Below are 110,806 nucleotides of genomic sequence, written 5' to 3'. Positions count from 1 at the left end.
AGATACTCCGTGAGATTCTGGAGTCCCTGGGAGTCGAGCGGTTCGAGAGACGCTCCTACCTGGAGCTAATGCTCGAAAGGGAGGTGGAGCATGGGGAGGCTGGATGAGTTCTTCAAGTCACTGGGCGAGAAAAGGAGGAAGAGGTCAGAGCTGGATGTTCTCGAGGAGATAGAGGGCCTCATAGGGATAGGAGAAATCGAGCAGGCGGTTGAATTAATCGGGGATATTGAGGGCGAATCCAACAGGTTTCTGGCCCTGAGGATGATCCTGCGCTCGGTTATGGAAAGATTAACGGAGTTGAAGCGCTCAGAGGGCGAAGCGGATACGGGACTCGAAAACATGAGGGAAACTGTCAAGACCCTGATACCCCTCGTCAACTCCCTCATCAATCCACGTTACAGGGCCATACTCCTCGGAGACCTGGCGGTTCTATTCTACCACCTCAACGATGAACTCAACGGCGACATAGCCCTTCGAACCGCGATAAACCTTGCCAAGGAGAGTGCCGACATAATTCGGGACATTCTCATGGGGCTCGTGAACGCGGGCCTGCTGAGGAAGGCGGGCTACGCCATGAAGATGGTTCGCGAGCCGGAGAAGCTCGACGTCGTGCTCGTGCACTTGGCGGAGATGTTCTACCGCGCTGGCGACGTCCGGAGGGCAAAGTTGATAATCGAGCACATCTCCAACCCGTTCCACCGGGCGATGGCACTCTACTACCTCGCCGAGGTGGAGGGAGAGCGGAACAGGGAGGAGGCGCTGAAGATACTGGACGCGGCATTCAAGATTGCAGATAAGGTGGAAGACCCCGACGCTAGGTTCGAGCTCATGCTCAAGCTCTACGACCTCAAATACGCGCTCCTTGGGAAGGCGCTCACCCTGGAGGATATCCTATCCCGGAGAGAAGCTCCTCCTCAGTGATTGCCGGTCCCTTCAGCATACCCCTCTTCCTGAGCTCGTGGGATATCTCGAGGCTTGGGGGAAGCTTCACACCTAGTCTCTTCAGCGTCTCGGCCTCCTCGGCTATCTCCCTGGGGGTTCCCTCCAGGACAATTTCTCCGCCCGCCATGACCAGCACCCTGTCGGCGAAGCGGAGGATGTAGTCGGTGTGATGCTCGACCAGAACCACCGTGATGCCGTGCTCCTTCCGAAGGAGGGAAACGAGTCCCAGGACTTCCTTCCGTCCTACGGGGTCAAGCTGGGACGTCGGTTCGTCCAGAACAAGCACGGCCGGCTCCATGGCCAGAACTGCGGCTATGGCCAGCCTCTGCTGCTGTCCCCCGCTCAGGTTGGGCGGAAACTCTTTCTCAAGTCCCCTCAGTCCGGTTACCTCCAGCGCCCACCGGAGCCTTCTGAGTATCTCGTTTCTATCGAATCCCAGATTTTCAAGGCCGAAGGCTATCTCCTCCTCGACGGTCATGTTGAAGAGCTGGCTCTCGGGATTCTGGAGGACAAGGCCGACGAGCGTTGAGAGCTTCGCCACGGGTGTTTCCTTGGTGTTGTACTCCTCCCCGGTCTCCGGGTCCCTGACTATGACATCGCCCGAGAAGTCGCCTTTTATCGAGTTGGGAATCACGCCGTTGAGGGTCAGGCAGAGCGTGGATTTTCCACTTCCGCTCGGCCCTATTATTCCGAGGAGCTCCCCCTGCCTAACCTTGAAGCTCACGTTCTTCAGCGAGTACTCCCTCGCCCGCCTGTACCTGAAACTGAGGTTCTCCACGCTTATGACGTTCATTTCCTCGTCACCACCCTCGGGGCGAGGAAGAACACGCTTATGATGAACACGAGGGTCGAGAATATCTCCAGCCTTCCAATCCACATGTGAAGTATGAGGAGGATTTTGAGGTCAACCGGCAGTGTGGGCGAGGTTATACCGATGCTGAGACCAACGTTGCCCTGGGCGGAGGCGACCTCGAAGAAAGAATCCGTCAGGCTCGTGCCGAGGCGAAGCATCGTGTAGAGCGTGCCTATGAGAAGGAAGGCGAAGTACGTCATCGTGAAGCTCATGACCTCCTGAATGTCCTCCTCGCTGAAGAGGTAGTTGCCCACTTTCCTCTTGATGACGGCACCCTTGGGCAGTATGGCGCTCTGGAGGGTCCACTTGAGGCTCTCGTACATCAGTATGACACGTATGAGCTTTATACCACCCGCGGTGCTTCCGGCGCCGCCGCCGATGACCATAAGGATGCCCAGTATGAACTTGCCAAGCTCCGGGTACTTGCTCAGGTCAGCGATTCCGAATCCGGTACAGGTTATGGCCGAAACTGCGTGGAAAACCGCCTGCCGGAGGGCGTCGCCTATGCCATCCCCGACCTGGGTGAGGCTGAGGGCTATCACGGCTATCGCGGGGAACAGGAATATGAACATGTACCTGACTTGAACGTCCTCGAAGAAGGGCTTGAGGTGCCTGTCCCTGAAGAGCCTGTAGTGAACCGTGAAGTTGACGGCACCCATTATCATGAGGAATATCGTGACGGCCTCTATGGAGGTGCTGTTGAAGTAGCCGATGCTCAGGTCGTGGCTGCTCATACCACCGGTTCCAAGGCCGGTCATGGAGTGTATGACGGCATCGAAGAGGGGCATGCCGTTGATGTAGTAGAGGTAAACGCCGACCAGCGTGAGAACCAGGTATATCTGGAAGATGACCTTCGATGTGTTCACCAGGTTGGGGACTATCCTCTCGCTCCTCGCCTCGGCGCGGTATAGCCTGGCCGCCGCGACGCCGGGGCGGATGAGAACCGTCAGTGCAACCAGCACGATACCGATTCCACCGAGCCACTGCATCCACGCGCGCCAGAAGAGGAGTATGTGGGGGTAGCTCTCAAGGTGACTCATCATGGTGAGGCCCGTTCCGGTCCACGCGCTCATGCTCTCAAAGTAGGAATCCACAAAGGGCATGTTGGCTATGTAGATGAACGGTATAACGCTTATGAACGACGCGAAGAGCCAGGTGAAGGCGGCCGAGACCATGGCCTGTCTGAGGTTAACGTCCTCAACCTTTCCCATGTGCCTCGCGAGCCACGCGCCGAGCAGAATGGAGAACACTCCGGGGAGGGCAAAGTACACAACGTAGTTGATTTCATCGGGGTAGAACCACACCAGCAACACTGGGAAGAGGTACGCCAGTCCCACACCCTGCAGGATCGCCCCGATGAGATTCTTAACCACGAAGATGTCGTCCGAGATGTTGATGTACTTTCTGAGCTCTAGCATGGGCCCACCGTAGAGGTAGGGTCTGCATTAAATAAAAGGTTTTTCCCGGAGTGGAAAGGTTTAAGGGGTAATAGGGCCTTCTTATGGCGGTGATAGAAAGTGGACGAGAGAGAGGCACTCATAAAGGCAGGGGAGATAGCACGTCAGGTGAAGAAGGAAGTCGCCGACATGATAAAGCCAGGGGCAAAGCTCTACGACATCGCGGAGTTCGTGGAGAGGCGCATAGTCGAACTCGGTGGAAAGCCCGCTTTCCCGTGCAATCTGGCTATAAACGAAATCGCTGCCCACTACACGCCGTACAAGGGCGACGATAGCGTCCTCAAGGAAGGAGACTACCTCAAGGTTGACCTCGGCGTTCACGTGGACGGATACATAGCGGACACAGCCATGACGTTCAGGGTTGGAATGGAAGAGGACGACCTGATGGCCGCCTCCAAGGAGGCACTTGAGAACGCCATAAGCGTGATACGCGCTGGCGTCAAAATCAGCGAGATTGGAAAGGCAATAGAGGAGACCATACGCGGTTACGGCTTCAATCCAATAGTCAACCTCAGCGGCCACAAAATAGACCGCTACAAGCTCCACGCGGGGGTAAGCATCCCCAACATATACCGCCCCAACGACAGCTACGTCCTCAAGGAGGGGGACGTCATCGCAATAGAGCCCTTCGCGACCACCGGTGCCGGACAGGTCATAGAGGTTCCGCCGGCGCTCATATTCATGCACATCCGCGACAGGCCGGTGAGGATGGCCCAGGCCAGGAGGCTTCTCATGCACATAAAGAGGGAGTACAACGGCCTTCCCTTCGCCTACCGCTGGCTCCAGGGCTTCATGCCGGAGGGTCAGCTCAAGCTCGCCCTGGCTCAGCTCGACAGGGCCGGAGCGATTTACAGCTATCAGATACTGAGGGAGGTTCGCGGCGGTCTGGTGAGCCAGTTCGAGCACACCGTCATCGTGGAAAAGGACGGGGCGTACATAACGACCTGAGCAAGCTTTTAGAAAAAGCTTGAGCAAAAGTCAAAATTCCGTGAAATATGGGCGGGAGAGTTGCATCTCCTTTTCAATTTTAGCGGTAAGTTTGGGGGTTTTATTCAAACACGCGGCTTGACTGGGGTTTCACTCATTTCAACGTCCAAAGGACGTTCTACACAAGGAAACACAATAAGAAGTATGAAAATTTGGAGAGCAACCCCCCAAGGGGCTCGGCAGTTTAAGGGGAGATGCGAACTTTGGTCAAACTTTGCGCAGGCAAAGTTTGAGTGGCGCCGGGGCAGGGATTTGAACCCTGGTGCGCAGCGCGCACGGGATCTCGAGTCCCGCGCCTTCCCAGGCTAGGCTACCCCGGCGCGATGGAGAGTTCTCGCGGGAGTTTTATAAATCTTTCCGCGAAAGATTTATTAACCTGAGTTAACTAAAAGCTCTCGGTTGCAAAGGTTTAAATTATCGGCCGCCCTAATAATAAGTGAAAAGGAGGTGGCAGAAATGGTCGGTATTCTTGTGCAGGAGGTTATGACCGACAGGTTCCAGAAAATAGACATCGACGCCCCGCTTTCTGAGGCGATCGGAATTTTTGAGAAGGAAGACCCCGACCTTATTCTGGTCTTCGACGGAAACCTGTACAAGGGAGTCCTGACCCAGGACCTGATAGTACGCTCCCACCTCAAGTGGGACCCAACCAAGGCCAAGGTTAGGGACGTCTACAAGACCGCTCCGGTTATCAAGCCGGATGAGGACCTTAGCAAGGCCGCCAAGCTCATGATTGAGGTTGACCTGCGCTCCCTCCCGGTTGGGGAGAGCAAGGCTGAAATCATAGGAGTTATAAGCGATATGGAGCTCCTCAACAGGATCGTTAAGGAGGAGTTCGGGGAAAAGAAAGTCGAGGACTTCATGACGAAGGACGTTATAACCCTGAAGCCCGACGACACGGTCGCAAAGGCGCTCGCAACGATGCGCGACCACGCGATCTCAAGGATACCCGTGGTCAACGAGGAGGGAAGGCTCGAAGGCCTCGTTACCCTGCACGACCTGATAATAAGGTTCATCAAACCCCGCTTCAAGGCCCAGTACGGAGAGGTCGCCGGTGAAAAGATACCGCCCTTCAGCATGCAGCTCCGCGACGTGATGATAAGGGGTGTTATAACCATACCCGCCGAGGCAACGCTGAGGGACGCCGTCAAGACGATGATGGACAACGACATAGACGGACTGGTCGTCGTTGACGAGGGCAACAGGGTCAGGGGAATCCTCACCGTCAAGGACATGCTCCTGCCAATCTCAAGGATGGTTGAGAAGGAGGTCCGCTTCTACCTCCAGCTCGGCGGAGACGCGGATGTGCTCAGCGACTTCACGAGGGAGAGGATAATCGAGGACGTGAGGCGCTTCGTTGACGGCTACGAAGACCTTCTCGGCCAGGAGGGCATAATCTACCTCTACATCAGGCGCTTCAACGAGCGCTTCAGGGGAGTGCACCTCTACCAGGCCAGAATGCGCGTCGTCACCGACAGGGGAGTGTTCATAGCAACCGGAGAAACATGGGGTGCGATACAGGCAGTTCACGACGCACTCAGGGCCATCGAGAGACAGCTCCTCCAGAAGGCGGAGCTTGAAAAGGATACCCACTACTACAAGCGCTTCCTTGAGAAGATGGGACTCGATTGAGGGGGTTTATCCCCCCGGAAATTCCCTTTCTAAAATTCTTCTCTGGGTTCTGTCGAGTGTTCCGGGGTCAACCACCAGGATCAGCGTTCCGCCCGCGACGAGAACGTGGTCCTTCACGTTGAGGAGGAACTTAAGGGCGTTTTCAAAGCCGTTCTCCACGATCAGGTACTCAACGGCATCGATGTAAACAACCCTGTATCCGCTCTCGACGGCCTTGGCTATCAGGTCGGTCAGTATGTCTATCTTGGTGGGGCTTATGGCGTATATCTCGGGGGATTTGTGTATCTGCCCCTCCATAACCCTGGTGACCCAGAAAACTAGGGCGCTGGGGTGAACTTTACCGACTATGGAGTCTATGTTCTCTCGGGTTATCATCACAAGGTTTGAGGCCTCCTCGATACTGCCGAATTTCTCCGAGGCCTTCTCCTTTGAGGGACAGAGGTAGGCACCGGGGGGAATATTTCTCTTTGGCACTGGGGGGACCCTGGCTGGTGGAAACGGTATGAACACGAACTTAACCGCCCCCACCGCGGCCATGATGCGGAAGAGCGCACCCAGGAAAAAGCCAATGGGGGTAAACCACTCTATGTGACGGGTGATCGGGTAGGTCAGGTTCAGTACACCCAGGAGCATCAACCCTATAGGAAACAGCGAGTCTATACTGCGGTCGGATATCTCCTTTTCCCTCAGAATCATGCCGAAATATATCAGGGCGGCGCCGTAGACGAGGGATGGAAACGTGGACTCGATGAAAAAGTTGTCGTGGAATACGTTGGCGGCCAGCAGAAACAGCCACACGTATGACAGCACCAGGAGCACGGAGATGGCAACCACGTGCTTGAACTTGCTCGTGCCGTATTTGAGGTGGAGGGCCCCCCAGATCAACAGCGTCGCTATGAAGAAGTTGGGTATCTTTGAGGCGATCCTGTAGGCATCGTGGGCGATCTCGATGCCGAGGGGTCCAAAAATGTAGCTCTCTATGTCCAGGGCATTGATAAGAAAGGCGGCCGTCAGAAGCATCCAGCTCTTTTCTCTCGTCTGATACGTTTTGTAAAACACCGCAAAGAACAGCACCCACCTGGAGATAAAATTAACTATGGAGATGGGGTCGTGCCAGTTCATCTCGTCATCACCGTTTTCTCCTGCTTCGCCACCACGAGGCTCCCGCTTGGAACGTTTCTGTCAACTATCACGCCCGGCCCGACGAAGGAGTTGCTCCCTATCTTCCTACCAGGATAAATGCTAACGTTTATGCCCACCTTGACGTTGTGACCTATTATCGCCCCGAGCTTCCTCCTTCCGGAGTCCTCGAGCTTGCCCTTTATCTCGACCTTTATCGTGCCCTTGTCGTGCCTCAGGTTTGCCGTGATAGTGCCGGCGCCGAGGTTAGTGTTCTCCCCGATTATCGAGTCCCCGACGTAGTTGAGGTGCGGAGCGTTGGAGTTGTCCATTATGATGGAGTTCTTGACCTCCACGGCGTTGCCTATGTGGCAGTTGTCGCCTATGCTGGTGTACGGTCTTATGAAGCAGTTCGGTCCGATGCGGGAGTTCCTGCCTATCTTAACCGGTCCGATTATGTAGGCCCCGCTCCTCACGACCGTACCCTCCCCGATCTCAACCGGGGGAACCACCGTGGCGCCTTCCTCCACGATACCCCTGATGCTGTGTTTGAGCTTGTTCTTGAGGAGGTATTCGTTCAGCTCCAGCATGTTCCATGGCCTGCCAACGTCGTTCCAGTAGCCGGAATAGACGGCGTAGGTTACTCTCCTTCCGGCATCCAGCATCAAGTTGAGCGTGTCTGTTATCTCGTACTCCCCGCGCTTGCTGAGGGGAGTTTTCTTGATGAAGTGGAAGACGTCTGGTTTGAAGATGTAGACCCCAAGGTTCGCGTAGCCCGCGACCCTGCCGGGCTTTTCCTTAACGGCCGTAACTAGGTTTTCCTTGACCTCGATCTTGCCGAAATGGCTCAAATCATCGAACTCCTTGACGAGCAGCGCAGCATCGGCCCTTTCCCTTCTGAAGGCACTCACGAGCTCCTTCACACCGTCTATCTCGAAGTATATGTCCCCGTTCGCAACTATGAACTCCTCGTCCCCGATCAACTTGCCCGCCGATTCTATGGCCTTGGCCGTTCCGTCCCCAGGGAGCTGTTCGACGTACGTTATCGGCTTTCCGTTGAACTCGTCCCCGAGGGCGGCCATCAGCTTCTCCTTCTCGTAGCGGACGACTAAGATGAACTCGTCCACGAAGGGATCGAGGTTCTCAAGCACGTACTCGATTATCGCCCTGTTTGCGACCTTGAGCATAACCTTTGGCCTGTCATCCGTCAGTGGGCGTAGCCTCTCACCCTTCCCGGCTGCGAGAACGACGGCCTTCATAGAATCACCCCCAGCAGGTAAACAGCGATGGCGATTGAGCCGAAGATGACCAGAAAACCCCTCTGACCGATGGACTCCGAGAGCCTTACGAGGGCTTTCATCGTTACGATGCTGACGACGAACGCGGCGAGGAAAGCTGTGAACAGCAGCGAAACCGGGAGCGCTGGCTCCCAGCCACCGAGGAACGCGAGCTTCATGACAAAGTACACGGGGGCCACGATAAAACTCAGCTCAAGGGCCCGCCTCACGCTTATGCCTGTACACAGAAGACCCAGGAGAACCAGTCCGCTCCTGGAAAGACCGCCAAGGAGTGTGATCCCCTGCGAGAGGCCGGATATTATTGCATCGAGGAGAGTTGCTTCCCCCTTTTCCTCTCGAATACGGCTCTCCAGCCCCTTAAAGGGTGCCCCCGACTTCGTACCCGCGAGCAGACCGAGGATGATTATCACAACGCCAATCGCGGCGTTTACCATGTCGGAGGTCCGGGGGCCGATGACGTCCCTGATCTCGGCGAGTATGGGATAACCGAGGAGAACCGTGAAGATGGCGGCGTAGAGAAGATACCTCGTGTCAGAATCGAAGCTCTTTCGGAGGGCGTTCTGGGAACCGAGGGCTATCTTCTCCTTGAAGTAGAAGAGAACCGCGAAGGTAACCCCCAGATAGGCGGGCACTAGGTAGTCCACGTAGGCCGGATCGATGTTGTGAAGGAGGTTTGAGACGAAGTATCCCTCGGGGCTGATGGAAAGCCAAGACGAGAGTGCAACGACGATACCTGAAACCAAGGGGGCTACGTATTCACCGATGTTAACCATGGCAACCACACCAAGGGTTTTAATTCCCCAGAACATAAACTTTTCGAGGGGTCGTGATGAAACTGACCGTGATATACGAAAACCATGCCGGGTTTAGAAAGGGCCTCCTCGGCGCCCACGGCTTTTCAGCGCTCGTTGAGCACGGAGGAACCAGGGTTCTCGTCGATACAGGCACGGATGGGAGCGTGCTCCTCCACAACATGGGGGAGCTGGGAATCGACGTGGACGGGATAGACTTCCTCTTCATCACCCACGGGCACTACGACCACACGGGGGGAATGAAGGCCTTCCTCGAAGCCAGAACGAAGCAGTTGAAGGTCATAGGCCATCCGGAAATCTTCAGGAACAGGATAGCCCTGAAACCCAAAAGAAGGGACATCGGCATCCCGTTCAGCAGGGAGGAACTTGAAGGACTGGGAGCGGAGTTCGTTCTCAGGAAAGAGCCCTTCGAGTTCGCACCGGGGTTCTGGAGTTCGGGGGAGATACTCAGGCGCACGTGGGACAGGGCGGTGGGCTACGTTGAAAGGGACGGAAAACTGGAGAGGGACTCCGTTCCGGATGACATGGCGCTGATAATCGACCTCGGCGATGGGGCCGCCGTTGTCACCGGCTGCGGTCACTCGGGGGTTCTGAACATAGCGTGGCACGCGGAGGACGTGAGCGGGAGGCCGGTCAGAGCGCTGATAGGAGGCCTTCATCTCAACGGTGCCAAGAGGGAAATTCTCAACGAAGTCGCCGAGAGAATAGAGGCCGAACGGCTCTACGCCGGCCACTGCACTGGCATTGACTCCTACGCGTACCTAAAGGCCATGCTCGGTGAGAGGATAGAGCCGCTGCACGTAGGCAAGACCATCGAGCTTTAGCGAACCTTTAAATACCCAGCCGAAAAGCCCAACATCGCGAGAGAAAAGGAGAGGTGGGAGAGATGAAGAACCCGTTCGAAAAAATGCCGACCGTGCTTACCGCTGACGAGCTCATCGACAAGGCCTTCAGGAGGGCCGAGAAAGCCGCATCGGCCTTCACGCCCAAGGGAGGTCCGAGGGCAAAGGCGAGGCAGAGGGAGGAGCTCCGCGTAAGAACAGTCTCAAACGTGGTGAGGGACAACCTCAGAAAGCTCCTGGACAGAACGCCGGGCGTTTCGGAGCTGCCAGCGTTCTACAGGGAACTGGTTGACACGCTCGTTGACAGGGACCAGTTTCACCGCTCCCTTGCGAGGGTCAACTGGGCGATAAAGACGATAAGGAACCTGGAGCAGAGGTACGTTGAAAAGATACGGTACTCCAGGGACCCGGATGAGATAGCCCGGCTCAGAAGGGCCTTCTACGGCCGCGTTGCTGACGTTCTCAGGGACATAGCCGACGACCTTGAGTACCTCAACCAGGCGAGGAACGTGCTGAAGGATTTGCCGGTCGTTGACCTTGAGCTCCCAACCGTCGTCATAGCCGGTCACCCCAACGTGGGCAAGTCAACCCTGCTGCGGGCGTTAACCAACGCCAGACCCGAGGTTGCCACATACCCGTTCACGACCAAGGGCATAAACGTTGGCCAGTTCGAGGAGCACTACCTCAAGTACCAGGTTATAGACACGCCCGGCCTTCTAGACAGGCCGCTGAGCGAGAGGAACGAGGTCGAGAGGCAGGCCATCCTGGCGCTCAAGCACCTCGGAAAGGTCATCGTCTACATCTTCGACCCCAGCGAGTACTGCGGCTACCCCATTGAGGAGCAGACCCACCTGTTCGAGGAAATCTACGCCGAGTTCGGCGAGTTCCCCTTCATCGTAGTCCTCAACAAGGTGGACATAGCCGACGAGGAGAAGATTAGAAAGGTAGAAGAGTTCGTCAGAGCTAAAGGCCTTGAACCCCTCAGAATCTCGGCGCTCAACGGGGAAGGCATTGAAGAGCTGAAGGAGCGAGTCATAGAGCTCGTAAAACCCATGGTCGAGGAGCAGGCGAGGAGAATAATGGAGAAGGAACTGAGGAAGTACCGGGAAGAGCTGGAGCTCTGACCTTTTCTTTCCTATCGCTGAGTTCTATATCCCTAGAAAGCGGGAGTTAAATACCGGTCAATGGCAAATTCGAGAGAAAAGCTCAAATTGAAGAGAAAAGAATTCAGGCGCTCTCTTCCTTGATGAGAACGGCGTTGACAACGCCGTCCTGGCCGGGCCTGCTGGTGACGATGGCCTTGCCGGCCTCGGTCTCGATGATGGCGCCCTTGGTGATGATGTTCCTCCTGACGTACTGCCTGTTGGCCGGGTTCTGGATGACGCTGATTATCTTAACCTTCTTGCCCTTGCCGTTCTCGAAGACGTTGGCGTAGAGGGCCTCGATGAGCCTGACCTTCCTGTTTCCGCCGTAGGTTCTGATTATCTTCTTCTTTTCCCTGTCCTCACCGACCTTGGTGAAAGCCGGCTCCCTTCCAAGCTCCCTCTTCCTCTTCTTCCTAGCGAGGATAATCCTTCCGCCTGAAGGCTTCTTGAGTGACCTTCCCTGCCATATAGCCATTTATCTCACCTCATGAGCTTAATACTCAACCTATCGCCACTTTGGGGGGTTCGTTTATAAGCTTTTCTGGAAGGATTTTTAAATACTCTCCCCCATTACTCCATCAGGTGGTGGCATGGGAGCGATCGACGCCTTCACGAACGCATTCTCACTGGTCCTCAGGAACAAGAGACTCTACCTGCTTGTGCTGGTCATGAGCCTCATGATGGCCCCGCTGGGGGCGTACCTGATCCCCAGCGACCTCGGCTACGAGTACAATCAAACGAGCATGCAGAAGGGAAACGTCATCATCGAGGAGTACGGAACGCCAATAGGCGAAGACGAGATGGGCATGATCATGGAGCTTCTCAAGGGACTCGCAATCTACTCGGTTATCGCCATCGTAGTCGGGGCAATCTTCGAATACGGCGTTACGAAAGGAATCTTCATGCACATAAAGGGCGAGGAGTACTCCCTAACCGGCATTCTGATGGACGGGCTGAGGCACTTCCCGGGGGTAATCCTGATAAACTTCGTCTACGGCCTCATAATGATAGTCTTCATAGCCCTCGCCGCGATTCCAATAGCCCTGGGAGCCGTTCTGATGCCAGCGGGAATCGTGCTCGTGTTCCTCGGCCTGCTCCTGATGCTCTTTGTCCTAGCCTTCACCGTTGGCCTCTCTGCCCTTGCAATTCCCTTCTACGTGGATAGAGGGAGCATCGGGGCGGCCTTCGAGGCCTTTGGAGTGGCATTCAGGAACGTCATCTCAACAACCGGTTTCGGTGTCCTTCTTGGGGTTGGAGTGGTCGCCATTATGATGGTGGCGAGTCCGATAGCCTTCGTGACACAGATGGCCCTTCCGGGGAACATAGCACCGTACGTCTCGGCGTTCCTCCAGGCACCCTTCGACGCCCTGCTGTATCTCTTCCTGTGGGCGGCCGGAGTGGCGTTCTACAAGGAAATCCAGAGGATGGAAGAACTGAAAAAAGTTGATGAAGAGCTACGTGAGCTCGGGATAGAGGTTTAAGCCCCGTACTTCTTTTCTTTTGCGGCCTTGACGAGCCCCCTGAAGACCGGTGCCGGATTCATCGGCCTGGACTTGAACTCTGGGTGGAACTGGGTTGCTATGAAGTACCTCTTATCCGGAAGCTCAAGTATCTCCATCCTCCTCTCGTCGTCCCCGGCTATTCCGCTGAAGACCAAGCCGGCTTTCTCAAACTTCTCTATGTACTCCGGGTTGACCTCCCAGCGGTGCCTGTGGCGCTCGTAGATCAGCTCCTTTCCGTAGATCCCCCTCGCAAGGGTTCCGGGCTTTACCTTGACGGGGTAGGCACCGAGGCGCATCGTTCCGCCGAGCTTGTCGAGGCCCCTCTGTTCCGGCATCAGGTCAACGACGGGGTGCGGTGTCTGGGGGTCAATCTCGGTGGAGTGTGCACCCTTCAGCCCCAGAACGTTGCGCGCAAACTCAACAACCGTGAGCTGGAAGCCAAAGCATATCCCAAGGAAAGGTATGTCGTTCTCCCTTGCGTAGCGGGCCGCGAGCATCTTGCCCTCGGTTCCGCGCGCCCCGAAGCCGCCGGGAACTATTATGCCGTCAACGCCTTCGAGGAGCTTTGTTCCGCTCTTCTCGAGGTCTTCCGCCTCGATCCAGCGTATCCTCACCTTCACGCCGTTGGCGACGCTCGAGTGCTTTAACGCCTCCTTTATGCTGAGGTACGAATCGGCAAGCTTGACGTACTTGCCCACCACAGCGATCTCAACTGTGTCCTCCAGGGACTTGTACCTCTCGACCATCTCGCGCCAGGCATCGAGTTCGGGCTCCCTCTCGGGAAGGCCGAGCCTCTTGGTGATGTACCTAGCCAAACCTTCCCTCTCGAGCATGAGCGGAACCTCGTAGGTGTCTTCAACGTCGTAGGCGCTTATGACGGCCTCCGGCGGGACGTTGGTGAAGAGGCTTATCTTCCTCCTGGCGCTCTCCTCGAGCGGATCCTCCGAGCGGGCCACTATAGCATCGGGCTGGATTCCAAGGCTCCTAAGCTCCTTAACGCTGTGCTGGGTCGGCTTCGTCTTCTGCTCGCCAACGACCTTGAGCTTCGGCACGTAGGTAACGTGAACGAAAGCGACGTTCTCCCTTCCCTCCTCGAGCTGCATCTGACGGGCAGCCTCAAGGAAGGGCATGCTCTCTATGTCGCCGACGGTTCCGCCGATCTCGACGACAACGACGTCGTGGTCGCGAGCTATCTCCCTTATGCGTTCCTTTATCTCGTTGGTGATGTGAGGGATAACCTGAACGGTCGCACCCAGGTAGTCGCCCCTGCGCTCCTTTTCAATGACCGCAGAATATACCTTCCCAGTGGTTATGTTGTGGTCAAAACTCAGGCTGGTGTCCAGAAAGCGCTCGTAGTTGCCAAGGTCGAGGTCAACCTCGCCGCCGTCGTCGAGGACGAACACTTCACCGTGCTGGTAGGGGTTCATAGTTCCGGCGTCGTAGTTGAGGTAGGGGTCTATCTTGATGTTGGTCGTTCTGAAGCCCCTCGCCTTCATGAGCATTCCAAGGGAAGCGCTGGTTATACCCTTTCCAAGACCGCTGACGACACCACCAGTGACGAATATGAACTTTGTCATGGCAAAACCTCCACCGGTTATGTCGTTGGTTGATTGGTGAGTGCTTAAAAGCTTTGTTGGTGGCAGGGAAGAAAAGCTTAAAAGGCTCCACGTCAATACTATCAACCGATGTAACTATGGAAACTGTCGACCTGAATGTATCCGCAACACTCAGGAATAGGAAATTTCTCGCCCTGCTAGCCATAGCACTTCTGGTGACCTATGCACTGCCGTTTCCCCTCATCAACGGTCCCCTTCATGACTATTCACGGCTCAAGAGGATAATGGAAAGGATGACCAAAGAAAACGACGCCATAGTCTGCCACAACGTCCTTGATACCAACCCCGACTTCTTCGGCTCCCACGGGATGAAATGCGATGACGAGTACTACAGGCCGAACGAGTCCACGGTGACCGTGGGTGACTTGATAGTCTACGAGGACACGTACAACGAGTACCTGAGGGCAAGGGAAGACCTGAAACGCGGACTGCCTGTATTTATATTCTTCGCGATATTCGTCTTTCTGGCCATGCTGGGCTTTGGATACGCCATGGTGGATTTTGCCGTTGGGCTGTCGGCGGGAACTGAAAGAAGGCTCCAGGACTCGCTAACCTCGGGCCTCCGCGCGATCCCCGCCCTCGCCGCTTCCGAGATTCTGGTTCTCATCGTACTGCTACTGGTTCTAATACTCCTGGCGATTCCGATGGCGCTTTTAGGCCCATTCAGCAACGTTCTGGTGGGACTCGTGGCGTCTCCGGCTTTCGCACTGGTGGTTCCAGCCTACTACTCCACAAAAAACATCGGACTGATTGAAGAGATCTGGCGCGTGGTGAAAAAGAACACCGGGGGATACTTTGCCCTTGGGGCCGGTCTCGTGCTGGTTGATGGATTGATGATCCTCCAGTACAACCTGGGCCTCGGAATCTGGACGCTCCCCGTCATGATCATGATAGGGGCGGTGAGGTACCCGCTAAATAGCCTGGGGGCACTCAAAGTTTACCTAGACACTGAGCGGGAAGAAGAGACGAGCAACGAAGAGAAAGAAACGTGATCAACCGTCCAGCTCCAGACCGTTCCCCTCTTCCTCCTCGGTGAGCTCCCTTATCTCGTAGACCTTGAGCGGAACCTTCTTGAGGGCCTTGCCGATGACGGCCTTGGCTATCCTCTCGGCGTGCTCGATGGTTTGAGCGTTGTAGACCTTGATCGTCAGGTACATTCCAACCAGACCCACCGAGCCTATGACGAAGGCGCTCTCGAAGTGGGCCCCGCATACAGGGCACTGGGAGTAGCCGATTTCAACGCGCACGAAGTCGAGCTTCTCCTTGTTGAGGGCTTTCGCAACTTTGCTCACCGCCACGTTTATCGCGTCCTCGCTTGTTTCGACGTCCCTCACTATAATGGGTGCCTCCAAAACAACCACGTAGTCTCCCATAGCTCCCACCTCAGCCAAAGGCAAACAGTCTGTCATCCTCTCCCCTAAAGACTCCGAGCCTTACGCCGGCATCGATGAAACCGTGGGCGTAGTTGAGCGCGGCAAAGGCAGTCACGTAGTCGCCTTTCTCGTAGTAGTACTTGGCGTCCTCAAAATAGCTCCTCGCCATGGTAAGGAAGTCCTCCGCAACGGTTCTTAAAAGGCTCTTTTCATGAACCGCTATTTCAAGGGTCTCCAGCGCTTCAGCGGTGATTTTAAAGTACCTCTGGAGCTTCTCCTCGGTTATCTCCCGTCCCACCGGTCTCGCCTCACGGTTGGTTGGGGGAGAGTCTTATAAACCTTATCCCATGACTCGCCACTCTTCGGTTGACCAACGTTCACAAGTCCAGCCGTCGGTTGGGCGCTCTTACCTTCAAAACGCTCCGGAGGGGACACAAGGGCGAAGGAGCAAAGCGTAAAGTTTATAAAGCCCACCCGATGATAGGTAAATGCCCGCACGGGTGAGGGCCCGGAGAGGAACGTGAGCCGGGTTTTAGAGCCGTGCGGAGCTGTTGGGTGTGGGCCGGTAGCTCAGCCTGGTATGAGCGCCGCCTTGGCAAGGCGGAGGCCCCGGGTTCAAATCCCGGCCGGTCCACCATCCTTGGGTTGGGCCCGTGGTCTAGACTGGTTATGACGCCACCCTGACAAGGTGGAGGTCCGGGGTTCGAATCCCCGCGGGCCCACCAGAGCAAACTTTTGCAGAGCAAAGTTTGCTTTTCTGGCGAAAAGTTTCATCAAAGGCTAGTGATTCCTCTTAAGGAGATTCTTTGAGAGGGTTTGCCTTTTTGAGTGTGCGGTTTTTAGTGAAGAATTCCTTTGAACTTGCCTCATTCGAGTGAATTTTTGCCAAAAGCTTCAGCACCGGCTGAAAGAGGCAACGTTTTTAGAAGTTGTGAAGTTCATTAAGATAAGCATCGAAAAGTTAATATGGGAGTTTTACGATTTTCATTCCAGGTGAGAGCATGAATCCACTCGACGAAGCCCTGAGGATTAAGGACGAGATAATAGCCTGGAGAAGGGACTTCCACATGTACCCCGAGCTCAAGTACGAGGAGGAGAGAACTTCGGGGATTGTGGAGGAGCACCTCCGCGAATGGGGGTACAGGATAAAGCGCGTCGGAACCGGGATAATAGCAGACATAGGAGAAGGGGAGAAGACGATAGCCCTCAGGACGGATATGGACGCTCTGCCCGTTCAGGAGGAGAACGACGTCCCCTACAAGTCCCGCGTTCCTGGAAAAATGCACGCCTGCGGACACGACGCACACACGGCCATGCTCCTCGGAGCCGCAAAGATAATCTCGGAGCACATCGACGAGTTCAACGGCAGGGTGAGGCTCATCTTTCAGCCGGCCGAGGAGGGCGGCAACGGAGCGGTGAAGATGATCGAAGGGGGAGCCTTGGAGGGCGTGGATGCGGTGTTCGGCCTCCACGTCTGGCACGACCTCCCCAGCGGGATCATCGGCATAAAGGAAGGGCCGTTCATGGCCGGTGCGGGTATATTCAAGGCACGGATAATAGGAAAAGGCGGCCACGGGGCATCGCCACACCAGACCGTTGACCCCATCCCGATAGCGGCGGAAACAATACTTGCACTCCAAACCATAGCGAGCAGAAACGTCCCTCCGATTGAGACGGGAGTTGTCAGCGTCACTGCAGTACACGCCGGAACGGCCTTCAACGTGATTCCAGAGGAAGTTGAGATGAAGGGGACGATAAGGTTCTTCAAGCACGAGATAGGCGAGTTGATTCAGAGGCGCATGAGGGAGATACTCGAAGGTGTCACGAAGGCACACGGGGCTTCCTACGAGCTGTCAATAGAGGAGCTCGTCCCGCCGACCGTTAACGATAGGGACATGGCCGATTTTGCCAGGAAAGTGGCCGAAAAGTACGGCCTGAGGCATGCCGATGTTGAGCCGACCATGGGCGCCGAGGACTTCGCATTCTACCTCCAGAAGGTTCCCGGAGCGTTCCTGACGCTCGGAATATACAACGAAGAAAAGGGGATAATCTACCCGCACCACCATCCCAGGTTCGACGTTGACGAGGAGGTTCTCCATCTCGGAACGGCGATGGAAGTTGCCCTGGCCATGGAGTTCCTCAGGTGAGTTCCTTCGCGAGTATCTTAATTTTTCCCACCTTCTCAGCGCCGAAGCTCTCAACGCTGCCCGGCAGGAGTGTCAGAACCCGCTCGAATCCGAGGACCTTCGCCCTGCCAAGAACCGCCTTCAAATCCTCAATCCTGCCCCAGAGCAGGAGCGCAACGCCCTCTCTCCCCGGAAGGTTTTTCAGCGCGTAGTAAGAGTCGCCGCTCCTTCCGGATTCGACGGTATAGTGAATCCCAGCGATGTTGTCCTTAAAGGCCGAGAAGAACATGCTGTAGGAGCTTTGGAAGCGGCCAGCGACTAGTTCGAGAGTCTTAACGTCCTTCCAGCCAAATTCCAATGGCTCCACTGTTCCCATTCCCTTCGCGGGCACCCACAGAATCGTTCCCGTGAAGAGTTCAACGTTAAAGCCGAGCTTTCTGTAAAATCCTTCCGCATCTTTATCCGGCTGGACGGTCAGCATCTCCACCTTCCGCTCTCTAGCGACCGCCTCAACGAACTCCATCAGAAGCCTTCCGATTCCCACGCCCCTGTAGTCTGGGCGGACCTCGATAACGTCCACGTGCCCTATCCGCCGTACATGCCCACCAACGGGCTCCTCGGAGAACAGGACCTCGACCTCTCCGACGATGGTACCGTTTAGCTCGGCGACGGCGGCAAGCTGCTCATCGAGGAGGAGGTTGTTGATGTGTATCGCGCAGGTCTCAACCGCCATCCATGGCCCGCCCTTGCTGTAGCGTTCGTAGATGCCGCCGCTGAGCCTCTCACCGGCCGTGTGGAGTGCAACTATCCCCTCAACGTCATCAAGGGTCGCCAAGCGGATCCTCATCGGCCTCACCGAGATAACCGAACTTCCTCAGCACGTGAAGGATTCCCTCCGCTCCGCCCTCACCGTAGGTCTTTTTCGTCACGTAGTCGGCTTCCCTTTTCAGACTCTCCGGCGCCTGGCCAACGGCGACGCGATAACCGACTACTCTGAAGGCATCGAGGTCGTTCTCGCCGTCTCCGATATGGGCGACCTCCTTGGGCTCTATCCCGAGCACCTCGCAGGCCTTTTCAAGCCCGGTGCCTTTGTTTATCCATGGCTTCTTGACGTGTATCGCGAAGCCTGAATCAACGGCGATGAGGTTGAGCCCGAGCTCCGCTATTATATCCTTCACGGCCTCGACGGGGATGGTCCTTAGAATCACGAGACCGGCCTTCCGCTCCGGCATCGAAAAGCTCATGACGACCTCGGGATAGCGTCTCTTCACCTCGCTCCAGAGAATCCATTCCTCGTCCATCTTCGTCAGGTAAATCCTCTTTCTCAGCCGTCCGTCCCTTATGGACAGGGCTCCACCGTCCTCCGCCACCACCGGGCCGCTGGTGCCTATCATTATCGCCATTGCCTCCGCGAAGGGAACGGAGTTGCCGGTGACCAGCATGACGGGAACGCCCAGGCTCTCGGCGAGCCTTATCGCCCTCAGGGCATCTTCATGGAGCCGCCTGTCAGGATAGGTGATAGTGCCGTCTATGTCGAGGGATATTGCCTTTATCATCCTCTCACCCGCAATCTGCTTGAAAAAATTCGATAAAAGGCTTACTGGACATCAGTGGTCCTTCATTATCTCCCTGAGCACGCTGGTTGCGTAGGTTCCTTTCGGAAGGAAGAAGCGGAAGCACATGCCCGTTCCGGGGATGTAGCCGTAGGTCATTCCTAGGGGCTTAATCAGAAGCTCCCTCCTGCCGCCGGGCTCGGCCATCGGCTTGGGAAGCTTTCTAAAGGTCTCGAGCGTTATGCCCTCCTCCGCAAGAATCTCCTCTTCAAGATTCCCCGGAAGCCCCAGGGCTTTTCTCATCGCAAAGCCGAAGAGCGGGCCGCTAAGGGCGGCCTCGCCGCGCCGTATCTTTTCATTCACGAAGTCGATGTTCGTCTCAGTGACACGGTACGTTCTGTCGCGGTAGGGAATTCCCCCTTTGACCTGAACGACGATATCGCCGACGAGGGCCTCGTTCAGAGGAATGCCCCTCTCAATCCTCCTGGAAATGTAGATGTTGAAGAGGTAGCTCTGGTAAGCGTGGATGAAGATGCGCATTATCGGGAGGGGCAGCGAGAGGAAGGCCCTTCTCCAGCTCCCCGTCTCCTTGTAGCGGTAGAGGAGCGTTCTCTCATAGCGCAGGAAGTTCGGAAATTCCTCTAAGGCCCTCTCAACGTCGCCCGTCTCCCAGAAGCGCCTCCTGGCTTCGTCACCCTCCATGCCACCCTCGTGTGCTCCGAGGAACAGCCTCGCCGCAGCCTCAAAATCTCCCTGGAGGAGGAGCTTTCCTATGAGGTGGTTCGTGACGCGCCGCTCTCCAAAGCGCTGGTAGCCGAAGTAGTTCGGAAAGCCGCCTTTGTCGCGGAGTTCTCTCATTATTTCCTTACTCCGCTCGAAGGCCCTTTCATCAACGTCTCTCACGATTATCCTGAAGCGGTTTCCGAGGAGGTGACCGAGTTTTATAAACCGACCGTAGGAAACGAAGCGGAGCTCAACGTCTCTGATCCGAACGTTTTCAACCTTCTCCTTCGCGTCTTGAGGCACACTTATGTATTGATACGTCACCGCGTGCCTGTCCTTCGTCCCGGCAAAGCCGATGTCCCTGTAGTTAATCCCGGCGCGCTTCGCTATCTCCTTCACCGCGCTCATCGTGTCCCAGTTCCTCTTTTTGAGAAGAAAGATGGCATGCTTCCTGCCCTCGAAAATCGAGGGAAGGGGGTCTTCAATGACCACGAAATCCTCGGGATGAACCTTTATCCTCCCGCCGATACCTGGCCCCTCGCTCAGATACATGAACTGGGAGAAGAACTCGCGGTAGTCCATGGCTCACACCAGCTTCAGATGGCCGGTAACCTTGTCAACCAGCTCCTCTGGGGCCGGGCCGATCGCCAGAACCGTTATCGTTCCCGGCGGAATCTCGGTTAAGCCGGCGTCCCTGATGAGCGCCGCGGGGATGCCGAGCTTCTCCGCGTGAGCCTTCAGTTCGAAGAGCTCCCCCTCGTTTTCGGCCTTAACGACGACCTTCTTCTGCCCCTCGTGGAACCAGGCCTTGAACCACTCGGGCTTCTCCTTTTGGGCCTTCAGCGCAGCGGTAACCGCTCCGTGGGCAACCTGAACGGCGAACTTACCCTTGCTGAGCTTCAAATCCTTCCTCGCGACTATGACCTGCTTGTATCTGAACATCTCCCATCCCGAAGGAAGTGAGAAAAGGGGCTTATAAATTTAAGGAAAAGAAAGGTCAGAGTTCGGTTATCTCGGTGCTTTCCTTCTCCTCTTCCTCGGCCTTCTTCGGCAGTCCTCCTGGGCGCCTGCTCTTCTTCCTCTCGAGCTTCTCCCTGAGCTTCTCGGACTCGTCCCAGTACTTGTAGGCGACTCCAGCGAGCACGAAGGCCACTATGATGAGGAGTATCGCGAGCGGCTTCCATGGGTTGCCGGTTGGGCTGTAGGTTTCGGCAATACCCTTGAGCTCCTCGGCGAGAGGAGTGGGGTCGCTCATCTTGGCGAGGGTCTGGTTGACATAGCCCGGAAGCTCCTCCGGGGTCGGCCAGACTTTGACCTCCTCCACGATAACCTTGGGCGGAATGCTGTTGATGGTAACGAGGTTGCCGAGCTCAAGCCTGTGCTCGTTTCCGAGCGGGTCGAGGTAGACGAGCGTAGCCCCTATGTTGGTGAGGTTTTCCCTGAGCACGGTCAGGTCTATCTGAACCGTCTTGGTTTCTCCGGCCTTGATGGTTCCTATCTTGATTGATGACTGTCCGTCGAGGCTGGCCGGGAGGTCTAGGAGGAGCGTGGCGTTCGTTACAAACTCGTAGTCGGGGTTGCCCTCGCCGGCAGAGAGAGTGAACTTGACCTTGACTGTATCGCCGACCTTTGCGCTCACGTAGTTGCCCCAGGTGCCGTTGTAGGCCTGGGCGGTGACGTCTATGGCGGGTATGTTGTAGACCTTGATGCCGCTGAGAATCGGGGAGTATATCGTCCTCTTCTTTCCGGTCTCGAGGCTCTTGTCGTCGTAGAAGGTAACGATGGCCTTGCCGATCTCGAACTCGCCGACCTTGGTGGGTTTGAGGACGTAGATGAGCGCAGGCATGCTGGTGAAGGCAGGGAAGGTCTTGAGGGTCCATGTCTTGGTCATGCTGATGAGCTCAAAGTCGTTGGGTATCGGCGCGGCAACGCTCACGTCGTAGGCGTCTCCCCTTCCGAGGTTCTGGACGTTTATCGTGACCACGAGGTTGTCGTTGAGCAGCATCGCCTTTGGAACGGCGTCTATTTTGGCTATAACGTTGGCCTGCCTGAGAATCGGAGTCACTTGAGCACCGGCAGGGCCGTAAACCCTGATTATCGCTCTCTTGTAATCGGGCTCAACCTTCTGAACCGAGAGCTTCAAGGGAGCGTTTGGAACGTTCTTTGGCTCGTCTCCGACCTCAAGGAGCATCGTTCCCAGGCTGTAGTCCCCTCTAAAGGCCTCAACCTTAACCACATCGGGAATCGTTGAAACGAGCTTGATGTAGTACGTGGTGTTGTCCGCAGTTATGGGGAGCTTCTCGTTGACGTAGAGGAGATCGTTGTAGAGGAGAACTGTCTCAACCTGCTCGGGCGGGTTGACCTCACCGCCCTTTTTGACGATCTGGAAGTTTGTGGACGCAACCTTGGGGACGTAAACATTTATCGTGGCGCCGTTGTTCACGGTGTTTGTAACCTCTATGGACAGATAGTTGGAGTATGAGTGGCTTGAGTCAAGCTTGTACCTCACGCTACCGGCGGAGCCCTTGTCTATGGTGAGCGTGTATATGTCGCCGTAGGGCATGGTGACCTTGAACGAGGCAGTGTCGCCGGAAACCGAGGTCAGCTTTATTTTAATCTGCGGGAATCCCTCCGGCAGGGTTATCTCGTTCCCAACCACAAGGTTCTTGCCGGAGAGGACCTTCTGAAGGGGCGATTTCAGCTCAAGGAGGATGGACTTGGTGTCGTACCTGATCCACACGAGGCTCACGTTCAGGTAGACGTTCGCGCTCGATGGATAGAGGAGGTATCCATCCTGGCTGATGACGTACCTGAGGGGGCCCTGGGGGCCGTCAACCTGAATGTATATCTTGCTCCAGTTGGGATTGGCGTCGGCGAACTGGACCTCAAACGGACCCAGAACAGCCTTGTCTCCCAGGCCCAGGGAGACACTGGATATGCTGGCGTATTCCGGCACGCTTGCGGATTTTACTAAGTGCACCACAGGTGTCAGGGAGAGAATCATCAGGCCCAGCAGGATTAAAGCGGCTACCTTTTTCATATCTCCAGCCTCCAAAGAGTAGTTAACTAATCACCAAAAGGAAAAGGTGATATAAAGATGTTACGGTGTTAATCTTCTCCTGTCCCTTGGGAACAGGATGACTTCCCTGATGTTGTTGAGGTCGAGCATCTGTTTCACCAGGCGCTCGGCACCGAGGCCGAAACCACCGTGCGGCGGCATTCCGTAGCGGAAGGCCTTGAGGTAGAACTCAAAGCTGGCTGGATTGAGTCCCTTCTCCTTGATCTGCTCGACGAGGACGTCAACCCTGTGCTCCCTCTGGCCGCCGGAGGTTATCTCTACCCCCCTGTACTCGAGGTCAAAGGAGCGGCTTATCTCCGGCCTGTTCTCATATTTCATTATGTAGAACGGCTTTGCCTCGCTGGGATACCGGTAGATAAAGTACAGCGGCGCCTCCTCGTTCTCAGCCATATACTTTCCGAGGAGCCTCTCGCCCTCGGTGTCTATGTCCTCGCCCCAGGGAATTTCCCTGCCCATGTCCGAGAGTATCTCCAGGGCCCTGTCGTAGGTAACGCGCGGGAAGGGCAGCTTTGGCTCCTCCACCTCGAAGCCGAGGGTCTGGAGCTCCTTGGCGTTGTGCTCGCGGACGTATTCGATGGCGTGCGCGACGAGCCTCTCGAGGAGGTTCATTACCTCTTCCTCGTTTTCTATGAACGCCATCTCGGCGTCGATGCTCCAAGCCTCGTTGAGGTGTCTCGTGGTGTTGTGCTCCTCGGCGCGGAATATCGGGGCTATCTCGTAGACCCTGTCCAGGCCGGTGGCCATCATTATCTGCTTGTAGAGCTGCGGGCTCTGGGCAAGGAAAGCATCTTTCTCGAAGTACTTCATGGGGAAGAGCTCGGTTCCGCCCTCGGTGGCGGTGGCTATTATCTTGGGTGTGTGCACCTCGATGAAGCCCTCGCTGTGGAAGAAATCGCGAACGGCCTTGAAAACGCTCGAGCGTATTTTGAATATGGCCATTACCTCGGGCCTTCTGACATCCATGAACCTGTTGTCGAGTCTCGTGTCGAGCTCCGCCTTGACCTTGCCGGTCGGGTCGAGCGGGAGCGGGCTCTCGGCCCTGCTGAGCACCTCAAGCTTTTCGGGAAGGATTTCAAAGCCCAGCTTCGCCTTCGGGGTGAAGTTCACAACGCCCTCGACGGCCACGACGTCCTCGGCGTTCAGCTTGGGTATGAGCTTGAACAGCTCCGGGTCGACCTTCTTCTTGGGGGCCGTTACCTGGACTATGCCCTCACGGTCCCTTATCCAGAGGAACTTTATTCCACCAAGATCCTTGATTTCCCAGACCCAGCCAGCGACCCTAACGCGCTGGCCGTTCAGCTCTTCGGTAATCTGGCTTGAGTAGTGCGTCCGATACATCCTCAAAACCTCCATAGGGAAAAAGGAATCAGATGAAGTTTATCTTAACATCCTCCCCTGCTATCTGGGAGAGTATGCTCTCCAGCACCTCAGCCTTTTCAGGAAGCTTCCTCCTGTCCCTGTTGAGCACGAGAACCTTGTAATAGGTTCCCCCGCCGGGCTTGTAGACTATGTTCACACCGAAGACCCCCGCCGGGTAGAGGAGGTCCGTGGCGAGCTTTTTAACGTCGTCGGTGCCCTTGACTTCCACAGCCTCGATGACGCGTATCCTCTTGCCGAGCTCCCTCATGAGGGCCTTGATGTTCTTGCCGCCCTTGCCGATGGTTATCGGGACATCGCCCTCCCCAACCACAATGACTATGAGGTCACCGGCTTCGACGGCCTTCTTAAACTCCATGTCAACGTCGCCGATAAGCTTGTACAGGAGTCTCGCGACTTTAACATCCAGCTCGGAAATAACCCCATCCTGAAGTTTTTTCTCGTCGGCAGGGCACAGAATATCGTCGGTCTTCAAACACACCTCACAGATTGGCGCCTTCATCTCCTCACCTCCCTTTGCCTGAAGAATGAACCTAAAGGGCTAACCCTTAATTCTAGAAGTCATTTAAAAACCTTATTATAGGGGAAAGAGAAGGAAGAAGTTCAGATTTCGCCCTCTATCTCACGCCTTATGCGCTCGATGAATTCCTCAGTAAAGCGGTGCCGCTCCTCGGCCATCCTTCTCGCCGTTTCAGTGTACATCAGGTCCTTGAGCCTCAGTATCTTCTCCTCGAAGTGCCTAAGGGAGGCCTCTATGTCCCTCCCGTGCTCTCCCGAGTACATAAAGACCCTAGCTATCCCTATCGCGCCTATCGCGTCGAGCTTGTCGGCGTCGCTGAGTATCTTGGCCTCCAAGGTTCTCGGCTCGGGTCCGCGGGAAAAGCGGTGGGTCTCTATGGCATGGGCAACCTCCTCGATTTTATCCTCCGCGTAGCCAAGGCTCCGGAGATACTGCCGCGCTATCCGTGCACCCTCCACGGCGTGGTCCTCCACCCTGCCGGAGCTTTCTAGGGGTCTCGCTATGTCGTGGAGCAGTGCTGCCAGCGCCAAGACCTCAAGGTCCGCCCCTTCCTCCCTTCCGATGTGCATGCAGAGGTTCAGAACCCTCTCAACGTGGCTGAAGCCGTGGGTTCCCTCCCGCTCGAAGAAGTGCCGCGCGTATTCACGGGTTCTCTCTATGAGCCTGAGGCTTTCCTTGTTGGTTATGAACTCATCGAGCTTCATTCCATCACCTTAGGGCCTCATTTACTAGGGCGTTTAAAAGCTCAACGATTTTCTCGTGGACGTCGAGGCTTATTCCATCAACCGTCGGTGTCTGGGTTTTGGAGACTCCGTCTATCAGACCGAGCTTTGATATGACCCTGACTATCGTCCTCTCGTCCCAGCCGGGGAGGAGCTCCCGTCCGAACTCTATTGACGCCTGGGCCACGAGCCCGTAGGCTCCCCAGTTGGAGACGGCCGAAAGAACGAGTTCGTCCGTTTCGACAACGCTGGCTATTCTCTCACCGTGGGGGACGTACCTCTTGGTGAGTTCGGTTATCTTCCCCATGCCGGTCTCGTTTCCGCCGTCGCCTATTCCTATCGTTGGCACCCCGAGCTCTTTAGCCCTCAGAACCGCCCAGTCGAAGGTCTCCCTCGTTATCTCCATGCCGCTCATTGAGTAATATCTCCCGTCTACTGCCCTCCCGGGGGTTTCCACAGCTACAACGAGGGAGTAGTCCCCTATCTCCGGTTCGTCCGTGAACCTGATGTCGAATGGTTCCAGGGCGGTCTTTACCTCCGGATACGTAAGCACCTCAGCGGTGCCCCCCAGGGTCTCAACGGCCTTCACTAGAGCCAGTGCTCCCGGCGGGCCGTCGGTCTCCGCGCGCATCATCGGAGGGATTGGAAACCCCGTTATCACGAGAACGCGCTCATAATTATCCAAAAACATCTTTGCAGAATTATGTAAAAAATTGGGGTTTTCCCTACGGTAGTCGAGGTAAACACCCAGGGTGCCCCTGTTGCCAACGTCCGTGTTGATTAGGTGGGCTATCATGGCTCATTCCTCTGCCTCGTAGACGGTTATCCTGACCCTCTTGCCCTTTACCGCCTCCTTGAGCTTCCACCAGAGTTCCGTCGGCTCCTCGCTCCTGTGAACCAGTTCGTCCCCGTTTTCGAGCTTGACCCTCTTCTCCCGGTACTTGACGAAAACGCCTTCCATATCGAATATCTCCTTCATTCCCATCCCCCCAGTATCTTCCTCAGTTCATGAAGGGTTCTAATCTCGTAATCGGCCATGTTGTATCCCTTTTCACCTTCCCGGTTTATCCACACGGCGGTCATCCCGACGTTCTTGGCGCCGTAAACGTCCTGGCTGAGGGAATCCCCAACCATCATGGCCTCACCGGGCTCCACGCCCAGGTCCTCAAGGGCGTAGAGAAATATCTTGGGCTCGGGTTTTATAGCGTTCACGTCGTCCCTGGTGACGACGACATCGAAGTAGTCCAGCAGACCGGCGAGCTTGAGCTTCAGTCTCTGGTACTCCGGGCCGCTCGTGATGACCCCGAGGAGGTAGCCCTCCTCCCTCAACCACTCCAGGGTTGGAACCGTATCGGGATAAACGTGGAGCTTGTGGGGGTAGGCCTCGAGCAGCTCCTCGTAATTCAGGTCGAGGTCGAAGAGCCTGAAGAAGAAGTTCCAGTCATGCCAGTCGTAGGTGTCTCTCCTGCCGAATATCTCTCCGAGGAACTGCTCCCTCGCCTCATCCTTGCTTATCCCAAACTTCTTCGAGAGCTTGTCGTAGACCTGCGGAAGGAAGAGCTGGATGAGCGGCATCTCGGTTAGTATTGTACCGTCTATATCAAAGAGAACCGCCTTCATTTTACCACCTCTTGACTAGGAGGGCCAGTATCTCCACTTCCCTGGTAAGGTTCTCGTCCATTACGACGCCCCATATCACGTCCTTCTCGGCCAGTATCTCCTGGAAGTGCCCCAGTATCCCGTGCGCGTCCTTCAGTGGAAACTCCCTTCCGACAAGTATTCCCACGAGACCCCTGTCCCAGATGCCCCAATGCCAGCCGAAGTCGACCTCCCGGAGGAGGCGCAGGATTCCGACGTTGCCGCCGCGGATCATGTTGAACAGGTCGGCGTAGTCGATGTTGACGAGCATCTGCGTTTCGAGGTAGTAGTAGAGCCTGCTGAACATCTCGGCGATGCTCTGCGATGCACCCTGGAACGCGACCGAGATCGAGGCGTCGTCGCTGCGGAAGAAGTCCCAGAGGGAGTCGTAGAAGACGGTTTCAAAGTCACCGGCCCAGGGAGGCTTTTTCTCGGTGACCAGTTCCTTTTTCGGCGTCAGAACGTAGGCGAGCTTTATCGTGTCCTTCGGGGCGCTTTCCGTTATTATCTCCCTCAGTTCGTGGTTTATCTCCTTGTCGTCGAAGACGAGCCACAGAAAGGTGTTCTCGGGAAGGCTGGAGAAGAAGTTCCTGAGCCTCTCCTCGTACTCATCAAAGCGGGGCAGGAGGTAGTAGGCAGGGTTGACGGTCACCTTAACGATGCCGTCCGCGGTTATGCTGTTGACTATCCTCGCTCCCGTGTTCCCGATTCCGACAAAAAGATGGGTAAAAGACTGCATGGCGACCCCTTACTCAAGGGTCGCATGCTTCTTCTTCATATCCTTTTCGGTCTTCTGGAAGGTTGCCATGAGGAGTGCTATGACTCCGTCGAGGAATATCATCGTTGAGTCCTCGAAAAGCGTTCCCATCGGGGCTATCCACTTGTACTTGGTGAGCATCTGGCGCGCTATGTAGTCCGTCGGGATGTCGGTCTTGGCCCTTCCGGGTATCTCAACCACGACGTCGGAGAGCTTTCCGAGGGTCGAGTTGGCGTAGGAGGTTATCGCCACTATCTTCCCGCCCTGCTTCTTGGCTATCTCCGCGGCATCGACTATGCTGTTGGTCTCGCCGGAACCGCTGATGGCTATGAGCAGATCGCCCGGCTCGAAGGCAGGCGTTATGGTCTCACCGACGACGTAGACGTTGAAGTCGAGGTGCATGAGCCGCATCGCGAAGGCCTTGCCGACGAGGCCGCTCCTTCCGGCGCCGTAGATGAATATCTTGTTCGCCCCGATCATGGCATCGACAAAGCCGCGAACCTGCTCTATCTTGAGCTTCTCCGCGACGTTGTCTATGTGCTCCACTATATCCGTCATGGCCTTCCTTATCGTCATCATGTACTCTCCCCAGAAGAGGTCGATTATTCTCCTGGTGACTTCCTCGGGATTTTCGGCCTTGGTTATGGCGCCGCCAACTATGATGATCGTGGCGCCCAACTCGATGACCTTTGGGATGGTCTCGAGGTTCAGCCCCCCGGCAACGGCAACTGGGACACTGACGGCCTTGACGACCTTCTCAAGGTCTTCCAGCGGGCTCTTGCCCTGAACCTGCTCGTCTATACCGGTGTGGACGAGTATGTAGTGAACGCCCATCTTCTCGAGTTCTTTAGCCCTTTTGACCTTGTCCTTAACACCGATTAGATCGACCATGACCCTGATTCCATAGCGCCTTGCAACTTCAACCGCGTCCTTTATCGTCTTGTCATCGGCGACGCCGAGGATAGAAACGACGTCGGCACCGTGTCTTGCCGCCATCTCGACCTCCAGAGCCCCGGTGTCCATGGTCTTGAGGTCCGCCACGATCTTCCTGTCAGGGAAGCGCCTCTTGAGAAGCTCAACCGCGCGCATGCCCTCCTTCTTGATGAGCGGTGTTCCCACTTCGAGCCAGTGAGCGCCGCCGCGGGCGGCCTTCTCCGCGATAGAAATGGCCTGTTCAACGTCAGTTAAGTCAAGAGCGACCTGAAGTATCATCTCCTCGCCTCCAAGGAGTTTTCGTTTTAATCTTAGGGGGCTACTTTTTAAACTTTGGTGTCATAATTTGACAAAATCGTGTTAAAGGATTCAGCCAAGGTTTAAAAAGTGAAGGGGCAATTCCGGATGGGTGGAATCAATGGTAACGTTCATTCCCTTCGGCGAGAAGCCCAACAGAGACGGGGTTCTCTACGTTCTGCAGCTCTTGAAGAGGAACAAGCTCATCGAGGATTACATGATAGTCGAATCCAGCAGGGTTGAGCTCCTCCCGGAGAGGATTCCCCTCGACAACGCTTACATAGTCGGGGAACACCTCGCGACGTACGGCATAATTGAAAAGCTGAGGCCCAGTTCCCTGCTGAGCGTCGATGCCCACACCGACCTCATGCACGACTACCTTGACCACGGCTCATGGCTCGCCTACGCCCTGGAGGAGCGCATTGTGAACCGGGCCGCGGTTCTGGCGCCGGTTCTCATGATACCAACCACCGAGCGGACCCAGCTCTGGACGAGGCGCGTGAAGGTTTTCCCGGCCCTCCTGAGGAGCAGAAAGATTCGCGGAAAGTGGAGGGCGTACAAGAACCTCCAGACGAACTCCCTCGACGAGATAATCTCCGAAGCAAAGAAGTATCTGGGGGAAGAGGTGTACCTGACGGTTGACCTGGACGTTCTCAGGCCGGAATACAAGATAGCGCGCTTCCAGCACGGGGAGCTCACGCTTGAGGAACTTCTCGATCTCCTTGAGGAGGTAAAGAAAAACTTCAGGATAATCGCCTTCGACATAGCCGAGGTTTCCGACAAGATTCGCCGCTCAAGGCTGGGCAAAAAGGCCCTGGTTGAGGTTTTCCAGCTACTCACGGGGTGATTGGATGGCGCTCAAGGGACCCACCGAGGAGGAGATGAGAACGGTCCTCATGCCCCTCATGCTGTCGGGGGCGAAGATGCTCGACAAGCACTGCCCCAAGTGCGGTTCGCCTCTCTTCGAGAAGGACGGCAGGGTTTTCTGCCCTATATGCGAGCACAGGAAGAAGCAGAGGCAGGCTGAGATGAAAGGCGTTGAGGAGCGCCTCATGGAGAAGCTGAACGAGCTCGCCAACTCCCTGCCGGACGAGATTGACCAACTTGAGAAACACTTAAGGGCAATGGAGAAGATAATAGAACTGCTGGAAAGGTACAGGAAACTGGAGGGAGGGGAATGAAGAACGTCAGGGTTTTGAAGGCTCTGGAGGATGGCCCGAAGACCATCGAGGAGATAGTTGAAATCACGAAGCTCCCCGCTATGGAGGTCAGGCGCTACCTTCTCCGCTTCGTTGAACAGGGGAAGGTTGAGAGCTATCAGAAGGAAGGGAAGCTCTTCTGGAAGATTAAGGAGACGAGCGAAGCCGAAGAAGAGTTCAAATACGTCTGAACCCTTTCTTTTCTATATCCCCATCACCGAACAAATGAAAGGAAAGAAGGGCATCAGGCCTTCTTGGCGGCCTTCCAGTACTCGTTGAACTTGCCCTCGAAGAGGGCCTTGACGCGGAAGTCCTTGATCCATATCTGGGTCTCGTAGTTGAAGTACCTCGCCGCCATGTCCTCGAGGGCGAAGAAGACCTCGTCGTCGCAGATGAGCATCGGGAGCTCGAGCTTGTCTATGACCTTGAGCTCAAGCTTGCCGGCCTTGTAGTAGTCCATTATCTTTGAGGTGCCGAGCCTGTGGAACACGGTCTCGGTGACGATTATCTTAGCCTTGGCGCCGTTGTCTATCGCCTTGATGATGTCGCTCTCAAGGTTGACCGCAATGTAGCCGTCGTCGGCGAGGAGTATCTGCTCCTTGACTTCCTCGAACATCTCCTTGGTCTTGAGGGTGGCGTTCCTGATTCCGCGGACGACCCAGACCTTCTCGACGCCGTACTTCGGAATCTCGGTCTCGATGAGCGGGCTCATGAGCTCAAGGAGCTCTTCCTTCGCCTTCTTCTTGGCCTTGAGCTCCTCGGCGACGCGCTCCTGCCACTCCTCGATGAACTTCTCGAGGATGTTCTGCGGGTGAACCGGCCTGTACTTGTTGACCTTGCCCGGCTGGCTAATGGCGAAGCCCTTCTTCTCGAGGCTCCTGAGAACGTCATAGGTTCTCGGCGCCGGAACCTCGGAGACGCTGGCCAGCTCGGCCGGGGTGAGGACTCCAAAACCGACTAATGCCACATACGCCCTTGCCTCGTAGAGGTTCAACTCAAAGTGCTCCTGAAGGAGCTCTACCATTCTGTCCTTAACCATTTCTTACCACCACCCGATTTTCTATTCTTTGTCTGGATTTCATCCCATATAAATTTTTTCCACAGGTCGTTAGTGTCTTCGGTTATGCTTCGAAGATTATTCAAAGATGACTTCACTGGATATTATTGCCGTTGCATGGGTATACAAAAGCATTACTACTGGATAAATTTTAAAATTTTTGGTTTTACTGAAAAGCAAAATTTACAGGTACCATCTAGGCACCAAATGAACTATGAATAATAAAAAGGCAGAACGTAGTGTAACGTTATTGGTGAATTTACAATTAATTAAGCATATCCCAATGCATTAAATAAGCGCGATTCTAAATTGACACCAAAACATGAGGTAAAGTATGAAAAATAAACCTCAGCCAAGGTACTGGCGTATCTCCCCATGAAGCTTACGGAGGACCTCCTGGTAATCGATCTTGTTTTCCTCGATCAGGTCCATTATCTCCTCGAGCTCCCTGGTCTTCTCCTCGCTGACGAGTTCCTTATACTTACTTATGAGATAGTGGTAGACCTTGATGCCCTGCTCGGTGGGCACGAGCTTCTTCCTTCCGCGGGTCTCGATGACGTAGTAGCGCTGGAGCAAGGTCTGAACGATCTTGGCGTAGGTTGAGGGCCTTCCTATCTTGCGCTCCTTCATCAGGGCGATTATGTCTCCCTGGGTGTAGAGGGAAACCTTCGGTGCCTTCCACTTCTTGGACTCCACAACCTTCAGCTTCGCCCCCTTCTCAAGCCTCGGGAGCTGTCTGAAGGGCGGGTTCCTCAGCTTGGTCCACCCGTCCTCGATTACCTCGACGTAGCCCTCTATCTCAGCCTTTCCAACACCAGCATCAATGACAGCTTTCTCGTGGAGTATCTTGGCAGCTTTCATCTGGCTCGTCATGAAGCGCCTGAATATCATGTCGTAGAGCCTGTAGTGGTTCCGGGTGAGGTTCTTGGGCAGCTGTATTATCCCATCGCGGACGAGCTGCATGAGCCTCCCTGTGTCTATCGGCCTGGTCGGTCTTATGGCCTCATGGGTTCCCTCCTCGCCCCAGGGCCTAGGCTTGAAGTATCCCTCTCCAACCTCCTGGGTGATGTACTCCTTCGCTATTTCTATTCCAGTGTTGCTGACGTGCGTTGAGTCCGTACGGTGGTAGGTGATGAGACCCATCTCGAAGAGGTCCTGGGCGATGCGCATCGTTTCCGGCGCGGACAGCTTGAGGAAGGTAGAGGCGTCCTTCAGCATGGCATCGGTCGTGTAAGGCGGCATCGGATTAAGCTCGCGCTCTTCAAGCTGAACGTCCTCGACAGTGACGTATTCGGGCGGCTCAACGCTTTTGCCGTCCTTTCCGAGTTCCACAGTGACCTGGAGGTCATTCTCCAGCTTTAGCCCCATGAAGTAGGTCTCGCTCTCGGTGAACTCCTTATAGCGCTCAATCACCCATCCCAGAACCGGCGTCTGAACCCTTCCGGCGGAGAGATTGCGGTTCTCAAAGACGCGCTGGAGTTCCTGGCTCAGTTCGAAGCCTATCCACCTGTCCTCTATGCGCCTGACGAGCTGGGCGTTAACGCGACCCTCGTTGACGTCCCTTGCTTCCTCAATGGCGCGCATTATGGCCGGTCTCGTGACCTCGTGGAACTCTATGCGTTTGATGTTCGGCGTGTACGGACTGAGCACGTTCCTTATGTCCCAGGCTATCTTCTCACCCTCAGTATCGGGGTCCGTCGCTATGAGTATCTCGTCAACCTCCTGGGCTATCTCGCGCATTGCCTTGACGTTCTGAAGGGCGTCGCGGACGTTGGTCGAGCCACAGCGAGGACAGACACCTTTCTCCTCCCAGTCAACGAACTGATGGCCGCAGTCGCGGCAGCGCTTTATGGTGTCGTAGACGGGTATGAACTTTAGCATGCCGTCTTTCTCATCAACCAGAACGCCGTGGTAGCCCTCGTTCGTCACGAGGTCAAACATGTGCCCGCCACTGGCGAGGATGGTCAGCATCATGTTTCCTATGCTCACCTCGTAGGCGACCAGGTCACCTATCCTCGTCTTGCTCGGCTGGCCGAAGAAGTTGGCTATCGTCCTGGCCTTGTTCGGGCTCTCCACTATCATAAGGGCGGATTTGACGAGGTCCTTGACCTTGGCGCTTATCTTGCCCTCCATAACGAGACGGACCTTCTCTCTGTCCTCGTCTATCTGCCTCAGAACCTCGTCGAGGTCCAGCTCCTCGAAGGGCACCATCTTGAACTCGGTGAAGCGCCAGCGCATCTGTCTGAGGAGGCCGTTGAAGACCTTCTCGTTGTCAACTATGAGCACGCTCAGTCCCTTGGTAATTCCACCGGCGAACAGCCTGCTCGTCCTTCCTGTGGCCTGGATGTACGTCCTGACGTCGGGAATCTCGATGTACCACTTGCCCTCCTCTTCCTTCAGGCTGATGAATGGATCCTCTGCGACTCTTCTGAGAACCTCCTCGTCCTTAAGAACCCTCCTCAGGAACTCAACCAGCTCGCGGAAAACGCCGAGGACGTGGTTGTGGAAGCCGTTCTCTATCGGCAGTCCCTCAGCCAGGGCCTCCTCAATCTTGAGGAGCTCGAACTGCGGGATGTTCCTTATCAGCCTCCTCAGCCTCGCGTGCATCTTTTCGGCCTGCTTCCTGTCCTCGTCGCTCAGAAACTCCATCACCTCACTGAGCAGGCCAAGGGCGCGGTAGATGGTTGGCCTTTCAAGGTCTATTGAAAAGCGGAACTTGGGAACGCCGGTAAAGACCGCATAGCGGATGAGGTGGGGCAAGTCGAGGCCCCTAACGAGGGAACCGTAGTAGGTTGCCGAACCTATGAGGTAATCGGCCTCGCCGTTTTCGAACTTCTCGATGGACTTCCTGTTCTTTGAGCTCACCAGCTCTACCCTGAAGCCCCGTTCACGGAGGTAATTGGCCAGCTCCTCGGCGTAGGCAAGCCCCTGGTCGATCGGCGTGAAGATTATGCCCCCCTTTCCGAGCCTCTCAAGGAGTTCCTCGACGTGCTCCTTTATGTCCTTACTCGGCTTCAGATAGCTGTCAACGACGTTCCTGAGGGCACTTCTTCCGCTTCCAACCTCAAAGCCGAGCAGCTCACGGTAGAGCTTTATCCTGTCTCCCCTGGCTGAACCTGTGGCGGAGGCGATTATCATTATTCCAACGCCGTTTTTGGCCTTGAACTCCTCGATTTCGCGCTGGAGCTTCCCTATGTTGCCGTTGAGCTCCTTGAGCCTCTCCTCCCTGTCCTGCGCGCGGCCGTTCAGGTACTTTGACATCTGTTTCTTCAGGCGGATTATCTCCCAGGCCTTCTCGATTACCTCGTCGTTGAAGCCGAGGAGGAGAAGGGAGCGGTCTATGTTCTTGCTGGCCTTGAGGAACGCATCGACATCGTCGACGAAGATAAAGTCAAAGCGCCTGCCCTTGAGGACCTCATCAAACTTCCTGGCGAGCCACTGGGCGCTGGTAACGAGGATATCGTAGTCCTCGTTCTGAATCTTGGCCAGCATCTCTTCCCTTTCCTTCTTCCGGAGGTTGCCGTGGTAGTAGGCCAGGTTTATCTCAACACCGGCCCTCTCGGCTATAGCTTGGAGTTTTTTAGCTGTTTGGATCACCAGTGGGGTTGTCGGCACAACTATGTAGCTCTTCTTTCCCCTAGTCGCGTGCCATACAGCCATGAACGCCCCGAAGGTGCTCTTGCCCATTCCAGTGGGGGCTATGATCGAGAAGCTCCTGCCCTTGAGGAGTCTCTTAACCCACGTTCTCTGCGCGCTCCAGAAAGTGAAGCCGGTGGCTTTCTCAAAAAAGGCCTCGATTTCCCTAAGGCCCTTCTCAAGGCCGTATATCCTTTCCCACTCCTTAAGAGTACCCCTGAGCTGGAGGGCGTTTCTAACTGCGGTCACAAGGTCAAAATAAGAGTCAGCGTGAGCGGTTTCATCGAGGCACTCATTGCAGGGATTCTTGAGGTACAGCCTTTCATCGGAGATTTTACCTAGGCAGTTCGGGCACATCTCGCGATAGATCGCCTTCATTTTCTCACCCTCTAAGTTCCTATTTGGTGTTAGGGGGATTTATAAGGCTTTTTAGATTGTAGCCTCAAGCTCTCTGAGCTCGTCCTCAAGCTTTGCCGAAAGCTCGTAGTCGCTGAAGACGTGCTTGTATTCCGCGAGGATTTCCTCAAGGACGTGGAGTGCCTCCATTTTGCCGGTCATCTCGACGAGCTTCAGGGCCCTCCTGAAGAGTTTAGCCACCTCGCTCCCGCTCTCGTCCGTGCTGAGGGAAAACTTCAGCTCCTTGAGGGTAACGTCGAGCGCCAGCTCCGGAACCTCAGCCAGGAACTCCATGGCGATCGCCTCTGGAAAGAGCTCGGCATGCTTATCGAAGCTCTCGAAGTAGAAGCCGCTTTCGTACGCCTTCATAGTCGCTGCTACGTGCTTGCAGTCTCCTCCAAGTGGACAGGTACAGTGGTTCTCGCCCGTTGAGAGGTCAAGCTCGACGTAGTAGGGATACGTACCCAGAACCTTGGAGAAGAGCCGGTTTCCATGTTTGACTACCCAGAGAACCTTTCCGGCCTTGTAATAGCGCTCCCCCTTCTTGAGGGTTTTCTCGTCCATGGCACTCACTTTAGGGGCTTTGGTTAGCCTCGCTTTAAGCCTTTCGACCGCAACCGTTTTATTCCCCGGTGAGTACTATATCCGGTGGTGACCATGGATGTTTTTGAGCTCGCGAGGCGCTATCACGATGAGCTCGGCATAAAGGAGCCGAGCATGGCCACTATGGCGGCCGAATTCTTCGACGACCTCGGCCTCAAAATGGCGGAATTCCTTCAGGGCGAAGGCTACGCGATACTGAACACAAAGTTCATAGACTACGACAAGAGCCTCGTTCTCGACGTATCAAAAGGAGAAAAGAGGTTCGAGGTAACGCTCCGGAAGAGCTAATAGCGGTTCTCGTAGTCAAAGACTATCTCCTTCTTTTCTCCGGGGTTAACCGTAACCTTGAACTCGACGTAGTTCTGGGTCTCGTCCATGGGCTTGATGCTCGAGCTCAGAACCTTGCCCCACTTGTAGTGCCTGACTATGACGGTCTTGGCGTCCTTTCCGAAGTTCTCAAGGGTGATCTTGACCTTGTAGTAGGCGTAGTGGTCGTCGTGCCTCTCCTCAAGGACTACCGTGCTGCCCTTAAGGTCGTAGTCCCTGCCAATGCCTATTCTGAGCGTGTCCCCTTCGGGAGTGTGCTCTATGGCCCTCTCGCCGATGAGGAGAGACCCGTCGTCGGTTTCCTTGTATATCTCAACTATCCCGGCCGGAAGAACCTTCTCGGTCTTGAAGGATATCGACTCGTAGACCGGCCCCTCCCGGCTGTACGGCCAGCTCTCGTAGAAGTACTCCCTCTCGAAGGGAACCTCGAAGCTTATGTAGGGATACATCATCGTGCTGGCCGGGTTGATGTCGGCTACACCGAGTTTGTAGAGGTAGAACGCCTCTATCTTCTCCGGCTGGCCGACGTTGACCTGATCGGTTCCCTTCTCAGCCATGGCGTAGAGGACCCTCGGCTGAGGAACGTTCTGATACAGCTGGACGTCGCCGGCAACCAAGAGAACTTTCGCGTCCTTGAACTCCTGGGCAGTCGGGTTGTTGAGAACGATGTAGCCGTAGAGCTTCGCGTTATCGCCGATGTAGAGCTTGTACCTGCTCTCCCAGCTCATGTTGGAGACGCGGTAGATGATGCTCACGTTGTACTTTCCGGCTTTGCCCGCCTGAAGGACCGCGTAGGCAGACGCCTTCCCCTCGAGGTTCTTGGCCTTGAAGTAGGCCACTTCGTTCGGGTTTATGAGGTAGTAGCCGTCGCCCTCGATGGCTATCTTTCCGTTCTTAAAGCCGAGGAACTTTCCGGCTATGGTCTCCCCGCTCCTCAGCTTGACCTCGACATCGCTTCCGACGTTGGCGCTGTAAACGTCGCCTCCCTGCCCCCTGCTAAAGACACCGAGCACCTGAACGCCCTCATCGAGCGGCCGGATGGTAACCTCGGCTATGTTCAGCCCCGCCAGCTCCTCGAGGGAAACCTCGTTCATGCCCTCCTTGAGCTCCAGCTCCAGCGTTTTCTCAACGACGCCTATCTTGGCTGAGTTGTACAGCACAACGGTCGTCTCGGCGGCCGAAGCCTTGCCGCCCTGGAAGGAAAAAACCGCCAGAATTATCACCAAAATTCCTCCGATACCTGCAATAATCTTCCGATTCATTCCAATCACCACTAATACCTTGGACTTTGGGGTATTTATAACCCGGACATCGCTTCAAACGGAGCCGAAACGAAAGAAACGATAGGTTGACGAATGGAAACCCTTTTAACTGCCCGCTCGGATTGAGAACTGTCAAGCTGATGAGGTGATTGGTATGGACAGGATTGAAAAGGCTAGGGCAATCATCGAGAAGGCCAAGGCCGAAAACAGGCCGCTCGTCGAGCCTGAGGCGAAGGAGATACTCAAGCTCTACGGTGTCCCCGTTCCGGACTTCAAGGTCGCCACCAACGAGGAGGAGGCCGTTCAGTTCGCCAAGGAGATCGGCTACCCGGTCGTTATGAAGATCGTTTCTCCGCAGATCATCCACAAGAGCGACGCCGGCGGTGTCAAGGTCAACATCAAGAGCGACGAGGAGGCCAGGCAGGCCTTCAAGACCATCATGGAGAACGCCAAGAACTACAAGCCGGACGCGGACCTCTGGGGCGTCATCGTCTACAAGATGCTCCCGCTCGGCAAGGAAGTTATAGTCGGTATGATCCGCGACCCGCAGTTCGGTCCGGCCATCATGTTCGGCCTCGGTGGAATCTTCGTCGAAATCCTCAAGGACGTCAGCTTCCGCGTCGCCCCGATAACCAAGGACGAGGCCCTCGACATGATCAAGGAGATCAAGGCCTACCCGATCCTCGCCGGAGCCCGTGGCGAAAAGCCAGTGGACATCGAGGCCCTTGCCGACATCATCGTGAAAGTTGGCGAGCTCGCCCTCGAGCTTCCGGAGATCAAGGAGCTCGACATCAACCCGATCTTCGCCTACGAGGACAGCGCGGTTGCCGTCGACGCCAGGATGCTTCTCTGAGGGTTTTGCCCCTTTTCTCTCTTCTGTAACTTCTGCAAGCATTTAGATATTGAGTGTTTCTCATCCACCGGTAGGTTTTTAACTACAACGGCAGTTATTATAATGGTGATTATACTAATGGCCATTATACAAAGACGGGAGCTGGATCGCGTCCTTGGGATTAGATGGCTTCTGCTCTACGGCAGAAGAAAAACCGGAAAAACATTCTACGTCAGGGAAAGAGGGCGCTACTCCAGGTACTTCGTTGTAACCAGGGGAAGGAGCCTTGTTGACGTAGAGAGCGGTGAAGAGCTTACGATAAGCGAATTTACACGCCTCCTGCCGTATATGGTACAAAACGGCCGCGTTGTTGTTGATGAATTCCATCGGCTGGACGAGCCCTTTTTCTCCCTGCTCCAGGGACTCTCCGGAAAGGGAGAACTGACGCTTATTACCTCAACAAGACATTACTTCCGGCGCTTCATCGGCGAGAACAGCCCGCTCCTCGGCTTATTCCATCTCCAGGAGGTGGGACTCGTTGACCCGAGGGATGCAGTGGCATACGTCGCCAGCCTCGGGATAAAGGGAAAATCCCTAATGGAGCTGGCGTGCCTCGTTCAGGAGCCGTGGCTGGCGCAGACCGTGGAAACCATGAAGGGGAAAACCTTTGAAGTGCTGGGAGCGGTTCTGAGGGACTATGTACCAAGCCTGACGGGCGAGATATTCACAGAGGAAGACAAGGAGCTAAGCCAGCGTTATTTTGCCATCCTTGAGGCTGTGGCAAGCGGTAAACGAACCTCGGGGGAAATAGCCTCGGAGCTGTTTTCGAGGGGACTCATCGAAAAGAACTACCCCGGGGCGGTGAGTCAGTACTTAGAAACCCTCGTGGGCATGGGACTCCTCGAAAGGATGCTCCTCTATGGAAAGCGAAGAAAGGGCTACCATTACAGGCACGTTTCACCTGTCGTTGACTTTGCCTTCTACCTTAACTCCAAATATGGGTTCTTTGAAACAGGACTGCCAGAAAGGAGCCTTTCCCAGCACATCCAGGAGAAGATGCCGCTCTACATGGAAACCTTCTTCGAGAGGTTCCTCGCCAGGCTGTATGGTCTTCAGCCTGTGAAAATAGCCCTTCCAGAGCTTGAAGTCGACATAGCCCTGAGAAAGCACAAACGCCTGGCCCTTGTCGGGGAAGTGAAGTGGAAAACCAAACTAACGAAAAAGGAACTGAGGTCCGTGGAGGACAAGCTGACGAGCCTCGACGCGGAGAGGAGGTTGCTGATAGTGCCCGACAAATCCCTCCTCCCCCGCGAACCTGAAGACATCGAAGTTTTGGACTGGAAGGACTTTGTGGAACTCTCCGAAATTTGAATTACTCATTCCCCTTTCCATTATTTGGAACATTTTGCACAATTTCCATAGTACTCCAAACCATGGAAAAACCTTATAAGGCCAGAAGACGTACTCTTTTTGCTATACACTGCCGCATAGTGAGGTGCAATGCATGAGGTTTGCAATAAGACTCCAGCCAGAGAATGAACCGTTTCGAATACCCTTCAATCACCAGCACAAGCTGCAGGGGCTGATTTACCGTAGGATTCAGCGGGTCAATCCCGACCTGAGCCTTCGGCTTCATTCACCAAAGGGCCCCAAGCTCTTTACGTTTTCGCTGTTCATGGCCGAGAAGCGGAAGCTCGCCGAGGACAGAAGCTCCCTGCTTGGCTACAAGCACGGTTTCTTTTACTTCTCAACGGCAGCCCCCGAGATAGCCGAAGCGTTCATCGGAGGTCTCCTTCAGAAACCTGAGATTGAGCTCTGGGGCGAGAGGTTCGTGGTGGAAGAGGTCAAAGCCCTGGCAGAACCCGAGAGGCTGAGCGGAAGGAAGTTCGTGACGCTTTCGCCGATAGCCGTGACAACGAAGAGGATTCAGTTTGGCAAGCCGCGGACGTACGATTTGGGCCCAACCGAACCGGAGTTCTACGAGCGGATATTGGAGAACCTTCGGGAGAAGTACCTCGCGATATACGCCGAGAGGCCTCCAGAGGAGTTCGAGATGAAGGTGCTCAACGCCAAGCCCAAGCGCTTCGAGGTGAAGCCCGGCATCTTCCAGGTGGCATGGCACCTCGTCTTCCGCGCAAAGGGCGACGAGGGGCTCCTGAGGGCGGGCTACATGGCCGGCTTCGGGGAGAAGAACTCGATCGGGTTTGGGATGGTGAAGGTTGATGGGGGTAAGAATAGACTTTCAAAAGGCAACAGGGTTTAGTCCTTACACCTTCCAACGGGAGGCAATGCAGAGCCTAACTGAGGGAAGTTCCCTTATAGTCCGTGCCCCCACTGGCTCAGGAAAGAGTGAGATGGTTCTCATTCCTTTCATTTTCGAAATTAACGAGAACCTGCCCTCCCAAATGATTTATTCACTTCCCAACAGAACGCTCGTAGAGAGCATAGGGGAAAGAGCGAGGCGATACGCTTCCTATAAGAAGCTTCGAGTAGCAGTTCATCATGGCAAAAGGCCCGAGAGCTCGCTCTTTGAGGAAGACGTGATTGTAGCAACCATTGATCAAACAGCTGGAGCTTACCTAAGTGTTCCTCTGAGCATGCCGAAAAGATGGGGGAACATCTTTTTAGGGGCAGCAGGTTCTGCGATGCTTGTTTTTGATGAAGTCCACACCCTTCACCCGGAGAAGGGCCTTCTAACGTCAGTTGCAATGAGTATTGAGAGTGCAAAGTTAGGTATTCCATTTGTTATGATGTCGGCAACCTTACCTAGAAACTTTATGGAGAGAGTGAAAGCTTTAGCCGAGAAAAAGGGTGGGAAAGTTGAGATAATAGAGGTAGAGGATGAACAAGAAGTAAAATCAAGGGCAAAGAGACGAGTTGAAGTTAATACAGACCCACTGTTTAGCGATACTCCCCTCACAGTAAAAGAAATAGAAAGACAAGCGGAGGACATTGATAAGCTCATTGTCGTCGTTAATACGGTTGGAAAAGCCCAGCAACTTTATCGAGAACTGAAGGCCAAAGCTGACAGACCAGTAGTTTTAATTCATTCCCGCTTCCTTGAGGAAGATAGATCCCAGAAGGAGGCAAAAGTCCGGGAAATCTTTGGAAAGGGGAGCTCTGTCAATGAGGTTATACTGATATCAACACAGGTTATTGAGGTGGGAATGGATATATCATCAACGAAACTCCTAACTGAGATTTCTCCTGCTGATTCCCTCATCCAGAGAGCTGGAAGAGTAGCGAGATGGGGAGGTGAAGGTGAGATTGTCGTATATAACGTCGAGAAAAAAGCAGGAAATCCCTACGCCCCCTACTCTAAGAAACTCGTTGAATCCACTATTGATGCGTTAATGGGTGTTGAACTACTTGATTGGCAAACGGAGATAGGACTTGTTGAGAAAGTTCTCTCAAAGCCATTTGAGAACTATCTAGATCCGTACAAATTTTATGAGAGGCTAGGCGGTCTTGCAAGAGCAGTTTACGAAGGTAAAAGATCCTATGTTGAAGAGAACGTTAGAGAGGCGTATTCAGTTGATATTACCATCTACGATGACGTGAGTAATTTGAATCCTGACGATACCTGGAGGCTCAAGCGCCTTAGAATTGATTTTAGAGTTCTTAAGGGTAAGTTTGACCTAATCCAAGAAGCTGGGGGAGAAATTTACAGGGTAGAAGAGAACTTTATCATTGATGAATACGAAAGTAAATACACCCTTGTTCCCGTCTCCGATAAGGACGAGATAGTACCATTTGAGTTTTATGTCATAACGGGCATTAGCTATTCACCGGAGCTGGGACTGCTCTTTGACGGAAGTGGGAACGTCAAAAGGTTTGAGTTCGAGGAAAGAGACAAATTAATAACTGTGGCTGAAAAAGACAGAATGAAAAAGGAAAGCTGGGTAGAACATTCAAGAAAGACCCTTAATGTTCTAAGGGTTTATATGCTTCCACGCTATGACTATCCAATTGGGGCATTCGCCAAGTATTTTGGGATTTCTAAGAATGAGCTGACTAGTTGGATAGAACTGAGCGTCGCTTTGCACGACCTTGGAAAGTTAAACCTCTACTGGCAGAAAAAAGCCGGTTGGAAAGAGGGAGAGGAACCAATAGCCCATGGATTTGAGATGAAGGGCAAGTTACCCCCTCATGCAACCGTCTCAGCTAAGGCGCTTGAAAGATTCATAGGGGAGCACTTTGAAGACAGGAGACTTGCTAAGGTTTTCTACCTTGCTATAGCTCACCATCACTCTCCTTGGTCCTCAAAGTTTCAGAAGTTCAAATTAATTCCCAATGTGATGGATTACATTTTGCAAGTTTATCCCCTAAAAGACATTGAAAACTCTATCATCTACAGCCATCCAGCGGGCTCTTTAGGATTCAACTATCTAAATATTGCTGAGGAGAATGAATATTACCGGCTTTATGGATTAGTTTCAAAGCTTCTTCGTATCTCTGATAGACTGGCTACGGGTGGTGAGTCATATGAATCGATATTTAATTCCTAAGACTGGATGGCAGTTTCTTGACTTAGCGAAGGCCTATGGACTTGGCATAGTAGTTCATACACTGTCCAAAGAAGCAATCATTGCCGATACAGGGAGCTACTATGAAATACGGAGCAAGAATGGGCCAGACTTTTCAGAGCTTCCAAAAATTAGAGGTTACTTAGGAGAAGACATTGATGAATGGGGCAACGTCTTAGCTACCCTGGGGAGTAAAGCCCGGGAGGGCATCAGAAAGGACATGAAAGAATTCTTTACGGATGGAGATAGGATAAAACAGATTTTTGAATATGAACTTGACGAAAAAACAGTTTTGGTTGATAATTTCAAAGGAAAAGCAGTTACACTTCCTCAATCCATCGAACTTGGAGCAAGTAAAGGCATTAGAAAAGCAGTTCTTAGCTCATACTCGGAGAGTCAGGTAAAGATACCTGCTGAAGAGTTTTATCTCGCTGTATTGGGTGCAATAAATATCTCTGTCTGGAAAGGTTCAAAGGACTATCTGGTAGCTGTTTATCCTCTTCCATTGGACACCAGAGTTGAGGACGTTTATACAATAAAACACAGGCTGAAGGAATCAGTCAAAGGATTCCATAGAGCGGGTTATTTCTCTACCGTCGCAAGGATTGCAGTTAGGCTCGTAAAAGAAGAAAAAGAGCTAATGCGTGGCGGTTCTTTTCTACCCAAAATTGGAGGGATCCTCTATGGTGTCATGATGAGGACGGGTAATCAACCTAAGCCATTCACCTCAGGTCTATTTCCATTGGATTTCCTTCATTCTCTTGTTAAGACACTTGAAGGTGAGGAGTCCATTGACAAGTGGATTGAGATTCTTGATAGGACTTCCTACCTCAAGGGCTATGAGGATATTGCCATGGCGCTATCTAAGTTCATAGCGGAACCAACTTTGGATAACTACTACTCCTACATCCGGCTTCACTTGAGAAACGAGTTGAGGTCAAACTCAATAAAATTCGGTTCTTATAACGCGGATTCCCTTTTGGAGGTGTTAAAGAATGTCGAAGTTAGCTGAGCTGTTTGAGAACGAAGCAATCAAGGACTTTGGAGTAGCACTTAGAAAAGCCCTGAGAATCGGGGAAGACTACTCCTCTCTAGTCGAGCTGGAATATGCAGAAACCAAGGAACAGTTCGCAGAAGTGATAAAGCGCTTTCTCAGGAGGTATGAAACTCTGGCAAAGAAAGGCTACAAAGGCAAGCAATTGAAAAGACCAAGGGAAGAAAGCCTTGTTGAACTAATGGGGTTAGTGGATGAATATGGCGTTAAGCTCGTTCGTTCTGCACTCATAAGCTATGCCCTTGTTAAAGGAGGTGAGGAAAATGAGTGAAGAAAAGGTAAAGGTTTTTGAGATTGCCATACTCGGTAGGGCCCTTTGGGAGCTCCACAGCCTCAACAACGAGGGAAACGTCGGAAACGTCGTTGAGCCGAGGAGCGTCAAGATAATAGACCCAAACACTGGGAAGGCAGTAAATACCGACGGTATCTCAGGGGAAATGCTCAAGCACATACACGCTGAGCTAATGTGGCTTCTTGATGACAAAAACCATCTATGTGAAGCTTGTAGAACGCTCCATCCAGAGAGATTCAACTACGTTGTTAGTAAGACTGGGAAATACTCTAAGGGGGACGAGCCAAAAGTCATTGAAGATGCATTGAAAACTTGTGATATCTGTGATGTTCATGGATTTATGGTCGAAAAACCAACGGTTTCAAGGAAGTCCACCGTTGAGTTTGGCTGGGCTCTGGGAATCCCTGAGGTTTACAGGGACATACACCTTCATGCGAGACACGCTTTGGGTGAGAAAGGCAAGAGACAGGAGAGTGAGGAAGGTAGAGAAGGCGGAACCCAGATGATATACCACAGGCCAACGAGAACTGGCAGGTATGCAATAGTTACTGTCTTCCAGCCTTGGCGTATAGGACTCAATGAAGCAAGGCAGGATGTGTACACCTACGAGGGGAAGCGCAGAAAGGAACGCTACCAGCTTGCACTTAAAGCATATCAGCTTATGTTTACAAGGCCTGAGGGAGCAATGACAACTACGCGATTGCCCCACGTCATTGATTTTGAGGGCGTGATAGTTTACTCGACCAAGCCAATGCCAGTGCCTGTAATCTCACCACTGAAGGATGACTACATCAGCGAGATTGAGAAAATTAAGAACGTCCTAGATGATATCCAGGTTGTAAAGTTTAAGGGTGTAGCTGACTTCGTGGAAAAGCTTAGGACATTAATGAATGCGGAACCTTACCAAATGAAATTTGGGGGAGAGTGAATGAGGTGCCTTAAGCTAGTAGTACACTTTCCCTCCTTTTACTCCTACAGAATTCCAGAATACTCGTCCCAGTACGCACTAGCACTACCGCTGATAGCCCCATCTACTATAAAGCTAGCAATAATCTCAACGGCTATAAGGATAAGCGGGAAAGTTAGTGAGGGAAAAAAGATATTTGGTTATATCCGGGACGCAGAGGTTGGAATAAAGCTCCCAGAGAGAATAGCGGTAAATAGTGTCTTCGTGAAGAGACTTAAGAAAAAGAAAGACCAGGGAGGTTTTCAGGAGAGCTTTGGAGTCAGAGAGTACATACACTTCTCTGGGGATATAGAAGTTTACCTGAGAATACCCGATGAAGCAATGGAAAAAGTAAAGCACTATGCAAGGCACATAAGATACATTGGTACAAGCGATTCATTAGCATACGTAAAAAGTGTTGAACTCATTGACGAGCTTCCTCAAGGAGCGATATTTCCGGTTGCAATCTCTGAAGTCCCACCAGGTTCACACATCTATCCAGTAAAAGACTTTTCTTCAAAGGCCACTTTTGAGCAGATAAACCCATATTCCTCGAAGAATCGTGGAAAACCCTATGAAACTAAATACTATCCACTAAAACTTTCCAGGAGATCAGTAGAGGGTAGCAATTGGAAAATTCTTTTCATTTCTTAATTTGTTCTGGTTGGAGGGTTATTAATGCCTCATGAATACCCCCTCGACCACCTCCTCATTACCGGCACGGAGATCAACTATCTCTTCATCTGCCCGACGAAGCTCTGGTACTTTGCCAAAGGCATAACCATGGAACAGGAAAGCGAATGGGTTGACCTCGGCAGGTTCCTCCACGAGCAACGGTACGGCGGTGAGGAGAAGGAAATACAAATCGGCTCGATAAAGATTGACTTCATCCGAAGAGGTGACATCATTGAGGTTCACGAGGTCAAGCTGAGCAAAAGTATGGAGAAAGCCCACGAGATGCAGGCGCTATACTATCTCTACTACCTCAAAAAGCTCGGAATTAATGCCAAAGCAGTCCTCCACTACCCCAAGCTCAACGAGACCAGGGAAGTTGTTCTCGACGGAAGGGAAGAGGAGATTGAATGGGCAATAAAAGAAGTTGAGCGGATAAAATCACTCCCATTGCCACCAAAGCCGATCAAATCGAGGAAATGCAGAAAATGCGCCTATCGTGAGCTCTGTTGGGTCTGAGGTGGTGGTATGAGAAAGCGCTCCATAACCCTGCTCTCCGATGGAACGCTTTTCCGGAGGGAAAACACCCTCTACTTCGAGAACGAGCGCGGCAGGAAACCACTCGCCGTTGAAGGCATCTACGACATCTACATCTACGGCCACGTGAACATAACCTCACAGGCGCTCCACTTCCTCGCCCAGAAAGGGATAGCCGTGCACTTCTTCAACCACTACGGCTACTACGACGGGAGCTTTTACCCCAAAGAGAAACTGCACTCTGGGGACTTAGTCATCAGGCAGGCCCAGCACTACATCAAGCGGGAGAAGCGCCTTGAGCTGGCGAAACTCTTCGTTAGGGGAAGTGCCCTCAACATGGAGAAGAACCTGAGGCGCTGGAAAGTTGCCGACGGCTTCTCCGATATGCTGGAGGAACTGTTTGAGGAGCTTGAAGAGGCTCGCAAAATAACCGAGGTCATGAACGTTGAGGCTAGGATAAGGCAGGAATACTATGCCCGCTGGGACGAGCATCTGCCAGAAGGTTTCAAGATAGTCAAGCGCACGCGCAGACCACCGGAGAACGAAATGAACGCGCTGATAAGCTTCCTGAATTCGAGGCTCTACGCGACGATCGTGAGTGAGCTGTACAACACCCAGCTCGTCCCCACTGTCAGCTACCTCCACGAACCGAGCGAAAGGAGGTTCTCTCTTGCCCTCGACCTGAGCGAGATCTTCAAGCCGATTATAGCCGACAGAATAGCCAACAGACTAGTGAAGCAGGGGATTATCAAGAAAGAGCACTTTAGGGCCGACCTCAATGGAATCCTACTTACAAAGGAGGGCATGAAGAAGGTTGTTGACACTTACAACGCAGAGATGCGGAAGAGCGTGAGGCATCCGAACCTCAAAACGAACGTGACGAAACAGAGGGTAATAAGGCTCGAAGCTTACAAGCTCATGCGTCATTTCGTTGGAAGCGGCCGGTACGAGCCGCTGGTGGCATGGTTCTGAGGTGGGGAGGATGGAGTATCCTGACGAGATTGAAGAGTTCAATGAGAGGATCCGGAACGCGATAACCGGAAAGACCCCGGAGCGGAAGATATGGGTGACCTCCCTGAGTTTCTGCCTCCGAAAGGCAGCGCTCTCGGTATACCTCGGGACGTTCAGGTACGAAAGAACCGGAGAAATGCTAGTTGGCAGCGTCCTTCACGAATGGCTGGGAAACGCCGTGAGCGGGGACGACATAGAGTTCGAGGTGCCGGTTGAGTATCCCCTGGATGAGGGCTGGAAGCTCATGGGGAGGGTCGATGCCGTTAAGGGGGACTACCTTCTGGAGTTCAAGTTCAGGGGTTTTACCGCAGGAGACGATGAGAGCCCAAAGGGCCCCGAAGAGATGGAAGAACCTCCCAAGCTTGCCGTCGAACAGCTCAACACGTACCTCAATATGGCCGGAAAAGAGAGGGGCTACATCTACGTCTTTGACAAGAACGGGATGAACTTCAAGCCGTTCAAGGTCGAGAGGGATGAGGAGCAGTTTCAGAAGATGCTGGGAAGGGCCAGAATCGTAATTAACGGTGTGAAGCAACTTGAAGCAGGCAAGTTCCCCAAGTGGATAAAGCCGCGCTGGAAGAGTGAATGCGAGGAGTGCATCTTTAAGCCGATATGTGAGGCCGTGGAGTCTAAATGACGTCCTCTATCGGGTTCTTTTCAATTCCCATCACTTCCCTCTTGGGCATGGAGCGGAGCTTGTATATGACAATTGAATCCTCGTCCTCGTCTATAATCTCCTGGAGAGTGGCCTTTATCCTCTCGAACTCTGCTCTAGTCACTTCTCCCTCAAAGACGCTGTTTTGAACCCAGTGCAGGTGCTGGCGCAGGAACTTCTTGACCCTGTTCACCCGTTCAACTGCAACGTCGTAGACTATAACCACGTACATCTAACCACCATAAATCGAATAGTAATCAACGCTTTTAGGGGTTGCGATTGTGCGTTATCACGTTTAAACGGCCAAAATTCGTCAGAGATTAACGGTCGAGGTTTGTATTCAGGAACACCGCCGGATCAGCACTCGGGAAGTCTTAAATAACCTCCAGTTAGTGTGTACCACTTGGTTGCTTATTTTCCTGACAATATAACGAAATTTTTTCAGGATGTGCGGAGAAGGCATGACGACCCTCGAAATTGCCAATACTTTGACAAAATAAAGCATTTGGTTCCTTGTAGCTGTGTACCCCTAAATTTCAAAATATAGGGCAGCATAACAGCTCTGGAACTTACAGACGGAAGGAACAATTCCACCAGGGAAGCCCATCTCCTTCTCCGTAGAGCCATTAAACTCCAAAATGAAGTCCGACTCAGAGACCTCGGGAGACTCTCCAAAGCCCCCTCCGAAGAAAGGCTTATAAAAATAAATGCATCTTATTCCTTTATAGGGCAAAAGAAAGTGAAAGCTGCCCTGTTGCAATAAGACTTTAGGAGAATTGAAAGTGAGCGGGACGAGAATAGTGACGTTCGAGACGTCGGGTGTTGCAATAAGACTTTAGGAGAATTGAAAGTGGAGTTCAACGTTCCGGTTAATGCTCTGAACGGCTAGTTGCAATAAGACTTTAGGAGAATTGAAAGCTTCTCATTAGGAATCACCGAATTATCACTTATTCAGTTGCAATAAGACTTTAGGAGAATTGAAAGCCTCAGAACCAACGCCCATGACCTGGAACCACGTAAAGTTGCAATAAGACTTTAGGAGAATTGAAAGCTCAGATTACACAATCATCATGTTTGCGAAAGCGAATAGTTGCAATAAGACTTTAGGAGAATTGAAAGTCATCGTCGTAAAACCTTAAGTCCGCTCCCTTCCTAGTTGCAATAAGACTTTAGGAGAATTGAAAGTAACCGGAACTACTGAAACGCTCAACGTCGCCAAAAGGTTGCAATAAGACTTTAGGAGAATTGAAAGCTATACGCCTAAGCTTTTCTTTGATTGAATCTCTCACGTTGCAATAAGACTTTAGGAGAATTGAAAGCACAAACCAGAGGCCGTTCTCATTCGCCACCAGGCCGTTGCAATAAGACTTTAGGAGAATTGAAAGCCCATTTGATGTGATAGTGGACGACCTCAATCTTCGGGTTGCAATAAGACTTTAGGAGAATTGAAAGTCAGACGACCCCTCCCCCGTGAAAAAGCCGAAATCAAAGTTGCAATAAGACTTTAGGAGAATTGAAAGGATATTGCAAGAGGACGTACGGCTTTAACACTCACGTTGCAATAAGACTTTAGGAGAATTGAAAGACGTCTCGGCGTGGCCTGGGGAGGGCCTATTTAACAGTTGCAATAAGACTTTAGGAGAATTGAAAGCAAAATCGCAAGTGCGGTTAAATCCGACGGCTTGTAAGTTGCAATAAGACTTTAGGAGAATTGAAAGAGGGGGTGGGCGCATGATCCTCCGCAGCCCGCTCGAGGTTGCAATAAGACTTTAGGAGAATTGAAAGAAACACATTCTCTAAACTGAGGGTATCAGAATTCTCGTTGCAATAAGACTTTAGGAGAATTGAAAGTAAAGCTGTGCCCCTCATAAGGCCCAAAGCTATAGCTGTTGCAATAAGACTTTAGGAGAATTGAAAGGGTGCTCAAGAGTTTTGGCCTTCTCGAGGACCAGGGGTTGCAATAAGACTTTAGGAGAATTGAAAGAATCTTCCAATCACTTCACCTCCTCCTTTTGTTCGGGTTGCAATAAGACTTTAGGAGAATTGAAAGCGTAAAGTGGACATAGATATAATAGATATTTAACCGGTTGCAATAAGACTTTAGGAGAATTGAAAGCAGGAACGAGAGCGCCCATTCCCCACCTTCGAGCTGAAGTTGCAATAAGACTTTAGGAGAATTGAAAGAGGGGTTCACGAGCTCCACCTGCTCCCAAGGGACTAGTTGCAATAAGACTTTAGGAGAATTGAAAGGGAAAGCAAACAGGCCCAGCAGCAGACCACCTAGCCGTTGCAATAAGACTTTAGGAGAATTGAAAGCTTCGGAAGCGAGCTCACGAAGCAGGACTGGGAGGAGGTTGCAATAAGACTTTAGGAGAATTGAAAGCCGGGACAAAATGAACGGATGTCTAAAATGCAGGTTGCAATAAGACTTTAGGAGAATTGAAAGCGTGGCTGGCACTCAAAGCCATGGAGGACGTTCCGGAGGTTGCAATAAGACTTTAGGAGAATTGAAAGTATTGGGTCACGATAGCTGACGTCAAGGACGGTGAGACAGTTGCAGTAAGAAGAACAAAAAGCGAAAACAACTCCGTTAGGATCACACTTCCCGCGCCAGCTCCATCTCCGTGACCCGCTCAAAAACGGTCTTGTGGTTTCCGAAGGCCTCGAACATTCTATCAGAATAGTTGGTGGACGCCGTTTCGAGGAACAGCCGGAGGTTTCTGCTTATTTCATCGTTCATTGGAACGTGAAGTGGCATCGGGTCGTAGTAATCGAGTCCCTTCATGAGGGCGGTTGAGAAGTACCAGAGCGTCTTCCTGACCTTCCTGCCCTTTATCCTGGAGAAGCTCGCCTCCATGCAGTTGAAGGCCGCGTGAAGGAGAACTATCATGTCTATCTCCACGCCCCGCCTGAGGAGCCTCTCCCTCTCCGAGTCCCTCCCGAGGTCCTTTATCCTGTAACCGCTTCTCGTCTGCTCGTCGTAGGGCACCTCGATGTCGTAGATGCCCTCCACCCTTGGGTCATAGACGAGGACGTCCGTTCCCCCAACTATGGTGAGCCTCCCGTCCCTGACCTCGACGACCGTGTTCTCCGTGCTTAAAACTGGCATCCCGGCCGCCATCGCGAGGACGGACATGGTGCTCTTTCCGGTGTGGGGGTAACCCACGAAAAGAATCGCCTTCCCGTTGGGGGCCACCACTCCAACGGAGTCCGTTATGAACACCCTGCCCAGCTTTGCGCCGGCCCTTGCCGCGGCCTGAAGGATGAAGAATATCGGTGCCTCGTTGCCGTACGCCGAGGGGACCCCTGACTCTATCTTGTACTCGTCCCTGCCCATGTAGTCGTAGGCGGCACTGAACACCCTGAACCTCTCGCCGTTGAACCGCTCCACGATGACCTGCGCGTCGCCCGCGCCCTCCCCCACGTCCGGAAGATAGCGCCTCGCGAAGAGTCCAGTGAAAGCGTCCTCAAAACCGTCTTCAAGTTCCCCGGTGAATTTGACGTTTACACCGCCGATTCTCGTCCCCATTTGCCCACCCGGTATGGGCTGGGTTGAGGGATTTATAACTTTTCCGTGAAAAGTCGGGCGGAGAATCGGGGGAACATTGACAAGAAAATCACAAAAGAAGGTAGAAAACTGAGGGCCTCACTCGAGGGCCGCGAGGAGCTTCTCCATGAACATCTTCTCCGGGTAGGCACCCTCGAACTGGACCTTGTCCTCGCCATCGACTATGATGACGATTTTCGGCACGGCCATGACGCTGTACTTGTCGGCCCACTCGGGGTACTCGATGGCCTCGACCATGTCGCCGAGTATCTTGCCCTTGCCAGCGTTGGTGTTCTCGATGGCGAACTTGTGGGCCATCCTAACGGCGAGCGGGCAGTACGGGCAGGTCGGGGTGACGAAGACCAGTATTCTGACGTCCCTGTCAATGCTGGCGAGGTCCTGCTTGCTCTCCGGCATGAGGTCGGTCGTCGCGTTGCTGACGTCAACTATGTCCTCGAGGAAGGCACCGAACTCGTGGCCGGCGGGAAGGCCGAAGAACCTGACGCCCATGTCCTTGCCGTCCTGGGTTATGGTTATCGCCGGGGCGCGGTCGATCCTGTACTGCTCGGCTATCTTCCTGCCCTCCTCGGTGTCGAAGTCGTGGAACTCGTAGGTGAGCTTGTCGCTGAGCTCGCTGAGCTCCTGAACCAGCTGTTTGAGCTGGTCGCAGTACTGGCAGTGCTCTTTTCCGATAAATCCGATGATCTTGACCGGGTTCGTCATCTTGGAGAAGAATTCCTCCTTAATGACCTTTTTGTCCGCATCACTAATCAGTCCCATTCCAAACACCTCCACATAAGGTTTATAACGATTGGATTACAATCTCTCCGTGGAATTCAATTCCGGTTTGCAACCTAAGGTTAAATGTTCACTATATAAGCTTTACGTCACAGATTTGGGTGGTGTAGGTCATGACTGAACCCGACATCTTTTACATACTGGGGAACAAGGTGAGGCGCGATCTGCTCAGCCACCTCACCTGCACGGAATGCTATTTCAGCTTCCTCAGCAGCAAGGTTAGTGTGTCCTCAACAGCGGTAGCCAAGCACCTTAAAATCATGGAGCGCGAGGGCATTCTGAAATCCTACGAAAGGGAGGGGCCGTTCATAGGGCCCGCGAGGAAGTACTACGACATAGCCATCTCAAAGACCTACGTTACCACGGTAACTCCCAACCTCTTCTGGTACCGCGGCCTGGACCTAGAAGGGGCGCCCATCGAAAAGGTCAAGGTTGACCTGACCCGCATACCCGCGGAGCACGAGAGCCTTCTGGAGATGGTCAGCTCGTTCCTGGAGCTGAGTTCGGAGCTTGAGAAGGTACTCCGCGCACTGCAGACCATCGAGAGCAGGCGCGACAGGCTCATGAAGGAGCTGAAGGAGAGGTACCTCCAGGAGATAGGCGACATGACCCAGCTGGCCATACTGCACTACCTCCTCCTCACGGGTGAGGCCACCGTCGAGGAGCTGAGCGACAGGCTCAACCTCAAGGAGAGGGAGGTTCTCGTAAAGGCACAGGAGCTGGACAGGTTCGTACCGTTAATAATAAAAGACGGAACCATCAAAATCGACGAGGACAAGCTAAAACAAAAGCTTGGCGGTGTCGAATATGCCGGAGAAAATAAGGGTCGTGGTTAACGAGGACAAGTGCTATCTCTGCGGTGGCTGTGCTGGAGTCTGCCCGACGCTTGCAATAAACGTAAGCCCCTCGAGATGGGAGTTCTTCCAGGACAAGTGCATCTACTGCAGGATATGCATTACCGCCTGCCCAGTGGGCGCACTGAGCGCCGAACCCCTGGAGGTGGGAGAGTGAACGGAATGAAATACGACGTCGTTGTGGTGGGCGCCGGAATAGCCGGGCCCATAGTCGCGAGAAACGTTGCTAAAGCCGGGTTTTCTGTTCTTCTCATCGATAAAAAGCCCGCCATAGGCACGCCGAAGCAGTGTGCCGAGGGCATAAGCATCAAGGTCTTTGAGAAGTACGACATACCCTACGACAGGCGCTTCATCAACCGCGAGATATACGGTGCCAAGCTGTACTCGCCCAGCGGGTACGAGCTTGAGCTCCGCTATAAGGACGTCAGCGGCGTTATCCTCGAAAGAAAGGTCTTCGACAAGATGCTGGCCTACTATGCCGCCAAGGCCGGTGCCGATGTCCTCGCCAGAACAGAGGCGCTGGACGTCATCAGGAAGGACGGCAGAGTGGTGGGAATAAAGGCAAAGCACGAGGACGAGCCGATTGAGATTCAAGCCGATGTCATAGTCGCCGCCGACGGCGTGGAAAGCATGATAGCAAGGAAGGCGGGCATAAACACCTACGCACCGCCACACGAGTTTGACTCCAGCTACGAGTACGAGATGCTCATAGAGGGCTACGATCCGGACCTGATACACCTCTGGTTCGGCAACGAGGTTGCCCCGAGGGGCTACGTCTGGGTCTTCCCGAAGGACGAGGACAGGGCCAACGTTGGCATAGGCATCAACTCCGACAACCCGCAGACGGCCAAGTACTACCTCGACAAGTGGCTGAAGGAGAACAACATCCCCGCCAAGAAGCTCCTTGAGATAAACGTCGGCGTCGTCCCCGTCGGTGGTTTCGTCAAGGAACTCGTCAAGGACAACGTTCTCGTCGTCGGCGATGCAGCGAGGCAGGTCAACCCGATGCACGGCGGTGGAATGGCCGAGGCGATGGAGGCCGGAACGATAGCGAGCAAGTGGATAGTCAAGGCTCTGGAAGAGGAGAACCTCGCGCTGCTCAAGAACTACACGACCGAATGGTGGGAAACCGACGGGGAAAGACTCCAGAAGGTTCTCAAGGTCAGGAAGGTCACGGAGAAGCTCAGCGACGAGGACTTGGACCTCTTCATCCAGGTACTCAGCGGCGCCGACGCAGAAAAGATAGCGAGCGGAGACTACGGGGAGGTCATCAAGGCGCTCCTAAAGCACCCGAAGGTCATCCTCAGCCCGAGGAGAATAAAGCTCCTCAGGGAGCTTCTCTGACTACTTCTTCCCCTTCTTCCAATCCCTGCAGTTCATGTCAACGCATATCTCGTACTCGCGGCCCTTCTCACGTATCTTGACCACCGGAGCGCCGCCGCAGCAGGTTTTGTTGGTTGGAATTATCTCGCCGCGCTGGAGGAGCGGGTAGGTGACGTTGCACTTGGGCCAGTTGGAACAGCCGACGAAGCGCTTGCCCGTCCTCCTATTGTACCGCACCACGAGGTCACCGCCGCACTTGGGGCACTTTCCTATGACGAGCGGACCTTTCTTCTCCTCCCCGTCAACGGCCTTTTTAACCGCCATTTCCTCTTCCTCGCTGAGCTCCTTTACCGCGCCGGCTTTTCTGGCGGCGGTTTTTGAGGTAGTCGCACCGGTTCCCGTCGTCTCCATGAGCATCTTCCCTATGTCCATCTCCCTCTCCTTGAAGACCTTCAGGATTTTGATGAGCTGGTTCTTGCTCTCCTCGATGATGCCCTCTTTATCGGCCTTTCCGGCCATTATCTCCTCCATCTTCTCCTCGAAGGCCCTCGTCAGCTCGACGCTCACTATATCCGGCACGTTCTTCTCCAAAGCTTCGACGACGCGCATGCCGAGCGGGGTGACCTTTATCTTTCTCTTGCCCTCTATGTAACCGCGGCTGTAGAGGGTCTCCAGAATCTGGGCGCGAGTGGCCTTGGTCCCTATGCCTAGGTCTTCCATCCTCTTGATAACCGCCGCGGGTGAGTAGCGCGCTGGAGGCTTCGTCTTCTTCTTCTCGCGCTTTATCTGGATGACCTTGACCGGCTCGCCTTCCCTGAAAGCCGGAAGAATCACCTCGTCGAACTTGACGTACTTGCCGTAGACCTTCAGCCAGCCCTCCTTCACTGTCCTCGCCCCGCCCAGGATGAAGCGGTGGGAGTTGGAGTTTATGACCACCTTCATTATCTCCCTGACGGCCGGCTCCATGAAGAGGGCCAAGAACCTCCTGACGATGAGGTCGTAGAGGTTGGATTCGTCCTTGGTCAGCTCCCCCTGCTTGGGCAGCTCTCCCGTTGGATATATGGCCGGATGGGCAGGGTCGTCCTTCTTGCCCTCGACTGGCCTGAGGCGCTCCTTACCCAGGAGCTCGTGGGCGAAGGGCTTGTACTCCGGCAGCTTGGCGAGGTTCTGGAGAATGGAGCGGAAGTTGAGGTTCTTGGGGAGCTTCTGTGAGCTTGTCCTGGGATAGCTGGTGTAACCCTTCTCGTACAGCTTCTGCGCAATCTCCAAGGTTTTCTTCGGGGAGTAGCCGAAGGCAGAATAGGCCTCCCTCTGCAGGGTTCCGAGGTCGAAGGGAACCGGTGGGTGCCTGTTCTGCTGCTTGACCTCGACCTTCTCAACGAAGGCCGGGCCCTTCTTAGCCTCCTCGACGATGCGCTTCGCCTCATCCTCGTCGAGTATGCGCTCCTTTTCGTAGACCGCCGTGTACTGCTCCCCGTTCTTCTCGAGAAGCATCTTTATGACCCAGTAGGGGGTAGGCTTGAAGTTGGCTATCTCCCTCTCCCTGTCAACCAGAAACTTAAGCGTCGGCCCCTGAACACGGCCGGTGGAGAGAACCTGCCACTTACCGCTGGCGCGCTTTATGGCGGAGGTGAGCGCCCTGGAGAGGTTCACGCCCCAGTACCAGTCGAGGACGTGGCGCGCTATTCCGGCATCGGCCATTCCGAAGTTTATCGTCGGTTCGATGTTGTACCACGCCCTGAGAAGGTCTTTCTTCGTTAGGGCGGAGAACTTCATTCTCTTCGCCCGGGACGGGTCAACGCCGCAGGCGTACTTGAGGGCGGTATAGCCTATAACCTCACCCTCGGTATCGTAGTCACAGGCGACCACAAACTCGTCGGCGCGCTTGGCGAGCGTTGCTAATGCCTTGATGTAGTCCTTGGCGTAGCTCTTCCCCTTCTCCGCCGCATAAACGGGAACCCATTCTATGTCGAAGACCGGGTAACCGTAGGTTTTGGTCTTCGGCGCGAGCGAGAAGAGGTGGCCAACCGCAGGAGCGACGATTATCCTCTTCCCGTCGCGGGTGAATTCGTAGTAGGGAACCTTGCCGATCGTCTTTCTAACGGGCTTGCCCTCGGCTAGGGCATAGGCGATTTTTCTCGCGACGTTGGGTTTCTCGGCTATGATGAGCGTGACCATGACGACACCTTGAAGCGATAGGCAGGGGGATTATAAAAAACCTGCGGAGCAAGCTTTCCTAAAAGCTTCCAGCGAAAAGCTTAATAAGGAACCCTTCAACGCACTACTGCGGGCATGGGGCCGTAGGGTAGCCTGGTCCATCCTGCGGGCTTTGGGAGCCCGTGACCCGGGTTCGAATCCCGGCGGCCCCACCATGACAACCCTTTGCTGGCGCAAAGCGTTGACGGAAAGATGGCGTACGATTCTAAAAACGCTTGTTTTCTACGTGGTTTACTCCCCAATTGCCAATCCAATAGCGTTTCACTCGCTCAAGGCGTCCTTCGGACGCCAGAATAAGAGTGAAACCTGTGTAACATCCTGTTTTAAGCCAAACCCTCCTCACGGGCAAATTTCAGAGCGTACGCCTGGGTTCCCGCCAATTTGGAAGAAACAGATAGGATATAGGGTGTAGCTATTTCGGGGGATTTAAGAGTACAGGAAACTTTGCAGGGCAAAGTTTCAGCGTTAATGGAAAAGACGTCTGCTGATCAAGTTTTTCTAGGGGCTTTAGGTGGTACAAAGTTTCTGGGGGTGTGGGGGCTTTAGCCCCCCGGAGGATTAAGGAATAAGGAAGGTGGGGAAACGTAGTTTCCCAGGTTTTTAGAGAAAAAGCGGGGTCGTGGGGCGAAGCCCCACTACGGGGGTTTGAGAGTACAGGAAACTTTGCCTGCGCAAAGTTGCTGGGCAAAGTTCGTGATTGCTTTTATATGGCTCGTTTGGAGGATTTCTTCAGATATTGCCCTTACTGCTCAGTTGGATTCTGTTTCCGGTAGTTCGTTTGAGAAGGGTTCAAGTTTTTTAGCGCTCCTTTGGAGCGCGGTGTGAGTTGAACCCGTTAAAAAGAGCCTTTTTGGCGATGAATCCAACGTACAATCCAGCCACCAAAACAAGAAAATCCACCAAAAATCTGCTTACTCGAGAAGAATCACCAACTTTTGGTCAAACTTTTGCAAAGCAAAAGTTTGTTAGAATGGAGCCCCGGGCGGGGTTTGAACCCGCGACCTGCCGCTTACCAAGCGGCCGCTCCACCAGGCTGAGCCACCGGGGCGTCGATGATACCATGCAGACCAGCGTTTATAAATTTTTCCCTCAGCCCATTTTCTCAACGAGACCTTCCAGGACGTCCCTGAAGTTGGCCGCGTCGATCCACTTGATGCCCATCTTCTGCGCCCACGTGAGTATGCCAACGTCGGCGGAAACTATAGTCGCGTCGAGCTCTTTTGCCAGCAAGATAAGCTCAAAGTCCTCCTTGCTGTCAACGATGCCCTCCCTGAGGGCCTTCCGATAGTTTCTCCTCAGCTTCTGGATTATCTTGTCCACGTTGTCAGTTTCAATGACGCTCTCGCGGACGGCTTTCTCAGCGACGCGGAGTCCCTTGTCTATCCTCCTCCTGATATCGTCTATCAGCTCGTACACGACGAAGGCGGGAATCTTGATGTCGTGGACGTTGGGGGGCTTCTTAATCACGTAGAGTTCAATCTCCGGAAGGAGCTCCTCCTCATCAACGAAGTGCATAACCTCACGGTAGATGCCAGGAGGCATGTAGAACTCCACCTTCCCGAAGAGCCTCTCCGCATAGCCCAGAAAAGTCCTCATGGCCTCGGTTGGGGAGTCACCGAACCTGTCCCGTATCTCCGGGTTGACGAAGATGCTCGTATCAAGGACGAACCTCATGACCACCACAAGCTTATTTAAGCGCGGAAGTTTAAAACGGTTAGGTGAAAGCATGAAAGTTGGAGTCGTTTTTGGAGTCAGCGAGCTTGCAAACCCAAAGGCATTCGAGAAAAAGGCCTCGGAGTTCATAACGGGCCTCGCAGGAGAATTCGATGTCGTCGGAGGCTTCTTCATCTCGACGAAGAGGGATTTCAAGGAGGCCAAGGAGGAGGTCAACTTCAACGAGGTTGACGCGATAGTCCTCTATCCCCTGACAGGAGGAACCGAGGGACCGCTTAAGGAGTTCTTCGTTTACAGGCGGCCGATAGTCATCTACGGCGACCCGTTCAACAACTCACTCGCAGCCGGAATCGAGCTCAGGGAGTACTTCAGGGACAGGCTGGTGCCTTCCACCCTGGTGAAGGACCTCAACGAACTTAAAGCCGCCCTCCTGGGCTACGACGACATGAAGGATCTCCTAGAGAAGTTCCTCCGCATGCGCATAGGACTGATAGGCCGGGTCTCACCCTGGCTCATCAACGAGAAGTTCGAGCTCCCCTACACCAGCATCAGCCTCAAGAAGTTCTACGAGTACTACGAGGCAACCACCGACGCGGAAGGCTGGAAGGTCGTGGAAGAGATCGTCGGAAAGGCCATGGAGATAAAGGAACCCGGCAGAGAGGACCTGGTGAAGGCAGGAAGGATATACCTCGCCATAAAGAGAATCCTGGAGGACTACAGGCTCGACGGCTTTACCATCGGCTGCTTCGACCTGATAGGCAAACTCAAGGCAACGCCCTGCCTGGCGCTGGCCATGTTCAACGCGGAGGGAATTCCGGCCGCCTGTGAGGGCGAGCTGAACGCTCTCCTCGGCATGATGATAGCGAGGCGCTTCTTCGACAAGCCGGCGTTCATGGGCAACATAGCCGACTACGGGGAGAACCACGTGATCCTAGCTCACTGCACCGCGCCCCTCATCGGGAAGTACATCGTCAGGTCCCACTTCGAGAGCGGCATGGGAGTCGGCGTGGACGTCCAGCTGCCGAAGGGAAGGGCCAGCCTCATGAAGATACGCGGAAGAAAGGCGGTTGTTGCCGGCGTCGAGGTGGTCGGCCAGGAGCACAGCGACTTCAGGTGCAGGACGCAGGTCAAGCTCCGCGTTGAGGACGCGGGGGACTTTCTGGACGGAACCCTCGGCAACCACCATCTGCTAGTCTACGTCGACAGCGAGGAGCTGGCGGACCTGCTGAGCGAGCTTGGCTTCGAGGTCATGCTCTACTGACCCTTTTCAATTTCAAAACTTTTCTAGAACAGCCAACAAAGGGGAAATTAAAAACGAAAGGCTAGGACGAGCTCTTCTCGAACTTCGCCCCGTAGAACTTCAGGCCGAGCCACGCGGCAACGCCCGCGCCTATGATGATGGGGTTCAGCGTCACGCCGGCCAAGCCGAGGACGCCGACTATTCCCCTCATCCAGGGTTTGAGCTTCGTGCTGTAAAAGCCGGTCAGCGCTATCGCCAGCAGGTACATGACGAAGAGCGTTGCCACCAAGTAATAGAGCACCTTGAGGGCCATCGCCGGCGTCCACTCCGAGACCGTTATGAGGAACATCTCCGGGTGGGTGAAGTATATGTACGGCCCGATATAGCCCGCCAGCGCGTACTTCACAGCGTTCATAGCGGTCTTCCAGAAGTCTCCGCCCGCTATAGCGGAGCCTGCGTAGCTTGCGAGGGCCACCGGCGGGGTGACGTCCGCAAGGATTCCGAAGTAGAACACGAAGAAGTGGGCCGCGAGCATGGCTATGAGGACGGTGTAGCCCGGAACCGGCTGGTTGTAGGGCTCTATGTTCCTGACCAGCATGTAGATTGCAGGGGCGGCGACGAGCGAGGTGATGATATAGTTGGCCGTCGTTGGCACTCCCATTCCAAGGATGAGGCTGAAGACCATCGTGAGCAGAAGGAGCAGCCAGAGGTTTCCGTGGGTAAGGCTTATGAGGCGGTAGCCGATGTTCGTCAGCTCACCGGTCATCGTGAGGACACCCTGGATGAGGCCCGCACTAGCGGCTGCGAGCATGACGCTGACGCTAGTCTTACCCGCGTCTATCATGGCCTCGTAGGTCGCCCTGTACATCATCTTGCCGCTGTCCATGCTGGAGCGGTAGCCGACGAGGATTGAGAAGATTATTCCGAAGACACCGGTCATGAGGACTATCTGCTCCTTGCTCATCAGCAGGTACTTCGTCAGGGCGATGAAGAGGAGGAACATCGCGCTGATGTAGAACTTCTCGTTGAAGGCGACGCCCTTCTTCATGACTCCCAGGGCCACCAGCAGGAGGAACATCGCGGCGAGAACCATTGCAGTCTGCCTTCCAATGTCCTTGCCCAGGAACATCAGCAGCGTTGCCAGCAGCGCAACGGCGACGTAGAGCTTCTCGTTTCCATATATCTCGTCCCTCGATATCCATGCAACCCATATGGCAACTCCGAGCGAAGAGATTGCCGCTATCTGCGGCGCTATTCCCCAGACGAGGGCTACCGTGATGACGACTATCGGCAGGAGGATGTAGAGCTTGCGCAGGAAGTAGGCCATCGTCTTGAACGCTTCGGCTGCCATTCCCTTCAGGCCGAGCCTCTTGGTCTCGAGGTCTATGAAGAGGTAGACTCCGCCGTAGTAGACCAGAGCCGGAAGAACCGCCGCGATAATGATTTTGTTATAGGGCAGATTGAGGAACTCGGCCATGATGAAGGCGGCGGCGCCCATGATTGGCGGCATCAGCTGGCCGCCGGTTGATGCGACCGGCTCGACGGCTCCAGCTATCTCCGGGGGATAGCCCGCCTTCTTCATCAGCGGGATTGTGAAGGTTCCCGTTGTGAGAACGTTGGCGACGCTCGAACCGCTGACCGTTCCCATGAGGGCGCTCGAGATGACCGCGGACTTCGCCGGGCCGCCGGGCCTCTTTCCGAAGAGGCTTATCATGAACTCGGTTATGTAGTCGCTGACGCCTATCTTGAGCAGGAAGGCGCCGAAGAATATGAAGGCGAAGACGTAGATGGTCATGACGAAGAACGGGATTCCGAAGATTCCCTCGTCGAAGTACAGCTGCTGGACGAAGCGCACCCAGTCGTAATTGATGGCGTAGATTCCGTAGAGCAGGAAAAGGACCACTATCATGGGCAAAACCCAGCCGAGAACGCGCCTCGTTGCCTCAATGACCATTATTATGGCCAGCAGGCCGAAGATCACGTCGGTCTGGTTGAGGGTCGATGTTAGGATGTAGCGCTGGTAAACCGCGAAGAGGTACAGCATTGAGATGACTCCAGCGGCGCCCATGACGTAGTCGTAGGCGAAAACCTTCTTGAAGTAATTCTCCTTCTTGCGTATCGGGTAGAGGAGGAACGTTATCACCATGAGCATGGCCATGACGAAGGCCTCGCCCTGCTTGGGCTGGAACGTTATCCTCAGGAACTCAAGCTCCACACCGAGGCGCTGGAACAGGTCGTAGAGGGTATAGTTGAAGTTGAATATGAAGAGAATCTCGTAGAGGCCTATGAGTATGGCGGCCACCTTCACGACAAGCTCCAGCCTAGGCGGTAACGTTCGGGTTCGTTCTATTACAACCTCCTCGGCCGCAACGACATCGAGAGTAGGTTCCTCTGACACTTTACCACCTCCCTATTAGTTTCACAATGAGCGGAACGCGCCTAACACGAAAATCAACTATCGTTTCATGTCCCGGATTTCTCAGAACGGGCGAGCCGTCCACGGTGACGTTGGCACGGTTGATCGGGATGAACCAGTACCTGAAGTCCCTTCCCAGGTAGTCGTTCGTTCTCTTGACGTAGAACCCGTCTGTGAGGTTCTGGATGTCCTCGGGAAGCCCCGCCCCGAAGTCCTTCCACTTCATCTCAACGGCGTAGAAGCCGCTATCGTTGGCAACGAGCACCTCAACAACGGTGCTCCGCTCAACGCTGTGGATGTACGATATCTCAATGGTGGAACCAAGGGGATAGAAATGAGACTCGCCATCAACGCTTATCTCAACGGCGTTAACCGGAAGAAAGAGCAGGAGAAATGCGAGAATGATTGCAAAAAAAGAAAGGGCTTTTCGGCTCAAAGAGACCCTCCTCACGGCTTTAATTCGCTAGGAACGGTCTTGCCCTTCTCCTCGTAGTACTTGATGGCTCCCGGGTGAAGCGGGATGCTCATACCGTCGAGGGCAGTGTCGAAGCTGATGTACTGGGCCTTGGCGTGAACCTGCCTGAGCTCATCAACGTGGAGGAAGAGCAGCTTGGTCATGGCGTAAACGACGTCATCCGGAACGTCGGCGCTGACGACGAGGACGGCCTTAACGGCGAGCGTCTGGGTATCCTCGGTCATGCCCTTGTAGGTGTCCTTCGGAAGGGTCTGGGTGACGTAGAATATGTAGCCCTTGTCCTTGAGCTTCTTGAGGATGTCCTCGCCTATCGGGAGGACCCTAACCGGGGTCTGAACGGCTATCTGGTCAATGGCCGGGGTGGGGGCGCCCGAAACTATAACCGCGGCGTCGATCTGGCCGAGCTTGAGCTGCTGGGCGGCCTCGCTGAACTTGAGGTAGACCTTGTCAACGTCGTTCCAGACTCCAGCAGCTTCGAGTATCTGCTGGGCGGCCACGGCGGTACCGCTTCCGGCGGCACCAACGGCAACCTTCTTGCCCTTGAGGTCCTCGAGGGTCTTTATGCCGCTGTCTGCCTTAACGACGAACTGTATGGTTTCAGGATAGAGGGCAGCAACACCGCGGAGCTTGCTAACGGGCTTGCCCTTAAAGGCATCGAGAATAACCCCATTGTAAGCGTAATAGGCAACGTCGTTCTGCATTATCGCAGCCTGGGCCCTACCCTCACCGATTGCCTGGGCGTTGGCAACGCTGGCACCGCTGGTGACGGCCCTGGCTTCAATCTTAATACCAGCCTCATCCTTGCTGTACTGGTTCAGTATGTTGGCGTAGGCAGAGCCGAGTGGGTAGTACACACCGCTTGTTCCTCCGGTGTATATCTCCACCGAGTAGGTCTCGGTGGCGCCACTGGTGGTGCTCGTTTCACCGCCGCCACTGATGCAGCCTGCCATAACCACGGCAAAAACCAAAACGGCAACCAACCCGATTGACATAAGTTTTTTCATAGTCTTGCACACCTCCGAACTATAATGTACGTTTAATGGTCTAAAGACCATATTAGGATATTGAAGCACATCTGGGGTTATATAGTTTGTGTTACTTTTCCGTAAATCTTTCATGAAACATCCAACCTAAAACGTAAAACCATCGGTATAAGGTATACAAAGGTAGAATCTCGAACCCGGGCAAAGCCTTTTAATTGTAATGAATATCCCCTCAGGGGTTGCAAAATGAAAGTTGTGATGACAACCAAGATAGACCTTGCCTCGATGAACATTATGAACAAGCTTATCGAGAACTTCGGATTCAAGGAAACGGGAAAAGTTTTCGACGGAAACCCAGTGTACGAGAGGGGAGATACGCTCATACTGACAACGAACGACGAGATGATATACTACGACGGCCTCGACAGGGCCATTGAGGAGCAGCTGGGCTTTGTGCCCGAGATTATAGCCTTTGCCTCCAGACACTCGAGCAAGCAAAAACTGCCGGCACTCACCGTCCACGTGACCGGGAACTGGGGCGAGGGGATATATGGAGGAAAGGACGAGAGCCTCGCGGTCGCACAGCCAGCCGCCATGAAGCTGGCCCTTCTGAAGATGAGTGAACTCAACGACCTCGGCTGGACGGTCTGCTACGAGGCAACGCACCACGGCCCGAGCGAGCTTGAGGTGCCGAGCTTCTTCATAGAGATAGGTTCAAGCGAGGAGGAATGGGTAGTCGACAGGGCGGGAGAGATAATAGCCGAGACGATAATCCACGTGCTTGAGAACTACGAGAAGGCCAAGTTCCCGGTTGCCATCGGGATAGGCGGCGGGCACTACGCACCGAAGCAGACGAAGAGGGCCCTCGAGACCGACCTGGCGTTCAGCCATATAGCGGCGAAGTACGCCCACCCGCTCAAGAGGGAACTCATTCTGAAGGCGATAGAGAGAACCTCCGGGAACGTGGACGCCATATACGTTGATTGGAAGGGCAGCAAGGGCGAAACCAGGCAGATGGCTAGGGCGCTGGCCGAGGAACTGGGCTTGGAGTTCATACGTGACTAAACAATCGAAATCTTTAAAGATGTTAAGCGGGATTTTAAAATCAGCACTCGCCCTTAGCTAAATTTATATACTACCTGCCTACAAAGTGAAACAGATGTTAAATTGCCCGGAGGGTGAAAAGATGCTGAAGCTGATTGAAGACGCTATCGAAAGAACCTCTGCCGACCTTAACAAGGTCCCGGAGGCCCAAATCCCCCAGACCGACATTGATGAGGAGCTTAAGAAGATTCTCGAGCAGATACAGGCCAAGATTTATGTCGTTGGTGTCGGCGGTGCCGGCTGTAACACCATTAACAGGATGATGCAGGTTGGTATTCAGGGTGCGAAGGTCATCGCGGTTAACACCGACGCTCAGGACCTTCTCAAGGTTCGCGCTCACAAGAAGATACTCATCGGTAAGGAGCTGACCAGGGGCCTCGGAGCCGGAAACAACCCCAAGATGGGTGAGGAGGCCGCCAAAGAAAACGAGAGGGACATACGCGATGCCCTTGAGGGCGCCGACATGGTCTTCATCACCTGCGGTCTCGGTGGAGGTACAGGTACCGGTGCCGCCCCGGTGGTTGCAGAGATAGCCAAGAAGATGGGCGCCCTGACAGTCTCTGTGGTCACCCTTCCGTTCACCGTTGAGGGTATAAGACGCATAAAGAACGCCGAGTACGGCCTTGAAAAGCTCAGGAAGAACAGCGACACCGTCATAGTCATCCCGAACGACAAGCTCATGGAGGTCGCCCCGAACCTGCCGATACACATGGCCTTCAAGGTCGCTGACGAGATACTCGTCCAGGCCGTCAAGGGCATCACCGAGCTCATCACCAAGCCCGGTCTCGTCAACCTCGACTTCAACGACGTCCGCGCGGTCATGAAGGACGGCGGTGTTGCGATGATAGGCATAGGCGAGAGCGACAGCGAGAAGAGGGCTTTAGAGGCCGCCCAGCAGGCCCTCAACAGCCCGCTCCTAGACGTGGACATCAGCGGTGCCAAGGGTGCCCTCATAAGCATCAGCGGAAGCGACGTCAAGCTCGAGGAGGCCCAGCAGATTATCGAGCTCGTCACGAGCAAGCTCGACCCCGAGGCTCAGGTCATCTGGGGTATCCAGCTCGATGAGGAGCTCGGCAAGATGATAAGGATACTCATAGTCGTCACCGGCGTCAGCTCACCCTACGCCGTCGCCGAGGAGGAGACCCTCTACTACCCCGAGGAGTCTGAGAGAAAAGTTATTAAGCTCGACCTTGAGGAGCTTTGACGACCCTTTCATTTTCAAAATTTAGCGAGGTGACGAGGGTGGCAACAACCACGGAAAAGCTTAAAAGCTTCTTCGCGGAGTCGCGGAGGGTTTTGATGGTCACAAGAAAGCCGGGAATGAAGGAATTTAAGATGGCAGCGAAGATTACCGGCATCGGAATGATCCTAATCGGCCTCATCGGCCTTGTTATTCGTCTGTTCGGCTACCTCATCACTGGCTCTTGAGCCAGCAACGGGTGATAGAAATGAGCGACAGCAGGATATTTACAGTACGCGTCACCGTAGGCCAGGAAGAGACCACGGCCAAGCTGATATACAGCAAGATTAAAACGTACAACCTGCCCGTGTACGCTATACTCGCCCCGTCAAAGGTGAAGGGTTACATATTCGTCGAGGCGCCCAGTAAGAGCGCCGTTGACGAGGCCATAAAGGGTATACGCCACGCAAAGGGCACCCTTCCGGGCGAGGTTAAGTTTGAGGAGATAGAGCACTTCCTTGAGGAGAAACCGGCCGTCAGCGGCTTCGAACCCGGCGACATAGTCGAGCTCATTGCCGGACCGTTCAAGGGTGAGAAGGCAAAGGTCGTAAGGGTCGACGAAGCCAAGGACGAGATAGTAGTCGAACTCATAGGCTCAATCGTCCCGATTCCGGTCACGGTGAGGGGCGAATACGTTAGACTTATAAGCAAACGCCAGAAGGAGTGAACGGTCAACAGACAGAGGTGAGAAAAATGGCACAGGTTGTTGAGGTGCTCGTTGAGGGAGGAAAGGCTTCACCCGGACCCCCACTCGGTCCCGCCATCGGTCCGCTTGGACTCAACGTCAAGCAGGTCGTTGACGAGATAAACAAGGCTACCAAGGACTTTGAGGGAATGCAGGTTCCCGTCAAGATCATCGTCACCGACCCGAAGAAGAAGACCTTCGAGATTGAGGTCGGTGTTCCGCCGGTCAGCCAGCTCATCAAGAAGGAGATCGGCGCCCCGAAGGGCTCCAGCGAGCCCGGTCACAGCCCGGTCGGGAACCTGACCATGGAGCAGGTCATCAGGATAGCGAAGGCCAAGGTGGACCAGATGCTCGCGGCCGACCTCAAGGCCGCGGCGAAGGAGGTCATCGGCACCGCCCTCAGCATGGGCGTTACCGTCGAGGGCAAGGACCCCAGGGAAGTCCAGAAGGAGATTGACGAAGGCGTTTACGACGAGATTTTCGCCAACGCCGAGGAGTGAGGGAAAAGTTTAAAAATCCCTCTTTTTACGCATTTTTGACTTTTCGTTGCTTAAATCAAAAACGAAAGGAGGGCTGTAAATGGCCTTTGACAGGCAGAAAATCGTGGAAGCGGTGAAGGAGGCGAAGGCCCGGGCTAAGCCGCGCAACTTCACACAGACCGTCGAAATGGCAGTCAACCTCAAGGATATAGACCTCCGCAAGCCGGAGAACAGGTTTAAGCTTGAGGTTGTGCTGCCCCACGGTCGTGGGAAGGAGCCCAAAATCGCGGTCATCGCTGATGGTGCCGTTGCCGAGGCGGCTAAAAAGCTCGGGCTTGATGTGATTAGTGGAGAGCAGCTTGAGGAACTTGCCAAGAGCCCAAGGGAAGCCAGGAAGCTCGCGAAGAACTACGACTTCTTCATAGCGGCGGCTCCCCTGATGCCGAAGATCGGTAGGTACCTCGGTAGGTACCTCGGTCCGAGGAACAAGATGCCGCAGGTCGTGCCGCCGACCATGACCAACCTCGAACCAATAGTGGCAAGGCTCAAGAGGACCGTCAGGCTACAGCTCAAGAACAACCCCGTTGTGCACGCCAGGATAGGAACCGAGGACATGGACGACGAGAAGCTCGCTGAGAACGCCGAGGCAGTTCTCAACGCCATCATCAACAAGCTGGAGCGCGGCGAGAACCAAGTGAAGTCAGTGTACGTCAAGACCACCATGGGACCGGCAGTTAAGGTGGAGAGGTGAGGGAGATGGCCCACGTAGCCGAGTGGAAGAAGAAGGAAGTTGAAGAGCTCGCCAACATCATCAAGAGCTACCCAGTGATAGCGCTCGTTGACGTCGCCAACGTCCCGGCTTACCCGCTCAGCAAGATGCGTGAGAAGCTCAGGGGCAAGGCACTCCTCAGGGTCAGCAGGAACACTCTCATAGAGCTCGCCATAAAGAGGGCCGCCCAGGAGCTCAACAACCCGGACCTCGAGAAGCTCATCGACCACATCCAGGGCGGAGCAGGAATCCTCGCCACCGAGATGAACCCGTTCAAGCTCTACAAGCTCCTTGAGGAGAGCAAGACCCCGGCCCCGGCGAAGCCAGGCGTTGCAGTTCCCAAGGACGTTGTGATTCCAGCCGGTCCGACCTCAATCTCACCGGGTCCGCTCGTCGGTGAGATGCAGGCTCTTGGCATACCCGCGAGAATCGAGAAGGGTAAGGTCAGCATCCAGAAGGACTACACCGTCCTCAAGGCCGGTGAAGTCATCACCGACCAGCTCGCGAGAATCCTCAACGCGCTCGGAATCGAGCCGCTCGAGGTCGGTCTCAACCTGCTCGCGGCCTACGAGGACGGAATCGTCTACACCCCGGACGTCCTAGCGATCGACGAGAGCGAGTACATCAACCTGCTCCAGCAGGCCTACATGCACGCGTTCAACCTGTCCGTCAATACCGCCTACCCGACCAGCCAGACCATCGAGGCAATCATACAGAAGGCCTTCCTCGGCGCGAAGAACGTCGCTGTGGAGGCTGGCTACGTCACCCCAGAGACCGTCGAGGACATCTTTGGCAGGGCTCTGCGTGCAGTCCTGCTCATAGCCCAGGAGCTGCCTGAGGACCTGCTCGACGAGAAGACCAAAGAGCTTTTAAACCAACAGGCACAAATAGCCGTTGCCGCTCAGCCTCAGGAGGAGAAGGTTGAGGAGGCTGAGGAAGAAGAGGAGGAAGAAGAGGAAGCCTCCGAGGAGGACGCGCTCGCCGGACTGGGCGCGCTCTTCGGCTGAACTTTCCATTTCCCTCGTATCCCTGAACAAATCCGTGTGAAATGAATGAAAAAATGAAGATGATTGGAGGTGCGAAAAATGGAGTACGTGTATGCCGCTCTGCTGCTCCACGCCGCTGGTAAGGAGATAACCGAGGAGAACCTCAAGGCCATCCTTGAGGCCGCTGGTGTCAGCCCGGACGAGGCTAGGATAAAGGCCCTCGTTGCCGCCCTTGAGGGCGTTAACATCGACGAGGTCATCGAGAAGGCCGCCATGCCGGTTGCCGCCCCGGTTGCCGTTGCCGCTGCTCCGGCCGCCGAGGCTCCGGCTGAGGCCGCCGCTGAGGAAGAGGAGGAAGAGGAAGAGGAGGCCAGCGAGGAGGAGGCCCTCGCTGGACTCGGCGCCCTCTTCGGCTGAAATCCTTTTCCCTTTTGTCCGCCTTCGGGCGGACACCCAACCACTTTTCTTTGCAGCCATTCGCCACCGTTAAATAACATGAGCGCCATAATTCTCTGGTGGTCTCCATGCCCATAACCCTCGAAAAAACTGAGGGCAAGCCCCTCAACGAGGCCCTCCAGGAGATGGGGATGGCCTCCAAGGTAATGGTTCTGGAGGAGCTCATGACCGTCTACACCGAATGGGTCAGTATGGTGAGCGAGGTTCTCGTCGGCCCGTATGGGCTGAGAAAAAACATCGGCGCCTACCGAGTTGATGCCCACTACAAAATCATGGACACCATGGCAAAGGTCTACGCTACCAGCGAGGCCTACAAAGCGCTTGACGACCTCATAAGAAGCCTGACTCAGGAGTGAGAGGCATTTTCGTATTTTGTAGGTCTATCTTTTATCTTAACCCCATTCGCACCGCCTGTGAAGCAAAGTTTCATCAAAGTTCGTGATTCCTTCGTGAACTGCTATTTGGAAGGGGTTCTCACTTAAATTGGCAGTTGATTTGGATTCATTCCACGAAGGCAACCTTCAATAGGCTCGGCTTTTTTAGCGCTCCCTTGAGTGCGGTATGAATTCAAACGGCGGCTTTAAACCTAAAATCGTTCTCAAGAAACTAACGTTGACAAGGTTGACCAAAAGTTCCTTTTTGTTAGACTGTCGCAAGATAAAGCGTGCACTTCAAAATTTGCCCGTGAAGAGGGTTTAACTTTAAAACAGTCCATTGATCAGGTTTCACTCTTAGTCTGGCGTCCGAAGGACGCCTTGAGAGAGTGAAACGTTGTAAAAGTGGCAATTGGAACATAAACCCACTTGAGAACCCAGCACGTTGTAATTGCACGCCATCTTTCCGTCAACGCTTTGCGTCAGCAAAGGGTTGTTATGGCGGGCCCGGCGGGATTCGAACCCGCGACTACCGGCTCCGAAGGCCGGCGCCATATCCCCTAGGCCACGGGCCCTCGGAAGTGTTTTAAGGGGCGGCAAAATAAAGCTTGCGGTGGTTGGTAATGATGCTCCCGGACTGGAAAATCAGGAAGGAAATTCTAATCGAACCCTTCAACGAGAAGTCCCTCCAGCCGGCAGGCTACGACCTGCGCGTTGGGAGGGAGGCGTACATAAACGGAGAACTGATCGACGTTGAAGGGGCCGGAAAAGTTGTGATTCCCCCCAAGACCTACTCCCTCATCCTGACCCTCGAGCGTGTTAGGCTCCCGGACGATGTCATGGGGGACATGAAGCTCAGGAGCAGCCTCGCAAGGGAGGGCCTCCTCGGCTCGTTCGCATGGGTTGACCCTGGCTGGGATGGCAACCTCACCCTCGGAATCTACAACGCCTCGGATGAAGCGGTTGAACTCGCCTACGGAGAGCGCTTCGTACAGATAGCATTCATCAGACTGGAAGGGCCAGCGAAAAACCCGTACCGGGGAAACTATCAGGGGAGCCAGCATCTCGCGCTTTCAAAGAGGAACTCGAAATAACCAAATCTGCCCATCAACCCTCGTTCTATTTTTGATGACATCCCCAGGCAGATATAAACCAACTCCCATTTTCCAGTGACCGTCCGGCCGATAGACCCCGCTATCACCCGGTTATAGCCGTGGGAAGGCACCATCTGGGTAAGGCCTCCTACGGCATGTTATGCTTTTGTCAGGTTATCTATCGCGGGGAATACTAATGAAAATATTCGGCTGGTCAAGCCGATTGTATCCAAAGGCGCATTGGGCATCTAGTCGACGTAGATGGCTCCGTTTACCGAAAGGTTTATATATCTCCAATTCCTTAAAAAATACCGAAAAACCCTTCCTGGAGGTGTTGTGAATGGCTGAGTTGCCGATTGCCCCGATTGACAGGCTTATAAGGAAGGCCGGTGCCGAGAGGGTCAGCGAGGAGGCTGCCAAGATCCTCGCCGAGTACCTCGAGGAGTACGCCATTGAGGTCGGCAAGAAGTCCGTCCAGTTCGCCAGACACGCCGGCAGAAAGACCGTCAAGGCCGAGGACATCAAGCTTGCCATCAAGGCCTGAAGGCCTTTTTGGCTTCTTTTACTTCCCATTTCCCAACCGTTAGCGTTTTAAGCCCCTTCTCAAGGCTTCAAACATGGCCGAGATAGCCGTCCGAATGACCAAGCGCAACCACAACGCCTTCGTCCATCTCCTCGGCGCCCTGGAGAGCCAGGGCTTTGACCTGAGCGAGCTCCTGATAACCAAGGACTTCAGGGAGATACTCCGGGCGAGGCCAAAGGTGGTTCTGTACTCCTTCTTCACGGAGGAGATATGGGGAAACCTGCCCCAAGAGATCCGCCTCCTGAAAGACATGGGGACCCTTCTCGTCGCGGGCGGCTACCACGCGATAGCGATGCCGAAGCACACCCTCAATCAACTCGGCTTTGACATCGCGGTTATTGGTGAAGGCGAGGAGGTTCTCTACAGTCTCCTGACCGCCCTCAAAAACAGTGGATATCGAGTCACGAAGGAGCTTCTGAACATCAGGGGGCTGGCCTTCTACCTCAACGGCGAGTTCGTCTTTACGGGCTTCGCCAAGGTTGAGGATTTCTGGCGCTTTCCGCCCTATCCCGAGAGCGTTCGCTTGATATCCCCCATCGAGATAACGAGGGGCTGTCCCTTCGGCTGCCACTACTGTCAGACACCATATATCAAGGGACTGAGGATGCGGCACAGGCCGATAGACCAGATAGTCAAGTACTCCCGCAGAATGAGGGACATGCGCTACATAACGCCGAACGCCTTCGCCTACGGCTCTCCAGGGGCGATTCTAAAGTTCAACAAGCTCGAGGCCCTCCTCAGGGCACTTCAGCCCCTTCGGAAAGAGGGCAGAAGGCTCTACTACGGCACGTTCCCGAGTGAGGTTAGGCCCGAGTTCGTCCTTCCGGAGACGCTGGAGCTCCTCATCGACTACGCCGACAACAGAAGGCTGGCGATAGGCGCCCAGAGTGGCGACGATGCAATGCTAAAAGCTATGCACAGGGTTCACAGGGTGGAGCACGTTAAGCAAGCGGTCGAGTACATGCTCGAGTACGGCTTCGAGCCGGTCGTTGACTTCATCGTCGGCCTTCCGAATGAAACGGAGGAGAGCCAGCGCAAGAGCATCGAGCTGATGAGATGGGTAATGGCCAAGGGAGGGAAGGTAAGGGCGCACTACTTCATGCCGCTCCCGGGGACGCCATGGGCACGCTGCAGACCGAGCCCACTGAGCGATGAGATGAAGAAGTTCCTCGGCAGGATGGCGGCTAAGGGGAAGATAGAGGGCTCGTGGGGGATGCAGATTGAACTCTCCAAAAAGCTCCGGAAACTCATGGACGAGTTCTACGAGGAGCCGATGAGCCACACGGTACCCGTGCGCAACGTCTGCTGATGTAGACAAAAAAGCGTCAAAAATCATCCAATAAACTTATAACCCCATTCTTTCGTTACCTAACCGACGGCAATATGTACGCCGAAAACTATAAAAGATTCCTGGAGCTTATAGATAAACTGCGAGAGTTTGAGGGAGCCCTCATCGTGGAGGGCCCGCGAGACGAGGTGGCTCTGAGGAATCTGGGGGTCAGGGCGGAGATAATAAGGCTCTCCCGCCTGCCTTTAACGGAAGTTGCGCTCATCGCGTCATCACATAAAGAGGTCATGATACTTACGGACTTCGACAGAAAGGGCGAAGAACTCGCAAGGAAGCTCCTCCGGTATCTGGAGGGCTATCCCTGCAGGGTTGATTCAGAGACGCGCAGGGAGCTCAAGAGAATAGCAAAGAAGGACATCAAAGGGATTGAGGACCTCTACGGCCTCTACCTTAAGGTCGTCTCCGTTTCTGACCCCCTGTTGGAGGGGATTCGATGAAGAGGAAGAAGACAGTGCTTCACCACATTTTGGCTGAAAAGCAGAAGTTTGAAAAACGGAAAGAAGGTGGTGGTATGTCAGCCAAAGACGAGTTTGGAACCACAAAGTACGTGATATATGCGGAGTTTGAAGCGAACGGAATTGTTGAAAGGCCCGACGTCGTTGGTGCTATTTTTGGTCAAACTGAGGGCCTTCTGGGTGACGATCTCGATTTAAGGGAACTTCAGAAGACCGGAAGGATTGGAAGGATAAGGGTTGAGGTTCACACCAAGGCCGGAAAGACCTACGGAACGATAACGGTCCCCTCGAGCCTTGACAGGGTCGAGACCGCTATCTTGGCGGCTGCTCTCGAAACCATCGACCGCGTTGGTCCGGCCGAGGCCAAGATAAAGGTTCTCCGCATCGAAGACGTCAGGGCGACCAAGAGGAAGTACATAATCGAGAGGGCCAAGGAGATACTCGAGAGCCTGATGGAGCAGGAGATACCGGAAACCCAGGAGCTTACCGAGGAGGTCAAGAAGGCCGTCCGTGCCAAGGAACTCATAGAGTACGGTCCCGAGAAGCTTCCCGCTGGACCTCACGTACCGTTCTCAGACTCAATCATAGTCGTCGAAGGCAGGGCGGATGTTCTCAACCTGCTCAAGCACGGCATAAAGAACGCCATAGCCGTTGAGGGCACCTCCGTTCCGGAGACGATAATCAAGCTCAGCAAGGAGCGCATCGTTACCGCCTTCACCGACGGTGACCGCGGCGGCGAGCTCATCCTCAAGGAGCTCCTTCAGGTGGCGGATGTTGACTACGTGGCAAGGGCACCGGAGGGCAAGGAGGTCGAGGAGCTTACCAAGAAGGAGATAGTCAAGTCCCTCAGGAGCAAGGTTCCGGCAGAGCAGGTCATAACGGAGATATTCTACAAGGGCAGGAACTTCTACGACGTCATCAAGGAAAAGGAGAAGGCAAAGGCCAGGGAGGAGAAGAGGGAAGCCAAACCACCCGCCCAGGCGGTGACTCCAGCGCAGCCGCAGAAGGTTGAGGAGAGGAAACCCCAGCCGGAGCCCAGGAGGGAGGAGCGCATAATAAAACCCATCCAGCAGCCGAAGCCGAGCGAACTCGACGAATTCGGCCAGTTCATAGAGAAGGTCAAGGCCTCCAAGGAGTCAATGGCACTCCTCCTCGACAAGGACAAGAACACCGTTGCGGAGATACCGGTTAGGGAACTCACGAACCAGCTCAAGGAGCGCAAGGACGTCTACGCGGTGGTCTTCAACGGCGTCATAACTCAGAGGCTCATAGACACCGTGAGCGAGAGCGGTGTCAAGTACCTCGTGGGCGCGAGGAAGTACAACGTCGTCAGGCGCCCGATAAACCTCAAGATAGTTACCTTCGCGGAGTGAGCTCCGCACCTCTTTTCTCCCAATTTCTGAGGACTAACTTTATAACTACTCCCGCCTTTCTCCCCCCGGTGAGGAGAATGAACGTGGAGGAGCTTATACTGAAGTACGCGCTCATAAACGCTTACACCCACAAGGGAAAGGCGAACGCCAAGGCGGTGATAGGGAAGGTTCTCGGCGAGAACCCGGAGCTGAGGCCGAGGGCGAAGGAGGTAATTCCCCTCGTGAACGAAATCGTCGAGAGGGTCAACGGCATGAGCATCGAGGAGCAGGAGGCTAAGCTGAGGGAGATTTATCCCGAGTTCTTCGAGGAGAAGAAGGCCAAGAAGGAGGAGAAGAAAGGCCTTCCACCCCTGCCGAAGGCCGAGAAGGGGAAGGTCGTTACCCGCTTCGCCCCCAATCCGGATGGAGCCTTCCACCTCGGGAATGCGAGGGCCGCTATTCTGAGCCACGAGTACGCGAGGATCTACGGCGGCAAGTTCATCCTTCGCTTTGACGACACCGACCCGAAGGTCAAGAGGCCCGAGCCCAAGTTCTACGACTGGATACTGGAGGACCTCGAATGGCTCGGCTTCAAGATAGACGAGATACACATCGCCAGCGACAGGCTGGAGATATACTACGAGTACGCTGAGAGGCTCATAAAGGGCGGAAAAGCCTACGTCTGCACCTGCCCGCCTGAGAAGTTCCGCGAGCTTCGCGACAAGGGCATCGCCTGCCCTCACAGGGAGGAGCCGGTTGAGGTACAGCTGGAGCGCTGGAGGAAGATGCTGAACGGCGAGTACAAGGAAGGCGAAGCCGTCGTCAGAATTAAGACCGACCTCAAGCACCCCAATCCTGCTGTGAGGGACTGGCCGGCGCTGAGGATAATAGACAACCCTGATCACCCGCGTGTCGGTGACAAGTACCGCGTCTGGCCCCTCTACAACTTCGCCTCGGCCATAGACGACTACGAGCTCGGTGTCACACACATCTTCCGCGGCCAGGAGCACGCGGAGAACGAAACGAGGCAGCGCTACATCTACGACTATTTCGGCTGGGAGTACCCGGTTACCGTCCACCACGGGAGGCTCAGCATAGAGGGAGTGATCCTCAGCAAGTCCAAGACGAGGAAGGGAATCCAGGAAGGGAAGTACCTGGGTTGGGACGACCCCAGGCTCGGAACCATAAGGGCCCTCAAGAGGCGCGGCATAAGGCCGGAGGCAATAAGGCAGCTCATCATCGAGGTCGGTCTCAAGCGGAGCGACACGACGATAAGCTGGGACAACCTCGCGGCGATAAACAGGCACATCATCGAGCCGATAGCCAACAGGTACTTCTTCGTGGCCGATCCGATACCCATGTACATAGAGGGCTATGACGAGGAGTTCACAGCGGAGATACCGCTCCACCCCGACCACCCCGAGAGGGGGACGAGAAAGCTCAAGTTCAGACCGGGAGAGCCCGTCTACGTCTCAAGGGACGACATGGAGCTCTTCAAGCCGGGCAGCTTCGTCCGCCTGAAGGACCTCTTCAACGTTGAGATAATCGAGGCGGGCGAAGACGGGATCAGGGCGAAGTTCCACAGCGTCGAGTACGAGGTGGCCAGGGAGCACCGCTGGAGGATGGTCCACTGGGTCACCGAAGGAAAGCCCTGCGAGGTTCTCGTGCCGGAGGGAGACGAGCTGATAGTCAGAAAGGGCCTCCTGGAGAGCGACGCAGAGCTCAAGGTCGACGACATAGTCCAGTTCGAGCGCTTCGGCTTCGTCAGAATCGATGAAGTTGGAGAGAAGGTCGTGGCGGTCTTCGCCCACAAGTGACCTCTTTTCTAAAATTTCAAAGGAGCGGGGCTACTCGAAGCCCCTCCACTTAACCAGTCCAAGCAGGAACCTGTGGGGCAGCTTCTCGTGGTGCGGGTAAACGCGGAGCGCGTAGTGCCAGCAGGGGTCGCCGAGGTGCCTCAGTGCTGTTCCCTCGTAGGTGTAGAGCCACCTGTTTCCGCCGAGCTCCTTCGGGTGCCTCAGCTCGATGATGTAGGGCTTCTCCACGTGGTAGCCCTCAGCCTTGACTCCGTAGTAGAGCTCGACCCTCACATCTTCCGGCGCGAGTCCGTCGAGGTACACGGTGACATCAAAGCCGCTTCTGTCTTCCCTGACCCGGAGGTCCTCTATCACCACGCTGTCCCACGACGCCGTGACGCGGTCCTTCCAAGCGGCTATCTCCTTGGTTCCCCGATAATTCTCGCGGGTGAGCCAGATGTGGTTGCTCATGGCCTTCGCGTAGAACCTGCCGACGTACTCCTTGACCATCCGGTGGGTGCTGAAGCGCGGCGCTATGCTCTTGATGCTCTCCTTCATCATGTATATCCATCTCTCCCTGTTGCCGTAGTAGGTCGGGATTATCTCCCTCTCCAGAAGGTCGTAGAGGGCCTGCGCATCCTTTACATCGTCGGCCTCGGTCTCCGGCTCCGTGCTCTCCTCCCCAACGACCCAGCCGTTCTTGCCGTTGTAGCCCTCGACCCACCAGCCGTCGTAGATGCTCGCGTTGAGGACGCCGTTTAGTCCAGCTTTCATGCCGCTGGTTCCGCTCGCCTCCATCGGCCTGCGCGGCGTGTTGAGCCAGACGTCAACACCAGCGACCATTAGCCTCGCGCTGCCCATGTCGTAGTTCTCCATCACGAATATCTTGCCCCTGAACTCGGGCATCTGGCTGACTTCGTAAACGCGTTTGAGGAACTCCTTTCCGGCCTCGTCCATCGGATGAGCCTTTCCACCGAAGACCAGGTAAACCGGCCTTTCGGGGTCGTTGAGGATTCTCTTCAGCCTCTCAAGGTCAGTGAACAGAAGGGTTGCACGCTTGTATGTTGCAAAGCGCCTGGCAAAGCCGATTATAAGGGCGTTCTCGTCCATATCGGGTAAAGGATCGTCCGTTCCAAGGCGCTCGTTCCGCCTCATGACCTTTCTCCTGAGGAACTCTATGAACTGCCTCTTGGCCTCGAGGTGCGCCTCCCAGAGCTCCTCGTCGGGGATCATCTCAACGGCGTACCAGAGGCCTTCGAGGTTGGTGTGCTCGCGCCAGATCTTGCCGAGGTAGCGGTCGAAGAGCTTCCTCATCTCGTTGTGAACCCACGTCATGGTGTGGATTCCGTTCGTGATGCCCTCGATGGGTATCTCGTCTATGGGAACGTCGGGCCAGAGGTCCTTCCACATGCGCTTGCTGACCTCCGCGTGGAGCTGGCTTACGCCGTTGACGTAGCTCGACGTTCTGATAGCGAGGAGGGTCATGTTCAGCTGGTTGTCCTCCCTGCCGAGCTCCAGCAGCTCCTCCCTACCCTCAAGGAACTTTGCCAGTCTCTTCCTGACCTCATCTATCGGGAACCTGTCGTGCCCCGCCGGAACCGGGGTGTGGGTGGTGAAAACGGTAGTACCCCTCACTATGCTGAGCGCCTCGGTGAAGGTAAGGCCCTCATCCATGTACCAGGCAATCCTCTGGAGGTTTGCAAAGGCCGGGTGTCCCTCGTTGAGGTGAACCACGCCGGGCTCTATCCCGAGGGCTTTAAGCAGTCTCATGCCACCGATTCCCAGGAGTATCTCCTGCTTTATCCTCTTGTCTATCTCCGCGTTGTAGAGGTAGTCGCATATCGTCCTGTCGTCGGCACCGTTCTCCGGTACGTCAGTGTCGAGGAGGTATATCTTTACCCTGCCAACAGTGACCTCAAAGGCTCTCGCGTAGATGATTCTGTCCTCTATTGGAACCTCCACCAGTAGGGGCTTTCCGTCCTTGCCGAGAACGGGTTTAATCGGCATCTCACCCGGCCGGTACTCCGGAAAGACCTCCCTCTGTCTGCCGTCCCTCTCAATTTCCTGCCGGAAATAGCCGTGCTTGTAGAGAAGGCCAATCGCGATGAACGGCAAACCGAGGTCGCTGGCGGTCTTAACGTGGTCTCCAGCCAATATACCCAGCCCTCCGGAGTAAATGGGCAGGCTCCTGCTTATCCCGTACTCCATGCACAGGTACACTATCGGCCTGTCCCACTTGGGGTAGTTGGTGGAGAACCAGGTGGACTGGGGGTTCATGTAGCTCTCAAACTGCTCGGTGACCAGGTCGTAGAGGTTCATAAAATCGTCATCCTTGAGAAGCTCGCGAAGGCGGCTCTGGGGAACGTCGAGAAGGAGCTTGACCGGGTTCTTGTGTTCCATCCAGAGCTCCGGGTCTATGTACTCCCAGAGCTTTGTGGCACGCCGGTTCCAGCTCCACCAGTAGTTGTACGCCAGCTCCGCCAAATCCTTCAGGGGATGCGGGAGCTTCTCCCTGATTACATCCTGGGTACAGGTGTCAAGTTCAACCATGGCAACCACCCGTGTATCATCTTGGGTGATACGTAATCGGCGCGAACCTTAAAAAGTCTTGCCGCTCGGCGTTTGACGAAAAGAAGGGAAGAAAGGCTTACTCCCCCTCGAGGACGAAGGGGCTGACGTAGTCACCGTACCTCTCCCTGGCCTCAAGGAGCCTCTTACGCTCCTCCTCAAGAACCTGGAAGAGCTCCTCCGGAACCTCCCTAACCTGCTCGCGGTAGATCTTCTCGATGCGCTCAATCTTCGCTAGCAGTTCCGGAACCCTTACCGTGAACTGCTTCTCGTAGGCCTCCCTGGTGTACTCCTTGTCCAGAACCTCCCTGAAGAGCCTCGCCAAATCCTCGTACTTCGGAATGTAGCCTATCGGCGTCTCGATGGCGTCAACGTCGCCGTGAACGCGAAGCTCCATCCACTTGAGCCAGACCGCCTTGTCGAGCTTGTGGTTGAGCCAGTTGCCGTTTTCGTCGCGGAGGAAGTAGTTCACCGCAAATATCTTCGGGGCCTTCCTCAGCTTCTTCTCGAACTCAAGGTAGTTTCTGATGTAGTCCCCCAGCGGAACGCTCATGAAGTCCAGGATGGCCATCGGGTTAAAGGCACGGACGCCCTCCTTGCCGAGGGTTGCCGCGGTGGTTTCGCTCTCAAGGGCGGCGCCCATCGTAACGACGCCGTGCTTCCAGTCGAAGGCTTCTCTCACCGGGGGCCAGGTGTCCTTGTCGCGGCCGCCGAATATCATTCCACCAACCTCAACCCCGCACGGGGCTTCGAGGGCCTCCAGGTCAACGTTCGGGAAGTGTTCAAGGCTGACTGTAAAGCGCGCGTTCTTGTGGCTCGGCGGTATCTCGTTTCCTTCCTTGTCTTTCTTCCCGCGCCACCACTTTCCGCTGTGGTTCTCTCCATCGTCCGGAATCGGAACCCCCATCTCGTTCCAGTAGGGCTTCCCGTCCTTGATGAGAACGTTGGAGAAGATTATCTCGACCGGCGAGTGAAGAACCTGCCAAATAATCGGGTCGTCCTCCGGGTTGACGCCCTGGATGATACCGAAGACACCCTTCTCAACGTTCGCTCCCCGAGCAACGCCGTTGAAGGGCATTATGAAGGCCAAATCGTCGCCGACGATGTTCTCCCAGCTTATCATGGCGGTGGAAGTCTTTCCGCACATGCTCGGATAGGCGCCGGTGAAGTAGGTCTTCCTTCCGTTGGGGCCGTTGACGCGCATCAGGAACATGTGCTCACTGAGCCAGCCCTCCCTGACGGCGCGCTGGATGGTGAGCCTGAAGGCGAGCTTCTTGAGGCCTATGGTGTTCCCTCCATACTGGGTGTTAACGGAGTAAACCGTCTCACCAACGAGGTCTATGTAGATGCGCCTCTTATCGAGGTTCTTGCTGGTCTTTCTTTCGTCGAGCTCGCCGGCTGAGTGGACGAAGCGGAAGAATCTGGCCTGCCTTCCGAGGCGTTTGAACTCCTCATAGCCTTTCCTGTAAAGGATGAACTCGGAGTGGGCAACGTAGGCCGAATCGGTGAGCTGAACGGCTGGAATCGTGAAAACCGAGTTCTTCGGTCCAAGGACGAAGAAGCACACGAAGAGCTCCTTACCCCTCATGACGCCCTTCATGAGCTCACGTATCTCCTTCAGCCCCTCGTCCCTGTCCTTGGTGTTGAGGAATGGAATCTCCTTCCCGCCTGGAACGAGGAGCTTGGTGTTGGCCTTGTCCCTGGCCTGGTCGTAGTAGTTGTCGTAGTGGACGGTGTGGTTCGGCGTTTCGAGGAGCTTCTCCTCCCCGTAATAGAGGGCCTTCCAGCGGACGTAGTGCTCGTCCTCTTCACTATCGGTGCAAACGAAAACCTTATCCGGCTCAAGCCATTCGATCCATTCTGCCAAAAACTCGTGGAGTTCGGGATTGTTTATCGCTCTGATTTTCTCAAACTGCTCTTTGTCGAGGAGCCTTTCGAGCCTCTCCAAGGCGTTCATAGTATCGCCTCCGATGGGAGTTGGATTTAAACTTAAAAATTCTTCGTCGTTGTGACCAGCCGAAAGCTCAATTCAGACCTTTTCTTGCCTCAATCCTGCAGAAACAGAGGGTCTGGTTGTCACAACGACAGGTGCGCGGTGTCCAAATTTAGTGACCGATGTCCATCTGCCTACCTCCGGCGCAAAGTATATTAACCAGCGGTGATATAGTCCAGTGGTGCGCGTAATGAAGGCAGTGATTTTGGCCGGGGGCAGGGGAACACGGCTGCTACCGCTGACCGTCTACAGGCCGAAGCCCATGATACCCTTCTTCAACAGGCCTCTGATGGAGTACACCGTCCAGAGTCTCGTGAAGGCGGGAGTTGATGAGGTCTACGTTTTGGTTGGGTACCTCAAGGAGCGCATAATGGACTACTTCGGCGACGGTAGCCAGTGGGGAATCCAGATACACTACTCCAACAAGGACAACGTGAAGCTTGGAACGGCTGGTGCCACCAAGAAGGTGGTTAAGGAGATGGACGATGCCTTCTTCGTAGTCTCGAGCGACGTGCTCACGAACCTGGACCTGAGGGCGTTGTACGATTATCACGTTCAAAAAAAGGCCCTCGCAACGATAGCCCTCTCGCGGGTTGAAGACCCGACCCAGTACGGCATAGCGATAATAAACGAAGATGGCAGGATACTCCGCTTCAAGGAGAAGCCAAAGCCCGAAGAGGCCTTCAGCAATCTCGTCAACGCCGGCATCTACGTCTTCGAGCCGGAGGCGTTTGACCTCGTCCCCAAAGGCAAGAACTTCGATTTTTCCAAGGACCTGTTCCCCAGGATGCTTGAGAACGACCTGGCCCTCTACGGATTCCCGTTCAACGAGTACTGGAACGACGTCGGCAGGCCTTCGAGCTACCTTCAGGCCACGGAGGACGTTTTCCTGGGCAGACTGGTCCTGCCGGGCCTGAGAACCGAGAGCCTCAAGGGGAATCTGGAGTACGGGGGCGCCCTGATAACCGGCAGGCGCTGCGTCCTGAGGCGGCCGGAGGTCAGGGGCTTCGCTGTGCTCGGAGACGACGTGGAAATCGGCAGAAACGTTAAAATAGAGCGTTCGGTGATATTTTCAGGGGCAATCATAGAGGAGGGCGCCGAGATTAGGGAGGCGATAATAGGGGAGAACGTCCACGTGGGCAAGGGCGTTGTTATACAGCCCGGCAGCGTTATCGGTGACAACACGCTCATAGAGGACTTCAGCAAGATAGGCTCCAACGTTAAGATTTGGGTGGAGTCTAGGATCGGTAAGGAGAGTATAATACTCCCGGATTGAGGTGGTGGAAGTGGAAGTGTACTACTCCCAGAGGTTCAACCCTGAGGAGCTCGCCCTTCTTGGAAGGGCCATAGGAACGATATCCCACGGCACGATAATAGTCGGAAGGGACGGCAGGGCGATATCCAGATACGGGAAGCGAGCGATGGTGGTCGGAATCGTCAGCACCGGTTCCACCATAATGGACGTCCGTCTGATTCCGCTGATAGCCCTGAAGGACTTTGCCCATAGAAAGGGGCTTCCGCTGGCGTACGTCTACTACTACGGCGGTGTTCGCGTCTACGTGAGCGGTATTGACAGCGACGAGATAGGGGCGATAATGGAGAGCAAGAGCTTCATCGAGGCTCAGCCCAACGACATCGGGGCGACCGTGTACTATCCCAACGCCCTGGATGACTTCCTCCACGAGGTCTTCAAGTACTACAACTTCCGCGTTGAGGCCAAGGCCCTCGTTGACGCCATGAACACGCCGGCGGTGCTGTTCTTCCCGCGCATGAGCGACCACTTCGGCTTCGAGGTCGAGCTGATAAACGACATGATGACGAGCTATCTCCCGCCAAAGCCCAAGGAAGTCTTTATGCACAAACTCCAGAAGGGGGATTACGACTTTGGACTGCGCTTTAGGCCCGAGGGCATCGTTGAGTTCTACAAGGACGGGGAGGAGTTCGAGTTCGGAAGCATGTGGAAGCTCTTGGACCACATGAAGAAGAACCTTTGAATTTTTGCCCTCCCTTTTAAACCCCTCAAAAATCTTTAAGAGAAAAGCGTTAAAAGGGTAGGGCTCGCTATAATCTTCCGTTCATTTTGGGGGTGACGTCTGTGGGAGCATTCATAGTCATGGAAGGCATCGATGGCGCCGGTAAATCAACCCAGGCAAGGCTTCTGGCGGAGTGGTTTGAGGAAAAAGGCTACGAAGTCGTTCTCACAAAGGAGCCAACGGATACCGCCTTTGGAAAACTGATAAGGAAGCTGGTTCTCACCGGAGGACGTGAGGGTATAATCGATGGCGCCAGGATAAGCCACGAGGCCGAGGCACTTCTCTTCGCCGCCGACAGGGCGGAGCACGTCAGCAAGCTGATAAAACCGGCCGTCGAAGCTGGAAAGGTCGTAATCTCGGACCGCTACTTCTACTCTTCCCTTGCCTACCAGTGGGCAAGGGGACTAGACCTTGAGTGGCTGATCGACCTGAACCGCTTCGCGATACGGCCCGACCTTGTGATTCTCCTCGATCTACCCGTCAAGGAGAGCATGAAGCGCATAAACGGGCGGAGCATAAAGACAGAGTTCGATAAAATAGCGGAGCTCCAGAAGAAGGTGCGCGAGAACTACCTCAAGTTAGCAGAGCGCTTCCCCGAGATGAGGATAGTTAACGCCCTGGCCAGCGTGGAGGACATCCACAACGATATAGTCGCACTGGTTGAGCACGAACTCTTCAAGAAGTGATGGGGTCGGCCAGTGCCAGTCTCTTCATCCGGTAGCGATCCGACCGGTAAACGCTCTTCATCCCCCTTCTTTCCTCGACGGATTCTTTTTAAAACCTTGGCATCAACTCCCTCAGGCCGATGACGAGCGTTAGCCACGCTGAGCGGTGAGGAGAAGAGGGTTAGCCGAGGCCGTTCTGAATCTCAGAATTTCTTGGGGGTTTATATCACATGACGCCCAAATAGAGACTGGGTGAGCCGATGAGAGCCCTTGAGATTAGGGGACTGAAGAAGAGTTACGGGGACTTTTTGGCATTGAAGGGAATAGACCTCACGGTCGAGGAGGGCGAGGTTTTCGCGCTCCTGGGGCCGAACGGGGCCGGAAAGACGACGCTCATAAGGATTCTGGCCGAGGGGCTGGGCTACGACTCCGGTGAGATAGTGGTCTTCGGTGAGCCCCTCTCAAAGAGGACCGCCAGACTGATCGGCTACGCGCCCCAGGCGAGTGTGGCCTACGATCTATTAACCGTGGAGGAGAACCTGCGCTTTTACGCCGACCTATACGACGCACCGAGAGAACGGGTGAAGAAGCTCATTTTGGAGTTCTCCCTGCCCGCGAAGAAGAAAGCCAGGGAGCTGAGCGGCGGCTTTAAGAGACGCCTCAATCTGGCGATAGCACTCCTCTACGAGCCAAGACTCCTCATCCTCGACGAACCTTCCGCCGGACTCGATGTGCCGTCAAGGAGGGAGCTCTGGAGCCTGATCATGAGACTCCGCAAAGAGGGGCGGACGGTACTCCTGGCGACCCACTACATGGAGGAGGCAGAGGCATTAGCGGACAGGGTGGCGATAATGAACGAGGGAAGGGTAATAGCCGTCGGGACTCCGAACGAGCTGAAGTCGTTGGCGGGGGAGGGAAGCGTGATACACGTCGAAGGCATTCTGAAGGGCACTGAACTCGTGAGAAAGGAGTTCCCGAGGACGATAGAGCGCGAGGGGACGCTCAGGATTGGCGTGGAGGAAGCAAAGACCGCCCTGCCGAGAGTCGTCGAGCTGCTCGTTGAAGCGGGGAGCGAGATACGGACGATAAGGGTTGAAGAGCCGACCCTGGAGGACGTTTTCCTGAAGCTCACGGGGAGGGGGCTGAAATGAAGGCCAGAGCCATCAAGGCCATAATCGGCAAGGACTTAAGGGAGACGAGAAGGGAGAGGATGGCGCTCTTCTGGATATTTGTCTTTCCGCTCATGTGGATCACCCTACTAGGGGGAATATGGGGCGGCCACAACCCGCCGATAACCGTTGACGTCGGCGTCGTCTACTTCAACGAGAGTGCCCCCTTCACCGCGGCGGACATCGTTAACGTGATGGAAAACGTGACGATGGAGGGTGTCCACGTTTTCAAGGTCAGACAGTACCCCAACGAGAGCGCGGGGGTAGATGCCGTCAGAACCGGAAGAATCGATGTTCTCCTGGTCTTTCCAAGGGACTTCGGAGAGAACGTTTCGAGCGGTCTGCAGGCAGAGATCTACGCCTACTTCGACAGGAGCGATCCCCAGAACTACCAGATAGTGAGCGGCGTCATCAAGGGCTTCTTCTCCGAGTTTGAGAAGGGGATGACCGAAAGGCGCTTGAACATCACCCTGGGCTACATGGAAAAGTACGTTCCAGCGGATGCAATGGGAAACTTCACAGTGGCTGACCTCGAAAGGTACATGCTCGGACTCACGAATCCACTCGAGCTGGAGGAGAGGGAAGTGAAGGGAGAAGCGCCCTCCGCTATTCAGTTCTACGTCACAAGCTTCATCGGGATTCAGTTCCTCTTCGCCACGATGCTCATGATAGGCTCCGGGACTCTTGAGGAGATAGAACATGGGACGCTGAGGCGCATAGCGGCCTCGCCGGCGACGGCGTGGGACTTCCTGGCCGGAAAGATGCTCTCGACCTTCATCGTCATAACCGTGAGCATAGTCATTGGAATAGTTTACGCAAAACTGGTCTTTGGAGAGACCGTCTTTCCAAGCGCCCTCGGCTGGCTCATAATATTCCTCGCGGCGGTCTTCTCAATGAGCCTCGGGCTGGCGATAGCCATGGGCACGAGGAGCATAAAAGCAACGAACGCGATAGTCAACCTCATCTCGATGCCCCTGCTTTTCCTAGCCGGCATCGTCATCCCAGCGAGCATACTGCCTGAGTGGGCGAAGCCCATAGCGAACTACTTCCCTCTCGGAACGGCGCTGAAGAGCCTTCGCCTGCTGGAGCTCTACCACAGGCCGGCAAGCGAGGTCCTGCCAGACGTTGCGTGGGTCGCAGTGAGCGCCTTTGGAATGCTCCTGATAGCGATACTCCTCTACAACTGGGCGGTAAAGAGGCTTGAATGAGGAATAAAGAAAAGCTAGCTAACCCATCCACTTCCCGAGGAACTCCCCCACTTTCCCTTTCCATTCCTCCGGGTGGAACTTTATCGTCCTCACGTGGGGGGCATCGGTAACCCAGAGCTCAACGTCCGGGTTTATTTCCCTGTTTTTCTCGTAGAACTCCCTGACCTCGTCGACCATCACCAGCGGGTCTTTCTCCCCCGCTATGAGGAGGAGGGGTTTTCTGACCCTCTCGGCGTACTCTATGGGATGAATCTCTTTCCCGCCGCTGAAGAGCTTCGTGAGCGGCCTGACGAATATGTGGAGCCACTCGGGGAGCTTTGCAAAGTATCTGAGTCCCCTGGCACCAGTCCTGTCGAGGTACATGGGCGGACTGTCGGCAACGCCGCAGCAGATTCCCTCGACCTCGGCGAGGGAGCGTATCGTGACTATGGCACCCATGGAGAAACCCACAAGCCCTATCCTCTGGGCGCGTTCGGGGTGGTTCTCCCTCAGCCACGCTATGGCTGCCCTGGCATCGAGCAGCTCCCTGTCACCGACCGTTGTGTACTTTCCTTCGCTCTTTCCGTGGGCCCGAAAGTCAAAGGCCAGAACGTTGTAGCCCTCGCTGAGGAGGAACTCTATCGTCGGTCTCATGTACAGCTTCTCCCACCTGCTCGCGGTGTAGCCGTGGAGTGGGAGAACGGTCTTATCGCTTCCGTTGTCCACCCACCAGCCCCTCAGCTTCAGGCCGTCCTCCGTTTCGAAGGTAACCTCTTCATAATCGAAGCCGAGGTCCTTTGGGGTCCAATCCCCGACGAGACGAGGCGGCGTTATCATCTTGTAGGCAACGAAGGCCGAAAAGGCAAGAAAAACAAGGAGAACAATGATAAAAACGCCAACCCACGTCATGCCTCAACCCTCCGCGGTCACGTCCAGGTTCCGCATGCGCCATATCATGGGCATCGCGAGGAGAACCATCAGGGCCCCGATGGGGAAGAGAACCCTGTAGTTCTCCCCGGTCAGGTCAACAATGGCGCCACCCAGGACTCCCGCGAGGAGAAGCGGCAGGGCACGGGTGGCCTCGAAGAAGCCGTAGTACCTGCCGGTGAAGGCCTCCTTTTCGAAGCGGGTCAGCAGGTCGCCGATTACCGGGTACGAGGCCGCCATCAGAATTCCCCATCCCACTCCCGCCAGCCCGAGGGCGATCACTATCTCGGTTCTGCTCGTCACGAACCATCCCCACAGCTGGGGCAGGGCAAAGATAACGCCGCCGAGGACTATGCTAAGGCGCCTCCCGAGCCTGTCGTAGATTATTCCCCCCGGCAGTGCCCCCAGGAGAACCGTGACGTTGAAGAGGGCCATCAGGTAGAGGCCCAGGGAGGTCACCGCCTTTATGTTCTCCTCGCTCGCCGAGCCGTACAGTATGTAAGCGAGTATGCCGTAGAGGAAGATGGCTATGAACTCAAAGCTCATCCACCAGAGTGTTTGAGCGGCGTAGAACTTGAGAAAATCGCGGTTCTCGACGATGCTTTTGAGATAGTCCCAGAGGCTCTCATCCTCCACGATCTCCGGCGCTTCGGGCTCCTTGACAATGAAGTACACGAAGAGCGCCGCGCCTATCAGGAACGCCGCGGTTACGAGGAACGGAACCTTGAGGTAGGGCGTCTGGGCCAGTGCCTTTATTCCCTCACTCTCCCCGGTCTCGGCCACGGCCTTCGCTATCAGGAACCCCGCCAGACCGAAGAGGAAGAGGTTGCCGGCCCATTCGAGGAGTGTTATAACGCCGCTGGCCTTCCCGCGGTGACCGCTCTCAATCGTGTCGGGCATCAGGGCGCGGTACTGGGCGGTGTAGAGGTGCATCGAGAGGTAGAAGAATCCCAGAACCAGCGCAAAGCCCCACAGGGGTGCCTCCATGACGTAGGAACCGTATATCATGAGCGCCGCGATGCCAGCGAGAACTCCGCCGGCCATTATGAATGGCCTTCTCCGTCCGTGCTTTGATTTAAGCGTATCGCTGTAATAGCCGAGGAGAACTGGAATGAACAGACCGATGAAACCCTCAACGGCCAAAATCGTTCCCTTAATGAAGGCCGAACCGGTGTAACTGGAGAGCAGAGGGAAAGACAGACCTTTGTTGAGAGCCCAGCCGGTGCTCCTGCTGAACCCGAGCAGGGCAAGGCCCAGAACGGTGCCCCATTTGAATCCCTTACCCTTCATGGTTTCACCCCCTTATTTTGACACCGTTATGTCAAAAGGAAGTTTTTACGTTTTCGGTTCAAAGGGCTAAAAACTGTAAAAAATGAAAGGGCATCAGTCCATGTCCGGAACGTAGTCCAGTGCCTCTCCCTTACGCCGGACGATGTCTCCACGCCTGACGAACTGCATCGCTATGGCCGCCAGGATGAAGAAGGCTATTGAGAACGGTATCAGCGTCCTGTAGCCGATGAGGTCAAGGAATGCTCCGGCCAGCGGGGGCGCGACGAGGTTTGCCGCCTGGCTGAAGAAGTAGTAGAGTCCCGTGTAGCCTCCGAGCTTCTCCTCGGTCGTCATGTCAACGACCATCGGCAGGGAGTTCACGTTGACCATCGCCCAGCCCATGCCACCTACGAAGAACAGCCCCATGAACGTCATGACCACGGGGTCCGAGAGGGAACTTGATTCCGGTTTCTGACCCTCGCCGACGAGATACGCTCCCACCAATATTCCTATGATTATTATAAGGCCGAGGGTTATGGTTCTCCTCCTGCCCAGCCTGGCACCTATGAAGCCCGCGGGAATCGCGAATATCATGAAGCTCAGGGAGAACAGCCCGAGCATAAATGCCCCCGTGCTCTCCTCGATGCCAAGGTAGTACTTGGCGTAGCTAGTGAAGAAAGTCTCCAGGGAGTTGAAGGCGATGAACCAGAGGAATATAGCAAGGAGAATCGCGAGCAGGCTCCTCTCATGGCTGGCAAAGACGTCCTTGAGGTTATCCTTGAGCTCGCCGAAGCTCTTGTGGGAGGTTTCGGCGAGGAGCTTCCGTATGTTGAGCTTCTTTCCTGGGACGCGGTACTCCTCCGGCTCGGGGACGAAGAGAACGACAAGAAGGTTGGCCAGGAGCATTATGGCGGCGCCGAGGTAGAACGGGTAGGCGTAGTTCATGTCGTAGAGGGCCTTGCCGCCGAAGTAGGCCAGCAGGGCTCCAAGGCCGCCCATGAAGTTGATTATCCCGTTGGCCTGGGAGCGCTTCTCGCTTGGGGTTATGTCGGGCATAAAGGCAACGACAGGGGAGCGGAACAGTGCCATGAAGAAGTTCATGAAGATTATCGTTCCCATGAAGAGGGCGAGGCTCTCATACATCCTCGAAATCGGTATGAGCGCAAACATTATCGCTGCAGAGGGGGCACCCAGGAGGATGTAGGGCTTCCTACGCCCCAGCCTTGTGCGCGTCATATCGCTCAGCGCGCCCAGGAACGGGAGCAGCAGGACCGCGAACAGGTTGTCGATGGTCATTATGAAGCCGGTCACCGTCTTGCTGAGGTGGAAGGTGTCCTGCAGGAATATCGGCACGTAGGCGTTGTACAGCGCCCAGATTATGCTTATTCCAAAAAAGCCAAAACCGAGGAGGAATATCCTGCTGTACTTGAACTCTACCATGTTCATCACCCTACTATTTTAGTCCTCAATGAACTAAACCGCTGAGTTTATAAGGATTTTCGGTCTTCACGTGAGTAGGGACCGGGGATGGAGCAACCAAGCATCTTGGGGCACAGGGGGTTCAGGGGAAGGCTCGAAAACACTCTCCCGGCATTCAGGAGAGCGCTCAAATACGCCGATGGAATAGAGTTCGACGTCAGGCTAACCGGTGATGGAAAGCTGGTGGTACACCACGACGGCTCCTTCTACGCGGACGGCTCGATGTACAGGCTAAGGACACTGAGCCTGAGGGAGCTGCGGAAGCTGCACCCCCTCGGAAGGCTGGTTCCAACGGTCGAGGAGGTTCTCCGCTCCTTTCCGAATGTCCTCCTAAACGCTGACGTCAAGGAGACGGAGGCCGTTGAGGGAATCCTAAAACTCGTTGAGGAGCATGGAGCCCTTGAAAACACGGTGTTCTCCTCCGAGAATCCAGAGATAGTAAAGGTCATCATGAGGAAATGTCCAGAATGCAGGGTGGGACTCTCGATAGTCGGGTATTCCTCGGTTCCCTGGATACCGCGCCTCGGGGGCATGAGTTCAATCCACGTTCCGATAGACGCGGTCTCATACATCGGCTATAGGCCGCTGGTGGTCCTCCTACGGACCCTCAGGAGGCGCGGACTGAAGGTCTACATCTGGAACTACAGGATGAACGAGCTGGCCTGGGTTCCCAGGCTCCTGCCCCTGGCCGATGCGGTTATCTCCGATGATCCTGCCAGGCTGAGGAAAGGTTTTTACGTCAGAGACCTATCGGAAGGAGGCGATGGAGATGTGGGAACGCGATAGGGTTATCGTCCTTGGACACAGGGGGTACATGAGCGCCTACCCCGAGAACAGTCTCCTGGCCTTCAGAAAGGCCATAGAGGCAGGTGCGGATGGAATCGAGCTGGACGTATGGCTGACCCGGGACGGAAAAGTCATCGTCATGCACGACGAGAGCATAGACAGAACGAGCAACATGAGCGGAAACCAGAAGAACATGACGCTGGAGGAGCTGAAGAAGGCGGACATAGGCATGGGCGAAAGAATCCCGACGCTTGAGGAGGTTTTTGAGGCCCTCCCCGAGGATGCCTTAATCAACATCGAGCTCAAGGACACCGATGCGGCAGGGGAGGTCGCTAAAATAGTGGCTCAGAACGGCCCTGAGAGGGTTATGGTGTCCTCCTTCATCATAGATGCGCTCAGGGAGTACAGGAAGCACGACAAAGAGACCGTGATGGGACTGTTGATAGACCGCGAAGAGGTCGTTCCCCTTATTCCACAGCTGAAAGGGGAGCTCAACCTCTGGTCGATAAACGTTCCCATGGAGGCGATACCCCTCATCGGGTTCGAAAAGACTGTTCAGGCCCTTCACTGGGCGCGCTCCCTCGACCTCAGGGTGGCGCTCTGGGCCGAGAACGACGTTTTGTTCTACCGGGACGGCAACCTGGCCAAGCTCAGAGGACTGTTTGACGTCGTCATAGCGAACGATGTGGAAAAGATGCTGGAGTATCTTAAAACGCTTGGGCTCAGGTAAAACCTTTTAAAGTTCTTCTCTTTACTTCACATGGTGGGGATATGCGGTGGGGTCCGATTCTAATTCTCACTGCCATCTCCCTGATGCTGGCCGCTGCAATGGTGCCCCCCGAGAGGTATGCTCCTCCTCCCAAGCTGAGCGTGTATCCCAACCTCGAGGACTTCACGGAGGAGCTTGAGGAGCACAACGTAACGAAGCCCTATCTATGCGTGCCAGCTGAAAGGGTTCTCGTCACGTGTCACCTCCGCTCCGATCGGGAGCTGAACAGAACCATAACGGCGCTCGATAAGTTTCCACACTTCTCGATAGAACTCACCGATGGATACGATGAAACCGATGTCGTGGTCTTTAACAAAAGCGAGTTCTACTCCGCCCTTCCGGACACATGCCGCCCCTGGGGGAACGTTGAGCTGAAACCTGTTGAACTGGATCGAGAACGGCTGGAAAGGGAGCTGGAAGCCTACCGCGAGCTTGAGGGCCTGATTGACGACCCCACAGAGAGGGAGTTCATCCACAATCGCACCATCGTGTTGGAGGGGCTCCTGGGATTGAGGCAGAAAGAGCCGATCTGCAACGCAACGTTCGCCCACGTCATCCTGATGTACTCAGGCAGGAAGGAGAGCAACGCACCCCTGATGGCGGCCCTGTGGACGGGTGTCATTCTCACGGAAATTGCCGGGCTGGTGATGGTATGGAGGGAAAGAAGGGCCTGATACTCGCGGTGGCCCCGTTTGTGATTTTCATGGTCCTAGGCTCAATATTCGTCGGCACCTACTACAGGGAGAGGTCCCTGGCCCGCGAACAGGTCGCCGCGATGGATAAACTCGAAAAGGTCGGGGAAGAAAACGCCTCTTGGAGTGGGCTCTGTAACATCGTGGAGGTCTACGTTACGGTGAGGGACCGGGAGGATGCAGCAAGGCTGGAGGAGTTTCTCAGGGAGGAGAAAATAAGGGTCGCCGTTTCAAGACATGGGGAGAGATTCATATCCATGATGGGCAGGATTGCCCTTAAGGATGTTGAGGGGATCGTGGAAAAGGGCAGGGAGAACGGATGGGTGGCGGCGTATCACAACAACTCCGATTTCTGCGCCAAGAGGATTTCCGAATTTGAGCTGGAAAACCGGATAATATCCGCCCATCTGGATGAACTCTCCCCCGAGAGTAGAGAAATCCTCACAGGAGTTATGGAGAGTAACAGTGAGAGGATTGAGGAAATCGAAAACGAGATGAGGCTGTGGGCGGAGCTGGACATCATGGTGCAGGCGGGGCCTTCGTACACACCCGGAAGCTTCCACGACCTGTCGGGCTTCCTGGCGACGTGGGGCGTTGTGCTGGGAACTCCCTTCCTTCTGTGGTGGGTGTTCGGTGGTAAACAGGAAGAAGGGAAAAAATAACGGCGATGTTCTCACCAGAACATTTCACCAAAGTTGCTAGCGTTCTCTATTCCATTAGGAGCCGCTATATGCACCGGCTTGTTCACGTCCGAGAGCCTGACCTCCTCGTGAACCGTCATGTGAACTTCCACAGGCTCCACGGAGATTGCGGTTATCGTCATTACAATATCCATGTACGTCTCCATGAAGACCGGTGTTCCATCGTCCCTGAGGTGAACCTCAACCCACCCGGATTTCGTGTCCACGGTCACGTTGCCGGGAAGAGTTCCCCAGGTCTCGTCGAGGTAGCCGGTCTGGTTGGTGGCGTTAACGAACTCCCAGAAGGTAACGTTGACGCGGAAGGCGTATCCGTTGGCTAACTTTTTGATGGTCACGTTCTTCCTCTTCAGGAGGTTCTCGATGTAGGCAACGTTGAGTGAACCCTTCGCCTGGGAGTAGATGGTATCATTGCTGGAGACGCGGTACCACTTTCCATCCACGTTGATGTACGTGCTGGTGCCGTTGACGAAGTACGGCCAGTCAAAGTTGATGTCCATCCCCATGGTGTGCGTCTTTATGCTCATGTTGCCATTTTCCAGGCCGGCGGTCTTGTTGAACATCCCGATGACACGACCGGACATCGTTATGTTGACGGTCTTGTTTGTCCCCGGATCAACGAAGTGCATGGTCATTGAGAAGTTTTGGTCGTACCTGGCAGTTTCAATGTTGTTCAGGGCATTCAAAACCTTCTCCTTAGTCAAACCAACGTTCTCCCCGATGCATCCGCTTGCCAGCGCTATGAGACCAACCAGCAAAAGGGCCATAACCCTCTTCATGGTACTACCCTCCGTGGTTTCATTAGAATGTGCGTGAGTGGACTTAAATACTTTTTCTATTCAGATTTTGCATACCATCGAAAAGAGTCAGCAAAAAGTGGAAAGCTCAGAGTGCCTCGAACTTCTGAAGGAATATCCTTAGGTCGGTCTTAAAAGGCTCTTCGGCGCGCTCTATCTCCTCGTTGAGGAGCTGAAGAAAGTTTTCTTCATCAACGGATTCATCCCAGAGACGCTTTACCAGGTTTTCGAGCCTCTCGTAGTATTCCACGTACGGCCTCGCTTCAAACAGGGCCTCTTCCAGCTTCACATCTCATCCCTCCGTTTGAACCAGTAGTACCAGAGCCTGCCAACGTCCTCGGCCTGGCCCATTATCAGGAAGTAGCGGAGTATCGCGAGGTTCACGAGTATGAGCAGTATGAGGATGATGTTATACGCCGGAACCTCACGGCTCAGGAAGGCGTAGTAGTCCCAGATGAAGTGGAGGAGCATCGCGAGGAGGAAGTACGGCGTGACCGAGTCTATCTTTCCCTCGGCCTTCATTCCGTAGCCAACGCCTATCACCGCGCTCCAGGCGCCGTGGGCGAACGGCGTCAGGAACGCCCTCACGATGGTCACTGAGACACCGTATCCCAGCCCGTAGAGGAAGTTCTCCGTCGCGGCGAAGCCCAGTCCAGCGGCAACGCCGTAGACGAGACCGTCCATTATGCCGTCCATCTGACCCGCTTTAAACGGCCACCTGATGGCCAGGGCCTTTGCCGGCTCCTCAACGATTCCAGCAACCATCGCCACGTAGAAGGCCGTCGTCGGAAGAACCGGGGTGACGGCTCCCCCCAGCGTCAGGACGCTCTCTATCATGTACGCTATGCCGACCGAGACCGTCGCCCCCAGCAGGAAAGTCCCTATGACGTACCTCCTGGGCTCGGGCTCGTACCTGTCGGCGTGATAGAAGTACCAGAGTATCACCAGGGCAGGGGCGTATGCGAAGAACACTATAGCACTGAGGAAATCCATGCCTCACTTCACCAAAAGAAATTGGAGGGCTGAAAATTTAAAGGTTTAGCATTTTCCAAGGAGTTCCTCCAGGTCCAGACCCTGGCTCTCCAGGTAGTCCACAAGGGTCTCCGGGGGTTTCACCGAAACCGCGTTGACGTTCCTTATCTCTATCGTTATCTCGTCCACCCATCTCTGGTCTTCCTTCCTGTAGTACGCCTTCTGGGTTATCTCCACCGGGACGAGGTCCTTGGTCAGCTTAACCGTCACGGTACCGCTGTAGTCCTTCTCGCTCCCGCCCTCGCTCCAGATCGTGTGGTTGACCGTGATGAGATAGTAGTCGCCCTCCGTCGTCACGGTCGCGTTTTCGAGCGGAAAATCCTTCCACAGGTTGTCAAGAAGGGTCGAGTTCACCTCGGGTCCCTTACCGGCCTCATAGCACGAAAACTGCCAGTTCACGAGGCCGCTCTTGTTCGTCAGCGTTACGAAGCCGGCCTTGGTGGTGTAGTAGTAGATGGCATAGACCAGCTTGCCAGTCTTGTTGGCCACGGTGGCAGAGGACTTCATCTCGTTTTCCTTGTCTATGGCAACCGAGGAGTGGAGCGTCGCAACGAGTTTGGTTCCGTTGTACGTTTTAACGTCCATGACGTACTCATAGCTCTTTATCCCAGCAACGGCGCTCTCAAGCTGCTCCTTCGTGAAGGGCAGATTTTGGGTCGTCGTTGTGGTAGTAGTCGGGCTGCTTCCCCCAGAGGAGATGCACCCTGAAGCGAGAACCATGAGAACGAGCATCGCGCCGATGATTCCTAGGTACCTCTTTCTCATTCTATCACCCGGAGAATAGTTCAGCTCCCGGTATTAAAACCTTGGCATCAGAGCGAGCCCAAGACCCTGCTCAAGTCGGCGAGTCTGCCGAAGTCCAGGAGCTCCTCGTCCAGAGGGACCAGAACCCTCGCGCTGGAGACGTCATACGCCCTAAGGAATGGAGAGACTATCTCCCTGAGCACGTCGTTTCCGTACGCCCATGGGCTGAACGCGGGCAGGACTATCAGTTTCTCACCCATCAGGAAGACGGGCACCTTGACGAGCGCCCCCACCTCATCCCGGAGCCGTATCGATGGATGCTCGTGCCCTATGATGAAGCGCTCCCCATCGACGAGTTTGTGACCGTGAACCAGCTTCCATCCGGCGAGTTCGAACTCATCAACGATCTCAACGCCCAGCTCCCTGAGCCAGAGCGTTCCCACGTCGTGGTTCCCCTTCACGAGGATCAGCTCGTCAACCAAAGGCCCAACCTCTTCAACGAACGCCCTCAGCTCTTCCCTCTCCCGCCATTCGGGCACGAAGGAGTGCTTCAGGTCACCATCCACGACGAGGATTTTCGGCCTTTCCCGCTCGAGGAGAGACCTCAGCCTTCCAACGACTTCGTTGAACACTCGAGGCAGGTAAAAGCCCTCCCTCGCCATGCTGACCTCGTAGCCCAGGTGAAGGTCCGCTATGATGAGCGCCCTCCCGAGTTTCAGCGCTTTGCCCGGTAGCGGTGTGGGTCTCATGTGTTGGAGTTTGGCCTTCGGCTTTTAAACTTTGTTAGGGCAACCGAAAAGGTTTTAAATCTGTCCACAAAGGGAACAATGGTGAGTAAAAATGCCCTATGTTGGATTCGTGAGGAGCCCGCACGGGCCGGTCAAAACGTACGAACTCATACTGAGAGAGCTGGAAAGAAGGGGCTTTTCCATCGAGTTCTCAAAGCACCACTGGGCGGGTGACCTGCCCTTCGGCCTGGTGATGGCGGAAACGAACATGGGAGAGGTGGCCGTGAGGTGGGCCCTGGGAAGGGAGTTCACGCTGGAGCTCGAGGAGGTTGACAAGGAAACCTACGACGAGTTCGTCGAGGACACCATCGAGTACACCAACGCAGACTCAGGCTGAGCGCTCCTGTTTTATCCTTTCTATAACGTCGAATATGCTCCACAGGTCCCTTATCACGTGGAGGTGCGGAATTAAGGCGAGCCTCTCGCGGTTCTTCTCAACGAACTTCGCGCTGAACGGGAAGTAGTACCAGACGTACTCCGTGTTCTCATCGCCGTGCCCTATGAAGCGCCAGGGCTTGTCATCCACCCAGACGAATATCTCGTCCCCATACTTCTCCCGAACCTCTCTGAAGGCCTCATCTATGGTCATCTCACGGCCGAAAACTATAACGTCGTCGAATAGGTCGTAGATGCCCATCTCCCTGAGCCTCCGGACCTTCATGCCGTCAATGAAGTCCTCCGCCGAGAAGGAGATTACCGTGTGCCCATCCTCCTTGAGTTTCTTCAGCAGTTCCGGAGCATCGTCGAGGGGCTTGCTCAGCTTTGCCCTCTCCTCGAACCAGGTTTCGAAGAACTTCGTGCGCAGAAAGAACGGGGGCTTTGAGGTCTTCTTGTGGCTACCGAACGTGGGTCTCTCAAAGTAGTTCTCAAGCTTCGTGAGGGCCTTGGCCCAGAAGCCCTTGAAGGGCAGCCAGCGGTAGCGCCTCTCCAGAGCCCGTCTGAACGCCTCCTCAATGCACGAGTAAGTGTCCGCCAGTGTTCCGTCGAAGTCGAAGGCTATTATCATGATGACCCCTCCCAAAGCTCTCCAATCGGGGCTTTAAGGGTTTTTCTTTTGTGGGCCTGAACACAAAGCATATAACAATCCCAACCTTATTTTCCCCCGACTGTCTTAAAGCTAGAGGGTGATAGGCATGGGAAGGCACTACCTCCCCAACGCTGCGCATAAGGAAGAACTTGCCAAGGAGATTGGTTTCGCCTCCGTTGAGGACCTCTTTTCCGACGTTCCTAAAGGTATGGTCAAGGAGTTCAACCTCCCGGAGGGTAAGAGCGAATACGAGGTTTTTCTCGAACTCAACGAGGTTCTCTCCAAGAACAGAACAGTTCTTGAGATGCCCAGCTTTCTCGGAGCCGGGACGTACTTCCACTACGTTCCAGCCCACGTGAAGTACCTCATCGAGAGGAGCGAGTTCCTGACGGCTTACACCCCTTACCAGCCTGAGGTAAGCCAGGGCATGCTCCAGGCCCTCTTCGAGTACCAGAGCCTCATCGCAGAACTTGTTGGCCTTCCGATAGTCAACGCCTCGATGTACGATTGGGGAACCGCCATGGCCGAGGCGGCCCTGATGAGCGCTAGGGTTAAGAAGAGGAGCAAGTTCGTAGTCCCGAAGGCCCTCAGTCCAGAGAAGAAAAAGGTTCTGCACACCTACACCGCGGGCCCCGGGCTGGAGATTGAGTACGTGGACTGGAACGAAAACGGCCAGGTGGACATCGAGAAGCTTAAGGAGGCGGTTGACGGCGCCGCCGGAGTATACGTAGAGATTCCAAACTTCTTCGGAATGCTTGAGGAAGAAATCGCCGCCATCGGCGAGATAGCCCATGACGCGGGAGCGCTCTTCGTGGTCGGCGTTGACCCAACGATCCTCGGCGTGGTGGAGGCGCCCGGGGAACTCGGAGCCGACGTCGTCGTCGGTGAGGCCGCCTACTTCGGAAACCAGATGAACTTCGGCGGTCCGAGGGCGGGAATATTCGCGGTTAGGAACGATAAAAAGCTCATACGCCAGATGCCGGGAAGGATAATCGGAATGACCAAAGACGCCGATGGAAAGAGGGCCTTCGTCATGACCCTCCAGACCAGGGAGCAGCACATAAGGCGCGCCAAGGCGACCTCGAACATCTGTTCAAACGAAGCCCTAGTGGCGGTTGCCGCGGCGATACACCTCGCGACCCTTGGCCCGAAGGGCTTAACCGAGCTCGGAGAGGTCATCCTCAAGAACACCGCCTACCTCAAGAAGAGGCTTTCGGAGGTCGCCGAGATTCCCTTCAAGGGCGTCAACTTCAAGGACGTTCTTGTGAGGTTCGGCAAGCCCTACAATGAGATACACGGGGCCCTTCTTGAGAGGAACATCCACGGCGGTTACTACATAGGGGAGCACTTCCCGGAGCTGGGAGAGAGCGCCCTCTTCGCAGCCACCGAAACGACGAGAAAGGAATGGGTCGATGCACTCATCGAGGCCCTCAAGGAGGTGGCCTGAATGTTCCGCCAGGCTAAATGGGATGAGCCGCTCATCTTCGAGCTTTCCCGCGAGGGAAGGATCGGCTACACCATGCCGAAGCCAATTGAGGACGTCAGCGTTGAGGTTCCAGAGAAGCTGAAGAGAAAGAGCCCCCTCAACCTTCCCCAGCTGAGCGAGCCGGAGGTCGTCAAGCACTACACCCGCTTAAGCGAGATGAACTACGGCGTTGACTCGGGCATATATCCGCTCGGCTCGTGCACCATGAAGTACAACCCCAAGATAAACGAGGAGATAGCCGGCCATCCGGGAGTTGCCTACGTCCACCCCTACCAGGACGAGAGAACCATCCAGGGAGCGCTAAAGATAATGTGGGAGCTGGAGCAGTGGTTGAAGGAGATAACCGGCATGGACCGCTTCACCCTTCAGCCGGCCGCCGGAGCGAACGGCGAGTTCACCGGAGTAATGGTCATTCGGGCCTACCACCTCGACAGGGGAGACACCCAGAGGACAGAGATGCTCGTTCCAGACTCTGCCCACGGAACGAATCCAGCAAGCGCCGCTATGGCGGGCTTCAAGGTCATCGAGATACCCTCCAACGAGAACGGAACCGTTGACCTCGAGGCGCTGGAGAACGCCGTGAGCGAGAGAACCGCCGGATTGATGCTCACGAACCCCAACACCCTGGGCATCTTCGAGGACGAGATACTCGAGATAGCGAAGATAGTCCACAAGGCAGGTGGGCTTCTCTACTACGATGGGGCAAACCTCAACGCGGTTCTCGGAAAGGTCAGACCAGGGGATATGGGCTTTGACGTCGTGCACCTCAACCTTCACAAGACCTTCTCGACCCCGCACGGCGGCGGCGGTCCCGGCAGCGGGCCGGTCGGTGTCAAGGACTTCCTCAAGGACTACCTGCCGGTTCCGCTCGTGGGATACGACGAAGAAAACGACCTTTACTACCTTGACTACAACGTACCCAAGAGCATAGGCAAGGTGAAGGAGCTCTACGGCAACTTCGCGGTGATGGTGCGCGCACTCACCTATCTCAAAGTCATGGGCAGGGAAGGTCTCAGGGAGGTCAGCGAGATAGCCGTTCTCAACGCCAACTACATCACCCAGAAGCTGAAGGGCACCCGCGGCTACGAGCTGCCCCACAAGGAGCTCAGGAAGCACGAGGTTGTGTTCAGCGCCGAGCCCATGAAGAAGGAAACAGGGGTTAAGGCCCTTGACGTCGCCAAGAGGCTCCTCGACTTTGGCCTACACGCGCCGACCATATACTTCCCGCTGATAGTCCACGAGGCCCTGATGATAGAGCCAACCGAGACCGTCAGCAAGGAGGAACTCGACGCGTACGTCGAGGCCCTCAAGAGGATAAGCGAGGAGGCCTACAGCAACCCGGAGATCGTCAAGAGCGCACCTCACAACGCCGCCGTGAGAAGGGTGGACGACGTTCTAGCCGCCAAGAGGCCAATAATCACCTGGCGCATGTACAGGGAGCTGAAGGAGAAGGGAGAGGTCGACATCTGAACCAGCCACCATTATCTCTCCTTTTTGGTTATCCTTTTCTCCATTTCTGACCCCAGTTACCCAAATATGCACCAAAAAGTTAATAAATACTCGCCCGAATCTATATGTAATAGAAAAGTTGCATATGGGTGATAGAAATGAACAAAATCGTGGGGAAGTATAAAACCGTTCATTATGAGGACGTTGTCGAGGAGTACGAGGTGCCGGTTAGGGGGTTTCTTTTCAGGGACGGTCGGCTTGAGGGGGTGTACGTAAAAGGGGGCATCCTTCCGGTCACGGAGGAGCTTCCCAGGGACGTTCATGAGGACATACTCCGGGGGAGGAGCAACAAGAAGCTACTCGTGAGGGAAGTAAGGTACGCGGGAGCGGAGGTTCTTGAGGTCTACATCCAGGATGATTACAGAACGTGGCCAGTTTACGTGACCAAGCTTCCAGAGGGGAGTTGAACGTATTCCGCCACTGACGGGGCTTCCACTCAAAAAAGCACTTCTGGAAGCAGTACCCACCAAACGAGGTTTATCCGCTCAGACAGCGTTTTTCAGAAGAGTTTCATGGTGGGCCCGGGGGGCTTTGAACCCCCGACCACGCGGTTATGAGCCGCGCGCTCTGACCAGGCTGAGCTACGGGCCCATGAATGGCGCCGCCGCCCGGACTCGAACCGGGGACCGCCGGATTAACAGTCCGGCGCTCTACCGACTAAGCTACGGCGGCACGACCCAATGTAGGGAATACAGAGGGGATTTATAAAACTTACGGTGATGGCCAGGCTGGAGAGAAAACTTTATATTCAGCCCCGTTGCTCTTAAAACCGTGCCCCGGTAGCCTAGCCTGGCGGGGCGGCGGACTTGTAATCCGCCGGTCGCGGGTTCAAATCCCGCCCGGGGCTCCATTACAGCCCTTTGCTTCGCAAAGCGCTGGCGGAAAGATGGCGTGCAATTTTAAAAAGCGTATTTTCTACGTGGTTTACTCTTCAATTGCTAGTCTCACAACGTTTCACTCTCCACAAGGCGTTCAAAGAACGCCAGAATAAGAGTGAAACCGAATTAATGGCTCGTTTTAAAGTTAAACCCTCCTCACAGGCAAATTTCAAAATGCACGCTCTAATTCCTGCCAATTTAATAGAAATAAAAACCATTTTAGCCTTTTATCTTCGCGAAGGATTCCCTCTGAAGGGCTTCTTTGAGTTAGGTTGGATCTGCCCAAAAAATCATAAAATTTCCGAGGATCTTTGTTGACTGCTAGTCCAGTAGGTGCCAAGCAGAGCTAGGAAGCGTCAAGATTTTCAGCAATTAGGGCACAAGATTTGGCCGTTCGCGTGGATACACTCCCATAGGGGCACATTCAGGATTTAGGGGCCTTTTGTCTCCCCAATTTTTACAAAAAACCGACCAAGTTTTACCCATGTTTTGTCGGAATATGGCAACTAAGACCTCTAAAAGATAGCATAACGACAATCTTTTTCAGTGAAAGATGTCAAAACTCCAGCAGGGTTGGGGAGTTTAGTCAGTTTTCAAGAAGTTCGAACATCGAACCCGTGCTGAGCCTTTATAAGCCTTTCCCAGTAAAGGTGAACATAAAGGTGCATCAAGGTAGCTTTCCGGCATGGAAAAAGGTTCTTAAACTTTTCGTAACCGATATAAACCCCTGTGAGCGAGTTATCACTCGAAAAGCTTATATACCGAAACCCACAGGTGGGAGGTAGTGATAATCGTTCTTAAAAAATGTTAAGGGGGCAATTCTCGGTGGCGGCGAAAAAAGAATTTGATATATTCACTCACGAGCTGGTTCCTGAGCACAGAATACTCAGCGAGGAGGAGAAGGCTGAGCTCCTCAGAAAGTACAGAATCAGGATTTCCCAGCTTCCGCAGATCAAGGCTTCAGACCCTGCTGTTGTTGCTCTCGGCGCAAAGCCCGGAGACGTTCTTGAGATCAAGAGGAAGAGCCCGACGGCGGGCTACTATTACTACTACCGCCTGGTGGTTGAGGACTGATTCTGTGAGGTGAGATTATGGCATCGAGAGGACCGACCGTTGTTGATGTTACTCCCGACGACCTCTGGCTCGTTATGGAGGCATACTGGAAGGAGAAGGGACTGGTTAGACAGCACCTTGACTCTTACAACGCCTTCATAGACTACGGGATGCAGAAGGTCATAGACGAGTTCGGCGGCATCAAGCCGGACATCCCCGATTTCGAGGTTAAGTTTGGAAAGGTTCGCCTCGGCGAGCCCGAGTTCCAGGAAGCCCAGGGGCAGAGGAAGCCCCTCTACCCGATGGACGCAAGGATCAGAAACCTGACCTATTCTGCCCCGCTGTACCTTGAGCTCATTCCCGTCGTCAACGGCATCGCCCAGGAGGCCGTCGAGGTTCGCATCGGAGAGCTTCCGATAATGCTCAAATCCAAGGCGTGCAGGCTCTACGGTCTCAGCGACGAAGAGCTGATAAAGCTCGGCGAAGACCCGAAGGATCCGGGAGGATACTTCATCATCAACGGTTCCGAGAGGGTTATAGTTTCTATCGAGGACCTCGCCCCGAACAAGACCCTGGTTGAGAGGGACGAGAGGCAGAACAGGGTGATAGCCAAGTGCTTCTCTTACAGGCACGGCTACAGGGCTTTAATAACCGTCGAGAGAAGGAAGGACGGAATTCTCTACGTCAACATCCCGAACGTTCCAAGGCCCGTCAAGTTCGTCTACGTCATGCGCGCGCTGGGCGTTCTCAGCGATAAGGAAATCGTTGAAGCTGTGAGTGACGACCCGCGCATACAGCAGGTTCTCTTCGACAACCTTGAGGACGCAAGCGACATAACCACCCAGGAGGACGCTCTCGACTACATAGGAAAGCTCGCCCTCCCCGGCCAGCCGAAGGAGTACAGGCTCAGAAGGGCCCAGCACATAATAGACAACAACCTCCTGCCCCACATGGGCGTTGAGGAAAAGGACAGGAGTGCGAAGGCCTACTACCTCGGCATGATGGCCCTCAAGGTTCTGGAGCTCTCCCTTGGACTCCGTGGCGAGGACGACAAGGACCACTACGCCAACAAGAGGCTTAAGCTCGCTGGAGACCTTTTGAGGGACCTCTTCCGTGTTGCCTTTGGTCAGCTGGTCAAGGACATGCAGTACCAGATGACCAAGACATACCAGAGGAAGGGTGAGCGCTACACCTTCGAGAACATCCAGCGCTTTGTGAGAAACTCCATAAGACCGGACGTCCTCAGCGAGAGGATAGAACATGCTCTCGCTACCGGCGCATGGCCGGGCGGAAGGACCGGTGTGAGCCAGCTTCTGGACAGAACCAACTACATGTCAACCCTTTCTCACCTCAGGCGCGTTACTTCCCCGCTCAGCAGGGATCAGCCCCACTTCGAGGCGCGTGACCTTCACGGAACCCACTGGGGTAGGATATGTCCGACGGAAACTCCGGAAGGTCCGAACTGTGGTCTCGTCAAGAACCTCTCCCTCATGGCCCAGATAACCACCGGAATTCCAGAGGAAGAGGCCAGAGACTATCTGAACAGACTCGGCGTTATCCCGATAGAGGAGCAGAGACCGAACCCTGAGCTCTGGCGCGTCTACCTCAACGGAGTTCTGATAGGAACCGTGGAAGATGGAGAGGGACTCGTGAACAGAATAAGAACCGACAGGAGAAGCGGAAGGATAAGCGACGTCATAAACGTCGCCATCTACCAGGATGAGGAGGTCAGGGAGATATACGTCAACAGCGATGACGGCCGCGTCAGAAGGCCGCTCATCATAGTCGAGAACGGCAAGCCGAAGCTCACCAAGGAGCACATCGAGGGAATAAAGAACGGCACCCTGACCTGGAGTGAGCTCGTAAAGATGGGCGTCATCGAGTACCTCGATGCAGAGGAAGAGGAGAACGCCTACGTTGCCACCTGGCCGTGGGAAGTCACCGAGGAGCACACCCACCTCGAGCTTATGCCCGCCGCGATACTCGGTATTCCGGCTTCACTCGTTCCGTATCCGGAGCACAACGCGGCCCCGCGTAACACATACGGCGCAGGTATGGCCAAGCAGAGCCTCGGTCTCGGCTGGGCCAACTTCAGGATTCGCGTTGACACCCGCGGGCACCTCATGCACTACCCGCAGGTTCCGCTCGTCAACTCAAGGATAATGAAGGCCGTCGGTTTCGAGGAGAGGCCTGCCGGTCAGAACTTCGTGGTCGCTGTGCTGAGCTACGGCGGATACAACATGGAAGATGCGGTCATCATGAACAAGGCCTCCATAGAGCGCGGTCTTGCTCGCTCAACCTTCTTTAGAACCTACGAGGCCGAGGAGAAGAGGTACCTCGGTGGGCAGACCGACCGCTTCGAGGTTCCAGACCCGACAATCCAGGGCTATCTCGGCGAGAAGTACTACAGGCACCTCGACGAGGACGGTATAATCTTCCCGGAGTCAAAGGTCTCCGGCAAGGACGTCCTCGTTGGAAGAACCTCACCGCCGAGGTTCCTTGAGGAGCAGAGTGGCCTCGGAGGCATAATCCTCCAGGAGAGGCGCGAAACGAGCGTTGCCGTCAGGCCAAGCGAGAGGGGCATCGTGGACAAGGTTATCCTGACCGAGACGGGCGACGGAACCAAGCTCGTCAAGGTAACCGTGAGGGACCTCCGTATTCCCGAGTTCGGAGACAAGTTCGCTTCGAGGCACGGTCAGAAGGGTGTCATAGGCCTCATCGTCCCGCAGGAAGACATGCCCTGGACCGAGAGCGGAATAGTGCCGGACCTCATAGTTAACCCGCATGGTATCCCGAGCCGTATGACCGTCGGACAGCTCATAGAGGCCATCGGCGGAAAGGTCGCGGCATTGAAGGGAAGGAGAGTTGACGGCACTGCATTCATCGGAGAGCCGGAGGAGAAGCTCAGGAAGGAGCTTGAGGAGCTCGGATTCAAGCACAGCGGCAGGGAAGTCATGTACGACGGCATAACCGGAAGGCGCCTTGAGGCGGACATATTCGTGGGTGTCATCTACTACCAGAGGCTCCACCACATGGTCGCTGACAAGATGCACGCAAGGAGCAGGGGTCCGGTGCAGGTTCTCACCAAGCAGCCGACCGAGGGAAGGGCCAGAGAAGGTGGTCTCAGGTTCGGTGAGATGGAGCGTGACGTCCTCATCGGCCACGGTGCTGCGATGCTGCTCATAGAGAGACTGCTCGAAGAGAGCGATAAGACCGAGGTATGGGTCTGCGAGAGCTGTGGACATCTGGCACTCGAAGACAAGCGCAGAGGAAAGGTCTACTGCCCGGTCTGTGGAGAGGAAGAGAAGATAAGCAAGGTGGAGATGAGCTACGCCTTCAAGCTGCTGCTGGACGAGCTGAAGGCGATGGGAATAAGGCCGTCTCTCAATATAGTTGACAGGGTGTGATTGCCATGCAGTCGATGAAAAAGGTCATCGGAAGTATTGAGTTCGGAATCCTCTCACCCCAGGAAATCAGAAAGATGAGCGCGGCCGAGATAACCGTCCCAGACACCTACGACGATGACGGTTACCCGATAGAGGGCGGCCTCATGGACAAGAGGCTGGGTGTCATCGATCCGGGACTGCGCTGTGAGACCTGTGGAGCGCGCGCCGGAGACTGTCCCGGCCACTTCGGCCACGTCGAGCTGGCCAGGCCGATCATCCACGTCGGATTCGCCAAGACCATCCACCGCGTTCTGGAGAGCACCTGCCGCGAGTGCGGAAGGATAAAGCTCACCGAGGAGGAGATAGAGGAGTACACCCACAAGTTCGAGGTCATGGGCGACAGGAAGAAGGCCAAGGACAGGCTCATCAAGGAGATTCACAAGAAGGCCAAGGAGAGGATGGTCTGCCCGCACTGTGGTGCTCCCCAGTTCCCGGTCAAGTTCGAGAGGCCTACCATCTACTGGGAGCTCAGGAAGGACGAGGAGGGCAACGAGTACAAGCACAGGATGATGCCAAGCGAGGTCAGGGACAGGCTTGAGAAGATACCCGACAAGGACCTGCACCTCCTCGGCCTGCACCCGGAGAAGGCCAGGCCAGAGTGGATGGTCCTCACGGTTCTGCCGGTTCCGCCGGTTACTATGAGACCGTCCATCACCCTCGAGAGCGGCATTAGGGCTGAAGACGACCTCACCCACAAGCTCGTTGACATCATCCGTATCAACAATCGCCTTAAGAGCAACATCGAGGCCGGTGCGCCGCAGCTCATCATCGAGGACCTCTGGGACCTCCTCCAGTACCACGTCACCACATACATCAACAACGAGACCTCAGGCATTCCGCCGGCCAAGCACAAGAGCGGAAGGCCCCTCAAGACCCTGGCACAGAGGCTCAAGGGTAAGGAGGGACGCTTCCGTGGAAACCTCAGCGGTAAGCGTGTCAACTTCTCTGCCCGTACGGTCATCAGCCCCGACCCGATGATAAGCATCAACGAGGTCGGCGTTCCGATAGCGGTAGCTATGGAGCTCACCGTTCCAGAGAAGGTCACCGAGTTCAACTTCGAGAAGCTCAAGAAGATGGTCCTCAACGGGCCCGAGAAGTATCCGGGCGCCAACTACGTTATAGACCCAGAGGGAAGGAGAATCCGCCTCATGGAGAACAACCTCGAGCTCATCGCAGAGAAGCTCGACCTAGGCTGGACGGTTGAGAGACACCTGCTGGACGGCGACATAGTCCTCTTCAACAGGCAGCCGTCCCTTCACAGGATGAGTATAATGGCCCACCGCGTTAGGGTTATGCCCTACAGAACCTTCCGCCTCAACCTCGCCGTTTGCCCGCCGTACAACGCGGACTTCGACGGTGACGAGATGAACCTCCACGTGCCGCAGACGGAGGAGGCTCAGGCCGAGGCGAAGATACTCATGGAGGTTCAGAACCACATTATCTCGCCGCGCTACGGTGGCCCGCTCATCGCAGGAATCCAGGACCACATATCCGGCGGCTACCTGCTCACGCGCGAGGGCGCCTACTTCACCCGCTCAGAGGTCGAGCAGATGCTCATGTTCGCCGGCGTTGACGTGGACAAGCTTCCGAAACCTGACAAGGTCGAGAACGGCGTCGAACTCTGGAGTGGAAAGGTTATATTCTCCCTCCTCCTGCCGGACGACCTCACGATCTGGTACCGCAACAAGCTCTGCGACGAGCCGGAGCGCTGTGAGGCTCTCGAGAAGCTCATAGAGGAGAAGCTCATCCCCGACGAGGAGGAGGTCAGAAAGCTCGCCTACGACGGCTTCACCTACATCCTCAACGGAAAGCTCCTCAGCGGTGCGATAGACAAGAAGGCCTACGGAAGGGAGGACGGAAAGCTCCTCGACCTCATAGTGAGGGAGTACGGCGTCGAGAGGGCGAGGCAGTTCCTCGACCAGGTCACCAAGCTCGCGATCTGGGTCATAACGCACAAGGGCTTCACGACCGCGATAGACGACGAGGACCTTCCGAGCGAGGCCCTCGACAGGATTCACGAGATAATACGCGAGGCTGAGGAGAGGGTTAACAGGCTCATAGAGGCGTACAAGAACGGCGAGCTCGAGCCGCTGCCGGGTAAGACCCTCGAAGAGACTCTGGAGAGCAACATAATGGCCGTTCTGGCCGAGGCGCGTGACAACGCAGGTAAGGTCGCCGAGAGGTACCTCGGTATGACCAACCACGCAGTCATAATGGCCAAGACCGGTGCGAGGGGTAAGATGCTCAACATCACCCAGATGGCGGCGATGCTCGGTCAGCAGTCCATCCGTGGAAAGAGGCTCTACCGCGGCTACCGCGGAAGGGTTCTCACGCACTTCAAGCCCGGTGATTTGGGAGCCAGGGCGAAGGGATTCGTCACCAACTCCTACAAGAGCGGTCTAACCCCGCAGGAGTACTTCTTCCACGCGATGGGTGGTAGAGAGGGACTGGTCGACACGGCCGTCAGGACCGCCCAGAGCGGTTACATGCAGAGGAGGCTCATCAACGCGCTCCAGGACCTCAAGGTGGACTACGACGGAACCGTCAGAGACCCGACCGGAATCATCGTTCAGTTCAAGTACGGCGAGGATGGAATAGACCCAATGAAGAGCTGGGGAGGCAAGACCGTGGACGTTGATAGGGTGATTGTAAAAACCCTGCTCAAAGTGAGGGGGAAGGGGTGAGATAGATGGTCGCCGCAAAAACCATCAAGAGCATGGTTGACAAGGCCGAGCTTCCCGACAACATCAAGGAAGAGCTCTACAACAAGCTCATTGAGTACAACAAGAAGTACAAGCTCAAGAAGGCCGAGGTTCAGGCCATCATAGACGAGGCCGTCAAGGAGTACCAGAGGGCCCTCATCGAGCCGGGCGAGGCGATAGGAACAGTCGCCGCGCAGTCCATCGGTGAGCCGTCAACGCAGATGACCCTCAACACCTTCCACTACGCGGGTGTCGCGGAAATCAACGTCACCCTCGGTCTGCCGAGAATTATCGAGATCGTTGATGCCAGAAAGAACCCATCAACGCCAATCATGACCGTCTACCTCGACGAGAAGCACCGTTATGACCGCGAGAAGGCCCTGGAGGTTGCGAGGCGCATTGAGGGAACGAGCCTTGAGAACCTCGCAAGGGAGATGAGCATAGACATCCTCAACTTCGAGTTCATAGTTGACATAGACCCGGAGAGGCTTGAGAAGGCCGGTCTCGACATGGAGAGGATTCAGAGGAAGCTAGAGAGCTCCTTCAAGAGCGCTGAATTTGAAGTTGACGGCTACACCGTCATAATGCGCCCCAAGAAGGTCGGCAAGCTCTCCGACCTGAGAAGGCTCTCCGAAAAGGTTAAAAAGCACCGCCTTAAGGGTCTCTCGGGCGTCGGAAAGACCATCATAAGGAAGGAAGGCGACGAGTACGTCATCTATACCGAGGGCTCGAACTTCAAGCAGGTCATCAAGGTTCCGGGCGTTGATCCGACGAGGACCAGAACCAACAACATCCACGAGATCGCCGAGGTGCTCGGCATCGAGGCGGCAAGAAACGCCATCATCGAGGAAATCGTCAACACGATGCGCGAGCAGGGTCTTGAGGTCGACGTCAGGCACATCATGCTCGTCGCCGATATGATGACGCTCGACGGCGTGATACTGCCCATAGGCAGGCACGGTATAGTTGGGGAGAAGGCCAGCGTGCTTGCCAGGGCTGCTTTCGAGATCACCACCCAGCACCTCTTCGAGGCGGCTGAGAGGGGTGAAACCGACCCGCTCAACGGTGTCGTCGAGAACGTCCTCATCGGACAGCCCGTGCCCGTCGGTACGGGAATCGTCAAACTGGCAATGAATCTCCCCCTGAGACCGAAAAGGGAGTAGGGAGGTGTAGTTAATGGTTGACTTTGCGTTCGAACTTAGGAAGGCTGAGGAGACTGGAAAGATAATCATGGGTGCCAAGAAGGCCCTTCAGTACGCCAAGATGGGTGGGGCCAGGATGGTCATAGTGGCCAAGAACGCCAGACCGGACATCAAGGAGGACATCGAGTACTACGCCAAGCTCAGCGGCATACCGGTTTACGAGTTCGAGGGAACCAGCGTCGAGCTCGGAACCCTCCTCGGAAGGCCGCACACCGTTTCGGCCCTCGCCGTGATAGACCCCGGTGAGAGCAAGATACTGGCCTTGGCTGGGGGTAAGGAGTAATGCCGCTCAAGCTCAACACCGACCAGATCAAGTTCATAGCGCTCTTCGAGAGCATGACCGGAGCGACCGTCATGGACTGCCTCATAGACACGAACAGAAACAGGCTCATCTATGTCATCAAGAAGGGTGAGATGGGACTGGCCCTTGGAAAGAAGGGAGCCAACGTCAAGCGCGTCCAGAACATGCTTGGGAAGGACATAGAACTCATCGAGCACTCCGAGAACCCCGAAGAGTTCCTGAGGAACATTTATAAGAGCCTCGGGGTTAAGGTTAAAAAGGTCCACATCACTGAGAAGCGTGATGGTAAGAAGGTCGCCCTCCTCGATATAGGCCCGCGCGACAAGCCTCGCGCCATCGGAAGGGGCGGCCAGAACATCAACCTCGTGAAAGAGTTGATGGAGAGACACCACGGCATTCAAGATGTGATCATAATTTGAGGTGATGCTCATGCCTGGAAAGAAGGCCCCGTATGGAGAGTTTGCCGGTAGGAAGCTCAAGCTCAAGAGAAAGAAGTTCCGCTGGAGTGACATAAGGTACAAGAGAAGGGTTCTCCGCCTCAAGGAGAAGAGCGACCCTCTCGAGGGCGCTCCGCAGGCCAAGGGAATAGTCCTTGAGAAGATAGCCGTTGAGGCAAAGCAGCCGAACTCCGCTATGCGTAAGGCAGTCCGTGTTCAGCTCATCAAGAACGGTAAGGTTGTTACCGCCTTCACCCCCGGTGACGGTGCCATCAACCACATAGACGAGCACGATGAGGTCATCATCGAGGGAATCGGCGGTCCCAAGGGTGGTTCCATGGGTGATATCCCGGGAATCAGGTACAAGGTCGTCAAGGTCAACAGGGTCTCCCTCAAGGAGCTCGTCAAGGGAAGGAAGGAGAAGCCGAGGAGGTGAAGTGAATGGCCAAGGCAATCACCGAGCGCTTTTACCAGCCGAAGGAGCTCAAGGTCATGGGCAGGTGGAGCGTTGAGGACGTCGTCGTGAACGACCCGTCGCTCAGGCCCTACATAAACCTCGACGCGAGAATCCTCCCGCACAGCCACGGAAGACACGCCAAGAAGTCCTTTGGAA

109 protein-coding genes, 9 tRNA genes and 1 CRISPR repeat array (2 of these 119 running past the window's edge) are annotated in these 110,806 nt (G+C 54.9%); of the genes, 68 read left to right on the top strand and 50 right to left on the bottom strand.

Features of this window, described 5'->3' with window-relative positions:
- Both cyaB and CDI07_RS02485 read left to right on the top strand, forming a co-directional pair.
- A protein-coding gene (gene cyaB / locus CDI07_RS02490) for a class IV adenylate cyclase (RefSeq protein ID WP_088180098.1) crosses the window boundary here: on the top strand, nucleotides 1-107 show its final stretch. The gene continues 448 nt to the left of window position 1, outside the view; only the last 107 of its 555 coding nucleotides appear in the window; its start codon lies beyond the left edge, outside the window; its stop codon occupies nucleotides 105-107.
- Nucleotides 91-921, top strand: coding sequence for a hypothetical protein (locus CDI07_RS02485; protein WP_088180097.1), 831 nt, complete (start codon nucleotides 91-93; stop codon nucleotides 919-921). Before cyaB ends, CDI07_RS02485 begins: the two co-directional genes overlap by 17 nt.
- On the opposite strand, the gene CDI07_RS02480 is transcribed toward CDI07_RS02485, so the two are convergent.
- Complete coding sequence (locus tag CDI07_RS02480; RefSeq protein WP_088180096.1) at nucleotides 875-1,735, bottom strand: energy-coupling factor ABC transporter ATP-binding protein; 861 nt, start codon at nucleotides 1,733-1,735, stop codon at nucleotides 875-877. The two genes, CDI07_RS02485 and CDI07_RS02480, sit on opposite strands and share 47 nt — an antisense overlap.
- Nucleotides 1,732-3,213 (bottom strand): TrkH family potassium uptake protein, encoded by a 1,482-nt coding sequence (locus CDI07_RS02475; RefSeq protein WP_088180095.1) that lies wholly within the window; start codon nucleotides 3,211-3,213, stop codon nucleotides 1,732-1,734. Before CDI07_RS02475 ends, CDI07_RS02480 begins: the two co-directional genes overlap by 4 nt.
- 99 nt (nucleotides 3,214-3,312) lie before the next feature.
- Here CDI07_RS02475 and map point away from each other — a divergent pair, with 99 nt between their 5' ends.
- Nucleotides 3,313-4,200: a type II methionyl aminopeptidase gene (gene map / locus CDI07_RS02470; RefSeq protein ID WP_088180094.1), complete on the top strand. Its 888-nt coding sequence runs from the start codon at nucleotides 3,313-3,315 to the stop codon at nucleotides 4,198-4,200.
- Between the two features lie 273 nt (nucleotides 4,201-4,473).
- Here the strand turns inward: map and CDI07_RS02465 are convergent.
- Nucleotides 4,474-4,559 (bottom strand) — tRNA-Ser (locus CDI07_RS02465).
- 136 nt (nucleotides 4,560-4,695) lie between these two features.
- Between CDI07_RS02465 and CDI07_RS02460 the strand changes: the two genes are divergently transcribed.
- A complete protein-coding gene (locus CDI07_RS02460; RefSeq protein ID WP_088180093.1) occupies nucleotides 4,696-5,871 on the top strand; it encodes a CBS domain-containing protein in 1,176 nt (391 codons plus the stop codon).
- Between the two features lie 6 nt (nucleotides 5,872-5,877).
- Here the strand turns inward: CDI07_RS02460 and CDI07_RS02455 are convergent, their stop codons facing one another.
- The 3 genes from CDI07_RS02455 to CDI07_RS02445 are packed head-to-tail and all read right to left on the bottom strand — an operon-like array spanning nucleotide 5,878 to nucleotide 9,061.
- Nucleotides 5,878-6,993 (bottom strand): DUF835 domain-containing protein, encoded by a 1,116-nt coding sequence (locus tag CDI07_RS02455; protein ID WP_088180092.1) that lies wholly within the window; start codon nucleotides 6,991-6,993, stop codon nucleotides 5,878-5,880.
- Nucleotides 6,990-8,249 carry a bifunctional sugar-1-phosphate nucleotidylyltransferase/acetyltransferase gene (gene glmU / locus CDI07_RS02450; RefSeq protein ID WP_088180091.1) on the bottom strand — a complete coding sequence of 420 codons (1,260 nt, stop codon included), beginning with the start codon at nucleotides 8,247-8,249 and terminating at the stop codon, nucleotides 6,990-6,992. Before glmU ends, CDI07_RS02455 begins: the two co-directional genes overlap by 4 nt.
- On the bottom strand, nucleotides 8,246-9,061 hold the full coding sequence (locus tag CDI07_RS02445; RefSeq protein ID WP_088180090.1) for an undecaprenyl-diphosphate phosphatase: 816 nt from the start codon (nucleotides 9,059-9,061) through the stop codon (nucleotides 8,246-8,248). Before CDI07_RS02445 ends, glmU begins: the two co-directional genes overlap by 4 nt.
- A gap of 56 nt (nucleotides 9,062-9,117) precedes the next feature.
- On the opposite strand from CDI07_RS02445, the gene CDI07_RS02440 reads away from it, so the two are divergent.
- Both CDI07_RS02440 and CDI07_RS02435 read left to right on the top strand, forming a co-directional pair.
- Nucleotides 9,118-9,924 carry an MBL fold metallo-hydrolase gene (locus tag CDI07_RS02440; RefSeq protein WP_088180089.1) on the top strand — a complete coding sequence of 269 codons (807 nt, stop codon included), beginning with the start codon at nucleotides 9,118-9,120 and terminating at the stop codon, nucleotides 9,922-9,924.
- A gap of 62 nt (nucleotides 9,925-9,986) precedes the next feature.
- Nucleotides 9,987-11,066, top strand: coding sequence for an NOG1 family protein (locus CDI07_RS02435; protein ID WP_088180088.1), 1,080 nt, complete (start codon nucleotides 9,987-9,989; stop codon nucleotides 11,064-11,066).
- A 103-nt stretch (nucleotides 11,067-11,169) separates the two neighbouring features.
- On the opposite strand, the gene CDI07_RS02430 is transcribed toward CDI07_RS02435, so the two are convergent.
- A complete protein-coding gene (locus CDI07_RS02430) occupies nucleotides 11,170-11,562 on the bottom strand; it encodes a 30S ribosomal protein S8e (RefSeq protein WP_088180087.1) in 393 nt (130 codons plus the stop codon).
- A 115-nt stretch (nucleotides 11,563-11,677) separates the two neighbouring features.
- On the opposite strand from CDI07_RS02430, the gene CDI07_RS02425 reads away from it, so the two are divergent.
- Nucleotides 11,678-12,568 carry a hypothetical protein gene (locus CDI07_RS02425; protein ID WP_088180086.1) on the top strand — a complete coding sequence of 297 codons (891 nt, stop codon included), beginning with the start codon at nucleotides 11,678-11,680 and terminating at the stop codon, nucleotides 12,566-12,568.
- On the opposite strand, the gene CDI07_RS02420 is transcribed toward CDI07_RS02425, so the two are convergent.
- Complete coding sequence (locus CDI07_RS02420; protein WP_088180085.1) at nucleotides 12,565-14,166, bottom strand: CTP synthase; 1,602 nt, start codon at nucleotides 14,164-14,166, stop codon at nucleotides 12,565-12,567. The two genes, CDI07_RS02425 and CDI07_RS02420, sit on opposite strands and share 4 nt — an antisense overlap.
- Nucleotides 14,167-14,282: 116 nt before the next feature.
- Here CDI07_RS02420 and CDI07_RS02415 point away from each other — a divergent pair, with 116 nt between their 5' ends.
- Complete coding sequence (locus CDI07_RS02415) at nucleotides 14,283-15,197, top strand: hypothetical protein (RefSeq protein WP_088180084.1); 915 nt, start codon at nucleotides 14,283-14,285, stop codon at nucleotides 15,195-15,197.
- Here the strand turns inward: CDI07_RS02415 and CDI07_RS02410 are convergent, their stop codons facing one another.
- Together CDI07_RS02410 and CDI07_RS02405 are read right to left on the bottom strand one after the other, a co-directional pair.
- Nucleotides 15,198-15,578 (bottom strand): DUF555 domain-containing protein, encoded by a 381-nt coding sequence (locus tag CDI07_RS02410; protein WP_088180083.1) that lies wholly within the window; start codon nucleotides 15,576-15,578, stop codon nucleotides 15,198-15,200.
- 10 nt (nucleotides 15,579-15,588) lie between these two features.
- Nucleotides 15,589-15,876 (bottom strand): DUF357 domain-containing protein, encoded by a 288-nt coding sequence (locus CDI07_RS02405; RefSeq protein ID WP_088180082.1) that lies wholly within the window; start codon nucleotides 15,874-15,876, stop codon nucleotides 15,589-15,591.
- Nucleotides 15,877-16,137: 261 nt separating this feature from the next.
- Here CDI07_RS02405 and CDI07_RS02400 point away from each other — a divergent pair.
- The 3 genes from CDI07_RS02400 to CDI07_RS02390 all read left to right on the top strand — a co-directional run bounded on the left by CDI07_RS02400 (nucleotide 16,138) and on the right by CDI07_RS02390 (nucleotide 17,725).
- Nucleotides 16,138-16,215 (top strand) — tRNA-Ala (locus tag CDI07_RS02400).
- Between the two features lie 10 nt (nucleotides 16,216-16,225).
- Nucleotides 16,226-16,303: transfer RNA gene (locus tag CDI07_RS02395), tRNA-Val, on the top strand.
- A 276-nt stretch (nucleotides 16,304-16,579) separates the two neighbouring features.
- On the top strand, nucleotides 16,580-17,725 hold the full coding sequence (locus CDI07_RS02390; RefSeq protein ID WP_088180081.1) for a M20 family metallopeptidase: 1,146 nt from the start codon (nucleotides 16,580-16,582) through the stop codon (nucleotides 17,723-17,725).
- Here CDI07_RS02390 and CDI07_RS02385 read toward each other — a convergent pair.
- The 13 genes from CDI07_RS02385 to hxlAB form a co-directional block, all read right to left on the bottom strand.
- Entirely contained in the window at nucleotides 17,718-18,551 is an 834-nt protein-coding gene (locus CDI07_RS02385; RefSeq protein ID WP_088180080.1) for a GNAT family N-acetyltransferase, read from the bottom strand. The genes CDI07_RS02390 and CDI07_RS02385 overlap by 8 nt on opposite strands.
- Complete coding sequence (locus tag CDI07_RS02380; RefSeq protein ID WP_088180079.1) at nucleotides 18,526-19,260, bottom strand: phosphoglycolate phosphatase; 735 nt, start codon at nucleotides 19,258-19,260, stop codon at nucleotides 18,526-18,528. Before CDI07_RS02380 ends, CDI07_RS02385 begins: the two co-directional genes overlap by 26 nt.
- Nucleotides 19,261-19,311: 51 nt before the next feature.
- Nucleotides 19,312-20,562 carry a tRNA pseudouridine(13) synthase TruD gene (gene truD / locus CDI07_RS02375; RefSeq protein WP_088180078.1) on the bottom strand — a complete coding sequence of 417 codons (1,251 nt, stop codon included), beginning with the start codon at nucleotides 20,560-20,562 and terminating at the stop codon, nucleotides 19,312-19,314.
- A 3-nt stretch (nucleotides 20,563-20,565) separates the two neighbouring features.
- The gene (pth2, locus tag CDI07_RS02370; protein ID WP_088180077.1) at nucleotides 20,566-20,922 is read right to left on the bottom strand and encodes a peptidyl-tRNA hydrolase Pth2; all 357 of its coding nucleotides are present in this window, start codon (nucleotides 20,920-20,922) and stop codon (nucleotides 20,566-20,568) included.
- 55 nt (nucleotides 20,923-20,977) lie between these two features.
- Complete coding sequence (locus CDI07_RS02365) at nucleotides 20,978-23,020, bottom strand: hypothetical protein (protein WP_088180076.1); 2,043 nt, start codon at nucleotides 23,018-23,020, stop codon at nucleotides 20,978-20,980.
- A 60-nt stretch (nucleotides 23,021-23,080) separates the two neighbouring features.
- Nucleotides 23,081-24,397: an aspartate--tRNA(Asn) ligase gene (gene aspS / locus CDI07_RS02360; RefSeq protein WP_088180075.1), complete on the bottom strand. Its 1,317-nt coding sequence runs from the start codon at nucleotides 24,395-24,397 to the stop codon at nucleotides 23,081-23,083.
- Between the two features lie 28 nt (nucleotides 24,398-24,425).
- Nucleotides 24,426-24,938 carry a KH domain-containing protein gene (locus CDI07_RS02355; protein WP_088180074.1) on the bottom strand — a complete coding sequence of 171 codons (513 nt, stop codon included), beginning with the start codon at nucleotides 24,936-24,938 and terminating at the stop codon, nucleotides 24,426-24,428.
- Between the two features lie 101 nt (nucleotides 24,939-25,039).
- Nucleotides 25,040-25,660, bottom strand: a complete 621-nt coding sequence (locus tag CDI07_RS02350) for an HD domain-containing protein (protein WP_088180073.1) — start codon at nucleotides 25,658-25,660, stop codon at nucleotides 25,040-25,042.
- 4 nt (nucleotides 25,661-25,664) lie between these two features.
- Nucleotides 25,665-26,474, bottom strand: a complete 810-nt coding sequence (locus tag CDI07_RS02345) for a glutamate cyclase domain-containing protein (protein WP_088180072.1) — start codon at nucleotides 26,472-26,474, stop codon at nucleotides 25,665-25,667.
- Nucleotides 26,475-26,477: 3 nt separating this feature from the next.
- Entirely contained in the window at nucleotides 26,478-26,657 is a 180-nt protein-coding gene (locus tag CDI07_RS02340; protein WP_088180071.1) for a hypothetical protein, read from the bottom strand.
- The gene (locus tag CDI07_RS02335; RefSeq protein WP_088180070.1) at nucleotides 26,654-27,298 is read right to left on the bottom strand and encodes a TIGR02253 family HAD-type hydrolase; all 645 of its coding nucleotides are present in this window, start codon (nucleotides 27,296-27,298) and stop codon (nucleotides 26,654-26,656) included. The genes CDI07_RS02340 and CDI07_RS02335 overlap by 4 nt, the downstream gene beginning before the upstream one ends.
- A 1-nt stretch (nucleotide 27,299) precedes the next feature.
- Complete coding sequence (locus CDI07_RS02330) at nucleotides 27,300-28,055, bottom strand: hypothetical protein (RefSeq protein ID WP_088180069.1); 756 nt, start codon at nucleotides 28,053-28,055, stop codon at nucleotides 27,300-27,302.
- A 9-nt stretch (nucleotides 28,056-28,064) separates the two neighbouring features.
- Nucleotides 28,065-29,285, bottom strand: coding sequence for a bifunctional 3-hexulose-6-phosphate synthase/6-phospho-3-hexuloisomerase (gene hxlAB / locus CDI07_RS02325; RefSeq protein ID WP_088180068.1), 1,221 nt, complete (start codon nucleotides 29,283-29,285; stop codon nucleotides 28,065-28,067).
- A gap of 139 nt (nucleotides 29,286-29,424) precedes the next feature.
- Here hxlAB and CDI07_RS02320 point away from each other — a divergent pair, with 139 nt between their 5' ends.
- The 3 genes from CDI07_RS02320 to CDI07_RS02310 are packed head-to-tail and all read left to right on the top strand — an operon-like array spanning nucleotide 29,425 to nucleotide 30,693.
- Nucleotides 29,425-30,150: an arginase family protein gene (locus CDI07_RS02320; RefSeq protein ID WP_088180067.1), complete on the top strand. Its 726-nt coding sequence runs from the start codon at nucleotides 29,425-29,427 to the stop codon at nucleotides 30,148-30,150.
- A 4-nt stretch (nucleotides 30,151-30,154) separates the two neighbouring features.
- Nucleotides 30,155-30,484 (top strand): Sjogren's syndrome/scleroderma autoantigen 1 family protein, encoded by a 330-nt coding sequence (locus tag CDI07_RS02315; RefSeq protein ID WP_088180066.1) that lies wholly within the window; start codon nucleotides 30,155-30,157, stop codon nucleotides 30,482-30,484.
- On the top strand, nucleotides 30,481-30,693 hold the full coding sequence (locus CDI07_RS02310) for an ArsR family transcriptional regulator (protein WP_088180065.1): 213 nt from the start codon (nucleotides 30,481-30,483) through the stop codon (nucleotides 30,691-30,693). The genes CDI07_RS02315 and CDI07_RS02310 overlap by 4 nt, the downstream gene beginning before the upstream one ends.
- A gap of 53 nt (nucleotides 30,694-30,746) precedes the next feature.
- Here CDI07_RS02310 and trmBL2 read toward each other — a convergent pair whose 3' ends face one another.
- From trmBL2 to CDI07_RS02295, 3 genes are all read right to left on the bottom strand, one after another.
- Nucleotides 30,747-31,541, bottom strand: a complete 795-nt coding sequence (gene trmBL2 / locus CDI07_RS02305) for an HTH-type transcriptional regulator TrmBL2 (RefSeq protein ID WP_088180064.1) — start codon at nucleotides 31,539-31,541, stop codon at nucleotides 30,747-30,749.
- Nucleotides 31,542-31,907: 366 nt separating this feature from the next.
- Complete coding sequence (rgy, locus tag CDI07_RS02300; protein WP_088180063.1) at nucleotides 31,908-35,573, bottom strand: reverse gyrase; 3,666 nt, start codon at nucleotides 35,571-35,573, stop codon at nucleotides 31,908-31,910.
- 51 nt (nucleotides 35,574-35,624) lie between these two features.
- Nucleotides 35,625-36,155: an SWIM zinc finger domain-containing protein gene (locus tag CDI07_RS02295; protein WP_088180062.1), complete on the bottom strand. Its 531-nt coding sequence runs from the start codon at nucleotides 36,153-36,155 to the stop codon at nucleotides 35,625-35,627.
- A gap of 93 nt (nucleotides 36,156-36,248) precedes the next feature.
- Between CDI07_RS02295 and CDI07_RS02290 the strand changes: the two genes are divergently transcribed.
- A complete protein-coding gene (locus CDI07_RS02290; protein WP_088180061.1) occupies nucleotides 36,249-36,482 on the top strand; it encodes a hypothetical protein in 234 nt (77 codons plus the stop codon).
- Here the strand turns inward: CDI07_RS02290 and CDI07_RS02285 are convergent.
- The gene (locus CDI07_RS02285; protein WP_088180060.1) at nucleotides 36,479-37,783 is read right to left on the bottom strand and encodes a DUF4139 domain-containing protein; all 1,305 of its coding nucleotides are present in this window, start codon (nucleotides 37,781-37,783) and stop codon (nucleotides 36,479-36,481) included. The genes CDI07_RS02290 and CDI07_RS02285 overlap by 4 nt on opposite strands.
- A gap of 154 nt (nucleotides 37,784-37,937) precedes the next feature.
- Between CDI07_RS02285 and CDI07_RS02280 the strand changes: the two genes are divergently transcribed.
- From CDI07_RS02280 to CDI07_RS02230, 11 genes are all read left to right on the top strand, one after another.
- On the top strand, nucleotides 37,938-38,636 hold the full coding sequence (locus CDI07_RS02280; protein ID WP_088180059.1) for an acetate--CoA ligase family protein: 699 nt from the start codon (nucleotides 37,938-37,940) through the stop codon (nucleotides 38,634-38,636).
- A gap of 102 nt (nucleotides 38,637-38,738) precedes the next feature.
- Nucleotides 38,739-39,986: a transcriptional regulator gene (locus CDI07_RS02275; RefSeq protein WP_226996599.1), complete on the top strand. Its 1,248-nt coding sequence runs from the start codon at nucleotides 38,739-38,741 to the stop codon at nucleotides 39,984-39,986.
- A gap of 133 nt (nucleotides 39,987-40,119) precedes the next feature.
- The gene (gene cas6, locus CDI07_RS02270; RefSeq protein ID WP_088180057.1) at nucleotides 40,120-40,878 is read left to right on the top strand and encodes a CRISPR-associated endoribonuclease Cas6; all 759 of its coding nucleotides are present in this window, start codon (nucleotides 40,120-40,122) and stop codon (nucleotides 40,876-40,878) included.
- Nucleotides 40,838-43,123 carry a CRISPR-associated helicase/endonuclease Cas3 gene (locus tag CDI07_RS02265; protein WP_088180056.1) on the top strand — a complete coding sequence of 762 codons (2,286 nt, stop codon included), beginning with the start codon at nucleotides 40,838-40,840 and terminating at the stop codon, nucleotides 43,121-43,123. The genes cas6 and CDI07_RS02265 overlap by 41 nt, the downstream gene beginning before the upstream one ends.
- Complete coding sequence (locus CDI07_RS02260) at nucleotides 43,101-44,153, top strand: hypothetical protein (protein WP_088180055.1); 1,053 nt, start codon at nucleotides 43,101-43,103, stop codon at nucleotides 44,151-44,153. The genes CDI07_RS02265 and CDI07_RS02260 overlap by 23 nt, the downstream gene beginning before the upstream one ends.
- Nucleotides 44,137-44,466 (top strand): hypothetical protein, encoded by a 330-nt coding sequence (locus CDI07_RS02255; RefSeq protein ID WP_088180054.1) that lies wholly within the window; start codon nucleotides 44,137-44,139, stop codon nucleotides 44,464-44,466. Before CDI07_RS02260 ends, CDI07_RS02255 begins: the two co-directional genes overlap by 17 nt.
- Nucleotides 44,459-45,415 carry a DevR family CRISPR-associated autoregulator gene (locus CDI07_RS02250; protein ID WP_088180053.1) on the top strand — a complete coding sequence of 319 codons (957 nt, stop codon included), beginning with the start codon at nucleotides 44,459-44,461 and terminating at the stop codon, nucleotides 45,413-45,415. Before CDI07_RS02255 ends, CDI07_RS02250 begins: the two co-directional genes overlap by 8 nt.
- Entirely contained in the window at nucleotides 45,416-46,087 is a 672-nt protein-coding gene (cas5, locus tag CDI07_RS02245) for a CRISPR-associated protein Cas5 (protein WP_088180052.1), read from the top strand. It begins immediately after the preceding gene.
- 24 nt (nucleotides 46,088-46,111) lie between these two features.
- Nucleotides 46,112-46,624 carry a CRISPR-associated protein Cas4 gene (cas4, locus tag CDI07_RS02240; RefSeq protein ID WP_088180051.1) on the top strand — a complete coding sequence of 171 codons (513 nt, stop codon included), beginning with the start codon at nucleotides 46,112-46,114 and terminating at the stop codon, nucleotides 46,622-46,624.
- Between the two features lie 9 nt (nucleotides 46,625-46,633).
- Nucleotides 46,634-47,614 carry a type I-B CRISPR-associated endonuclease Cas1b gene (gene cas1b / locus CDI07_RS02235; RefSeq protein WP_088180050.1) on the top strand — a complete coding sequence of 327 codons (981 nt, stop codon included), beginning with the start codon at nucleotides 46,634-46,636 and terminating at the stop codon, nucleotides 47,612-47,614.
- Between the two features lie 10 nt (nucleotides 47,615-47,624).
- Entirely contained in the window at nucleotides 47,625-48,290 is a 666-nt protein-coding gene (locus CDI07_RS02230) for a PD-(D/E)XK nuclease family protein (RefSeq protein ID WP_088180049.1), read from the top strand.
- Here CDI07_RS02230 and cas2 read toward each other — a convergent pair.
- The 3 genes from cas2 to CDI07_RS02215 all read right to left on the bottom strand — a co-directional run bounded on the left by cas2 (nucleotide 48,283) and on the right by CDI07_RS02215 (nucleotide 52,635).
- Complete coding sequence (gene cas2, locus CDI07_RS02225) at nucleotides 48,283-48,540, bottom strand: CRISPR-associated endonuclease Cas2 (protein WP_088180048.1); 258 nt, start codon at nucleotides 48,538-48,540, stop codon at nucleotides 48,283-48,285. The genes CDI07_RS02230 and cas2 overlap by 8 nt on opposite strands.
- A gap of 521 nt (nucleotides 48,541-49,061) precedes the next feature.
- Nucleotides 49,062-50,822: direct repeats of the CRISPR family, unit length 30 nt; unit sequence GTTGCAATAAGACTTTAGGAGAATTGAAAG.
- A gap of 82 nt (nucleotides 50,823-50,904) precedes the next feature.
- A complete protein-coding gene (locus CDI07_RS02220; RefSeq protein ID WP_088180047.1) occupies nucleotides 50,905-51,837 on the bottom strand; it encodes a hypothetical protein in 933 nt (310 codons plus the stop codon).
- 117 nt (nucleotides 51,838-51,954) lie between these two features.
- On the bottom strand, nucleotides 51,955-52,635 hold the full coding sequence (locus tag CDI07_RS02215; RefSeq protein WP_088180046.1) for a thioredoxin family protein: 681 nt from the start codon (nucleotides 52,633-52,635) through the stop codon (nucleotides 51,955-51,957).
- A 131-nt stretch (nucleotides 52,636-52,766) separates the two neighbouring features.
- On the opposite strand from CDI07_RS02215, the gene CDI07_RS02210 reads away from it, so the two are divergent.
- Genes CDI07_RS02210 through CDI07_RS02200 form a run of 3 tightly spaced genes read left to right on the top strand, consistent with a single transcriptional unit; the run spans nucleotide 52,767 to nucleotide 54,851 of the window.
- Complete coding sequence (locus tag CDI07_RS02210) at nucleotides 52,767-53,489, top strand: helix-turn-helix domain-containing protein (protein ID WP_088180045.1); 723 nt, start codon at nucleotides 52,767-52,769, stop codon at nucleotides 53,487-53,489.
- Nucleotides 53,461-53,664, top strand: a complete 204-nt coding sequence (locus CDI07_RS02205) for a DUF362 domain-containing protein (RefSeq protein WP_088180044.1) — start codon at nucleotides 53,461-53,463, stop codon at nucleotides 53,662-53,664. The genes CDI07_RS02210 and CDI07_RS02205 overlap by 29 nt, the downstream gene beginning before the upstream one ends.
- A gap of 5 nt (nucleotides 53,665-53,669) precedes the next feature.
- Nucleotides 53,670-54,851: an NAD(P)/FAD-dependent oxidoreductase gene (locus CDI07_RS02200; protein WP_088181523.1), complete on the top strand. Its 1,182-nt coding sequence runs from the start codon at nucleotides 53,670-53,672 to the stop codon at nucleotides 54,849-54,851.
- On the opposite strand, the gene topA is transcribed toward CDI07_RS02200, so the two are convergent.
- Nucleotides 54,852-57,008, bottom strand: a complete 2,157-nt coding sequence (topA, locus tag CDI07_RS02195) for a DNA topoisomerase I (protein WP_088180043.1) — start codon at nucleotides 57,006-57,008, stop codon at nucleotides 54,852-54,854.
- 116 nt (nucleotides 57,009-57,124) lie between these two features.
- Between topA and CDI07_RS02190 the strand changes: the two genes are divergently transcribed.
- Nucleotides 57,125-57,202 (top strand) — tRNA-Pro (locus CDI07_RS02190).
- An 816-nt stretch (nucleotides 57,203-58,018) separates the two neighbouring features.
- Here CDI07_RS02190 and CDI07_RS02185 read toward each other — a convergent pair.
- Together CDI07_RS02185 and CDI07_RS02180 are read right to left on the bottom strand one after the other, a co-directional pair.
- Nucleotides 58,019-58,095 (bottom strand) — tRNA-Thr (locus CDI07_RS02185).
- Between the two features lie 41 nt (nucleotides 58,096-58,136).
- Complete coding sequence (locus CDI07_RS02180) at nucleotides 58,137-58,721, bottom strand: RNA ligase partner protein (RefSeq protein WP_088180042.1); 585 nt, start codon at nucleotides 58,719-58,721, stop codon at nucleotides 58,137-58,139.
- A 52-nt stretch (nucleotides 58,722-58,773) separates the two neighbouring features.
- On the opposite strand from CDI07_RS02180, the gene CDI07_RS02175 reads away from it, so the two are divergent.
- A complete protein-coding gene (locus CDI07_RS02175; RefSeq protein WP_088180041.1) occupies nucleotides 58,774-59,982 on the top strand; it encodes a hypothetical protein in 1,209 nt (402 codons plus the stop codon).
- Between the two features lie 61 nt (nucleotides 59,983-60,043).
- On the opposite strand, the gene CDI07_RS02170 is transcribed toward CDI07_RS02175, so the two are convergent.
- Genes CDI07_RS02170 through CDI07_RS02160 form a run of 3 tightly spaced genes read right to left on the bottom strand, consistent with a single transcriptional unit; the run spans nucleotide 60,044 to nucleotide 63,856 of the window.
- Entirely contained in the window at nucleotides 60,044-62,359 is a 2,316-nt protein-coding gene (locus CDI07_RS02170) for a TRAP transporter fused permease subunit (RefSeq protein ID WP_088180040.1), read from the bottom strand.
- A 1-nt stretch (nucleotide 62,360) separates the two neighbouring features.
- Nucleotides 62,361-62,813 carry a DUF1850 domain-containing protein gene (locus CDI07_RS02165; RefSeq protein WP_088180039.1) on the bottom strand — a complete coding sequence of 151 codons (453 nt, stop codon included), beginning with the start codon at nucleotides 62,811-62,813 and terminating at the stop codon, nucleotides 62,361-62,363.
- 11 nt (nucleotides 62,814-62,824) lie between these two features.
- A complete protein-coding gene (locus CDI07_RS02160; RefSeq protein ID WP_088180038.1) occupies nucleotides 62,825-63,856 on the bottom strand; it encodes a TAXI family TRAP transporter solute-binding subunit in 1,032 nt (343 codons plus the stop codon).
- A 225-nt stretch (nucleotides 63,857-64,081) separates the two neighbouring features.
- On the opposite strand from CDI07_RS02160, the gene CDI07_RS02155 reads away from it, so the two are divergent.
- The 9 genes from CDI07_RS02155 (at nucleotide 64,082) to CDI07_RS02115 (ending at nucleotide 69,910) form a co-directional block, all read left to right on the top strand.
- On the top strand, nucleotides 64,082-64,900 hold the full coding sequence (locus tag CDI07_RS02155; RefSeq protein WP_088180037.1) for a D-aminoacyl-tRNA deacylase: 819 nt from the start codon (nucleotides 64,082-64,084) through the stop codon (nucleotides 64,898-64,900).
- A gap of 121 nt (nucleotides 64,901-65,021) precedes the next feature.
- Nucleotides 65,022-66,143: a cell division protein FtsZ gene (gene ftsZ, locus CDI07_RS02150; RefSeq protein ID WP_088180036.1), complete on the top strand. Its 1,122-nt coding sequence runs from the start codon at nucleotides 65,022-65,024 to the stop codon at nucleotides 66,141-66,143.
- Between the two features lie 38 nt (nucleotides 66,144-66,181).
- A complete protein-coding gene (locus CDI07_RS02145) occupies nucleotides 66,182-66,367 on the top strand; it encodes a protein translocase SEC61 complex subunit gamma (RefSeq protein WP_088180035.1) in 186 nt (61 codons plus the stop codon).
- A gap of 20 nt (nucleotides 66,368-66,387) precedes the next feature.
- Nucleotides 66,388-66,846 carry a transcription elongation factor Spt5 gene (locus CDI07_RS02140; protein ID WP_088180034.1) on the top strand — a complete coding sequence of 153 codons (459 nt, stop codon included), beginning with the start codon at nucleotides 66,388-66,390 and terminating at the stop codon, nucleotides 66,844-66,846.
- A gap of 26 nt (nucleotides 66,847-66,872) precedes the next feature.
- A complete protein-coding gene (locus CDI07_RS02135) occupies nucleotides 66,873-67,364 on the top strand; it encodes a 50S ribosomal protein L11 (protein WP_088180033.1) in 492 nt (163 codons plus the stop codon).
- 79 nt (nucleotides 67,365-67,443) lie between these two features.
- On the top strand, nucleotides 67,444-68,094 hold the full coding sequence (locus tag CDI07_RS02130; protein ID WP_088180032.1) for a 50S ribosomal protein L1: 651 nt from the start codon (nucleotides 67,444-67,446) through the stop codon (nucleotides 68,092-68,094).
- Between the two features lie 5 nt (nucleotides 68,095-68,099).
- Nucleotides 68,100-69,119: a 50S ribosomal protein L10 gene (locus tag CDI07_RS02125; RefSeq protein WP_088181522.1), complete on the top strand. Its 1,020-nt coding sequence runs from the start codon at nucleotides 68,100-68,102 to the stop codon at nucleotides 69,117-69,119.
- Nucleotides 69,120-69,197: 78 nt separating this feature from the next.
- Nucleotides 69,198-69,515 carry a 50S ribosomal protein P1 gene (gene rpl12p / locus CDI07_RS02120; RefSeq protein ID WP_014012337.1) on the top strand — a complete coding sequence of 106 codons (318 nt, stop codon included), beginning with the start codon at nucleotides 69,198-69,200 and terminating at the stop codon, nucleotides 69,513-69,515.
- A 98-nt stretch (nucleotides 69,516-69,613) separates the two neighbouring features.
- Nucleotides 69,614-69,910, top strand: a complete 297-nt coding sequence (locus CDI07_RS02115) for a hypothetical protein (RefSeq protein WP_145954967.1) — start codon at nucleotides 69,614-69,616, stop codon at nucleotides 69,908-69,910.
- Between the two features lie 517 nt (nucleotides 69,911-70,427).
- Here CDI07_RS02115 and CDI07_RS02110 read toward each other — a convergent pair.
- Nucleotides 70,428-70,503 (bottom strand) — tRNA-Arg (locus tag CDI07_RS02110).
- Between the two features lie 48 nt (nucleotides 70,504-70,551).
- Here CDI07_RS02110 and dcd point away from each other — a divergent pair.
- From dcd to CDI07_RS02080, 6 genes are all read left to right on the top strand, one after another.
- The gene (gene dcd / locus CDI07_RS02105) at nucleotides 70,552-71,022 is read left to right on the top strand and encodes a dCTP deaminase (protein ID WP_088180030.1); all 471 of its coding nucleotides are present in this window, start codon (nucleotides 70,552-70,554) and stop codon (nucleotides 71,020-71,022) included.
- A gap of 340 nt (nucleotides 71,023-71,362) precedes the next feature.
- Nucleotides 71,363-71,566, top strand: coding sequence for an archaeal histone HpkA (gene hpkA, locus CDI07_RS02100; protein ID WP_088180029.1), 204 nt, complete (start codon nucleotides 71,363-71,365; stop codon nucleotides 71,564-71,566).
- A 73-nt stretch (nucleotides 71,567-71,639) separates the two neighbouring features.
- The gene (locus CDI07_RS02095) at nucleotides 71,640-72,914 is read left to right on the top strand and encodes a TIGR04013 family B12-binding domain/radical SAM domain-containing protein (RefSeq protein WP_088180028.1); all 1,275 of its coding nucleotides are present in this window, start codon (nucleotides 71,640-71,642) and stop codon (nucleotides 72,912-72,914) included.
- Between the two features lie 74 nt (nucleotides 72,915-72,988).
- A complete protein-coding gene (locus tag CDI07_RS02090; protein WP_088180027.1) occupies nucleotides 72,989-73,390 on the top strand; it encodes a toprim domain-containing protein in 402 nt (133 codons plus the stop codon).
- Entirely contained in the window at nucleotides 73,387-74,781 is a 1,395-nt protein-coding gene (gene dnaG, locus CDI07_RS02085; RefSeq protein WP_088180026.1) for a DNA primase DnaG, read from the top strand. The genes CDI07_RS02090 and dnaG overlap by 4 nt, the downstream gene beginning before the upstream one ends.
- 77 nt (nucleotides 74,782-74,858) lie before the next feature.
- Nucleotides 74,859-76,577: a glutamate--tRNA ligase gene (locus CDI07_RS02080; protein ID WP_088180025.1), complete on the top strand. Its 1,719-nt coding sequence runs from the start codon at nucleotides 74,859-74,861 to the stop codon at nucleotides 76,575-76,577.
- A 30-nt stretch (nucleotides 76,578-76,607) separates the two neighbouring features.
- Here CDI07_RS02080 and malP read toward each other — a convergent pair whose 3' ends face one another.
- Entirely contained in the window at nucleotides 76,608-79,106 is a 2,499-nt protein-coding gene (gene malP, locus CDI07_RS02075) for a maltodextrin phosphorylase (RefSeq protein WP_088180024.1), read from the bottom strand.
- 97 nt (nucleotides 79,107-79,203) lie between these two features.
- A complete protein-coding gene (locus CDI07_RS02070) occupies nucleotides 79,204-81,081 on the bottom strand; it encodes a phosphoenolpyruvate carboxykinase (GTP) (RefSeq protein WP_193432407.1) in 1,878 nt (625 codons plus the stop codon).
- 226 nt (nucleotides 81,082-81,307) lie between these two features.
- Here CDI07_RS02070 and CDI07_RS02065 point away from each other — a divergent pair, with 226 nt between their 5' ends.
- The 5 genes from CDI07_RS02065 (at nucleotide 81,308) to CDI07_RS02045 (ending at nucleotide 86,192) form a co-directional block, all read left to right on the top strand.
- Complete coding sequence (locus CDI07_RS02065; RefSeq protein WP_088180023.1) at nucleotides 81,308-82,393, top strand: sugar phosphate nucleotidyltransferase; 1,086 nt, start codon at nucleotides 81,308-81,310, stop codon at nucleotides 82,391-82,393.
- A gap of 10 nt (nucleotides 82,394-82,403) precedes the next feature.
- Nucleotides 82,404-83,111: a phospho-sugar mutase gene (locus tag CDI07_RS02060; RefSeq protein ID WP_088180022.1), complete on the top strand. Its 708-nt coding sequence runs from the start codon at nucleotides 82,404-82,406 to the stop codon at nucleotides 83,109-83,111.
- A 101-nt stretch (nucleotides 83,112-83,212) separates the two neighbouring features.
- Nucleotides 83,213-83,836, top strand: coding sequence for a dTMP kinase (tmk, locus tag CDI07_RS02055; protein ID WP_088180021.1), 624 nt, complete (start codon nucleotides 83,213-83,215; stop codon nucleotides 83,834-83,836).
- Nucleotides 83,837-84,075: 239 nt separating this feature from the next.
- Nucleotides 84,076-84,966 carry an ABC transporter ATP-binding protein gene (locus CDI07_RS02050; RefSeq protein ID WP_088180020.1) on the top strand — a complete coding sequence of 297 codons (891 nt, stop codon included), beginning with the start codon at nucleotides 84,076-84,078 and terminating at the stop codon, nucleotides 84,964-84,966.
- Entirely contained in the window at nucleotides 84,963-86,192 is a 1,230-nt protein-coding gene (locus CDI07_RS02045; protein ID WP_088180019.1) for an ABC transporter permease, read from the top strand. Before CDI07_RS02050 ends, CDI07_RS02045 begins: the two co-directional genes overlap by 4 nt.
- Nucleotides 86,193-86,210: 18 nt before the next feature.
- Here CDI07_RS02045 and CDI07_RS02040 read toward each other — a convergent pair whose 3' ends face one another.
- The 3 genes from CDI07_RS02040 to CDI07_RS02030 all read right to left on the bottom strand — a co-directional run bounded on the left by CDI07_RS02040 (nucleotide 86,211) and on the right by CDI07_RS02030 (nucleotide 89,807).
- On the bottom strand, nucleotides 86,211-87,080 hold the full coding sequence (locus tag CDI07_RS02040) for an alpha/beta hydrolase (protein WP_088180018.1): 870 nt from the start codon (nucleotides 87,078-87,080) through the stop codon (nucleotides 86,211-86,213).
- Nucleotides 87,081-87,083: 3 nt separating this feature from the next.
- Complete coding sequence (locus CDI07_RS02035) at nucleotides 87,084-88,388, bottom strand: MFS transporter (RefSeq protein WP_088180017.1); 1,305 nt, start codon at nucleotides 88,386-88,388, stop codon at nucleotides 87,084-87,086.
- 93 nt (nucleotides 88,389-88,481) lie between these two features.
- The gene (locus tag CDI07_RS02030) at nucleotides 88,482-89,807 is read right to left on the bottom strand and encodes an SLC45 family MFS transporter (RefSeq protein WP_088180016.1); all 1,326 of its coding nucleotides are present in this window, start codon (nucleotides 89,805-89,807) and stop codon (nucleotides 88,482-88,484) included.
- An 87-nt stretch (nucleotides 89,808-89,894) separates the two neighbouring features.
- Between CDI07_RS02030 and CDI07_RS02025 the strand changes: the two genes are divergently transcribed.
- The 4 genes from CDI07_RS02025 to CDI07_RS02010 are packed head-to-tail and all read left to right on the top strand — an operon-like array spanning nucleotide 89,895 to nucleotide 92,755.
- The gene (locus tag CDI07_RS02025; protein ID WP_088180015.1) at nucleotides 89,895-90,632 is read left to right on the top strand and encodes a glycerophosphodiester phosphodiesterase family protein; all 738 of its coding nucleotides are present in this window, start codon (nucleotides 89,895-89,897) and stop codon (nucleotides 90,630-90,632) included.
- Nucleotides 90,616-91,362 (top strand): glycerophosphodiester phosphodiesterase family protein, encoded by a 747-nt coding sequence (locus tag CDI07_RS02020; protein ID WP_088180014.1) that lies wholly within the window; start codon nucleotides 90,616-90,618, stop codon nucleotides 91,360-91,362. The genes CDI07_RS02025 and CDI07_RS02020 overlap by 17 nt, the downstream gene beginning before the upstream one ends.
- Nucleotides 91,363-91,403: 41 nt before the next feature.
- Nucleotides 91,404-92,075, top strand: a complete 672-nt coding sequence (locus CDI07_RS02015; RefSeq protein ID WP_088180013.1) for a hypothetical protein — start codon at nucleotides 91,404-91,406, stop codon at nucleotides 92,073-92,075.
- Nucleotides 92,054-92,755: a hypothetical protein gene (locus CDI07_RS02010; RefSeq protein ID WP_088180012.1), complete on the top strand. Its 702-nt coding sequence runs from the start codon at nucleotides 92,054-92,056 to the stop codon at nucleotides 92,753-92,755. The genes CDI07_RS02015 and CDI07_RS02010 overlap by 22 nt, the downstream gene beginning before the upstream one ends.
- A gap of 11 nt (nucleotides 92,756-92,766) precedes the next feature.
- Here CDI07_RS02010 and CDI07_RS02005 read toward each other — a convergent pair whose 3' ends face one another.
- The 5 genes from CDI07_RS02005 to CDI07_RS01985 all read right to left on the bottom strand — a co-directional run bounded on the left by CDI07_RS02005 (nucleotide 92,767) and on the right by CDI07_RS01985 (nucleotide 96,113).
- On the bottom strand, nucleotides 92,767-93,570 hold the full coding sequence (locus CDI07_RS02005; protein ID WP_088180011.1) for a hypothetical protein: 804 nt from the start codon (nucleotides 93,568-93,570) through the stop codon (nucleotides 92,767-92,769).
- Nucleotides 93,571-93,676: 106 nt separating this feature from the next.
- A complete protein-coding gene (locus tag CDI07_RS02000; RefSeq protein ID WP_088180010.1) occupies nucleotides 93,677-93,877 on the bottom strand; it encodes a hypothetical protein in 201 nt (66 codons plus the stop codon).
- Nucleotides 93,874-94,581, bottom strand: coding sequence for a PrsW family intramembrane metalloprotease (locus CDI07_RS01995; protein ID WP_088180009.1), 708 nt, complete (start codon nucleotides 94,579-94,581; stop codon nucleotides 93,874-93,876). The genes CDI07_RS02000 and CDI07_RS01995 overlap by 4 nt, the downstream gene beginning before the upstream one ends.
- 45 nt (nucleotides 94,582-94,626) lie before the next feature.
- Complete coding sequence (locus CDI07_RS01990; RefSeq protein WP_088180008.1) at nucleotides 94,627-95,385, bottom strand: hypothetical protein; 759 nt, start codon at nucleotides 95,383-95,385, stop codon at nucleotides 94,627-94,629.
- A 47-nt stretch (nucleotides 95,386-95,432) separates the two neighbouring features.
- Complete coding sequence (locus CDI07_RS01985) at nucleotides 95,433-96,113, bottom strand: metallophosphoesterase (RefSeq protein ID WP_088180007.1); 681 nt, start codon at nucleotides 96,111-96,113, stop codon at nucleotides 95,433-95,435.
- 91 nt (nucleotides 96,114-96,204) lie between these two features.
- Between CDI07_RS01985 and CDI07_RS01980 the strand changes: the two genes are divergently transcribed.
- Nucleotides 96,205-96,489, top strand: coding sequence for a hypothetical protein (locus CDI07_RS01980; RefSeq protein WP_088180006.1), 285 nt, complete (start codon nucleotides 96,205-96,207; stop codon nucleotides 96,487-96,489).
- On the opposite strand, the gene CDI07_RS01975 is transcribed toward CDI07_RS01980, so the two are convergent.
- Nucleotides 96,481-97,158, bottom strand: a complete 678-nt coding sequence (locus tag CDI07_RS01975) for an HAD family hydrolase (protein WP_088180005.1) — start codon at nucleotides 97,156-97,158, stop codon at nucleotides 96,481-96,483. The two genes, CDI07_RS01980 and CDI07_RS01975, sit on opposite strands and share 9 nt — an antisense overlap.
- 127 nt (nucleotides 97,159-97,285) lie before the next feature.
- On the opposite strand from CDI07_RS01975, the gene gcvPA reads away from it, so the two are divergent.
- From gcvPA to CDI07_RS01960, 3 genes are all read left to right on the top strand, one after another.
- Entirely contained in the window at nucleotides 97,286-98,626 is a 1,341-nt protein-coding gene (gene gcvPA, locus CDI07_RS01970) for an aminomethyl-transferring glycine dehydrogenase subunit GcvPA (protein WP_088180004.1), read from the top strand.
- Nucleotides 98,627-100,135, top strand: a complete 1,509-nt coding sequence (gene gcvPB / locus CDI07_RS01965) for an aminomethyl-transferring glycine dehydrogenase subunit GcvPB (protein WP_088180003.1) — start codon at nucleotides 98,627-98,629, stop codon at nucleotides 100,133-100,135.
- A gap of 137 nt (nucleotides 100,136-100,272) precedes the next feature.
- Nucleotides 100,273-100,581 (top strand): hypothetical protein, encoded by a 309-nt coding sequence (locus tag CDI07_RS01960; protein ID WP_088180002.1) that lies wholly within the window; start codon nucleotides 100,273-100,275, stop codon nucleotides 100,579-100,581.
- A gap of 106 nt (nucleotides 100,582-100,687) precedes the next feature.
- On the opposite strand, the gene CDI07_RS01955 is transcribed toward CDI07_RS01960, so the two are convergent.
- Together CDI07_RS01955 and CDI07_RS01950 are read right to left on the bottom strand one after the other, a co-directional pair.
- Nucleotides 100,688-100,765, bottom strand: a tRNA-Ile gene (locus CDI07_RS01955).
- Between the two features lie 5 nt (nucleotides 100,766-100,770).
- A tRNA-Asn gene (locus tag CDI07_RS01950) sits at nucleotides 100,771-100,846 on the bottom strand.
- Nucleotides 100,847-100,947: 101 nt separating this feature from the next.
- Here CDI07_RS01950 and CDI07_RS01945 point away from each other — a divergent pair.
- From CDI07_RS01945 to CDI07_RS01905, 9 genes are all read left to right on the top strand, one after another.
- Nucleotides 100,948-101,024 (top strand) — tRNA-Thr (locus CDI07_RS01945).
- An 853-nt stretch (nucleotides 101,025-101,877) separates the two neighbouring features.
- Complete coding sequence (locus CDI07_RS01940; RefSeq protein WP_088181520.1) at nucleotides 101,878-102,126, top strand: DNA-directed RNA polymerase subunit H; 249 nt, start codon at nucleotides 101,878-101,880, stop codon at nucleotides 102,124-102,126.
- Between the two features lie 17 nt (nucleotides 102,127-102,143).
- Complete coding sequence (locus CDI07_RS01935; RefSeq protein ID WP_088180001.1) at nucleotides 102,144-105,512, top strand: DNA-directed RNA polymerase subunit B; 3,369 nt, start codon at nucleotides 102,144-102,146, stop codon at nucleotides 105,510-105,512.
- Nucleotides 105,513-105,517: 5 nt separating this feature from the next.
- Nucleotides 105,518-108,235 carry a DNA-directed RNA polymerase subunit A' gene (locus CDI07_RS01930; protein ID WP_088180000.1) on the top strand — a complete coding sequence of 906 codons (2,718 nt, stop codon included), beginning with the start codon at nucleotides 105,518-105,520 and terminating at the stop codon, nucleotides 108,233-108,235.
- Nucleotides 108,236-108,240: 5 nt separating this feature from the next.
- Entirely contained in the window at nucleotides 108,241-109,416 is a 1,176-nt protein-coding gene (gene rpoA2 / locus CDI07_RS01925) for a DNA-directed RNA polymerase subunit A'' (RefSeq protein ID WP_088179999.1), read from the top strand.
- 13 nt (nucleotides 109,417-109,429) lie between these two features.
- Nucleotides 109,430-109,738, top strand: coding sequence for a 50S ribosomal protein L30e (locus CDI07_RS01920; protein ID WP_088179998.1), 309 nt, complete (start codon nucleotides 109,430-109,432; stop codon nucleotides 109,736-109,738).
- Nucleotides 109,738-110,175: a NusA-like transcription termination signal-binding factor gene (locus CDI07_RS01915; protein ID WP_088179997.1), complete on the top strand. Its 438-nt coding sequence runs from the start codon at nucleotides 109,738-109,740 to the stop codon at nucleotides 110,173-110,175. The genes CDI07_RS01920 and CDI07_RS01915 overlap by 1 nt, the downstream gene beginning before the upstream one ends.
- 10 nt (nucleotides 110,176-110,185) lie before the next feature.
- Nucleotides 110,186-110,629 (top strand): 30S ribosomal protein S12, encoded by a 444-nt coding sequence (locus CDI07_RS01910; protein WP_014788295.1) that lies wholly within the window; start codon nucleotides 110,186-110,188, stop codon nucleotides 110,627-110,629.
- 5 nt (nucleotides 110,630-110,634) lie between these two features.
- Nucleotides 110,635-110,806, top strand: partial view of a 30S ribosomal protein S7 gene (locus tag CDI07_RS01905; RefSeq protein ID WP_088179996.1) — the 5' portion only. Its footprint extends 476 nt past the window's final position; the window shows 172 of its 648 coding nt (coding positions 1-172); its start codon is at nucleotides 110,635-110,637; its stop codon lies beyond the right edge, outside the window.

Origin of the sequence: Thermococcus sp. 5-4 (assembly GCF_002197185.1) — an archaeon.
Lineage (GTDB): Archaea > Methanobacteriota_B > Thermococci > Thermococcales > Thermococcaceae > Thermococcus > Thermococcus radiotolerans.
This window is presented reverse-complemented; position numbering and strand designations above follow the sequence as displayed.

Bases quoted from the DNA above. Each gene is read 5' to 3' on its own strand.
- CDI07_RS02485 (WP_088180097.1), top strand. From the start codon at position 91: ATGGGGAGGCTGGATGAGTTCTTCAAGTCACTGGGCGAGAAAAGGAGG.
- CDI07_RS02480 (WP_088180096.1), bottom strand. From the start codon at position 1,735: ATGAACGTCATAAGCGTGGAGAACCTCAGTTTCAGGTACAGGCGGGCG.
- CDI07_RS02475 (WP_088180095.1), bottom strand. From the start codon at position 3,213: ATGCTAGAGCTCAGAAAGTACATCAACATCTCGGACGACATCTTCGTG.
- CDI07_RS02460 (WP_088180093.1), top strand. From the start codon at position 4,696: ATGGTCGGTATTCTTGTGCAGGAGGTTATGACCGACAGGTTCCAGAAA.
- CDI07_RS02455 (WP_088180092.1), bottom strand. From the start codon at position 6,993: ATGAACTGGCACGACCCCATCTCCATAGTTAATTTTATCTCCAGGTGG.
- glmU (WP_088180091.1), bottom strand. From the start codon at position 8,249: ATGAAGGCCGTCGTTCTCGCAGCCGGGAAGGGTGAGAGGCTACGCCCA.
- CDI07_RS02445 (WP_088180090.1), bottom strand. From the start codon at position 9,061: ATGGTTAACATCGGTGAATACGTAGCCCCCTTGGTTTCAGGTATCGTC.
- CDI07_RS02440 (WP_088180089.1), top strand. From the start codon at position 9,118: ATGAAACTGACCGTGATATACGAAAACCATGCCGGGTTTAGAAAGGGC.
- CDI07_RS02435 (WP_088180088.1), top strand. From the start codon at position 9,987: ATGAAGAACCCGTTCGAAAAAATGCCGACCGTGCTTACCGCTGACGAG.
- CDI07_RS02430 (WP_088180087.1), bottom strand. From the start codon at position 11,562: ATGGCTATATGGCAGGGAAGGTCACTCAAGAAGCCTTCAGGCGGAAGG.
- CDI07_RS02425 (WP_088180086.1), top strand. From the start codon at position 11,678: ATGGGAGCGATCGACGCCTTCACGAACGCATTCTCACTGGTCCTCAGG.
- CDI07_RS02420 (WP_088180085.1), bottom strand. From the start codon at position 14,166: ATGACAAAGTTCATATTCGTCACTGGTGGTGTCGTCAGCGGTCTTGGA.
- CDI07_RS02415 (WP_088180084.1), top strand. From the start codon at position 14,283: ATGGAAACTGTCGACCTGAATGTATCCGCAACACTCAGGAATAGGAAA.
- CDI07_RS02410 (WP_088180083.1), bottom strand. From the start codon at position 15,578: ATGGGAGACTACGTGGTTGTTTTGGAGGCACCCATTATAGTGAGGGAC.
- CDI07_RS02390 (WP_088180081.1), top strand. From the start codon at position 16,580: ATGAATCCACTCGACGAAGCCCTGAGGATTAAGGACGAGATAATAGCC.
- CDI07_RS02385 (WP_088180080.1), bottom strand. From the start codon at position 18,551: ATGAGGATCCGCTTGGCGACCCTTGATGACGTTGAGGGGATAGTTGCA.
- CDI07_RS02380 (WP_088180079.1), bottom strand. From the start codon at position 19,260: ATGATAAAGGCAATATCCCTCGACATAGACGGCACTATCACCTATCCT.
- truD (WP_088180078.1), bottom strand. From the start codon at position 20,562: ATGGACTACCGCGAGTTCTTCTCCCAGTTCATGTATCTGAGCGAGGGG.
- pth2 (WP_088180077.1), bottom strand. From the start codon at position 20,922: ATGTTCAGATACAAGCAGGTCATAGTCGCGAGGAAGGATTTGAAGCTC.
- CDI07_RS02365 (WP_088180076.1), bottom strand. From the start codon at position 23,020: ATGAAAAAGGTAGCCGCTTTAATCCTGCTGGGCCTGATGATTCTCTCC.
- aspS (WP_088180075.1), bottom strand. From the start codon at position 24,397: ATGTATCGGACGCACTACTCAAGCCAGATTACCGAAGAGCTGAACGGC.
- CDI07_RS02355 (WP_088180074.1), bottom strand. From the start codon at position 24,938: ATGAAGGCGCCAATCTGTGAGGTGTGTTTGAAGACCGACGATATTCTG.
- CDI07_RS02350 (WP_088180073.1), bottom strand. From the start codon at position 25,660: ATGAAGCTCGATGAGTTCATAACCAACAAGGAAAGCCTCAGGCTCATA.
- CDI07_RS02345 (WP_088180072.1), bottom strand. From the start codon at position 26,474: ATGATAGCCCACCTAATCAACACGGACGTTGGCAACAGGGGCACCCTG.
- CDI07_RS02340 (WP_088180071.1), bottom strand. From the start codon at position 26,657: ATGAAGGAGATATTCGATATGGAAGGCGTTTTCGTCAAGTACCGGGAG.
- CDI07_RS02335 (WP_088180070.1), bottom strand. From the start codon at position 27,298: ATGAAGGCGGTTCTCTTTGATATAGACGGTACAATACTAACCGAGATG.
- CDI07_RS02330 (WP_088180069.1), bottom strand. From the start codon at position 28,055: ATGCAGTCTTTTACCCATCTTTTTGTCGGAATCGGGAACACGGGAGCG.
- hxlAB (WP_088180068.1), bottom strand. From the start codon at position 29,285: ATGATACTTCAGGTCGCTCTTGACTTAACTGACGTTGAACAGGCCATT.
- CDI07_RS02320 (WP_088180067.1), top strand. From the start codon at position 29,425: ATGGTAACGTTCATTCCCTTCGGCGAGAAGCCCAACAGAGACGGGGTT.
- CDI07_RS02315 (WP_088180066.1), top strand. From the start codon at position 30,155: ATGGCGCTCAAGGGACCCACCGAGGAGGAGATGAGAACGGTCCTCATG.
- CDI07_RS02310 (WP_088180065.1), top strand. From the start codon at position 30,481: ATGAAGAACGTCAGGGTTTTGAAGGCTCTGGAGGATGGCCCGAAGACC.
- trmBL2 (WP_088180064.1), bottom strand. From the start codon at position 31,541: ATGGTTAAGGACAGAATGGTAGAGCTCCTTCAGGAGCACTTTGAGTTG.
- rgy (WP_088180063.1), bottom strand. From the start codon at position 35,573: ATGAAGGCGATCTATCGCGAGATGTGCCCGAACTGCCTAGGTAAAATC.
- CDI07_RS02295 (WP_088180062.1), bottom strand. From the start codon at position 36,155: ATGGACGAGAAAACCCTCAAGAAGGGGGAGCGCTATTACAAGGCCGGA.
- CDI07_RS02290 (WP_088180061.1), top strand. From the start codon at position 36,249: ATGGATGTTTTTGAGCTCGCGAGGCGCTATCACGATGAGCTCGGCATA.
- CDI07_RS02285 (WP_088180060.1), bottom strand. From the start codon at position 37,783: ATGAATCGGAAGATTATTGCAGGTATCGGAGGAATTTTGGTGATAATT.
- CDI07_RS02280 (WP_088180059.1), top strand. From the start codon at position 37,938: ATGGACAGGATTGAAAAGGCTAGGGCAATCATCGAGAAGGCCAAGGCC.
- CDI07_RS02275 (WP_226996599.1), top strand. From the start codon at position 38,739: ATGGTGATTATACTAATGGCCATTATACAAAGACGGGAGCTGGATCGC.
- cas6 (WP_088180057.1), top strand. From the start codon at position 40,120: ATGAGGTTTGCAATAAGACTCCAGCCAGAGAATGAACCGTTTCGAATA.
- CDI07_RS02265 (WP_088180056.1), top strand. From the start codon at position 40,838: ATGGGGGTAAGAATAGACTTTCAAAAGGCAACAGGGTTTAGTCCTTAC.
- CDI07_RS02260 (WP_088180055.1), top strand. From the start codon at position 43,101: ATGAATCGATATTTAATTCCTAAGACTGGATGGCAGTTTCTTGACTTA.
- CDI07_RS02255 (WP_088180054.1), top strand. From the start codon at position 44,137: ATGTCGAAGTTAGCTGAGCTGTTTGAGAACGAAGCAATCAAGGACTTT.
- CDI07_RS02250 (WP_088180053.1), top strand. From the start codon at position 44,459: ATGAGTGAAGAAAAGGTAAAGGTTTTTGAGATTGCCATACTCGGTAGG.
- cas5 (WP_088180052.1), top strand. From the start codon at position 45,416: ATGAGGTGCCTTAAGCTAGTAGTACACTTTCCCTCCTTTTACTCCTAC.
- cas4 (WP_088180051.1), top strand. From the start codon at position 46,112: ATGCCTCATGAATACCCCCTCGACCACCTCCTCATTACCGGCACGGAG.
- cas1b (WP_088180050.1), top strand. From the start codon at position 46,634: ATGAGAAAGCGCTCCATAACCCTGCTCTCCGATGGAACGCTTTTCCGG.
- CDI07_RS02230 (WP_088180049.1), top strand. From the start codon at position 47,625: ATGGAGTATCCTGACGAGATTGAAGAGTTCAATGAGAGGATCCGGAAC.
- cas2 (WP_088180048.1), bottom strand. From the start codon at position 48,540: ATGTACGTGGTTATAGTCTACGACGTTGCAGTTGAACGGGTGAACAGG.
- CDI07_RS02220 (WP_088180047.1), bottom strand. From the start codon at position 51,837: ATGGGGACGAGAATCGGCGGTGTAAACGTCAAATTCACCGGGGAACTT.
- CDI07_RS02215 (WP_088180046.1), bottom strand. From the start codon at position 52,635: ATGGGACTGATTAGTGATGCGGACAAAAAGGTCATTAAGGAGGAATTC.
- CDI07_RS02210 (WP_088180045.1), top strand. From the start codon at position 52,767: ATGACTGAACCCGACATCTTTTACATACTGGGGAACAAGGTGAGGCGC.
- CDI07_RS02205 (WP_088180044.1), top strand. From the start codon at position 53,461: ATGCCGGAGAAAATAAGGGTCGTGGTTAACGAGGACAAGTGCTATCTC.
- CDI07_RS02200 (WP_088181523.1), top strand. From the start codon at position 53,670: ATGAAATACGACGTCGTTGTGGTGGGCGCCGGAATAGCCGGGCCCATA.
- topA (WP_088180043.1), bottom strand. From the start codon at position 57,008: ATGGTCACGCTCATCATAGCCGAGAAACCCAACGTCGCGAGAAAAATC.
- CDI07_RS02180 (WP_088180042.1), bottom strand. From the start codon at position 58,721: ATGAGGTTCGTCCTTGATACGAGCATCTTCGTCAACCCGGAGATACGG.
- CDI07_RS02175 (WP_088180041.1), top strand. From the start codon at position 58,774: ATGAAAGTTGGAGTCGTTTTTGGAGTCAGCGAGCTTGCAAACCCAAAG.
- CDI07_RS02160 (WP_088180038.1), bottom strand. From the start codon at position 63,856: ATGAAAAAACTTATGTCAATCGGGTTGGTTGCCGTTTTGGTTTTTGCC.
- CDI07_RS02155 (WP_088180037.1), top strand. From the start codon at position 64,082: ATGAAAGTTGTGATGACAACCAAGATAGACCTTGCCTCGATGAACATT.
- ftsZ (WP_088180036.1), top strand. From the start codon at position 65,022: ATGCTGAAGCTGATTGAAGACGCTATCGAAAGAACCTCTGCCGACCTT.
- CDI07_RS02140 (WP_088180034.1), top strand. From the start codon at position 66,388: ATGAGCGACAGCAGGATATTTACAGTACGCGTCACCGTAGGCCAGGAA.
- CDI07_RS02135 (WP_088180033.1), top strand. From the start codon at position 66,873: ATGGCACAGGTTGTTGAGGTGCTCGTTGAGGGAGGAAAGGCTTCACCC.
- CDI07_RS02130 (WP_088180032.1), top strand. From the start codon at position 67,444: ATGGCCTTTGACAGGCAGAAAATCGTGGAAGCGGTGAAGGAGGCGAAG.
- CDI07_RS02125 (WP_088181522.1), top strand. From the start codon at position 68,100: ATGGCCCACGTAGCCGAGTGGAAGAAGAAGGAAGTTGAAGAGCTCGCC.
- rpl12p (WP_014012337.1), top strand. From the start codon at position 69,198: ATGGAGTACGTGTATGCCGCTCTGCTGCTCCACGCCGCTGGTAAGGAG.
- dcd (WP_088180030.1), top strand. From the start codon at position 70,552: ATGATGCTCCCGGACTGGAAAATCAGGAAGGAAATTCTAATCGAACCC.
- hpkA (WP_088180029.1), top strand. From the start codon at position 71,363: ATGGCTGAGTTGCCGATTGCCCCGATTGACAGGCTTATAAGGAAGGCC.
- CDI07_RS02095 (WP_088180028.1), top strand. From the start codon at position 71,640: ATGGCCGAGATAGCCGTCCGAATGACCAAGCGCAACCACAACGCCTTC.
- CDI07_RS02090 (WP_088180027.1), top strand. From the start codon at position 72,989: ATGTACGCCGAAAACTATAAAAGATTCCTGGAGCTTATAGATAAACTG.
- dnaG (WP_088180026.1), top strand. From the start codon at position 73,387: ATGAAGAGGAAGAAGACAGTGCTTCACCACATTTTGGCTGAAAAGCAG.
- CDI07_RS02080 (WP_088180025.1), top strand. From the start codon at position 74,859: ATGAACGTGGAGGAGCTTATACTGAAGTACGCGCTCATAAACGCTTAC.
- malP (WP_088180024.1), bottom strand. From the start codon at position 79,106: ATGGTTGAACTTGACACCTGTACCCAGGATGTAATCAGGGAGAAGCTC.
- CDI07_RS02070 (WP_193432407.1), bottom strand. From the start codon at position 81,081: ATGAACGCCTTGGAGAGGCTCGAAAGGCTCCTCGACAAAGAGCAGTTT.
- CDI07_RS02065 (WP_088180023.1), top strand. From the start codon at position 81,308: ATGAAGGCAGTGATTTTGGCCGGGGGCAGGGGAACACGGCTGCTACCG.
- CDI07_RS02050 (WP_088180020.1), top strand. From the start codon at position 84,076: ATGAGAGCCCTTGAGATTAGGGGACTGAAGAAGAGTTACGGGGACTTT.
- CDI07_RS02045 (WP_088180019.1), top strand. From the start codon at position 84,963: ATGAAGGCCAGAGCCATCAAGGCCATAATCGGCAAGGACTTAAGGGAG.
- CDI07_RS02040 (WP_088180018.1), bottom strand. From the start codon at position 87,080: ATGACGTGGGTTGGCGTTTTTATCATTGTTCTCCTTGTTTTTCTTGCC.
- CDI07_RS02035 (WP_088180017.1), bottom strand. From the start codon at position 88,388: ATGAAGGGTAAGGGATTCAAATGGGGCACCGTTCTGGGCCTTGCCCTG.
- CDI07_RS02030 (WP_088180016.1), bottom strand. From the start codon at position 89,807: ATGGTAGAGTTCAAGTACAGCAGGATATTCCTCCTCGGTTTTGGCTTT.
- CDI07_RS02025 (WP_088180015.1), top strand. From the start codon at position 89,895: ATGGAGCAACCAAGCATCTTGGGGCACAGGGGGTTCAGGGGAAGGCTC.
- CDI07_RS02020 (WP_088180014.1), top strand. From the start codon at position 90,616: ATGTGGGAACGCGATAGGGTTATCGTCCTTGGACACAGGGGGTACATG.
- CDI07_RS02015 (WP_088180013.1), top strand. From the start codon at position 91,404: ATGCGGTGGGGTCCGATTCTAATTCTCACTGCCATCTCCCTGATGCTG.
- CDI07_RS02010 (WP_088180012.1), top strand. From the start codon at position 92,054: ATGGAGGGAAAGAAGGGCCTGATACTCGCGGTGGCCCCGTTTGTGATT.
- CDI07_RS02005 (WP_088180011.1), bottom strand. From the start codon at position 93,570: ATGAAGAGGGTTATGGCCCTTTTGCTGGTTGGTCTCATAGCGCTGGCA.
- CDI07_RS01995 (WP_088180009.1), bottom strand. From the start codon at position 94,581: ATGGATTTCCTCAGTGCTATAGTGTTCTTCGCATACGCCCCTGCCCTG.
- CDI07_RS01990 (WP_088180008.1), bottom strand. From the start codon at position 95,385: ATGAGAAAGAGGTACCTAGGAATCATCGGCGCGATGCTCGTTCTCATG.
- CDI07_RS01985 (WP_088180007.1), bottom strand. From the start codon at position 96,113: ATGAGACCCACACCGCTACCGGGCAAAGCGCTGAAACTCGGGAGGGCG.
- CDI07_RS01980 (WP_088180006.1), top strand. From the start codon at position 96,205: ATGCCCTATGTTGGATTCGTGAGGAGCCCGCACGGGCCGGTCAAAACG.
- CDI07_RS01975 (WP_088180005.1), bottom strand. From the start codon at position 97,158: ATGATAATAGCCTTCGACTTCGACGGAACACTGGCGGACACTTACTCG.
- gcvPA (WP_088180004.1), top strand. From the start codon at position 97,286: ATGGGAAGGCACTACCTCCCCAACGCTGCGCATAAGGAAGAACTTGCC.
- gcvPB (WP_088180003.1), top strand. From the start codon at position 98,627: ATGTTCCGCCAGGCTAAATGGGATGAGCCGCTCATCTTCGAGCTTTCC.
- CDI07_RS01960 (WP_088180002.1), top strand. From the start codon at position 100,273: ATGAACAAAATCGTGGGGAAGTATAAAACCGTTCATTATGAGGACGTT.
- CDI07_RS01935 (WP_088180001.1), top strand. From the start codon at position 102,144: ATGGCATCGAGAGGACCGACCGTTGTTGATGTTACTCCCGACGACCTC.
- CDI07_RS01930 (WP_088180000.1), top strand. From the start codon at position 105,518: ATGCAGTCGATGAAAAAGGTCATCGGAAGTATTGAGTTCGGAATCCTC.
- rpoA2 (WP_088179999.1), top strand. From the start codon at position 108,241: ATGGTCGCCGCAAAAACCATCAAGAGCATGGTTGACAAGGCCGAGCTT.
- CDI07_RS01920 (WP_088179998.1), top strand. From the start codon at position 109,430: ATGGTTGACTTTGCGTTCGAACTTAGGAAGGCTGAGGAGACTGGAAAG.
- CDI07_RS01915 (WP_088179997.1), top strand. From the start codon at position 109,738: ATGCCGCTCAAGCTCAACACCGACCAGATCAAGTTCATAGCGCTCTTC.
- CDI07_RS01910 (WP_014788295.1), top strand. From the start codon at position 110,186: ATGCCTGGAAAGAAGGCCCCGTATGGAGAGTTTGCCGGTAGGAAGCTC.